The sequence below is a fragment of the Pseudomonas sp. CFBP13528 genome (assembly GCF_005233615.1).
GTDB classification, from domain to species: domain Bacteria; phylum Pseudomonadota; class Gammaproteobacteria; order Pseudomonadales; family Pseudomonadaceae; genus Aquipseudomonas; species Aquipseudomonas fluorescens_AM.
In genome coordinates, this window is the sequence record NZ_QGAJ01000006.1 from 57,672 (window position 1) to 173,014 (window position 115,343).

94 protein-coding genes, 1 other RNA gene and 2 pseudogenes (2 of these 97 cut by a window edge) are annotated in these 115,343 nt (G+C 57.8%); 53 read left to right on the forward strand and 44 right to left on the reverse strand.

Features of this window, described 5'->3' with window-relative positions:
- The 3 genes from folP to rlmE form a co-directional block, all read right to left on the reverse strand.
- On the reverse strand, positions 1-403 hold the start of the coding sequence (folP, locus tag PspCFBP13528_RS14040) for a dihydropteroate synthase (RefSeq protein WP_137200425.1). The gene continues 449 nt to the left of window position 1, outside the view; 403 of the gene's 852 nt are visible here — the first part of the coding sequence; it begins with the start codon at positions 401-403; its stop codon lies beyond the left edge, outside the window.
- Positions 404-411: 8 nt separating this feature from the next.
- Positions 412-2,322 (reverse strand): ATP-dependent zinc metalloprotease FtsH, encoded by a 1,911-nt coding sequence (gene ftsH / locus PspCFBP13528_RS14045; RefSeq protein WP_057725015.1) that lies wholly within the window; start codon positions 2,320-2,322, stop codon positions 412-414.
- A 200-nt stretch (positions 2,323-2,522) separates the two neighbouring features.
- On the reverse strand, positions 2,523-3,173 hold the full coding sequence (rlmE, locus tag PspCFBP13528_RS14050) for a 23S rRNA (uridine(2552)-2'-O)-methyltransferase RlmE (protein WP_065892263.1): 651 nt from the start codon (positions 3,171-3,173) through the stop codon (positions 2,523-2,525).
- Between the two features lie 106 nt (positions 3,174-3,279).
- On the opposite strand from rlmE, the gene PspCFBP13528_RS14055 reads away from it, so the two are divergent.
- Positions 3,280-3,588 (forward strand): YhbY family RNA-binding protein, encoded by a 309-nt coding sequence (locus PspCFBP13528_RS14055; protein WP_003176146.1) that lies wholly within the window; start codon positions 3,280-3,282, stop codon positions 3,586-3,588.
- Between the two features lie 9 nt (positions 3,589-3,597).
- Here the strand turns inward: PspCFBP13528_RS14055 and PspCFBP13528_RS14060 are convergent, their stop codons facing one another.
- The 8 genes from PspCFBP13528_RS14060 to grpE form a co-directional block, all read right to left on the reverse strand.
- A complete protein-coding gene (locus tag PspCFBP13528_RS14060; protein WP_137200426.1) occupies positions 3,598-4,002 on the reverse strand; it encodes an MFS transporter in 405 nt (134 codons plus the stop codon).
- 28 nt (positions 4,003-4,030) lie between these two features.
- Positions 4,031-4,507 (reverse strand): transcription elongation factor GreA, encoded by a 477-nt coding sequence (gene greA / locus PspCFBP13528_RS14065; protein WP_065952218.1) that lies wholly within the window; start codon positions 4,505-4,507, stop codon positions 4,031-4,033.
- A gap of 2 nt (positions 4,508-4,509) precedes the next feature.
- Positions 4,510-7,731, reverse strand: coding sequence for a carbamoyl-phosphate synthase large subunit (gene carB / locus PspCFBP13528_RS14070; protein WP_137200427.1), 3,222 nt, complete (start codon positions 7,729-7,731; stop codon positions 4,510-4,512).
- A gap of 105 nt (positions 7,732-7,836) precedes the next feature.
- Entirely contained in the window at positions 7,837-8,973 is a 1,137-nt protein-coding gene (carA, locus tag PspCFBP13528_RS14075; RefSeq protein ID WP_065952175.1) for a glutamine-hydrolyzing carbamoyl-phosphate synthase small subunit, read from the reverse strand.
- Between the two features lie 258 nt (positions 8,974-9,231).
- Positions 9,232-10,038: a 4-hydroxy-tetrahydrodipicolinate reductase gene (gene dapB / locus PspCFBP13528_RS14080; protein ID WP_065952174.1), complete on the reverse strand. Its 807-nt coding sequence runs from the start codon at positions 10,036-10,038 to the stop codon at positions 9,232-9,234.
- A gap of 10 nt (positions 10,039-10,048) precedes the next feature.
- On the reverse strand, positions 10,049-11,173 hold the full coding sequence (gene dnaJ, locus PspCFBP13528_RS14085) for a molecular chaperone DnaJ (RefSeq protein WP_065883934.1): 1,125 nt from the start codon (positions 11,171-11,173) through the stop codon (positions 10,049-10,051).
- A 318-nt stretch (positions 11,174-11,491) separates the two neighbouring features.
- Positions 11,492-13,408: a molecular chaperone DnaK gene (gene dnaK / locus PspCFBP13528_RS14090; protein ID WP_101219540.1), complete on the reverse strand. Its 1,917-nt coding sequence runs from the start codon at positions 13,406-13,408 to the stop codon at positions 11,492-11,494.
- A gap of 102 nt (positions 13,409-13,510) precedes the next feature.
- Entirely contained in the window at positions 13,511-14,071 is a 561-nt protein-coding gene (gene grpE, locus PspCFBP13528_RS14095) for a nucleotide exchange factor GrpE (RefSeq protein ID WP_065952172.1), read from the reverse strand.
- A gap of 254 nt (positions 14,072-14,325) precedes the next feature.
- Between grpE and recN the strand changes: the two genes are divergently transcribed.
- A complete protein-coding gene (gene recN, locus PspCFBP13528_RS14100) occupies positions 14,326-15,999 on the forward strand; it encodes a DNA repair protein RecN (RefSeq protein WP_065952171.1) in 1,674 nt (557 codons plus the stop codon).
- A gap of 86 nt (positions 16,000-16,085) precedes the next feature.
- On the opposite strand, the gene fur is transcribed toward recN, so the two are convergent.
- The gene (fur, locus tag PspCFBP13528_RS14105) at positions 16,086-16,490 is read right to left on the reverse strand and encodes a ferric iron uptake transcriptional regulator (RefSeq protein WP_065952170.1); all 405 of its coding nucleotides are present in this window, start codon (positions 16,488-16,490) and stop codon (positions 16,086-16,088) included.
- Between the two features lie 98 nt (positions 16,491-16,588).
- Between fur and PspCFBP13528_RS14110 the strand changes: the two genes are divergently transcribed.
- A complete protein-coding gene (locus PspCFBP13528_RS14110) occupies positions 16,589-17,116 on the forward strand; it encodes an outer membrane protein assembly factor BamE (protein WP_057725005.1) in 528 nt (175 codons plus the stop codon).
- A 56-nt stretch (positions 17,117-17,172) separates the two neighbouring features.
- Here the strand turns inward: PspCFBP13528_RS14110 and PspCFBP13528_RS14115 are convergent, their stop codons facing one another.
- Both PspCFBP13528_RS14115 and PspCFBP13528_RS14120 read right to left on the reverse strand, forming a co-directional pair.
- Positions 17,173-17,475, reverse strand: a complete 303-nt coding sequence (locus PspCFBP13528_RS14115; RefSeq protein ID WP_065952169.1) for an RnfH family protein — start codon at positions 17,473-17,475, stop codon at positions 17,173-17,175.
- Positions 17,468-17,902: a type II toxin-antitoxin system RatA family toxin gene (locus PspCFBP13528_RS14120; RefSeq protein WP_065952168.1), complete on the reverse strand. Its 435-nt coding sequence runs from the start codon at positions 17,900-17,902 to the stop codon at positions 17,468-17,470. Before PspCFBP13528_RS14120 ends, PspCFBP13528_RS14115 begins: the two co-directional genes overlap by 8 nt.
- Before the next feature lie 169 nt (positions 17,903-18,071).
- Between PspCFBP13528_RS14120 and smpB the strand changes: the two genes are divergently transcribed.
- Positions 18,072-18,554, forward strand: a complete 483-nt coding sequence (smpB, locus tag PspCFBP13528_RS14125; RefSeq protein WP_003235073.1) for an SsrA-binding protein SmpB — start codon at positions 18,072-18,074, stop codon at positions 18,552-18,554.
- Between the two features lie 37 nt (positions 18,555-18,591).
- On the opposite strand, the gene PspCFBP13528_RS14130 is transcribed toward smpB, so the two are convergent.
- On the reverse strand, positions 18,592-19,359 hold the full coding sequence (locus PspCFBP13528_RS14130) for an FCD domain-containing protein (RefSeq protein WP_101219542.1): 768 nt from the start codon (positions 19,357-19,359) through the stop codon (positions 18,592-18,594).
- Between the two features lie 251 nt (positions 19,360-19,610).
- Between PspCFBP13528_RS14130 and PspCFBP13528_RS14135 the strand changes: the two genes are divergently transcribed.
- From PspCFBP13528_RS14135 to PspCFBP13528_RS14180, 10 genes are all read left to right on the forward strand, one after another.
- Entirely contained in the window at positions 19,611-21,305 is a 1,695-nt protein-coding gene (locus PspCFBP13528_RS14135) for a lactate permease LctP family transporter (RefSeq protein WP_065952166.1), read from the forward strand.
- A 70-nt stretch (positions 21,306-21,375) separates the two neighbouring features.
- Positions 21,376-24,186 (forward strand): FAD-binding and (Fe-S)-binding domain-containing protein, encoded by a 2,811-nt coding sequence (locus PspCFBP13528_RS14140; RefSeq protein WP_137200428.1) that lies wholly within the window; start codon positions 21,376-21,378, stop codon positions 24,184-24,186.
- Between the two features lie 137 nt (positions 24,187-24,323).
- Positions 24,324-24,602: a hypothetical protein gene (locus tag PspCFBP13528_RS14145; protein WP_065883919.1), complete on the forward strand. Its 279-nt coding sequence runs from the start codon at positions 24,324-24,326 to the stop codon at positions 24,600-24,602.
- Positions 24,603-24,695: 93 nt separating this feature from the next.
- Positions 24,696-25,092: a transfer-messenger RNA gene (ssrA, locus tag PspCFBP13528_RS14150) on the forward strand.
- 173 nt (positions 25,093-25,265) lie between these two features.
- A complete protein-coding gene (locus tag PspCFBP13528_RS14155) occupies positions 25,266-26,471 on the forward strand; it encodes an integrase arm-type DNA-binding domain-containing protein (protein WP_137200429.1) in 1,206 nt (401 codons plus the stop codon).
- 463 nt (positions 26,472-26,934) lie between these two features.
- Positions 26,935-27,174: an AlpA family phage regulatory protein gene (locus tag PspCFBP13528_RS14160; RefSeq protein ID WP_137200430.1), complete on the forward strand. Its 240-nt coding sequence runs from the start codon at positions 26,935-26,937 to the stop codon at positions 27,172-27,174.
- Positions 27,167-27,733: a helix-turn-helix domain-containing protein gene (locus PspCFBP13528_RS14165; protein ID WP_241669088.1), complete on the forward strand. Its 567-nt coding sequence runs from the start codon at positions 27,167-27,169 to the stop codon at positions 27,731-27,733. Before PspCFBP13528_RS14160 ends, PspCFBP13528_RS14165 begins: the two co-directional genes overlap by 8 nt.
- Before the next feature lie 500 nt (positions 27,734-28,233).
- The gene (locus tag PspCFBP13528_RS14170; protein ID WP_137200431.1) at positions 28,234-31,008 is read left to right on the forward strand and encodes a DNA methyltransferase; all 2,775 of its coding nucleotides are present in this window, start codon (positions 28,234-28,236) and stop codon (positions 31,006-31,008) included.
- A 117-nt stretch (positions 31,009-31,125) separates the two neighbouring features.
- Complete coding sequence (locus PspCFBP13528_RS14175; protein ID WP_137200432.1) at positions 31,126-33,246, forward strand: DEAD/DEAH box helicase family protein; 2,121 nt, start codon at positions 31,126-31,128, stop codon at positions 33,244-33,246.
- A complete protein-coding gene (locus tag PspCFBP13528_RS14180) occupies positions 33,233-34,423 on the forward strand; it encodes a GIY-YIG nuclease family protein (RefSeq protein ID WP_137200433.1) in 1,191 nt (396 codons plus the stop codon). Before PspCFBP13528_RS14175 ends, PspCFBP13528_RS14180 begins: the two co-directional genes overlap by 14 nt.
- A 168-nt stretch (positions 34,424-34,591) precedes the next feature.
- Here the strand turns inward: PspCFBP13528_RS14180 and PspCFBP13528_RS14185 are convergent, their stop codons facing one another.
- The 3 genes from PspCFBP13528_RS14185 to PspCFBP13528_RS14195 all read right to left on the reverse strand — a co-directional run bounded on the left by PspCFBP13528_RS14185 (position 34,592) and on the right by PspCFBP13528_RS14195 (position 37,017).
- Positions 34,592-35,704: an XRE family transcriptional regulator gene (locus tag PspCFBP13528_RS14185; protein ID WP_137200434.1), complete on the reverse strand. Its 1,113-nt coding sequence runs from the start codon at positions 35,702-35,704 to the stop codon at positions 34,592-34,594.
- Entirely contained in the window at positions 35,705-36,316 is a 612-nt protein-coding gene (locus tag PspCFBP13528_RS14190; protein ID WP_137200435.1) for a hypothetical protein, read from the reverse strand.
- A gap of 134 nt (positions 36,317-36,450) precedes the next feature.
- Positions 36,451-37,017 (reverse strand): recombinase family protein, encoded by a 567-nt coding sequence (locus tag PspCFBP13528_RS14195; RefSeq protein ID WP_137200436.1) that lies wholly within the window; start codon positions 37,015-37,017, stop codon positions 36,451-36,453.
- Positions 37,018-37,198: 181 nt separating this feature from the next.
- Between PspCFBP13528_RS14195 and PspCFBP13528_RS14200 the strand changes: the two genes are divergently transcribed.
- The 7 genes from PspCFBP13528_RS14200 (at position 37,199) to PspCFBP13528_RS14230 (ending at position 43,696) form a co-directional block, all read left to right on the forward strand.
- A complete protein-coding gene (locus PspCFBP13528_RS14200; RefSeq protein ID WP_055127889.1) occupies positions 37,199-37,468 on the forward strand; it encodes a hypothetical protein in 270 nt (89 codons plus the stop codon).
- Positions 37,469-37,491: 23 nt separating this feature from the next.
- Positions 37,492-37,641, forward strand: a complete 150-nt coding sequence (locus PspCFBP13528_RS27515; protein ID WP_161594762.1) for a hypothetical protein — start codon at positions 37,492-37,494, stop codon at positions 37,639-37,641.
- Between the two features lie 14 nt (positions 37,642-37,655).
- A complete protein-coding gene (locus PspCFBP13528_RS14205; protein WP_137200437.1) occupies positions 37,656-38,624 on the forward strand; it encodes an integrase in 969 nt (322 codons plus the stop codon).
- Positions 38,625-39,343: 719 nt separating this feature from the next.
- Positions 39,344-39,661: a transposase gene (locus tag PspCFBP13528_RS14215; protein WP_015885959.1), complete on the forward strand. Its 318-nt coding sequence runs from the start codon at positions 39,344-39,346 to the stop codon at positions 39,659-39,661.
- Positions 39,658-39,993, forward strand: coding sequence for an IS66 family insertion sequence element accessory protein TnpB (tnpB, locus tag PspCFBP13528_RS27840; protein WP_015885960.1), 336 nt, complete (start codon positions 39,658-39,660; stop codon positions 39,991-39,993). The genes PspCFBP13528_RS14215 and tnpB overlap by 4 nt, the downstream gene beginning before the upstream one ends.
- Before the next feature lie 50 nt (positions 39,994-40,043).
- On the forward strand, positions 40,044-41,570 hold the full coding sequence (locus PspCFBP13528_RS14225; RefSeq protein ID WP_137200439.1) for an IS66 family transposase: 1,527 nt from the start codon (positions 40,044-40,046) through the stop codon (positions 41,568-41,570).
- A 209-nt stretch (positions 41,571-41,779) separates the two neighbouring features.
- Positions 41,780-43,696, forward strand: coding sequence for a methyl-accepting chemotaxis protein (locus PspCFBP13528_RS14230; RefSeq protein WP_043205934.1), 1,917 nt, complete (start codon positions 41,780-41,782; stop codon positions 43,694-43,696).
- A gap of 908 nt (positions 43,697-44,604) precedes the next feature.
- Here the strand turns inward: PspCFBP13528_RS14230 and mobI are convergent.
- Together mobI and PspCFBP13528_RS14245 are read right to left on the reverse strand one after the other, a co-directional pair.
- The gene (mobI, locus tag PspCFBP13528_RS14240; protein WP_137200440.1) at positions 44,605-45,066 is read right to left on the reverse strand and encodes a conjugative transfer protein MobI(A/C); all 462 of its coding nucleotides are present in this window, start codon (positions 45,064-45,066) and stop codon (positions 44,605-44,607) included.
- Positions 45,067-45,479: 413 nt separating this feature from the next.
- On the reverse strand, positions 45,480-46,397 hold the full coding sequence (locus tag PspCFBP13528_RS14245) for a LysR family transcriptional regulator (RefSeq protein WP_099603304.1): 918 nt from the start codon (positions 46,395-46,397) through the stop codon (positions 45,480-45,482).
- A gap of 135 nt (positions 46,398-46,532) precedes the next feature.
- Here PspCFBP13528_RS14245 and PspCFBP13528_RS14250 point away from each other — a divergent pair, with 135 nt between their 5' ends.
- Positions 46,533-47,753: an FAD-dependent monooxygenase gene (locus PspCFBP13528_RS14250; RefSeq protein WP_137200441.1), complete on the forward strand. Its 1,221-nt coding sequence runs from the start codon at positions 46,533-46,535 to the stop codon at positions 47,751-47,753.
- A 183-nt stretch (positions 47,754-47,936) separates the two neighbouring features.
- Here the strand turns inward: PspCFBP13528_RS14250 and PspCFBP13528_RS14255 are convergent, their stop codons facing one another.
- The 3 genes from PspCFBP13528_RS14255 to PspCFBP13528_RS14270 form a co-directional block, all read right to left on the reverse strand.
- Positions 47,937-48,557, reverse strand: a complete 621-nt coding sequence (locus PspCFBP13528_RS14255) for a tyrosine-type recombinase/integrase (RefSeq protein WP_065935688.1) — start codon at positions 48,555-48,557, stop codon at positions 47,937-47,939.
- A 694-nt stretch (positions 48,558-49,251) separates the two neighbouring features.
- Positions 49,252-49,854: a hypothetical protein gene (locus PspCFBP13528_RS14265; RefSeq protein ID WP_137200442.1), complete on the reverse strand. Its 603-nt coding sequence runs from the start codon at positions 49,852-49,854 to the stop codon at positions 49,252-49,254.
- 80 nt (positions 49,855-49,934) lie between these two features.
- A complete protein-coding gene (locus PspCFBP13528_RS14270) occupies positions 49,935-51,485 on the reverse strand; it encodes an MFS transporter (RefSeq protein ID WP_015885950.1) in 1,551 nt (516 codons plus the stop codon).
- 116 nt (positions 51,486-51,601) lie between these two features.
- Here PspCFBP13528_RS14270 and PspCFBP13528_RS14275 point away from each other — a divergent pair, with 116 nt between their 5' ends.
- The 3 genes and pseudogenes from PspCFBP13528_RS14275 to PspCFBP13528_RS27845 all read left to right on the forward strand — a co-directional run.
- Entirely contained in the window at positions 51,602-52,240 is a 639-nt protein-coding gene (locus PspCFBP13528_RS14275) for a TetR/AcrR family transcriptional regulator (protein WP_003192639.1), read from the forward strand.
- Positions 52,241-53,077: 837 nt separating this feature from the next.
- Positions 53,078-53,686 (forward strand): alpha/beta fold hydrolase, encoded by a 609-nt coding sequence (locus PspCFBP13528_RS14280; protein ID WP_003192641.1) that lies wholly within the window; start codon positions 53,078-53,080, stop codon positions 53,684-53,686.
- Between the two features lie 16 nt (positions 53,687-53,702).
- Positions 53,703-53,984, forward strand: a pseudogene (locus tag PspCFBP13528_RS27845) (hypothetical protein); the annotation flags it as partial.
- Between the two features lie 504 nt (positions 53,985-54,488).
- Here the strand turns inward: PspCFBP13528_RS27845 and PspCFBP13528_RS27520 are convergent.
- The 3 genes from PspCFBP13528_RS27520 to PspCFBP13528_RS27595 form a co-directional block, all read right to left on the reverse strand.
- A complete protein-coding gene (locus PspCFBP13528_RS27520) occupies positions 54,489-54,773 on the reverse strand; it encodes a hypothetical protein (protein ID WP_032900782.1) in 285 nt (94 codons plus the stop codon).
- 159 nt (positions 54,774-54,932) lie between these two features.
- A complete protein-coding gene (locus PspCFBP13528_RS14295; protein WP_003192646.1) occupies positions 54,933-55,289 on the reverse strand; it encodes a hypothetical protein in 357 nt (118 codons plus the stop codon).
- A gap of 169 nt (positions 55,290-55,458) precedes the next feature.
- Positions 55,459-55,650, reverse strand: coding sequence for a hypothetical protein (locus tag PspCFBP13528_RS27595; RefSeq protein WP_178084431.1), 192 nt, complete (start codon positions 55,648-55,650; stop codon positions 55,459-55,461).
- Positions 55,651-55,803: 153 nt separating this feature from the next.
- Between PspCFBP13528_RS27595 and PspCFBP13528_RS14305 the strand changes: the two genes are divergently transcribed.
- The 16 genes and pseudogenes from PspCFBP13528_RS14305 (at position 55,804) to PspCFBP13528_RS14385 (ending at position 78,306) form a co-directional block, all read left to right on the forward strand.
- Positions 55,804-56,448, forward strand: coding sequence for a hypothetical protein (locus PspCFBP13528_RS14305; RefSeq protein ID WP_137200443.1), 645 nt, complete (start codon positions 55,804-55,806; stop codon positions 56,446-56,448).
- A gap of 186 nt (positions 56,449-56,634) precedes the next feature.
- Positions 56,635-58,095 carry an AAA family ATPase gene (locus PspCFBP13528_RS14310; RefSeq protein ID WP_137200444.1) on the forward strand — a complete coding sequence of 487 codons (1,461 nt, stop codon included), beginning with the start codon at positions 56,635-56,637 and terminating at the stop codon, positions 58,093-58,095.
- A gap of 1,215 nt (positions 58,096-59,310) precedes the next feature.
- On the forward strand, positions 59,311-60,567 hold the full coding sequence (locus tag PspCFBP13528_RS14315; protein ID WP_101219546.1) for an integrase domain-containing protein: 1,257 nt from the start codon (positions 59,311-59,313) through the stop codon (positions 60,565-60,567).
- Between the two features lie 953 nt (positions 60,568-61,520).
- Positions 61,521-62,501, forward strand: coding sequence for an integrase domain-containing protein (locus PspCFBP13528_RS14325; RefSeq protein ID WP_137200445.1), 981 nt, complete (start codon positions 61,521-61,523; stop codon positions 62,499-62,501).
- Positions 62,498-62,785 (forward strand): hypothetical protein, encoded by a 288-nt coding sequence (locus tag PspCFBP13528_RS14330; protein ID WP_101219550.1) that lies wholly within the window; start codon positions 62,498-62,500, stop codon positions 62,783-62,785. The genes PspCFBP13528_RS14325 and PspCFBP13528_RS14330 overlap by 4 nt, the downstream gene beginning before the upstream one ends.
- A 212-nt stretch (positions 62,786-62,997) precedes the next feature.
- Positions 62,998-64,815 carry a hypothetical protein gene (locus tag PspCFBP13528_RS27700; RefSeq protein ID WP_198557188.1) on the forward strand — a complete coding sequence of 606 codons (1,818 nt, stop codon included), beginning with the start codon at positions 62,998-63,000 and terminating at the stop codon, positions 64,813-64,815.
- 43 nt (positions 64,816-64,858) lie between these two features.
- Positions 64,859-65,149: pseudogene (locus PspCFBP13528_RS14340) on the forward strand (transposase); the annotation flags it as partial.
- A 166-nt stretch (positions 65,150-65,315) separates the two neighbouring features.
- On the forward strand, positions 65,316-67,706 hold the full coding sequence (locus PspCFBP13528_RS14345; protein WP_047882042.1) for a class I SAM-dependent DNA methyltransferase: 2,391 nt from the start codon (positions 65,316-65,318) through the stop codon (positions 67,704-67,706).
- On the forward strand, positions 67,703-68,995 hold the full coding sequence (locus PspCFBP13528_RS14350; protein WP_047882041.1) for a restriction endonuclease subunit S: 1,293 nt from the start codon (positions 67,703-67,705) through the stop codon (positions 68,993-68,995). Before PspCFBP13528_RS14345 ends, PspCFBP13528_RS14350 begins: the two co-directional genes overlap by 4 nt.
- Before the next feature lie 10 nt (positions 68,996-69,005).
- Complete coding sequence (locus tag PspCFBP13528_RS14355; protein ID WP_047882040.1) at positions 69,006-72,047, forward strand: type I restriction endonuclease subunit R; 3,042 nt, start codon at positions 69,006-69,008, stop codon at positions 72,045-72,047.
- Positions 72,048-72,800: 753 nt separating this feature from the next.
- A complete protein-coding gene (locus PspCFBP13528_RS14360; protein WP_101219552.1) occupies positions 72,801-73,061 on the forward strand; it encodes a DUF6124 family protein in 261 nt (86 codons plus the stop codon).
- Between the two features lie 264 nt (positions 73,062-73,325).
- Positions 73,326-74,324: a GTP 3',8-cyclase MoaA gene (gene moaA / locus PspCFBP13528_RS14365; RefSeq protein ID WP_137200446.1), complete on the forward strand. Its 999-nt coding sequence runs from the start codon at positions 73,326-73,328 to the stop codon at positions 74,322-74,324.
- A 222-nt stretch (positions 74,325-74,546) separates the two neighbouring features.
- Positions 74,547-75,443, forward strand: coding sequence for a LysR family transcriptional regulator (locus PspCFBP13528_RS14370; RefSeq protein ID WP_137200447.1), 897 nt, complete (start codon positions 74,547-74,549; stop codon positions 75,441-75,443).
- A gap of 203 nt (positions 75,444-75,646) precedes the next feature.
- Positions 75,647-76,339, forward strand: a complete 693-nt coding sequence (locus PspCFBP13528_RS14375) for a DUF433 domain-containing protein (RefSeq protein ID WP_122685601.1) — start codon at positions 75,647-75,649, stop codon at positions 76,337-76,339.
- Positions 76,336-76,743 (forward strand): hypothetical protein, encoded by a 408-nt coding sequence (locus PspCFBP13528_RS14380; protein ID WP_137200448.1) that lies wholly within the window; start codon positions 76,336-76,338, stop codon positions 76,741-76,743. Before PspCFBP13528_RS14375 ends, PspCFBP13528_RS14380 begins: the two co-directional genes overlap by 4 nt.
- A 123-nt stretch (positions 76,744-76,866) precedes the next feature.
- Positions 76,867-78,306 (forward strand): phospholipid carrier-dependent glycosyltransferase, encoded by a 1,440-nt coding sequence (locus PspCFBP13528_RS14385; protein ID WP_137200449.1) that lies wholly within the window; start codon positions 76,867-76,869, stop codon positions 78,304-78,306.
- Positions 78,307-78,321: 15 nt separating this feature from the next.
- On the opposite strand, the gene PspCFBP13528_RS14390 is transcribed toward PspCFBP13528_RS14385, so the two are convergent.
- The gene (locus PspCFBP13528_RS14390) at positions 78,322-78,810 is read right to left on the reverse strand and encodes a TIGR00645 family protein (RefSeq protein WP_057724985.1); all 489 of its coding nucleotides are present in this window, start codon (positions 78,808-78,810) and stop codon (positions 78,322-78,324) included.
- A 165-nt stretch (positions 78,811-78,975) separates the two neighbouring features.
- Between PspCFBP13528_RS14390 and PspCFBP13528_RS14395 the strand changes: the two genes are divergently transcribed.
- Positions 78,976-80,796, forward strand: a complete 1,821-nt coding sequence (locus PspCFBP13528_RS14395) for a hypothetical protein (RefSeq protein WP_137200450.1) — start codon at positions 78,976-78,978, stop codon at positions 80,794-80,796.
- Positions 80,797-80,803: 7 nt separating this feature from the next.
- Here the strand turns inward: PspCFBP13528_RS14395 and PspCFBP13528_RS14400 are convergent, their stop codons facing one another.
- Both PspCFBP13528_RS14400 and PspCFBP13528_RS14405 read right to left on the reverse strand, forming a co-directional pair.
- Positions 80,804-81,121 carry a hypothetical protein gene (locus PspCFBP13528_RS14400; protein WP_137200451.1) on the reverse strand — a complete coding sequence of 106 codons (318 nt, stop codon included), beginning with the start codon at positions 81,119-81,121 and terminating at the stop codon, positions 80,804-80,806.
- A gap of 301 nt (positions 81,122-81,422) precedes the next feature.
- On the reverse strand, positions 81,423-83,861 hold the full coding sequence (locus tag PspCFBP13528_RS14405; protein ID WP_137200452.1) for an ATP-binding protein: 2,439 nt from the start codon (positions 83,859-83,861) through the stop codon (positions 81,423-81,425).
- Positions 83,862-84,127: 266 nt separating this feature from the next.
- On the opposite strand from PspCFBP13528_RS14405, the gene PspCFBP13528_RS14410 reads away from it, so the two are divergent.
- From PspCFBP13528_RS14410 to PspCFBP13528_RS14425, 4 genes are all read left to right on the forward strand, one after another.
- A complete protein-coding gene (locus PspCFBP13528_RS14410; RefSeq protein WP_003194274.1) occupies positions 84,128-84,616 on the forward strand; it encodes a DUF3015 domain-containing protein in 489 nt (162 codons plus the stop codon).
- A gap of 92 nt (positions 84,617-84,708) precedes the next feature.
- Positions 84,709-86,562, forward strand: a complete 1,854-nt coding sequence (locus PspCFBP13528_RS14415; RefSeq protein ID WP_065952136.1) for a DUF4105 domain-containing protein — start codon at positions 84,709-84,711, stop codon at positions 86,560-86,562.
- A gap of 226 nt (positions 86,563-86,788) precedes the next feature.
- On the forward strand, positions 86,789-87,145 hold the full coding sequence (locus tag PspCFBP13528_RS14420) for a hypothetical protein (RefSeq protein WP_101219561.1): 357 nt from the start codon (positions 86,789-86,791) through the stop codon (positions 87,143-87,145).
- 55 nt (positions 87,146-87,200) lie between these two features.
- Positions 87,201-87,698: a GreA/GreB family elongation factor gene (locus PspCFBP13528_RS14425; protein ID WP_137200453.1), complete on the forward strand. Its 498-nt coding sequence runs from the start codon at positions 87,201-87,203 to the stop codon at positions 87,696-87,698.
- Here the strand turns inward: PspCFBP13528_RS14425 and gdhA are convergent.
- The 7 genes from gdhA to PspCFBP13528_RS14460 all read right to left on the reverse strand — a co-directional run bounded on the left by gdhA (position 87,695) and on the right by PspCFBP13528_RS14460 (position 95,624).
- Positions 87,695-89,032, reverse strand: coding sequence for an NADP-specific glutamate dehydrogenase (gdhA, locus tag PspCFBP13528_RS14430; RefSeq protein ID WP_137200454.1), 1,338 nt, complete (start codon positions 89,030-89,032; stop codon positions 87,695-87,697). The two genes, PspCFBP13528_RS14425 and gdhA, sit on opposite strands and share 4 nt — an antisense overlap.
- Before the next feature lie 210 nt (positions 89,033-89,242).
- Positions 89,243-90,133, reverse strand: coding sequence for a phosphoenolpyruvate mutase (gene aepX, locus PspCFBP13528_RS14435; RefSeq protein WP_137200455.1), 891 nt, complete (start codon positions 90,131-90,133; stop codon positions 89,243-89,245).
- Between the two features lie 48 nt (positions 90,134-90,181).
- Positions 90,182-91,027, reverse strand: coding sequence for a hypothetical protein (locus PspCFBP13528_RS14440; RefSeq protein ID WP_101219567.1), 846 nt, complete (start codon positions 91,025-91,027; stop codon positions 90,182-90,184).
- A 23-nt stretch (positions 91,028-91,050) separates the two neighbouring features.
- The gene (locus tag PspCFBP13528_RS14445) at positions 91,051-92,280 is read right to left on the reverse strand and encodes an aminotransferase class I/II-fold pyridoxal phosphate-dependent enzyme (RefSeq protein WP_137200456.1); all 1,230 of its coding nucleotides are present in this window, start codon (positions 92,278-92,280) and stop codon (positions 91,051-91,053) included.
- Positions 92,281-92,319: 39 nt separating this feature from the next.
- The gene (locus PspCFBP13528_RS14450; RefSeq protein WP_137200457.1) at positions 92,320-93,537 is read right to left on the reverse strand and encodes an MFS transporter; all 1,218 of its coding nucleotides are present in this window, start codon (positions 93,535-93,537) and stop codon (positions 92,320-92,322) included.
- A 33-nt stretch (positions 93,538-93,570) separates the two neighbouring features.
- Positions 93,571-94,395, reverse strand: coding sequence for a hypothetical protein (locus PspCFBP13528_RS14455; RefSeq protein ID WP_065952126.1), 825 nt, complete (start codon positions 94,393-94,395; stop codon positions 93,571-93,573).
- Positions 94,396-94,430: 35 nt separating this feature from the next.
- Positions 94,431-95,624, reverse strand: a complete 1,194-nt coding sequence (locus tag PspCFBP13528_RS14460) for an MFS transporter (RefSeq protein ID WP_137200458.1) — start codon at positions 95,622-95,624, stop codon at positions 94,431-94,433.
- Between the two features lie 95 nt (positions 95,625-95,719).
- Between PspCFBP13528_RS14460 and PspCFBP13528_RS14465 the strand changes: the two genes are divergently transcribed.
- Positions 95,720-96,640 carry a LysR family transcriptional regulator gene (locus PspCFBP13528_RS14465; RefSeq protein WP_137200459.1) on the forward strand — a complete coding sequence of 307 codons (921 nt, stop codon included), beginning with the start codon at positions 95,720-95,722 and terminating at the stop codon, positions 96,638-96,640.
- Positions 96,641-96,727: 87 nt separating this feature from the next.
- Here the strand turns inward: PspCFBP13528_RS14465 and ettA are convergent, their stop codons facing one another.
- Positions 96,728-98,392, reverse strand: a complete 1,665-nt coding sequence (ettA, locus tag PspCFBP13528_RS14470) for an energy-dependent translational throttle protein EttA (RefSeq protein ID WP_065952123.1) — start codon at positions 98,390-98,392, stop codon at positions 96,728-96,730.
- A gap of 286 nt (positions 98,393-98,678) precedes the next feature.
- Between ettA and PspCFBP13528_RS14475 the strand changes: the two genes are divergently transcribed.
- Both PspCFBP13528_RS14475 and glyA read left to right on the forward strand, forming a co-directional pair.
- Positions 98,679-102,530, forward strand: a complete 3,852-nt coding sequence (locus PspCFBP13528_RS14475) for a bifunctional diguanylate cyclase/phosphodiesterase (RefSeq protein WP_065952122.1) — start codon at positions 98,679-98,681, stop codon at positions 102,528-102,530.
- A gap of 210 nt (positions 102,531-102,740) precedes the next feature.
- The gene (glyA, locus tag PspCFBP13528_RS14480) at positions 102,741-103,994 is read left to right on the forward strand and encodes a serine hydroxymethyltransferase (RefSeq protein ID WP_065952121.1); all 1,254 of its coding nucleotides are present in this window, start codon (positions 102,741-102,743) and stop codon (positions 103,992-103,994) included.
- A gap of 178 nt (positions 103,995-104,172) precedes the next feature.
- Here the strand turns inward: glyA and yjiA are convergent, their stop codons facing one another.
- From yjiA to PspCFBP13528_RS14495, 3 genes are all read right to left on the reverse strand, one after another.
- The gene (yjiA, locus tag PspCFBP13528_RS14485; protein ID WP_101219575.1) at positions 104,173-105,135 is read right to left on the reverse strand and encodes a GTPase; all 963 of its coding nucleotides are present in this window, start codon (positions 105,133-105,135) and stop codon (positions 104,173-104,175) included.
- Between the two features lie 154 nt (positions 105,136-105,289).
- Positions 105,290-105,487: a YbdD/YjiX family protein gene (locus PspCFBP13528_RS14490; RefSeq protein WP_003176208.1), complete on the reverse strand. Its 198-nt coding sequence runs from the start codon at positions 105,485-105,487 to the stop codon at positions 105,290-105,292.
- Positions 105,488-105,502: 15 nt separating this feature from the next.
- Positions 105,503-107,569 carry a carbon starvation CstA family protein gene (locus PspCFBP13528_RS14495; protein WP_137200460.1) on the reverse strand — a complete coding sequence of 689 codons (2,067 nt, stop codon included), beginning with the start codon at positions 107,567-107,569 and terminating at the stop codon, positions 105,503-105,505.
- 174 nt (positions 107,570-107,743) lie between these two features.
- Here PspCFBP13528_RS14495 and PspCFBP13528_RS14500 point away from each other — a divergent pair, with 174 nt between their 5' ends.
- On the forward strand, positions 107,744-108,112 hold the full coding sequence (locus PspCFBP13528_RS14500) for a PilZ domain-containing protein (RefSeq protein WP_065952118.1): 369 nt from the start codon (positions 107,744-107,746) through the stop codon (positions 108,110-108,112).
- Between the two features lie 129 nt (positions 108,113-108,241).
- On the opposite strand, the gene radA is transcribed toward PspCFBP13528_RS14500, so the two are convergent.
- From radA to PspCFBP13528_RS14515, 3 genes are all read right to left on the reverse strand, one after another.
- Positions 108,242-109,609: a DNA repair protein RadA gene (radA, locus tag PspCFBP13528_RS14505; RefSeq protein WP_032884669.1), complete on the reverse strand. Its 1,368-nt coding sequence runs from the start codon at positions 109,607-109,609 to the stop codon at positions 108,242-108,244.
- Between the two features lie 35 nt (positions 109,610-109,644).
- A complete protein-coding gene (locus PspCFBP13528_RS14510; RefSeq protein WP_137200461.1) occupies positions 109,645-110,193 on the reverse strand; it encodes an ankyrin repeat domain-containing protein in 549 nt (182 codons plus the stop codon).
- A 137-nt stretch (positions 110,194-110,330) separates the two neighbouring features.
- The gene (locus tag PspCFBP13528_RS14515) at positions 110,331-111,872 is read right to left on the reverse strand and encodes a catalase (RefSeq protein ID WP_137200462.1); all 1,542 of its coding nucleotides are present in this window, start codon (positions 111,870-111,872) and stop codon (positions 110,331-110,333) included.
- A gap of 287 nt (positions 111,873-112,159) precedes the next feature.
- Here PspCFBP13528_RS14515 and mscL point away from each other — a divergent pair, with 287 nt between their 5' ends.
- Complete coding sequence (gene mscL / locus PspCFBP13528_RS14520) at positions 112,160-112,576, forward strand: large-conductance mechanosensitive channel protein MscL (RefSeq protein WP_065952115.1); 417 nt, start codon at positions 112,160-112,162, stop codon at positions 112,574-112,576.
- Positions 112,577-112,616: 40 nt separating this feature from the next.
- On the opposite strand, the gene PspCFBP13528_RS14525 is transcribed toward mscL, so the two are convergent.
- Positions 112,617-113,393, reverse strand: coding sequence for a ferredoxin--NADP reductase (locus PspCFBP13528_RS14525; protein WP_101219579.1), 777 nt, complete (start codon positions 113,391-113,393; stop codon positions 112,617-112,619).
- 459 nt (positions 113,394-113,852) lie between these two features.
- Between PspCFBP13528_RS14525 and PspCFBP13528_RS14530 the strand changes: the two genes are divergently transcribed.
- Both PspCFBP13528_RS14530 and PspCFBP13528_RS14535 read left to right on the forward strand, forming a co-directional pair.
- Entirely contained in the window at positions 113,853-114,563 is a 711-nt protein-coding gene (locus PspCFBP13528_RS14530; RefSeq protein WP_137200463.1) for a LuxR family transcriptional regulator, read from the forward strand.
- Between the two features lie 142 nt (positions 114,564-114,705).
- Positions 114,706-115,343, forward strand: the 5' portion of a protein-coding gene (locus PspCFBP13528_RS14535; RefSeq protein ID WP_137200464.1) for a class I SAM-dependent methyltransferase. Its footprint extends 487 nt past the window's final position; the window shows 638 of its 1,125 coding nt (coding positions 1-638); the start codon lies at positions 114,706-114,708; its stop codon lies beyond the right edge, outside the window.

Here is a 115,343-nt window from a genome sequence, read left to right on the forward strand (position 1 = left end):
CGTCGAGGGCACCGTCACGCCGCAACGAACGCACATCATTAATCAGGCCCGCCCCCAAGCGTGCAGTTTCACGCATCACCGCTGGCGTTGACGTGTCCACCGAGATGATCACATCCAGCTCGCGCGCAATGCGCTCGACAATCGGCGCCACGCGCTCCAGTTCCTCCACAGGAGAAACAACGCGGGCACCCGGCCGAGTCGACTCGCCGCCGATATCGATCAACGTCGCGCCGGCAGCCACCATCGCCTGCGCATGACGCAACGCGGCATCCTGCTGACTGAAGCGGCCGCCATCGGAAAACGAATCGGGAGTGACATTAAGAATGCCCATGACATGCGTATGGGCCAAATCAAGAACCCGGTTGCCGCAAAGCAACCGGGTGGAGGACGACGCAGAAATCATTTCAAACCTTAATGGTCAGCTGCCGGGCCGCCGATTGGAGCTTCAGGACGTTCATTCTGCACCACTGGCGGAGTGCCCGAGGTACCTGAACCACCTTCCCAATCGCGAGGCTCACGAGGCGTGCGCCCCGCCATGATGTCGTCGATCTGATCGGCATCAATGGTCTCGTATTTCATCAGCGCATCAGCCATCGCGTCCAGCTTGTCGCGGTTGTCGGTGAGGATCTGCTTGGCCGTGCCGTAGCATTGATCAATGATGCTGCGCACCTCGGAGTCGATCAGCTTGGCTGTCTCGCCCGAAAAACTGGCACTTTGACCGCCACCGCCGCGTCCCAGGAACACCTCGCCTTCTTCCTCGGCATACATCAAGGGACCGAGTTTTTCCGACAGGCCCCACTTGGTCACCATATTCCGTGCGATCTGGCTGGCGCGCATGATGTCGTTGGAAGCGCCGGTGGTGACACCGTCGAAGCCCAGCGTCATCTCTTCCGCAATCCGACCGCCGTACAGCGAACAGATCTGGCTGATCAGTGCGCGCTTGGAGAGGCTGTAACGATCCTCTTCCGGCAGGAACATCGTCACACCCAAGGCACGACCGCGCGGAATGATCGACACCTTGTAGACGGGGTCGTGCTCAGGCACAACCCGACCCACGATGGCGTGACCCGCTTCGTGATACGCAGTGTTCTGCTTTTCCTTCTCGGACATGACCATGGATTTGCGCTCGGCGCCCATCATGATCTTGTCCTTGGCCAACTCGAACTCTTTCATCTCAACGATGCGCTTGCCGGTACGGGCCGCAAACAACGAAGCCTCGTTGACCAGGTTGGCCAGGTCAGCACCGGAGAAGCCTGGCGTACCACGGGCAATCACGGCCGGGGCCACGTCGTCGCCCATCGGCACTTTACGCATGTGTACTTTAAGGATCTGTTCGCGACCGCGGATGTCCGGCAAGCCCACCACCACCTGGCGGTCAAAACGGCCTGGACGCAGCAGCGCAGGGTCCAGTACGTCCGGACGGTTGGTTGCGGCGATGACGATGATGCCGTCATTCATCTCGAAACCGTCCATCTCCACCAGTAACTGGTTGAGGGTCTGCTCACGCTCGTCATGACCGCCACCCATGCCGGCGCCACGATGGCGACCCACGGCATCGATTTCGTCGATGAAGATGATGCATGGCGCGTGCTTCTTGGCCTGTTCGAACATATCGCGAACACGGCTGGCACCGACACCGACGAACATCTCGACAAAGTCAGAACCGGAAATGGTGAAGAACGGCACCTTGGCTTCGCCGGCAATCGCCTTGGCCAGCAAGGTTTTACCGGTACCCGGCGGGCCGACCATCAGTACGCCACGAGGAATGCGCCCGCCCAGGCGCTGGAACTTGCCCGGATCACGCAGGAACTCGACCAGCTCACCCACTTCTTCCTTGGCTTCGTCGCAACCGGCGACATCAGCCAGGGTGGTTTTCACCTGGTCCTCGGAGAGCAGGCGTGCCTTGCTCTTGCCAAAGCTCATCGGCCCGCCCTTGCCTCCCGCACCCCCTTGCATCTGGCGCATGAAGAACATGAACACGGCAATAATCACCAGGATCGGGAAGCTGGCCACCAGGAGCTGGGTCCAGATGCTCTGCTGCTCAGGCTGCTTGCCTTCCACAACAACTTTGTTGTCCACCAGGTCGCCGATCAGACCGTTGTCCTGAATGGCCGGACGAATGGTCTTGAAGCTGTCGCCATCAATACGCTTGCCGGTAATCACGTAGCCATCAACCGCTACGCGCTCGACCTTGCCATCCTTAACTTGCTGGATGAAGTCGGAATAGTTGAGGGTCTGCGGCTCGTTAGGGCTGGAGAAGTTGTTCATCACCGTCACCAGGACAGCCGCGATGATCAACCACAGGATCAGATTCTTTGCCATATCGTTCAATTAACTACCCTCTGAAGCAAGCTCCGCTACTGGCGCGCGCTTCGCATGATATTCACCGGCCTAACTTACTACATTACCTACAACACTGGCAGGCGCCGTCTGTAACCCTTTGTGAAACTTTGACTACACAATAATCGTAAAGCTTCATGACGAAAGCGATATAAAAAAACCTATCGCCCTCCTCGAATCTCTCAAAAACGCTCTTCGCTCGCCGCGCCTTCAACGCCGCGAAAGCCGCGGCAGAGCAGGTATTGCTCCCGAGACCTGTCCCGGGAAGAGTCAGGCTTGCGTGTTTGCACCTTATCGAACAGCTTGCGGATGTTCTTGTGGTACTCGTCAAACCCTTCGCCCTGGAAGACTTTCACCAGGAAATCACCACCAGGACGCAGTACCCGACCCGCCAGATCCAGCGCCAGTTCACACAGGAACATGGCACGCGGCATATCGACGGCCGGTAATCCACTCATATTGGGGGCCATGTCGGAAATCACAAGGTCTACCTGCGAATTTCCCACCGCCTCAAGAATCTCTGCGAGCACAGTGTCCTGGGTGAAATCACCATGAACAAAGGTCACATCCGGGATGCTGTCCATCTCCAGGATGTCTGAAGCGATCAAGCGGCCCTGCCCACCAATCAGACGACTGGTCACCTGGGACCAGCCACCCGGGGCCGCACCCAGGTCAATAACGCTCATGCCGGGACGGATCAATTTGTCCTTGTCCTGGATCTCCAGCAACTTGTAGCTGGCCCGGGAACGGTAGCCGTCCTTCTGCGCCTTTTTGACGTAAGGATCGTTGAAATGCTCTTGTAGCCATTTAAGGCTGGTTTTGGAACGGGCCACGGGCCACCTCGAAAAATAAAACGGGTCGTGATTAACTGGGCGGTCCCGGACTCGCTCGGGTAAACTGGCCGCCGCTTTTTACAAGATCAGACGCAGGGGTCAGATTATGCCGCTCACTCAAGAGCAGAAGAAACAGTACAAATCCATTGGCCACCATCTGAAACCAGTTCTGATTGTGGCAGACAACGGTTTGACTGAAGGTGTGTTAGCCGAATTCGAACGCGCACTCAATGATCATGAACTGATCAAGATCAAGGTCAATATCCTTGATCGCGAAGCGCGCCTGGCCGCCGTTGCAGAACTGTGCAAGGTGGGCAAGGCGGACCTGGTCCAGGTTATCGGCAAGATGGCGCTGCTGTACCGCAAGAACTTCAGCGTCAACAAGCAACTGTCGAACGTTCATCGCTTCAAGTGATGAAAAGGGTCAAGGGCGTGCTTCGCGCGCCCCGCCACTCCATCCCGGTGCGGGCTGTACAACCAGCACCAGGCCGGAGAACCCTAGCACAAGATAGCTGAATAGCTGCCAGCGCAACGCTTGCGGCAGCCAGACATGCACAACGCAATACATTGCACACGCATACAGCGCCATCAGTAGCAGCTGGCCGCGAATATCCCGCCACAAACTCCCCAAGCCTTCAGCCTTGACCAGCACCCATGCCTGGAGCGTCACGCACGCCGCCGCAAAAGCCACCAGCAACGTACTGAGCAATCCGTCGATCTCATCGATCAGCAGCGGTGCCAGGCCAATCAGGCCCAGCACCGGCAACACGCCAATGTGCAACAACCACAGGCCACCCACCCAAAGCATCTGGGAGAGCTGCCAAAGCATGGCGCCCGCACGAAGCGGGCGCCGTCTTTCAGATGTGACGAACTTCGACAATCTCGTACTCGATCACGCCGCTCGGCGTTTTCACGGCAACCACGTCGCCCTCTTCCTTGGCAATCAAGGCACGGGCAATGGGTGAGCCGACAGAGATCTTGCCTTTCTTGAAGTCAGCCTCGTCCTCGCCCACGATCTGGTAGGTCACGCTTTCATCGGTCTCGACGTTGGCGATTTCCACGGTCGTGCCAAAAATCACCTTGCCGGTATGCGGGATGGTCGTGACGTCGATGATCACCGCATTCTGCATGCGGCCTTCAATATCACGGATCCGCGCCTCGACCATACCCTGCTGCTCGCGAGCCGCGTGGTATTCGGCGTTTTCCTTCAAGTCACCCAACTCGCGGGCCGTACCGATGTCCTGGCTCAGCTTTGGACGTACGACTTTGGTCAGATGGGCGTGCTCCTCTTCCAGGGCGCGAGCGCCCTGAACGGTCATCGGGTATTTGGTTATGCTCATGCCTTCAATCCTGCGTGTAGATCCTGCAAGCGACGCACGGTCTTTTCCGGACCGAACTTGAGCGCTTCGCAGATGGCTTCGCCAGCAGCAATGGTGGTGGTGCAATAGATCTTGTGCTGCAAGGCATTACGACGAATGGAGTAGGAGTCCGCGATCGACTGGCGACCTTCGGTGGTGTTGATGATCAGGGTGACTTCGTCATTCTTGATCATGTCGACCACGTGCGGACGGCCCTCCGTCACTTTGTTCACGCGGCGTACTTTCAGGCCGGCCGCTTCGATCAGCTTGGCGGTCCCGGCGGTAGCCACGACTTCAAAGCCCAAGTTGATCAGATCACGGGCCACACCCGCAACCAGTGGCTTGTCGTCATCGCGCACGCTGATAAACGCAGTACCGCCGGTCGGCAGCACTTCGCTGGCGCCCATCTGGGCCTTGGCGAAGGCTTCGCCGAAGGTGTCGCCCACGCCCATCACTTCACCGGTGGACTTCATTTCCGGGCCCAGGATCGGGTCCACGCCAGGGAATTTGGCGAAGGGGAACACCGCCTCTTTCACGCTGTAGAAGTTCGGAATGATTTCCTTGGTGAAGCCGATTTCCTTCAGGGTCTTACCGGCCATTACGCGCGCAGCGATCATGGCCAGGGACACACCGATGCACTTGGACACGAAAGGCACGGTACGCGAAGCGCGCGGGTTGACTTCGATGACGTAGATGTCTTCGCCTTGCAGCGCCAACTGCACGTTCATCAGGCCGACCACGCCCAGCTCCAGGGCCATTTTCTTGACCTGTTCGCGCATCTCGTCCTGGATGTGCGCCGGCAGCGAGTACGGCGGCAGCGAGCACGCGGAGTCACCGGAGTGAACGCCCGCCTGCTCGATGTGCTGCATGATCGCGCCGATCACCACGTCGGTACCGTCGCACACCGCGTCCACGTCCATTTCGATGGCGCAGTTGAGGAAATGGTCGAGCAGCACCGGGCTGTCGTTGGAAACTTTCACCGCGTCGCGCAGGTAGCGCTTGAGCTCATCTTCTTCGTAGACGATTTCCATCGCGCGGCCGCCCAGTACGTAGGACGGACGCACCACCAGCGGGTAGCCGATCTTGCTGGCTGCGCGGATGGCTTCGTCTTCGCTGCGCACGGTGGCGTTTGGCGGCTGACGCAGGTTCAGGCGCTCGACCATCTGCTGGAAGCGCTCACGGTCTTCTGCACGGTCGATGGCATCCGGGCTGGTGCCGATGATCGGCACGCCGGCGGCTTCCAGGGCACGCGCCAGTTTCAACGGGGTTTGGCCGCCGTACTGGACGATCACGCCCTTTGGCTTCTCGACGCGGCAGATTTCCAGTACGTCTTCCAGGGTTACCGGCTCGAAGTACAGGCGGTCGGACGTGTCGTAGTCAGTGGAAACCGTTTCCGGGTTGCAGTTGACCATGATGGTCTCGTAGCCGTCTTCGCGCAGGGCGAGAGCGGCGTGAACGCAGCAATAGTCAAACTCGATGCCCTGGCCGATACGGTTCGGACCGCCACCCAGAATGATGATCTTATCGCGGCCTGACGGCGCGGCTTCACACTCTTCTTCATAGGTGGAGTACATGTACGCAGTGTCGGTGGCGAACTCGGCGGCGCAGGTGTCAACGCGCTTGTAGACCGGGAAGATGTCCAGCTTGTGGCGATGAGTACGCAGGTTCTTTTCGGTCACACCCAGCAACTTGGCCAGACGCTGGTCGGAGAAGCCTTTGCGCTTGAGACGGAACATCAGGTCGCGGTCGATGGACGACAGGCCAAGGGTCTTGACCTTCTCTTCTTCCTTGATCAGGTCTTCGATCTGCACCAGGAACCACGGGTCGATCATGTTCATGCCGAAAATATCTTCGACGCTCAGGCCGGCACGGAAGGCGTCAGCCACGTACCAGATACGCTCGGCGCCTGGCACGGTCAGCTCGCGCTTGAGGATGCTCATGCTTTCCGGGTTGCTCAGGTCGAGCTTCTCGTCCAGGCCGCAAACGCCGACTTCCAGGCCGCGCAGGGCTTTCTGCAGGGACTCCTGGAACGTGCGGCCGATGGCCATGACTTCACCGACCGACTTCATCTGAGTGGTCAGGCGCGCATCGGCCTTGGCGAATTTTTCGAAGGCAAAGCGCGGCAGCTTGGTCACAACGTAGTCGATAGACGGCTCGAAAGACGCCGGCATGGCGCCGCCCGTGATTTCGTTTTGCAACTCGTCCAGGGTGTAACCGATCGCCAGCTTGGCAGCGATACGCGCAATCGGGAAGCCGGTCGCTTTCGAGGCCAGCGCCGAAGAACGCGATACACGCGGGTTCATCTCGATCACGACCATGCGGCCTGTGTCCGGGCAGATACCGAACTGAACGTTGGAACCACCGGTTTCAACGCCGATTTCACGCAATACCGCCAACGAGGCGTTCCGCATGATCTGGTATTCCTTGTCCGTCAGGGTCTGCGCCGGCGCAACGGTGATCGAGTCACCAGTGTGCACGCCCATCGGGTCGAAGTTTTCGATGGAGCAGACGATGATGCAGTTGTCCTTTTTATCGCGGACAACCTCCATCTCGTACTCTTTCCAGCCGATCAGGGATTCGTCGATCAGCAGCTCTTTGGTCGGAGACAGGTCCAGGCCACGGGCGCAGATCTCTTCGAATTCTTCGCGGTTGTAAGCAATGCCACCACCGGTGCCGCCCATGGTGAAGGACGGACGGATAATGCAGGGGAAGCCCAGCTTTTCGAGAACCGCGTTGGCCTCTTCCATGCTGTGGGCGATACCGGAGCGCGGGCAGTCAAGGCCGATGGACTTCATCGCCTTGTCGAAACGCGAACGGTCTTCCGCCTTGTCGATGGTGTCCGCGTTCGCACCGATCATCTCGACGCCGAACTTTTCCAGGACACCTTCACGCTCCAGGTCCAGGGCGCAGTTCAGCGCGGTCTGGCCGCCCATGGTTGGCAACAGCGCGTCCGGACGCTCTTTTTCGATGATCTTGGCCACGGTCTGCCATTTGATCGGTTCGATGTAGGTGGCGTCGGCCATGGCCGGGTCGGTCATGATGGTGGCCGGGTTGGAGTTCACCAGGATGACGCGGTAGCCCTCCTCGCGCAGGGCTTTACAGGCCTGGGCGCCGGAGTAGTCGAATTCGCAGGCCTGGCCGATCACGATCGGGCCAGCGCCGAGAATCAGGATGCTTTTTATGTCTGTACGTTTTGGCATGGGTTTGTCACTCAAATCCGCAGGTCAGTCGGCAAGCCGTCTTGAACATTCTTTGAAGAACCTGCGGGGGCCACCGAAGTTCGGGGCCACCCGCAGGCCGCTCAGTCAGCGTCGCTTGGCCATCTCATTGATGAAACGGTCGAACAGCGGCGCTACGTCGTTCGGGCCCGGGCTGGCTTCAGGGTGACCCTGGAAGCTGAACGCGCTCTTGTCGGTGCGCTCGATGCCTTGCAGGGAGCCGTCGAACAGCGACTTGTGAATAGCGCGCACGTTCGAAGGCAGGCTCGCTTCATCCACCGCAAAACCGTGGTTCTGGCTGGTAATCATGACAACGCCGGTGTCCAGGTCCTGCACGGGGTGGTTGGCACCGTGGTGACCGTGGCCCATTTTCAGGGTCTTGGCGCCCGAGGCCAGGGCCAGCAACTGGTGGCCGAGGCAGATACCGAATACCGGAATCTCGGTTTCCAGCACGTCCTTGATCGCCTGGATGGCGTAGTCGCATGGCTCGGGGTCACCAGGGCCGTTGGACAGGAACACGCCGTCCGGTTGCAGGGCGAGTACATCGCTGGCCGGGGTTTGCGCCGGCACCACGGTCACGCGGCAGCCGCGCTCAACCAGCATGCGCAGGATGTTGTACTTGACGCCGTAGTCGTAGGCCACAACGTGATAAGGCAGCTCAGCGGCATCGATAGTCGCGTGGCTGTCGGTCTTCAGGTCCCAGACAGTGGAGCGCCATTCGTACTTCTCTTTGACGCTGACGACTTTCGCCAGGTCCATGCCCTTCAGGCCAGGGAACCCTTGCGCTGCGGCAATCGCCGCCTCTTCGGAGATATTCTCACCGACCATGATGCAGCCGTTCTGCGAGCCTTTTTCACGCAGGATGCGCGTGAGGCGGCGCGTATCGATACCAGCGATCGCCACAACGTTGTTGGCTTTCAGGTAATCGGACAGCGACATCGTGTTACGCCAGTTGCTCGCAACCAGTGGCAGGTCACGAATCACCAGACCTGCCGACCAGACACGATCAGACTCGGCGTCTTCCGGTGTAGTACCGGTGTTGCCGATGTGCGGATAGGTCAGGGTAACGATCTGCTGGGCGTAGGAAGGATCGGTAAGGATTTCCTGATAGCCTGTCATGGCGGTGTTGAACACCACCTCACCAACAGTTTGACCGTCGGCTCCAATGGCTTCGCCGCGAAAAATGCTGCCATCAGCAAGGGCGAGTATGGCTGGCTTAGTCAAGAAGACCTCCCGTAAATAAAGCCTGAAAGGGCGATCGCAGGTTGCAAAAAAGCGGAGTGACGTATGGACACGTCACCCCGCTTCTTCACTGAATTATTCTGCGCGCTTTTAGTGGACACACTAAAGCTGTAGCTTACAGAAAAAGGCTTTTTTGGTCCACCGCTAATGAGCCTGAAAGGCAGGGGAATGCGACAGGGCGTCGCTTAGCGGGTAAAACGGGGCCCAAGCATAAGCTTGAGGCCCTGTTTAAGCTACCGATTAGTGCAGGTCGAGTACATCACGCATGTCGTACAGACCAGGCTCGCGCCCCTCCAACCAGAGCGCAGCACGCACCGCGCCCTTGGCGAACGTCATTCGGCTGGACGCCTTGTGCGTGATTTCCAGGCGCTCGCCTTCAGTGGCAAACAGCACAGTGTGATCACCGACCACATCACCACCGCGCACAGTGGCAAATCCAATGGTGTCGCGCGCACGCGCACCGGTATGCCCTTCACGGCCATACACCGCCACTTTCGACAGGTCACGCCCCAACGCATCAGCGATGGCCTCGCCCATCCGCAAGGCAGTCCCGGACGGCGCATCGATCTTGTGACGATGATGGGTTTCGATAATTTCGATATCCGCTTCATCGCCCAATACACGAGCCGCCATGTCCAGCAACTTGAGGGAAAGATTCACGCCCACGCTGAAGTTCGCTGCAAAGACGATCGGAATATCCTTGCCCGCCTGAGCCAGCAACTGCTTCTGCTCAACCGTCAAACCGGTGGTACCGATCACCATCGCCTTGCCTGCCTTACGGCAGAATGCCAGGTTTTCCAGCATCACCTCCGGCAGCGTGAAATCGATCAACACGTCGAACTCGTCGGCCACCTGCCCCAGGTGACCGGACAACGAAACGCCAATACGGCCCAGCGAAGCCAACTCACCCGCATCTGCACCGATCAACGTGCTGCCCGGACGAACGATCGCCGCAGTCAGCCCGGACGCCGGCGAGCGCTGCTGCACGGCTTCGACCAGCGTTTTGCCCATGCGCCCGGCAGCGCCCATTACGGCTATACGTCGCATACTCAATTCCTTACAGGTCGCCGAAGAAGCGCTTCACGCCATCGAAAAAACCCGTGGTTTTTGGCGAATGGGAGTCATCACCTTCCAACGAACTGCGGAACTCTTCAAGCAGCTCACGCTGACGGCGATTCAGGTTGACGGGCGTTTCTACCGCCACACGACACATCAGGTCGCCTGCCCCACCACCGCGCACCGGCGCAACGCCTTTGCCACGGATACGGAACTGCTTGCCGGTCTGCGTGCCCTCTGGAATCTTGAGCTTGACCCGACCGTCCAGCGTCGGAATTTCCAGTTCACCACCCAGGGCCGCATCGACAAAGCTGATCGGCACTTCACAGAACAGATGCTTGCCATCGCGCTGGAAGATCGAGTGCTCGCGCACATTGATCACCACATACAGGTCGCCCGTAGGCCCACCTTGAGTACCCGCTTCCCCTTCACCCGACAGACGAATGCGGTCACCGGTATCCACGCCCGCCGGCACTTTCACCGACAGCGTCTTGTACTCTTCGACACGACCTTCGCCATGGCAGGAATCGCACGGGTCGGAAATGATCTTGCCCTGGCCATGGCAACGCGGGCAGGTTTGCTGCACCGAGAAGAAGCCCTGCTGCATCCGAACCTGGCCGATACCGCCGCAGGTCGGGCAGGTGATTGGCGAAGAGCCCTTTTTGGCACCCGAGCCGTCGCACGGTTTGCAGTTGACCAGCGTCGGTACACGGATGTTGACGCTGGTGCCGCGCACGGCTTCTTCCAGGTTCAGCTCCAGGGTATAGCGCAGGTCGCTGCCACGCTGGGCCCCGCCACGCTGACCACCACGGCCACCGCCAAAGAAATCACTGAACACATCACCGAAAATATCGGAGAAGTTCTGGCCACCAAAACCGGCACCGCCGCCGCCCATGCTCGGGTCGACACCGGCATGGCCATACTGGTCGTAGGCTGCACGCTTGTTGGGATCAGACAGACATTCGTAGGCCTCATTGGCCTCTTTGAACATTTCTTCGGATTCTTTGCTATCCGGATTACGGTCCGGGTGGTGCTTCATCGCCAGGCGACGGTAAGCCTTTTTCAGGTCCGCCTCGCTAGCCCCGCGCTCCACACCCAATACTTCGTAATAGTCACGCTTTGCCATAAGTCTTTGCACTCTTAAGGACGTTCAGCCAGACCCTCCTGAGCCTCGCCAAACTCGTTGAGCCCCAATGCAGGCCCGGACCCAACTCACGTCAATTCAACGATCCTGGTCATTACTACTTTTTAGCCGGCCACCCGACTAAAAACGCGGCATTTACTGCTCGGAAAGCAGGAGCATTCCCGACCACACCGCCAGCACCCGAACGCTGTCGCATACTGTAAAAATTCGCATACCCCAGACACGCCAACGCGGGAGCAAGCTCCCGCGCGGCGACATCCTACCAGTCACCGCTTGTGAGCGGTCAACCGGGCGACCAAGTTACTTCTGGTCTTTGACTTCTTCGAACTCGGCATCGACAACATCATCGTGCTTGGCTTCAGGTTCTGCTTGCTGCGCAGCACCTTCAGCCGGCTGGCCTTGTTCGGCGTACATTTTCTGAGCCACTGGCGCGGAAACCTTCGACAGCTCCTCAACCTTGGCTTCGATAGCGGCCTTGTCATCGCCTTTGATAGCGGCTTCCAGGGCAACCACAGCGGCTTCGATTGCAGCTTTCTCTTCGGCACTCACCTTGTCGCCAGCATCAGCGACCATTTTGCGCGTCGAGTGAACCAGCGCATCACCCTGGTTACGGGCGCCAGCCAACTCGGCAAACTTGGCATCCGCATCAGCATTGGCTTCAGCATCACGAATCATCTGTTGAATTTCTTCATCAGACAGGCCGGAGTTGGCCTTGATCGTGATCTTCTGCTCTTTGCCGGTAGCCTTGTCTTTCGCGCCAACGTGCAGGATGCCGTTGGCGTCGATGTCGAAGGTCACTTCGATTTGCGGCACGCCACGTGGTGCTGGTGGAATCTCGGCCAAGTCGAACTTGCCCAGGGATTTGTTCTGCGCAGCTTGCTTACGCTCGCCTTGCAGCACGTGAATGGTCACGGCGCCCTGGTTATCGTCGGCAGTCGAAAACACCTGGGATTTCTTGGTAGGAATCGTGGTGTTTTTCTCGATCAGCGCAGTCATCACGCCGCCCATGGTTTCGATACCCAGGGTCAGAGGGCTCACGTCCAGCAGCAACACGTCTTTCACGTCACCAGCCAATACCGCGCCCTGGATGGCAGCACCCATGGCGACCGCTTCGTCCGGGTTCACGTCTTTACGTGCTTCTTTACCGAAGAACTCGGTGACTTTCTGCTGTACCAGCGGCATACGGGTCTGGCCACCGACCAGGATCACGTCGTTGATCGCGCCAACGTCGATACCGGCGTCTTTCAATGCGATACGGCATGGCTCGATGGTGCGCTGAACCAGGTCTTCAACCAGTGCTTCCAACTTGGCGCGAGATATCTTCACGTTCAAGTGCTTAGGACCGGTAGCATCTGCAGTGATATACGGCAGGTTCACGTCGGTGGACATGCTCGACGACAGTTCGATCTTGGCTTTCTCGGCGGCTTCTTTCAGGCGCTGCATCGCCAGCGGGTCACCCTTGAGGTTCATGCCGCTTTCTTTCTTGAATTCGTCAACGAGGTAGTCGATCAGACGGATGTCGAAGTCTTCACCACCCAGGAATGTGTCGCCGTTGGTGGCCAACACTTCGAACTGGTGCTCGCCGTCAACTTCAGCGATCTCGATGACGGAGACGTCGAAAGTACCACCACCCAAGTCATAAACGATCACAGTGTGGTCGCCTTTGGCCTTGTCCATACCGTAGGCCAGGGCCGCCGCAGTGGGTTCGTTGATGATACGTTTTACGTCCAGGCCGGCGATGCGGCCGGCATCTTTGGTCGCCTGGCGCTGGCTGTCGTTGAAGTAGGCCGGAACGGTGATCACCGCTTCGGTCACGGTTTCACCGAGGTAATCTTCGGCAGTCTTCTTCATCTTTTTCAAGACTTCAGCCGAGATCTGCGGCGCAGACATCTTGTTGCCGTTTACTTCAACCCAGGCGTCACCGTTGTCGGCCTTGGCGATTTTGTAAGGCACCATCTTGATGTCTTTCTGTACGACTTCTTCGTCGAACTTACGACCGATCAGACGCTTTACCGCGTACAGGGTGTTGTGCGGGTTGGTAACGGCCTGACGCTTGGCCGACTGACCGACCAGAATCTCGCCGTCGTTGGCGTAAGCGATGATCGACGGCGTGGTACGCGCGCCTTCAGCGTTTTCGATGACTTTGGCCTTGCCGTTTTCCATGACCGAGACGCACGAGTTGGTGGTCCCCAGGTCGATACCGATAATTTTGCCCATGATTCACTCTCCCGAAACTTGAATTTGGATGCCGCAGCAGTTGTGGCTAACTGCGGTAGCACTTAAACGCTTGACTTATAGATGGGGGCCTTGCGGCGGATTTCAAGCCTGCTCATCAATAGAAGGCGAAACGGGTGCGGGCGCCTTGCTCACCACCACCATCGCCGGACGCAACAAGCGACCGTTAAGCAGGTAGCCCTTCTGGAATACCTTCAATACGCTGTTGGGCTCCAGGTCGTGGCTTTCCTGCATCGCCATCGCCTGGTGGTGCTCTGCGTTGAACGGCTCACCGCCTAGTGGATTGATGGCTTCCAACTGATAACGCTTCAGGGTGTCCTGGAACATTTTCAGGGTCAGTTCGATCCCTTCGCGCATCGGGCGGATGTTTTCGTCATCCGGATTGGACAGTTCAAGGCCACGCTCCAGGCTGTCGATAATCGGCAGCAGGTCGTTGGCGAATTTTTCCAATGCGAATTTGTGAGCCTTTTCTACATCCTGCTCGGCACGGCGGCGGACGTTCTGCAGATCGGCGGCAACACGCAACGACTGATCCTGCGCTGCGGCCAGCTGCTCTTCGAGCACTTGCACACGAGTCCCCAGCTCATCACCGGCAGCCGAATTGGCGTCTGGCGTTTGCGTATCCTGCGTCTGTTCGTCAGCCATAGATTTCTCCTTTCAAAATCATGCGCGAACTCAACTCGCGCTTCTGTTCCGGTATATGGGGCCACAATTTTCAGGTTCAAGGGTGCAGGGGTTACCAAAAGTCTTTCGTATGTCTCGGATCATTTCCTGCCTGTACATGCCTTATTGAGCTAAAAAAAACCATTGATCAAGCAAATCGAGCTAAGCGCCAGGATTGTCAGCCTCAGATAAAACACTGTATAAATAACCAGACCTAAAGCCTGGGAGCGACTTTCATGCTCGTGCACCTGTCCGTACATAACTACGCCATCGTTGAACATCTGGATCTCGAACTGGATCGCGGCATGAGCGTAATCACAGGCGAGACCGGCGCCGGCAAGTCGATCATGCTCGACGCCCTGGGCCTGACGCTCGGGGACCGCGCCGACAGCGGAGTGGTACGCCCCGGCGCCGACAAGGCCGACATCCTGGCCACCTTCGACCTGGCGGATATTCCCGAGGCCGAGGCCTGGCTGGCCGAGCGCGACCTCAATAATGAAGGGCCGTGCATTCTGCGCCGGGTCATCACCGCCGAAGGACGCTCACGCGGCTACATCAACGGCACGCCCTGCCCCCTTGGCGACTTGAAAGCCCTGGGTGAACTGCTGATTGATATCCACAGCCAGCATGAGCACCAGTCCCTACTGAAAACCGACACCCATCGCCGCCTGCTCGACGAGTACGCCGGCGCCACCGACCTTGCTCGCCAGGTTCACCTGGCCGCCCACCGCTGGCGCCAGACACGCCAGGAACTGGAACGTCTTTCCAACTCCGGCGACGAGCAACGCGCTCGCCACCAATTGCTCAGCTATCAACTCGAAGAGCTTGAAAGCCTGGGCCTGGGCGAGACCGAACTGGAACAGCTTGAACAGGAACACAAAAACCTTACCAACGCCGAGACGCTGCTGGGTATCTGTCGCCAAGTGATCGAGCAATGCAGCGAAAGTGATTCCGGCAATGTGCTCAACGCACTGACGGCAAGCCTTAATCGCCTGTCCAGCGTGACTAACGCCTCCGGCTCACTGAGTGAGGCCACTACCCTGCTGACCAGCGCGCAGATCCAGGTAGAAGAGGCGGTAGGTGAGCTGAACCGCTTCCTGGATCATTTCGATGCCGACCCGGCGCGCCTGCAGGAAATAGAAGAGCGCCTGGACACTATCTACACCCTGGCGCGCAAACATCGCATCCAGCCAACCGAAGTGGCGGCGATGCAGCAAAAGCTGCTGGATGAAATCGAAACCTTGAACGCGAACGACGAGTCCATTGAGCGCCTCGGCGAAGAACTCGCCTCCTTCGCCCGCCATTATCAGGAAAAAGCTCGCGAGCTGAGCGACCTTCGCCAGCAAGCCGCCACCCGCCTGGCCGATGCCGTTGAGCAGGAAATCCAGCGGCTGGGCATGCCCGGTGGCCGCTTCACCATCCAGTTGCACGCCAATACCAGCCATGAACTGCAACCCCAAGGACTGGAACAGGTGGAGTTGCTGGTCAGCGCCAACCCGGGGCAACCGCTCAAGGCCCTGGCAAAAGTCGCCTCCGGCGGCGAGCTTTCACGGATCAGCCTGGCGATCCAGGTCATCACTGCGCAAACCTCGCGTGTACCGACCCTGGTATTCGATGAGGTGGACGTAGGCATTGGCGGGCCGACTGCCGAGATTGTTGGCCAGTTGTTGCGACGCCTGGGCGATCGTGGCCAGGTGCTTACGGTGACCCACTTGCCGCAAGTGGCGGCCCAAGGGCATCAGCACTTGTTCGTGCACAAGGTGCGAGGCAGCGAAGCGACGCGCACGGCCGTGTCCAAGCTGAACAAGTCGGAGCGCGTGGAGGAAGTGGCGCGGATGCTCGGCGGTATTGATTTGACCAAGGAGTCCCTGGCGCATGCGAAGAAGATGGTCGTAGCGGCGAAGGCTTGAAGCGAGCTTTTTCCTTCTTATATAAAGCACGAAGGCGACCCTAGGGTCGCCTTCAATCGTTTCGCAGAGCAAATCTGCGTCGATTTTTACTTTTTCTTACGGATGTACAGCACCAGATTATGGTCGACCAAATCGAAGCCATGCTCCTCAGCGATCTTATGCTGCAGCGCTTCGATCTCAGGGCTGGTGAACTCGATAACCTCATTGGTATCCAGGTCAACCATATGGTCGTGGTGCCCACCGTCGGCCAATTCAAACACTGCATGACCGCCGTCGAAATTATGACGAACCACCAGCTCTGCGGCTTCAAACTGGGTCAGGACACGGTAAACCGTGGCCAGGCCGACGTCTTCATTAGCCTCCATCAGCGCCTTGTAAACGTCCTCGGCACTCATGTGGCGCTGCTCAGCAGAATCGAGCATTTGTAGAATCTTGACTCGGGGCAGAGTCACTTTGAGACCGGCTTTGCGTAGTTCGCTATTTTCAACCATGGTTAGCTTTCTCGCGGATGCTGCTTCGCAGCTTCTCATAATACGGGTATGATCGGCGTTTACGTTGTCCCAGCCAAGATAGTGGAAGTCGCCCACCGATGCAAAACACCAAGCTCTTGCTAACCAGTTTCACCTTTGTGGGACTGCTCGCACTCGCCGGTTGTTCATTCCCCGGGGTTTACAAAATCGACATCCAGCAGGGCAATGTCGTCACGCAGGACATGATAGACCAGTTACGCCCGGGAATGACCCGACGGCAAGTAAGGTTTATCATGGGCAATCCCCTGCTGACCGACACTTTCCATGCCGATCGCTGGGATTACCTCTACAGCCTCCAGCCTGGCGGCGGTGAGCGCCAGCAGGAGCGCGTCAGTGTCATTTTCAATGGCAATGACCAGCTTGTCAGCCTTTCCGGCGACTTCATGCCTGGCGTAAGCCGCGATGAAGCGCTGTTGGGCAAGGACAGCGGTACCAGCGTGACCGCCCCTGCACAGGAAGCCGAGAAGCCGAAATCCGAGGTGCCGGCCAAGCCAGGCTCCTTGCTGGACCAGATCCAGAAGGACGTCGATGGCGTGGAAACCGTGCCAGTCCCGACGCCACAGCCTCTGGACACCAGCCCGCAGTAACAAAGCGACACTCAACAAAAAGCCCGGCATGCCGGGCTTTTTGTTGTCTGACGGTTTTATGAGCCTTGCGGCCTGTTCTTCGCCGCCCTGGCCGCACGCTGCCTGCGTACTTCCTTGGGATCTGCCAGCAACGGCCGGTAGATTTCAATTCGATCACCTGGCTGCACGACACGCACATCCGCGTCAGCAACCACCTTTCCGAAAATCCCCAACGGGCATTCAGCCAGCGCCAACTGCGCAAATTGCTCGGCGATCCCCGACATCCGCACCGCTGCCCTCAGGCTCGTGCCCGCCGGAACCTTCACCTGCAATAAAACCTGGCGATCAACAGCGGCATGCACCACTTCAATGTCAACCATGCAGTTGCTTGGCCCGCTGACAGAACGCGTCCACCAGCGTATTCGCCGCCTGATTGAACAAAGGCCCCAATGTCGCGCGAATAATCGGCCCTGCGTAATCGAACGACAGGTCCAGGCTGATCTTGCAGGCCTTGTCCGTCAGCGCCTTGAATACCCATACCCCATGCAACTGGGTGAACGGCCCTTCCTGCAGATTCATTTCGATGGATTGCCCAGGCACCAGCACATTGCGGGTAACAAAATGCTGGCTAAGCCCACCCTTGGCTACGCCGACGCTGGCAACCATGTATGCGTCACCGCTCTCCAAAACCTCGGCAGTGGAGCACCACGGCAGGAATTCCGGGTAACGCGCCACGTCGTTGACCAGGTCATAGAGCGCCTGTGCGGGATATGGCAGCAGGGCCGAACGTTGAATATGCGTCGTCATGTGAGTGTTATTTCCACAGCTGAGCGGGCAAACATCGCGAAACAACAGCCAGATCCGCGAGAGAAAAAAACCAAAGAACTGACCGCATTGTCCGGGATTCGTCCAACACGCTCAAGCACGCAGGTTGACCGTAGCCGACACGCTCGCAACTCCCTATAATGCCGCCCCTATGGCTAAACAAAAGAAACACCCCACAGGGACCATCGCGCAAAATAAAAAGGCGCGACACGATTACTTCATCGAACATCGGTTCGAGGCTGGTCTGGTCCTGGCCGGCTGGGAAGTAAAAAGTCTGCGTGCCAGCAAGCTGCAGCTGGTCGACAGCTATGTGCTGCTCAAGGATGGCGAGGCGTGGCTGCTTGGCAGTCATATCACCCCGCTGACCACCGCGAGCACGCACGTGATTGCCGACCCGGTGCGCACGCGCAAGCTGCTGCTCAATGCCCGCGAGCTGGAAAAACTCGCTGCGGCAGTGCAACAGAAAGGCTACGCCTGCATCTGCTTGTCCTGGTACTGGAGCAAGCACCTGGTCAAGTGCGAAATCGCGCTGGGCAAGGGCAAGAAGGAATACGACAAACGCGATACCGAACGCGAGCGCGACTCCAATCGCGAATTGCATCGCGCGGTGCGCAACAAGGGCAAGGAAGACTAAGCTTGTGACGATGCAGCTTCGGGCGACTCGCCCGAGGCTACATGCCCTTACGTCGCTGCGCCCGAGCTACGCGCTGAACCTCCTGACGAACCTCCTCCAGCACTTCCTGCACATACAGCAGGTGACGCGTTGAAATCTCCCGCGCCTGCTCGGCCCGCCCTTCAATAATTGCCAAGTACAGATCGCGATGCTGGCTGATCAGCATGTCGCGGGTCTCGGTGCGCTGTTGATACATGCCGCCAATGTTGGTCACCACGTTACGCTTGAGCAGATCGAATAGCCCGCGAATGGTGTGCAGCAGCACGGCGTTATGGCTGGCTTCGGCAATGGCCAGGTGAAACCGCGCATCGGCCGCCCCCTCCTCCACTCGACTCACCTCATCGGCCCGCGCATAGCAATCCTGCAAGGCCTCGAACGCCGCTGTCAGCCGCTCACGGTCCACTTCCGTTGCACGTAATGCCGCGTAATAAGCACAGGAAGCCTCAAGCGTCTGGCGAAACTCCAGAAGGTCCCGCTGCGCTTCAGGATTGTTTTCCAGCAGATGCAACAAAGGGTCGCTGAAGGTTGACCCCAGGGATTCCACCACATAGTTGCCGCCGCCCTGACGACTGACCAACAACCCTTTGGCCGCCAGCTTCTGAATCGCTTCTCGCAGCGACGGACGCGACACACCAAATCGTTCAGCCAATGCGCGCTCGGCCGGCAAGCGCTCGCCCGACTTCAGCGTGCCCTCAAGGATCATGCCCTCGAGCTGCTCGACAATATCGTCAGACAAACGGCGCTGACGCACCTGATCAAACCCCATAACCCGCTCTCCACCATCCCGACCACGCGCCGGGCTCTCTATTCTGGCCTATCGCCGCGCTCCCGGCACCTATCAGAACGCCTCGGATTATCCCGATCAGAACGCTGCACACCCACCCGTACGACCAAAGTTTCGTGGGCGGCAAATTGACACACCCCTGCCAAGCCTCTTAATCTAGCCCACAGTGACGGTAAATTGGTATTACCAATTATCCAAGACGTACAAACAACAACAATCAGGGGCCACCCCACATGCAAACCTGGCAACAGCTCTACAGCCCTCTCGGCAGTCTCGGTGTATCCGCACTGGCCGCCGTTATCCCCATTGTATTTTTCTTCCTGGCCCTGGCTGTATTCCGCCTCAAGGGGCACGTGGCCGGCAGCATCACCCTCGCGCTGTCGATCCTGGTGGCCATTTTCGCCTTCCAGATGCCGGTCGACATGGCCCTGGCCGCCGCCGGCTACGGCTTCGCCTATGGCTTGTGGCCGATTGCGTGGATCATCGTGGCGGCTGTATTTCTCTACAAGTTGACGGTCAAGAGTGGTCAGTTTGAGGTTATCCGCAGCTCGGTCCTGTCGATTACCGACGACCAGCGCTTGCAGGTATTGCTGATCGGCTTCTGCTTCGGCGCCTTCCTCGAAGGGGCGGCCGGTTTTGGTGCCCCCGTGGCAATCACCGCCGCGCTGCTGGTCGGCCTGGGTTTCAACCCGCTCTACGCCGCCGGCCTGTGCCTGATTGCCAACACCGCCCCGGTCGCCTTTGGTGCGCTGGGCATCCCGATCATCGTGGCGGGCCAGGTCACCGGCATCGACGCCTTCAAGATCGGCGCCATGACCGGGCGCCAACTGCCCCTGCTGTCACTGTTCGTGCCGTTCTGGCTGGTGTTCATGATGGACGGCCTGCGCGGTGTTCGCGAAACCTGGCCCGCAGCCCTGGTGGCCGGCCTGAGCTTTGCCGTCACTCAGTACTTCACCTCCAATTTCATCGGCCCGGAGCTGCCCGACATCACCTCGGCACTGGCCAGCCTGATCGCCCTGACCTTATTCCTCAAAGTCTGGCAACCCAAGCGCAGCGCCGGCGCGCAGATCGCCGGCGCCACCTCGAGCACGGCGGTTACCGCCAGCGCCGGCGGCTTCGGCTTGCCCCGCAACACCCTTGTTTCTCCGTACAGCCTGGGGCAGATTTTCAAGGCATGGTCGCCCTTCCTGATACTCACCGTGCTGGTCACCATCTGGACCCTCAAACCCTTCAAGGCGATGTTTGCCGCCGGCGGCTCGATGTACAGCTGGGTGTTCAACTTTGCGATTCCGCATCTGGACCAACTGGTGATCAAAGTCGCCCCAATCGTCATCAACCCCACCGCCATACCGGCGGTATTCAAGCTGGACCCGATTTCAGCAACCGGCACCGCGATTTTCTTCTCTGCGCTGATCTCGATGGCCGTACTGAAAATAGACATTAAAACTGGTCTTACCACTTTAAAAGAAACCTTTTATGAGCTGCGCTGGCCGATCCTGTCCATTGGCATGGTGTTGGCCTTCGCCTTTGTTACCAACTATTCGGGCATGTCCTCGACCATGGCCCTGGTCCTGGCGGGCACCGGCGCGGCCTTCCCGTTTTTCTCACCGTTCCTCGGCTGGCTTGGTGTGTTCCTGACAGGCTCGGACACGTCGTCCAATGCACTGTTCAGCTCGTTGCAAGCCACCACCGCCCACCAGATCGGCGTCAACGACACCTTGCTGGTGGCGGCGAATACCAGTGGCGGCGTGACCGGCAAAATGATTTCGCCGCAATCCATCGCCGTGGCCTGTGCGGCGACCGGCCTGGTGGGCAAGGAATCCGACCTGTTCCGCTTCACCCTTAAACACAGCCTGTTCTTTGCCACGATCGTCGGGCTGATCACCTTGGCACAGGCGTATTGGTTCACCGGTATGCTGGTGCACTGAGACCTGCACGCAATAGGGTAAGAATCGACGCCGGACAACGGTTCCGGCGTCAGCTATTTCTGGAGGACCGATGAGCCTGCCTGCCGCATTCCTGAGCGACGTCGCACAACTGATCCCGAAGGATCGTCGTTTTGACGATCCACTTTCCACCCTCGCCTTCGGCACCGACGCCAGCTTTTACCGATTGATCCCACAGCTGGTGATACGCGTCGAGTCGGAAGACGAAGTCGTCACGCTGCTGCAACTGGCCCAGCGCGACCGCGTCGCCGTGACCTTCCGCGCAGCGGGCACCAGCTTGTCCGGCCAGGCCATCAGCGATTCGGTGCTGATCGTGCTGGGCGATCAGTGGAATGGTCGCGAAATTCGCGCGCAAGGCCTGCAGATCCGCCTGCAGCCCGGCGTCATCGGCGCTCAGGCCAACGCCTGGCTGGCGCCATTCGGGCGCAAGATCGGGCCGGACCCGGCATCGATCAACGCCTGCAAGATCGGCGGCATCGTCGCCAACAACGCCAGTGGCATGTGCTGCGGTACGGCGCAAAATACCTACCACACCTTGGCAGGCATTCGTCTGGTCCTGGCCGATGGCAGCCGCCTGGACACCGAAGATCCCGCCAGCGTCCAGGCCTTCCGCCACACCCATGGCGCACTGCTTGAACGCCTGGCCACACTGGGCCGCGAGACGCGGGCAAACGCCGAACTGGCGGCAAAAATCCGCCACAAATACCGTCTGAAAAATACCACCGGCCTGTCGCTGAATGCTCTGGTGGATTTTGATGACCCGCTGGATATCCTCAGCCATTTACTGGTGGGGTCCGAGGGCACCCTGGGGTTTATCAGCGCCGTGACCTACGACACGGTGATCGATCACCCGCACAAGGCCTCGGCACTCATCGTATTCCCGGATGTGGAGACCTGCTGCAACGCGGTCACCGTGCTGAAGACTCAGCCAGTCTCGGCAGTTGAGCTGCTGGACCGGCGCAGCCTGCGCTCGGTACAGAACAAACCGGGTATGCCAGCGTTCGTACAGCAACTATCGGACAATGCCTGCGCGCTGCTGATCGAATCCCGCGCCGCCACTTCCTCGTTACTGCATGAACAATTGGCGCTGATCATGGCCTCACTCGTCTCTTTTCCGGTGGAGAAGCAGGTCGACTTCACCGAAGACCCACTGGAAAACGCCCGGCTCTGGGCGATTCGCAAGGACACCTTCCCCGCCGTGGGCGCCGTACGCAAAACCGGCACTACCGTGATCATCGAAGACGTTACCTTTCCGGTCGAACAACTGGCGCTTGGCGTCAACCGCTTGATCGAACTGTTCGACAAACACCACTACGACGAAGCCATCCTTTTCGGACATGCCCTGGAAGGCAATCTGCACTTTGTCTTCACTCAAGGCTTCAACAGCGCGGAAGAAATCGCACGCTATCAGGCGTTCATGGACGACGTTGCACACCTGGTCGCGGTTGAATTCGGTGGATCGTTGAAAGCCGAACACGGCACCGGTCGCAATATGGCGCCGTTTGTCGAACTGGAATGGGGCAGCGATGCCTATCAACTGATGTGGCAGCTCAAGCGCCTGCTCGACCCTAACGGCATCCTCAACCCGGACGTGGTGCTCAGCGAAGATCCGCAGATTCACCTCAAACACCTCAAACCCCTGCCCGCCGCCGACGAGCTTGTGGATAAGTGCATCGAATGCGGGTTCTGCGAGCCGGTGTGCCCGTCGAAAGGCCTGACCTTAAGCCCACGTCAGCGCATTGTGATCTGGCGCGACATCCAGGCCAAGCAGCGCGCCGGCGTCGACACCACCGAATTGGAAGCGGCCTACCACTACCAAGGCATCGATACCTGCGCCGCGACCGGGCTCTGCGCCCAACGCTGCCCTGTAGGCATCAATACCGGCGACCTGGTGAAAAAGCTGCGCAGCCGTGACGCCGACCGTACGAAAACCGCCGAATGGCTCGCCAACCATTTCGCCACCGCGCTGCAAGGTGCGCGTTTTACCCTGCATGTCGCCAACGGCGCGCGCATGCTGCTGGGTGCCCCGCGCCTGGCAAAGTTATCAGCCACCGTGACCCGGCTGTCCAAGGGGCAAGTCCCGCAGTGGACCAACGCCATGCCACAACCGGAAAAAGCCATTCGCTTCAGCCCGGCCGCCACCGACGAGCGGCCACGGGTGGTCTACCTGGCGGCGTGCGTCTCACGCGCCATGGGCCCGGCGGCGGGTGATAAAGAGCAAATGTCGCTGTACGACAAAACCCGTGGCCTGCTGGAAAAAGCCGGTTACCAGGTTGTCTTCCCCGACCACCAGGACAACCTGTGCTGCGGCCAACCCTTCGCCTCCAAAGGCTATGCCGAACAGGCCGAACACAAGCGCCAGGAACTGATCGGCGCCCTGCTCCACGCCAGCCGTGGCGGCCTCGACCCGATCTATTGCGACACCAGCCCGTGCACCCTGCGCCTGACGCAAGACCTGGGCGAGACACGCCTGGACCTCTACGACCCAGTACGTTTCATCCGCACGCACCTCATGGACCGCCTCGACTTCACGCCGCAGGAAGCGCCCATTGCCGTCCACGTCACCTGCAGCACCCAGCACCTCGGCGAAAGCCAGGCGCTGATCGACCTCGCCCGACGCTGCGCCAAGACCGTCGTCATCCCCGAAGGCATTCACTGCTGCGGCTTTGCCGGCGACAAAGGCTTCACCACCCCGGAACTCAACGCCCACTCACTGCGCACCCTCAAGGACGCGGTGCAACACTGCAGCGAAGGCATCTCCACCAGCCGCACCTGCGAGATCGGCCTGAGCAAGCACGGCGGCATCGATTATCACGGGCTGGTGTACCTCGTGGACCGCGTCACCCAGGCCCGCGCCCATTAAGCCCGCAAAATAAAACAGAACCCCTGCGCGCCGGTGTAGTCATCTGCATAGGCCTCGACAAACGAGGCTCACAGTGATGTCGCTGGCAGCCCCTCAACGCCAGCAGCGTCGAGCCCTTTTGCGCAAGGAGATACCCTATGAAGCGTTCCGCTCTTGCTGGCTTGTTCATTACCGCTGCGATGCTGGCGTCCCCCGCTTTCGCGGCCGGTGATAAAGACCTGTGCCAGATCAACCTGGACAAAATCAACAACGGTAAAGCCCTGCTGTCCACCGACACCAGTGGCAAAAGCGGCGAAATCGACACCGCCGTCGCCCAAGCCAAGGCCGCTCATGCGGCAGGTGATGACAAGAAGTGCATCGAAATCACCTCCAAGGCCCTGCAAGACCTGCAGAACAGCGAAAAAGGCGGTCAGTAAGCGATAGGGCCGACCTTCGGGTTGGCCTTTCGTGAAGGTTTGGCGTACACTGCACAAGCTTGTCACTCACTAGAAACAACGAGTTACAAGCACGGGGCCGTTTAGGATTCGACGCCGGTCGCGAAACTTTAGGTGCATGCCGAGTTGGTAACAGAACTCGTAAATCCACTGTTGCAACTTCTTATAGTTGCCAATGACGAAAACTACGGCCAGGAATTCGCTCTCGCTGCGTAAGCAGCCTTAGCCCTGAGCTTCTGGTACCTTCGGGTCCAGCAATCACCAGGGGATGTCTGTAAACCCAAAGTGATTGTCATATAGAACAGAATCGCCGTGCAGTACGTTGTGGACGAAGCGGCTAAAACTTACACAACTCGCCCAAAGCACCCTGCCCTTCGGGTCGCTGAGGGTTAACTTAATAGAAACGGCTACGCATGTAGTACCGACAGCGGAGTACTGGCGGACGGGGGTTCAAATCCCCCCGGCTCCACCATTTAGTCTTCCCAGGAAGACCCAAAAAAGCCGTAAAGCCTAGAGAAATCAAAGCTATACGGCTTTTTTCTTGCCCGCGTTTTCCCACCTAATCCCAGGGCATCCCACAGTTGACGGGGGCATATATGGGGGCATAAAACGCTCATCAGCTCGCTCGGAGAGGATGTGCCCCCAATGCCCCTGAAAGACACCAACTGCCGCAACGCCAAGCCCCAGGACAAGCCATACCGCCTTTACGACGAACAAGGTTTGTACCTGGAAGTACAGCTCAATGGAGGCCGTTACTGGCGCTTGAAGTACCGCTTTCTGGGAAAGGAAAAACGCCTGGCTCTTGGTGTTTACCCAGAGGTCGGCTTGCAGGAGGCCCGTCGCAAACGTGATGACGCTCGTGTTCAGCTTGCCGGCGGACAAGACCCTTCGTTGCAAAGACGCATGGCCAAGGTGGTCAGCCAGCTCGATCACCAACACACCTTTGAATCGGTCGCTAAGCAATGGCTCACCATTCGCGAATCATCCTGGGATCCGGAGTACACCCGCACGGTGCGGCAGCGCCTTGAGCTCAATGCCTTCCCCTGGCTGGGAAAACTCCCGATCAGCAGCATTAGCACGCCCATGCTGGTCGAAAACCTGCAGCGCATCATCAAGCGCGGTGCTCGCGAGACGGCACGTCGTGTAGCTCAAATCTACAAACAGATTTTTGAGTTCGCCGAAGCTGCCGGTATCACCCCACCCAACCAGATTGGGAATCTCTCTCGTACGCTCCCAGCCAAGCGGGTGAAACACTTTGCTGCCGTGACCGATCCTGAAAAACTCGGCGCACTGCTTAAAGCACTGAATAGCTATAGCGGAACGATGCCTGTTTGTTGTGCACTCAAACTGGCCCCGTTGCTGTTCTGCAGGCCCGGTGACCTGCGCCACATGGAGTGGTCGGAGGTCAATCTGGATGCGGGCGAGTGGTTGATTCCCGGCCACAAGATGAAAGGGCTCACTGCCACCAAACAGGATCGGCCGGATCATTTGGTTCCTCTCAGCCAACAAGCAGTAGCGGTTCTGCACGAGCTGAAACCACTCACCGGCAGACATCGGTACGCCTTCCCCTCGGCACGAGGAGGCGACCGGCCGATGTCCAACAATGCCGTACTCAGTGCGTTACGCCGCATGGACATCAGCGGCGACGAAATGACTGGGCACGGCTTTCGTGCGACAGCGAGAACCATAGGTGCAGAGGTGCTGGGATTTCGCCCCGATCTTCTGGAGCATCAGCTTGCTCACACGGTAAAAAATCCACTGGGCCGTGCATATGACCGAACATCATTTCTGCCAGAGCGCCGCGACATGATGCAGCGCTGGTCAGATTACCTAGATGCAATCAAGTCCTGAGCTCATTGCTTGGGCTTGCAATACCGGTCCCCGCTTGGTAAAAATCAGGCGTACCTCGGACGTTCATAGGACTCCTTGGGATCGTCGCGCTGCCCCGGTTACGGCGTTAAGAATTTGAAGTCCATCTGCTGTTAGCAAATGGATTTTCTGGCTAACTCATCGGGGTATCGCCAGCATCTCGCAGGGCCTTCTGCACCTGCTCGCCTGCAGCAATAATGCTGCTAAGAAACCTACGGAGTCCTATTCCGTACCAGCAGGGTCTTTCCTCTCCCCCAACGCCAAAGACACAGCTTCAGCTGTCATCCGCACAGCTGTCGCCGGCAATAACTCTCGGAGACCCGTAACACGGGTCACAACAAACGCCCCTGCTTTGCAGTAGGAAAACCCGAGCGCCACTCCCAACACATATGCGTATCGCAGCACTTGAGGACTGCTGCAACGCCACCGTCTGAGCACCAATCAAATGTCAGCACGAACTATTGAACCCAGCCCGGAGGAACCGCGCTTCCTTCGCCTGCCCGAGGTTGAGCTAGCGGTCGGTAAAAAGCGATCCACGATCTATCGCGATATAGCAGCGGGAAAATTCCCTGCTCCATATGATCTAGGCAGCAGCAGATCGGTTGGCTGGCTCAGCACGGAGATATCTGCCTGGATCCTGAGCCGGCCGCGTGTACAGCTGGGTGGAGGGCATAACAATGGCTAATCCCCCCGCCCTGCGCGCGCAGACCCAGTGGTTTCATGTCTTTAGGGCTATGATCGATCAGGGTGATGTCGCCCGAATAGGGCCGCACGCATTCACGGTTTATGCCGTCATCAAGGCACACGCCAATTTCGACGATGGCTTATCGAAGCCAGGCATCCAGCGGATTTCCGAACAGTCGGGAGTCAGTCAGGCACAGGTCAAACGGGCACTAGGGATTCTCGAAGGGGCTGGCCTTATCGCAAAGAAAAAGTGCGGTCGAGCCAATCAATACAACCTACGTGAAAAGGTTCAGCTCCTCGAAAACGGCCAACCTCATACCGTCGCAACCTGGGATTACGTGCCAAGCCGCGCCCAGCACACCGTTTCTGAGCTCAAAAAAGCCATGACCGCTGGCGATCTTGTAAGTACACAGATACTGAATATCGAGCGCCTGAATATACAAATCAACCTGGCTGGTGGTAACGCCCAAGTCGATAGCTCATCACTACAAATTGACCTCGATCGTTTGCCTCCTGGTATCCGTGAAACCCTGCGCAGGCACCTCAAAAACTCGCAATGAAGTTATGCACAGCTCAGAGTGATACATATCCGCCTGAGCTGTGATTGATCACGAATTAGCTCACCTAGAGCTACATAGTGCTGGAATCCAGCTCAGGCTGAGCCGCTAAAAAGAAAGAGAAAATAAAAAAGAGAAGCTCTGGAGGCGACACAGCCTCCTGAGCGAACGCGCCGAAGCCTTATTGGATTACGAACAGCTACCGTAAACTCGATTCGACGAATCCCGCCAGTTCTGCCATCTGAGGCTTTTTAGCATTACAGAAGCGCCTTCCTTTATCATCCCAGCATCGTGCAGTGATTGATTCACCGCTCACAGGCTCAGGACGCCCGGCTGTCGCATCCAGTGGCATCCGGCATAGACCGATGCGGCTGAGCAGGGCTGAGTCGACGCCAAGCCAAGCCGACAGAGCGGCATGTGCCGACCTGAATGTAGCCATCACCCCAAATTTTAGCGCTAAACTCGCCGCCTTCGCGCATCAGCGATCTAGACAGTGGTAAACCATGAATGCAGTAGAAATTGAGTCCGCCATATCGGATCTGGCCCTAGAGCCCTTTGACGCAGCGGAGTTTCCGCTCACCTTCTTGGCTGCATTTGGCAGAAAGGATGCGGAAATCAAGCGCCTGCGCGCCGGCAACAACAACGCATCGGACGTACCCGGCGGCGTACTACTGCGCAATAACATTCATATCGCCGCATGCGAGCCCGGCACCGTGGGCGAAACGCTCAAGGCTTTGCGTACCAGCCCGGCTACCACTAAAGCTAAAGCCAAGTTCGTCTTCGCTACCGACGGGCAAACCGTAGAGGCTGAGGAGCTGATCACAGGTGAAACCATCACCTGCGATTATTCAGACCTTCCCAATCACTTTGGTTTCTTGCTGCCGTTAGCCGGCATCTCCACCATCAAGGAGATCAAGGACAACCCCATCGACGTGCGCGCCACCAGCCGCCTGAACAAGCTGTACGTCGAACTGCTGAACGAGAACCCGGACTGGGCCAAGGCCGAGCGTCGCGCCGACATGAACCACTTTATGGCGCGTCTGGTGTTCTGCTTCTTTGCCGAAGACACCGACATCTTCAATGGCGATGGCCTGTTTACCAAGACGGTTGAGCAGTACAGCGAACGCGATGGTTCCAACACCGATCAGGTGCTGTCGGAAATCTTCCGAGCCATGAACATCAAGCTAGCTGAGCGCACGACCGTTCAACCGCGCTTACCAAATTGGGCCAACACCTTCCCCTATGTAAATGGCGGCTTGTTCTCTGGCAGCACCGAAGTGCCGCGCTTTACGCGGATTGCACGTACCTACCTGCTGCACGCGGGCAGGCTGAACTGGAAAAAAATCAACCCAGACATTTTTGGCAGCATGATCCAGGCCGTGGCCGACGAGGAGGAGCGCGGCGCGCTGGGCATGCACTACACCAGCGTACCCAATATCCTCAAGGTGTTGAACCCACTGTTTTTGGATGATCTACGGGCACAACTGGACGCTGCAGGTGATAACAAAACCAAGTTGCTCAATTTGCGCAAGCGTATGGCACGCATCCGCGTATTTGACCCCGCCTGCGGCTCCGGCAACTTCCTGGTTATCGCCTACAAGCAGATGCGCGAGATCGAGGCGGAGATCAATCGTCGCCGAGGCGAGGCCAACAACAAATCGGAAGTCCCTCTGACAAATTTCCGCGGCATCGAGTTGCGAGACTTTCCGGCAGAAATTGCCCGTCTCGCGTTGATCATTGCAGAGTTTCAGTGCGACGTGCTGTATCGCGGTCAGCAGGACGCATTGGCCGAATTTCTACCGCTGAACGCGCAGAACTGGATTGTTTGCGGCAATGCGCTACGCCTAGATTGGTTGAGCCTGATGGATGCTCACCGCACTGGTGTGAAGCTAGTGGCGGACGACTTATTTGATACACCACTGGATCAAACTGAAATAGATTTCGAAAATGAAGGTGGTGAGATTTATCTTTGTGCAAATCCCCCATACCAAGGGAGCGTAAATCAGACAGCAGAGCAAAAAGAGGATATGGCCCGTATATTTTCGCCCGTCCTCAAGAGCTACAAGGATTTAGACTATGTTGCCGCCTTCGTTCTTAAAGCAGCGCAGTTCAACAGGCTTACAAATTCTTCAAGTGCGTTTGTTACAACCAACTCTGTTACGCAAGGCGAGCAGGTCGGCATGTTGTGGCCACTAGTTTTCAAAGAGGGGAACTTTATATTTTTCGCACACACTTCCTTTCTTTGGAGCAATCTCGCAAGCAATAAAGCTGCGGTTACCTGTGTAATTCTTGGGCTTTCCTCGCGACCAATGGGCGAGAAAAAACTCTTTGATGAGGAAACCGTACGGAGCGTGCCAAATATCAGCCCTTATCTTGTTCCCACTGATACGGTGATCGTGGCGAAGAGGTCACGCGCACTCTCAGAGATCGGACACATGCAGTCCGGGAATAAGCCGACTGATGGCGGAGCCTTGGTCCTCTCCACAGAGGAAAAGGACCAAATACTGGCAAGGAATCCAGAGGCAGCCCACTTCATCAAGCACTACGTCGGCTCGCGAGAGCTAATCAATGGGGGCAGTCGTTGGTGTATTTGGGTGGAAGACGCTGAACTACCAGAAGCCAGCAAAATTCAGGAATTTCGAACTCGCTTTGAAAGGGTGCGGCAACAGCGACTCAGTAGTGATGGCGTGCAAGCTAACGACAACGCCAATACACCGCATCGTTTCGTATTTGCGCCCCACAGTAGCCACCGAGCAGTTGCAGTCCCGAACGCCTCTTCAGAGCGTAGGCCATATTTGCCTTGCGAGATCACGGACTACTCCACAGTGGTCTCAAACCTAGCATCTGTGATCTATAGCGCCCCCATTTGGAGCATCGCGCTAATTGCATCGCGACTTCACCTAGTCTGGGTGGGGACAGTCTGCGGCAAGCTTAAAACAGACTTTCGATACTCGAACACCCTTGGCTGGAACACCTTTCCCGTCCCCCTGCTCACCGAACAGAACAAGACTGACCTGACTCGCTGTGCCGAGGATATTCTGCTTGCCCGCGAAGCCCACTTCCCCGCCACTATCGCCGACCTGTACGACCCGGACACCATGCCGGAAAACCTGCGTCGCGCCCATGAGCGCAACGATGAAGTGCTGGAGCGTATCTATATCGGTCGCCGCTTTAGAAACGACACCGAACGACTGGAAAAGCTGTTTGACCTATACACCAAGATGACAGTGGAAACAGCAAAGGTCGCGCCGAAGAAATCACGGGGAAAAAAGGCATGAGCAACACCCCTGCTAGCCTGACTACACCACTCGAAGGCTATCGCGAGTGGTTTGCTGACCTCAAAGGCCGCATCAACAATATCCGGGCGACGGCACCCTCATGGAGGAAGAATCACAGTGACTAACACTACCAACCCGACCAACAGCTACACGGTGCCGTCGGTATCCATCGCTACAGCGCATACTGGAGCATCCAGCAAGGCCAACGAGCTGGGCATGCGCACCATGCAGGAACGTGCCTATACCAAGCGCGGCGAACAGTACCTGCTGATCAAATCGCCACCCGCATCGGGCAAGTCCCGCGCCCTGATGTTTATCGCGCTGGACAAGCTGAATAACCAGGGCCTGCAACAGGCCATCGTCGTAGTGCCCGAGCGCTCCATTGGCGGTAGCTTCGCCGATGAGCCACTGAGCCAGCATGGCTTCTACTGGGACTGGCAGGTGGCCCCGCAGTGGAACCTGTGTAATGCCCCTGGCATCGATGAGCCGCGTGTAGCCAAGTCCAAGGTAGATGCGGTGCGCGCCTTTCTAAACAGCGGCGATAAGGTGCTGGTCTGCACCCATGCCACCTTCCGCTTTGCTGTGGAAGAGCTGGGTATCGACGCCTTCGATAACCGCCTGATTGCCATCGACGAGTTCCACCACGTTTCCGCCAACCCAGACAACAAACTGGGCAGCCAACTGAGCGCGTTTATCAACCGCGACAAGGTGCACCTGGTTGCCATGACCGGTTCCTACTTCCGTGGAGACAGCGAGGCCGTGCTGGCTCCGTCGGAAGAGAACAAATTTGAGACGGTGACGTACACCTATTATGAGCAGCTCAACGGCTATCGCTGGCTCAAGTCGCTGGATATTGGCTACTTCTTCTACACCGGCCGGTACGTGGATGCGGTCGCAAAGGTGCTGGACCCGGCGCTGAAAACCATCGTCCACATTCCAAACGTAAATGCCCGTGAGAGCCTCAAGGACAAGGAGCGCGAGGTTAACGAGATCATGAGCGCGCTGGGTGATTGGCAGGGTGTAGACCCGGCCACCGGCTTTCACCTGATCAAAGCCAAAGACGGTCGCACGCTGAGAGTGGCCGACCTGGTGGATGATAGCGACCCAGGCAAACGCTCCAAAGTGCTCGGCGCACTGAAAGACCCGGCGCAGAAGAACAACCGCGACAATGTGGATGTGATCATCGCGCTGGGCATGGCGAAGGAAGGGTTTGACTGGATCTGGTGCGAACATGCGCTGACCATCGGCTACCGTTCGAGCCTGACTGAAATCGTGCAGATTATTGGCCGCGCCACCCGCGACGCCGAGGGTAAGGAGCGCTCGCGCTTCACCAACCTGATCGCCGAACCTATGGCTGATCAAGCTGCTGTAGCCGAAGCGGTAAACGATATGCTCAAAGCCATTTCCGCCAGCCTGCTGATGGAACAGGTGCTGGCCCCGCGCTATGAGTTCACCCCGAAAGATACCGGGCCGAAAGAAGGCTTCAATTACGGGCCAGAGGGGTACCAAGCAGGCGGCACTAATCTAGGCGTGAATGAAACCACGGGCCAATTCCATGTCGAGATTAACGGCCTGACCACACCGCAGAGCACAGAAGCCACGCGCATCTGCAAAGAAGATTTGAACGAAGTAGTAACCAGCTTCCTGCAGGATAAAACCGTGCTGGAGCGCGGCCTGTTCGACAAGGAAAACACCCTGCCAGAAGAGCTGACCCAACTGCGCATGGGCAAGATCGTGCGCGAGCGTTACCCGGACTTGAGCGACGTCGACCAGGAAGCCATCCGCCAACACGCTATCGCCGCCATGAACATTACCCAGCAGGCCAAGTTGATGTTGGCTCAGGCCGACGCCAACGGGAGTGACGTTGTACAAGGCAGCACTGCTCTGCTGGATGGCGTGCGCAAGTTCGTTAACGTACGCGAGCTGGACATTGACCTGATCGACCGCATCAACCCCTTCGAGGCAGCTTATGCGGTACTGGCGAAGGCGATGGATGAGAAGTCCCTACGCCAGGTGCAGGCCAGCATTGCGGCCAAGAAAGTGAGCATTCCTCGTGATGAGGCGGTTGAACTTACAGATCGCGCTAGAACTTTCAAGCGCGAGCGAGGCCGCCTTCCAGACATCAACTCTGCAGATGCCTGGGAAAAGCGTATGGCCGAAGGCCTTGTTGCTTTCATGCGCTACAAAGCTCAGGAGTTGGCAGCGAAACAAAGTGGGGTGATCGATGAGTCAAATTGATGAGGACGAACTGCTCGCTGAGCTTGGCCTTGAAATCGCTCCCCTAAAGGCTGCCACTCGAACCCCTCGCGAAGAACGCATCATCGCTGGCTTCGAGGACATTCAGCGCTTCTATCAGACCCACGGCCGCGCCCCACTGCATGGCGAAGATCGCGACATCTTTGAACGCTTGTACGCAGTGCGTCTGGATCAGCTACGCAGGCTGCCGGAGGCACAAACCCTACTGGCCGGCCTGGATAGTCACGGCCTACTGCCAGGTAATGCGGTAGCCACGGTAAATGTGGGTGACCTGGATGAGGACGCCTTGCTCGCCGAGCTAGGCATCGGCAGTGAGCCCGTCGACCTGGACGACATCACCGTGCTGCGGCATGTGCGTTCAAGTGCGGCAATAAAGGCGGCAGAAGAAATTGCAGCCCGGAACCCATGTAAAGACTTCGAGAGCTTCAAACCACTTTTTGATGAGGTTGAAGCCGGCCTAAAACAAAACCTGTGGATAACCAAGCCCTTTGGCAAGAACGCCAGCATCGAGGCAGGGGACTTCTTCATTCTGAGCGGACTCATTGCCTATGTCGCCGAGGTGGGCGACACCTACAAGACGCCGAACGCGGAGACGAATGGGCGTTTGCGCGTCATTTACTCCAATGAGACGGAAAGCGATCTTCTACTACGATCCCTGCAGCGGGCGCTCTACAAGGACAGTGAGGGACGTGCCGGATCTCGGCTCATCAGGGTAGATTCAGGCCCACTGTTTAGCGACATAGCCGAGCCGGACGACATAGAAAGCGGCACTATCTATGTGCTGCGCAGCCAGTCCAGCCACCCCTTCGTAGCCGAGCACCGCGAGCTGATCCACAAGATTGGCGTGACCGGTGGCAAGGTGGAAGCCCGCATCGCCGCCGCGGCGAAGGATGCCACCTACCTGCTGGCAGATGTGGAAGTGGTCGCAACCTACAAGCTTCACAACCTGAACCGCACCCGGCTAGAAAACATCTTCCACCGCCTGTTCGGCGCAGCGCAGTTGGACTTGACCATCGATGACCGCTTCGGCAATCCGGTCAAGCCGAGGGAATGGTTCCTGGTACCGCTGCATGTGATCGACGAAGCGGTTGAGCGCATTCGGGATGGGTCGATTACCGGTGTCGCGTACGATCCGCAGACGGCTCGCTTGATCAGCTAAGGCGCAGCTAAAGCGTGACGATCAAATCCGGGCGGAAGCCAGTCTCTTCGCCCGGATACCCTCTAGGGTTGCAAACTACACGAGCGCCTGCCGCGTCATAATTGACGGCTGTATGCGCATCCATGTGAGTGCCGGCACGCGGGCTGCCTCAGGCAGTTTCATCGTGACTTAACCTACGTTAGCCTCGACCAGTCGCAAAGGAGATGACGGTACATCCAGCATGTACTGCCTGGTCACCATCTCTGCCGTAAGCCCGGCAGCTGTCAACACCCGCTTCCAGGTACCGTAATCCAAGAGATTGATCGCCCTCTGTACCAGCATAGGCGACTCCATAGGGATCAACTCGTCAAACTCTTCGTGCTTCGTGAAACCCTTTCGATTGAGATACGTGAAGCCCGATTTAGCTTGTTCGGCGGTGAGCAGATTGAGGGTGTGAGCCCTGAAAATGAGCGCCTTGAAGCTTACCTTCCAACGAAGCTTCATATCCTTGAGTGCCGGCCAGTTCAGGTACTTTCCTCGCATAGGGGGAAACTCTGATGCGAAACTTGCCCGGGGCATCAACAAAGCACTGGCAAACTGGTTAGCCTGATCCTCAGTAAGGCGGCAACCGGTCTCAATACCTTGGTGCATCACCAAATGGCCCATTTCATGGGCAAGGTCGAAACGTTGCCGGCATGGATTCACCTTTGCGGTGTTCCTCACGATCAACGGTCGTTTGTTGGACAACGAGAACGCATCGACCTTGTCATCGGCTTCGGCCAGGTTCACCACCAGCACTCCAACTTTTTCTGCCAGCTTGGTCACACTAGACAGGGGGCCGATCCCCAGGCCCTGTTCACGGCGAAATTTTTCAGCAACCTGCTCGATCTTGTTGATACCGGATACCGGCTCCTCAAGCATGCTGAAACTCACTGCAGGAAAGGCAACCTCCTTATCCAACTCGTCAATCAGCAGCTCAAACATCTCGACCTGAGCCGCAATGGTCTTCTTGAGAGTCTGCGAGGAGGATCGGACGCTTCGAAAATGGCATTGCTCCAACTCCACCGAACCGCGTCGTGGCGTGAAGAAAAAACTCTCGCGCACGCCCAAGGCTTCAGATAGCTGGGCAAGTTGGGTGCCAGAAGGAATCGCATTGACTTCCAGCTTGTGCGCGTATTGCCGGGTAACGCCCAAGAGCTCTCCGATATCGGCGAGCGAACGCCCCGCCGCGCATCTAGCGAGACGGAGCTTGTCGGGCGAAAACTCGTCGCCAAGAGGCAGAAAGCCTGTTCTGTCATTCATTTACTGATCAGCATCTCGTGTTGCGTTCTGGTCTGCATCTTTGTCCCGGCGAGCGACTAATGGTTCATCGATTGCCACCTCTTGTGGAAGCTCGGTGGTACGAGGAGCAAACAGAGGAACGTAGTCATGCACCCACTTACATACGACGTTCCGGTTGGTATCGAAGCCCAGAATCGAAGCAGTCAGCGTCGGCCCGTCAAAGTTGCCGTCAGTATCGACATACAAACGCCAAGTAATGTTCTTGTCGATCGCAGGCCCCAGCAAGCTAGCCTGGTAAAGCTCAACTCGGTTGGATTGCAGTCGATACCCTTTCTTTCTGACCTCGGGATCGTCCATTACCACCTGCATCAGCACGCCATTCACACTCAGCGTGAAGTCCATGGTGCGGTTAGTGAGCAGCAGCCACGGAAGGGCCGGATCGCGGTGGAGGCGTTTGAACCGGCCGTGGACGCGGCCATACGGAAGTGTTCCCATAGTCCAGTTGGTATCGTCATCCGTAGAGGTGACTTCCAACGCACGGTAAGCCGCATCCAGAGCGTTATTGCAGATCAGCTCGACGTATTCCGGCTTCAGCTTCGGTTCCAGCTCACTTGGGTGTTGGATCGGGGGCATGGGCCTCTCCATAAAGCGTGCAAAACACAGGTACTGTCAACCAGGATTTTTGTGCAAATTATCGCTTCTGTCAACCTTCGTGTCCTGATGCTCATAATCCCCTGGTCGCAGTTTCATGTGCTGCCAGGTGCAAGTTATCTCGGCCCAGTCTTACCGACGTACCGATACAACGTTGTTCTCGATACCCCGTATCGCTTGGCTACATTGCTAACCTGAATCTGTGGATCTTTGAGCAAAGCCTTTATTTCGCGGACTTGAGCATCTTCCAACGCAGGTTTACGACCACCTTTACGTCCTCGAGCGCGAGCCGCCGCCAGCCCTGCGCGGGTACGCTCTCGAATCAGGTTGCGTTCAAACTCGGCCAGGGCTGCGAACACATGAAAGATCAGCTTGCCGGCGGCGCTGGTGGTTTCGATTCGCTCGTTGATCGACTCGAACCCCACCCCTTCCTGGTCCAGCCGACTGACGATCCCAACCAAGTCAGGCAAGGAGCGGCCAAGGCGGTCCAGTCGCCATACGACCAAAGTGTCGCCACTGCGCAGAGCTTTGAGACAATGCCTCAGCTCCGGCCTGTCCGCCGACTTGCCGCTCATGGTCTCCTCGTAGGCTATTGAGCACCCAGCCAGAGCAAGTGCATCTCGCTGCAGGTCGAGGTTCTGATCATCAGTCGACACTCGGGCATATCCAATCCGCTTTCCCATACGTTTTTCTCACACTGATTTCGGTACAGGAAAAGTGACAGGAAAGCGGTAAATCCCAAGTCCAAAAGATCATCTGGAATAGGTGTGCCATAAACGACCGTTTTATGTACAACCACCTCGTTGACAGCCCCATTTACCATGAATAGAATCAGACCATATTTCAATTCACAGGAGGCTCAAAATGGGCACAGAAGTCACAGGAAGCGGAGCTGGCGGTCTATTCGACGAGATCAAGCAGGAGATGGCTTCATTCATCGACAAGGGCTTTGCCGTTCTTGAAACTGAGCAGTCCAAGGTCAACAAGGCATTTTTTGATGCCCTGACCATGCAGCAGCGCGACGCCTTCTGCCAGTCACTGGCGGATCAAGGCATCAAAGCGGGCCGAATGGAGCGAATCACTGGCAAAAGTCAGCCAACCGTTAACCGTCACCTGAATGGCAAAAACAGCTAATCGAATTCGCTAGGTGTTGACAGATGGAAGCGGCTTCGGCCGCTTTCTTCTTTTCTGACCGTTTAAGGGACGGACGGGCTCGTCAATTTCAGGCGCTGAAAGCGACCGAAAACGAAGCCCAGGATATTTTTTCTCGCTCAACATTTCTTTTCGCAGCTCAGCACCTGAGCTGAATGGAGAAATGATTATGAAGCAGAGTTTCCACTCACATTTTGATCGGAACTTGACCAGAGCCGGCTCGGCAATTCTCAGGCAGGCAGTCCGGCGCGGGCTTCTCAGTCAGCACGAGGCCATGATCCACGACCAGCAATGGGCGCAGTTTAGTGTTTATGCCTACGAGTCTCATGAGGTAGACATCCTGGAATTCGTCAATAAAAAATTGGTGAGGGAGTACGGGGAAGAGCTCTACACCCAGGCATACCAAGGAAATCTCCCGCTGCAAAACGTGTCTGGCCTGCTTGAGACTGTATATTCAGTAATGGGCTTCGCAACTAATGGGCGCTGGAAAGGCGCAGCGGCTAACGTCGGTAGCCGTCTTGGCTTTCCAAGCCATGCACGGATCACCGTACCGCGCAGTCTTGACCGAACTAAGTTTGAAGCCGCGATGGTGGATATTCAGGCTCTCTACTCAGAGCAGCTAGCAACATTAATCAGGTCAGTTCGATACCTTGGCATGTCATTGCTTGAGGCTTTTTTCTTCGACGCAGAAGACGCTCACAAGGACGCCGAAGAAGAAAACATCTTTTATGTGTTCAGCAAAGATAAACATGAGCATCGGATCATTAATATCTCTGCCCCTGAGCAAATTGTAATTTTGGAGAAGGCCGCGGCATTTCAAAAAATTCAGGGCAGCAGTCACGCGACACCAGCAGCTTGGCGCACATGGAAATTAAAGAACCTACCTGCAGCGCAAGAGCTTTTACTTTCTCACGGACTAAATATTGATGATTGTCGCGCGGCATATGCCTGCGAGCTCTACCGGCGATTGTCTGGTCACCACGCCCCAATTCTTGAGGGAAAAGCTCCCCACGATGAGGATCTGGAGGCTCGGAATCACGTCGCCTACGAGCTCGGGAATATGCGTATTTGGGAAACTGATGCGTACGTCGGTGCCCGAGCCGACCTGCGGACGGAAGCCGCTGCTATCAGTCGCTAAGCCATCGCACAGCAGATTTGGGATTAGATCAGACGCCCTTAACCTTGGCAGACCTCGAATCAAAGGAGTCAGGGTATGGATCGCTTTGAGTTGCTTGTATATGCCGTGCTTGCCGTCATAAGTGTGCTGACTATTGCAGGTGCAATTGGCTATATGGTCGCAGCGTATCTGGACAAGAAGCACGGCGACGATTGAGCCTTCAGCGGAGCGACCAGATACCTGCAACAAACTGTCCGCTGCCCATTGGCAGCGGGCGCGTCCCAAATCCATCGGCAAGGCACCCTACCGCTGCGATACGCAGTACTTCCCCAAGCCTATGAGGTCATGGGATGACTTCAGAAGGGCTGTCAATTTCCGCAGCCTAGCGAAAGTTACCGGAGCGCCGAAGCGTATAGATCAGCAACATGCACGCCCTCCATGTGGCGAGCTAGCTTGCGCAGTACGCTAAAACCCGTGCACCGACTCGCAGGCAACATCTGATCTTGGGTTTTCCGAAAGCTACCGGAGAGTGTCTAGCGACTCATCTATCCGGAACACAAGCATGGAATTTCGTCACCTCGGTAACGGGCTGTACTTCCCACCTATTGCACCAAACGGTCGTGTTTACGCTGTACCTCTTGGTAAGCGGATGGCGAACACACCTACCGAACTCCAGTATTTAGGGCGATGGTGTCCGCGTATTTTAAGCGGACGCGATCACCCTTATCGCCAGGATTTCCATGCGCCAACGCAGCTCTTACCCCAAACCATTTAAAGCCCAGGTCGTCCAGGAATGCTTGCAACCTGGAGCGACGATTTCCAGCGTAGCCATCCATCACGGCATCAACGCCAACGTGATCCGCAAGTGGCTACCGATTTACCGGGATCAATCACCCGCAACTCTGCCGGCCTTCATCCCCGTACAAGCTGCACCCAAGCGCGCAACAGAAGAGACGGTGATCATCTCACTGGTTCTGGGCGATAAATCCGTCACCGTAAAATGGCCAGCCTCAGATCCGGACGGCTGCGCGTGTTTTATCCGTGGCCTGGCCCAATGATTCGTATCGACTCCATCTGGCTCGCCACCCAGCCCATGGACATGCGGGCCGGCACTGACACTGCACTGGCCCGGGTGGTTGCCGTGTTCGGTGCGGCGAAGCCGCACTGCGCCTACCTCTTTGCCAACCGCCGGGCCAACCGCATAAAGGTGCTGGTGCATGACGGCGTTGGTATTTGGCTAGCGGCGCGACGTTTGAATCAGGGCAAGTTTCATTGGCCGGGCATCCATCTTGGCGCGGAGGTCGAACTCGACCCCGAACAACTCCAGGCGCTGGTACTTGGATTGCCTTGGCAGCGAGTAGGTGCAGGCGGCGCAATTACATTGCTCTAATACCTGGCTTATAGCTGTGACCGGAGGACTGCTTTGGTAAAATCCACGGCATGACTTCTTTGCCCGATCTCGATCAAATGCCCCCTGAACAACTGCGCGCGCTGGCTGCGCAGCTGATGTCCAAGGTCGACACCATGGGCAGAAAGATCCATCGTGATGAGACGATCATCGAGCAGCTCACCCACGAAATCGCCATTCTCAAGCGACACAAGTTTGCTAAGCGCAGCGAGCAGATCAGCCCGGCGCAAGGCAGCTTGCTCGATGACCTGCTTAATACCGACCTCGAAGCCATCGAGGCCGACTTAAAAGCACTTCATCCCGCACCCGCGCAGATAGAACCACGCCAGCAACCCAAGCGTGCGCCGTTGCCGCCGCAGTTCCCGCGCACTGTGATCCATCACGAGCCGGACAACACTCAGTGCGCTTGCGGCTGTCAGCTTCAGCGCATCGGTGAAGACGTCAGCGAGAAGCTGGACTACACGCCGGGCGTGTTCACCGTCGAACAGCACGTTCGTGGGAAATGGGCCTGCCGGCAGTGCGAAACACTGACCCAGGCCCCGATGCCGCCGCAGGTGATCGACAAGGGCATCCCCACTGCCGGCCTGCTGGCGCAAGTGATGGTGGCCAAATTCGCCGACCACCTGCCGCTCTATCGACAGGAAAAGATCTTCGGCCGTGCCGGCCTTGCCATCCCGCGCTCGACACTAGCGCAGTGGATGGGTCAAACCGGCGTGCAGCTTCAGCCGCTGGTCGATGCGCTGCGCGAAGCAGTGCTGGCCCAGCGCGTAGTCCACGCCGATGAAACACCGGTACAAATGCTGGCTCCAGGAGAGAAGAAAACCCACCGCGCTTACGTCTGGGCCTATAGCAGCACGCCATTCTCGGCACTCAAGGCCGTGGTCTACGACTTCAGCCCCAGCCGTGCCGGCGAACATGCGCGTAACTTCCTGGGCACGTGGAGCGGCAAGCTGGTCTGTGACGACTTTGCCGGCTACAAGGCAAGCTTCGAGCTGGGCATCACCGAAATCGGCTGCATGGCCCACGCGCGCCGCAAGTTCTTCGACCTGCACGTCGCGAATAAAAGCCAGTTGGCTGAGCAGGCGCTTCACTCGATTGGCGGGCTGTACGAAGTCGAGCGACACGCTAAGGAAATGAGCGACGAAGACCGTTGGCGATTACGCCAGGAAACGGCGGTGCCCATCGCTGAAAAACTGCATGAGTGGATGCTGGCCCAACGCGAACTTGTGCCCGAGGGCTCTGCTACGGCCAAGGCCCTGGATTACAGCCTTAAACGCTGGGTAGCGCTGACGCGCTACCTGGACGATGGTGCTGTGCCCATCGACAACAACCAGATCGAGAACTTGATCCGGCCGTGGGCGCTTGGGCGGTCGAACTGGTTGTTTGCTGGGTCGCTGCGCAGCGGCAAACGGGCGGCGGCGATCATGAGCCTGATCCAGTCGGCACGTATGAACGGGCATGACCCGTATGCTTATCTCAAGGATGTGCTGACGCAGCTGCCGACGCAGCGGGCCAGCGAGATCGAGCGACTGCTACCACATAGCTGGGCGCCTGCTTAGCTACAGGTAAAGCTTTGCTGGTTTCAGCCGAAACATTCCGAACGGAGAAAAAACTGGCTACGGCAGGCTACTACTGAACCATCCTGGGCTCTATCAGACGTCGACTTCATAGAACGTTCGCCTTGGATAGCTTTAAACAACATCTTCAAGCCCTGAGGCCTGCCATGCTTAGAAATGCTCCTTTGAGTACAAAGCTACTGCTTATTTTGATGTTTCCCCTGTTGGGCTTTCTGGTCTTCGCCGGGATTTTTGTAGCTGACAAACGAGAGACACTGAGCGAGATGAACCGAGCGGTCACCGCTACCGGCACCGCGCAGAAACTCAGTGACGTAGTAACCACTATCCAGCGTGAGCGCGGCGCAAGCGGCGTGTTTCTGGGCAGCGGTGGTAAGACGATGCAGGACAAGTTGAAAGTCTTACGCCAAGAAACCGACCGTGCGGTGAGCGCGATGCATGCGCAATCGACCGAGGGTCTTATCGCGCCTGACAAGATGCTGCGCGCAATTGATGGTTTGGCCGGACTGCGTCAGCAGGTGGACACGCTCGCAATCAATAACGGCGAGTCCGGCACCCGATTCACCGATCTTATCAAAAATTTGATCGGCTTCTCTTACTCACTGGAAACCAGCATTGAGGATCCGGAAATCCTGCGTGGGCTGAGTTCACTCAATCAGTTCGTAGACATGAAAGAGCGCTCTGGTCGAGAGCGTGTACTGCTTGGCCTGGCATTCAACCAAAACCGTTTTGATGCGCCGCTGTTGTCACGTTTCAGCCGCAACATGGGCGAGTTCTCCGGCTATTTCGAGGCCTTTCAACGCTGGGCTCCTGCCGTGTTCAAAAATAAGCTGGATGCGGTTCTACAACAGCCCGCATCCGTCGATGTAGCTCGCCTGCAAAAACTCGGATTTGATACGCCTCTAGGCGATCCGCTTAATATCAAACCCGAAGACTGGTTCAACCTTTCCACCAGCCGTATCGACATGATGGCTCAGGTCGAGGCTGAACTGGGCCAGACGGTCGTGAGCCTAGCCAATGTCGCGCGTACCGATGCCCAGCGCAGTCTGTATGTCGCAATAGCCACCGTCATTCTGATGTTGATTGCGGTGCTGTGGCTCGCTTCGGTGATTATTCGCAATATCAAAATCGCTGTGGTCGACGTGAACCGCACCCTTATTTCGCTATCCACGCGTGACCTAACTGCCAGAACCCGTTACACCGGCAGAGACGAGTTTGGCGAGATCTCGCGTAACCTGGATAACATGGCCATACAGATCGGTGAAGTGATCCGTGAGATCGGGAGTGCCACGGCGCAGGTCGCGACCGCCGCCGAGCAGTCTTCGGCTGTGGCCCTGCAAACTAGCAATAACGTCGTCCAGCAGCGTCAAGGCACCGATCAGGTGGTCACTGCCATCAGCGAGATGAGCGCCACGGTCAAAGACGTGGCGCGCAGCACTACCGACGCCGCAGAGATGTCGCAGCGCGTTAATGCCAGCACTATGCAGGGCAAGGCTGAAATCGAGAACACCATCAGCTTGATCAAAGGGCTTGAGGTTCAGGCCGAACAAACATCCCGAATCATTGAGGAGCTCAAGGGTGAAAGCTATTCCATCTCCTCGGTTTTGGATGTGATTCGTGGTGTAGCAGAGCAAACCAATCTGCTAGCTTTGAACGCTGCCATTGAGGCTGCCCGTGCCGGTGAGCAGGGTCGTGGATTTGCCGTGGTCGCCGATGAGGTGCGGAATCTGGCCAAAAAGACTCAGGATTCCACCGTCAGTATCCAGAAGATGATCGCCAATCTGCAATCCGGCTCCGACCGTGCCGCCACTTCCATGCAGGAAACTCTAGGGAAGGCTCAAGAAGGCGCGAGCAACGTAGTGCGCGCAGGGGAGTTGCTAGAAGAAATAGCCGAGGGCATCGCGACCATCAGCGACAGCAACATACAGGTCGCCTCGGCGGCAGAACAACAGAGTCAGGTTGCCGAGGAGATCCACCGCAACGTAAACGACATCAACACTCTGGTTATCCAGGTCAGCGCCGGTGCTGAACAAACCGCCGTCACCAGCCGCGAGTTAGCCCGCTTGGCCGAGCAACAGCAGGGGCTGGTGGGACGGTTCAAGGTGAACTGAGTTACAAGTTTTTTTACCGGATGCTCAAATGCCCGAGAGAATGACTTTCGGGTATTTGAGGATTGGTAGGTGAGAGGGTGACGCGCCTATAAGGGCTACTTTGCTCAACGCGATAAACGAGGCTTTTCATGACGCCGGATGAGGTCAGGCCATGGATTATCAGCCGTCCTACGGCTTTCTGAAGGACTGCTTATACCGTTCTGAGTCATACAAGGTGACTTTGGCAGACGCTTACACCTCTTGGGCAGGAAACCCAGGTAGAAATTTTCTGCCTGACCCCAGTGGGCATCATGGGCGCGGGCATCCTATCGCACTGGTCAGAAATCATTGGTTTTTACTACCACGACGAATCATGGGAGATCATCCCGCGCAATTACTCGGGACGAGGAATGCGCTTCCGCAGAGGCCTATCCTGCATCATGGTGATCGCAGGCAACGAGGCTCTTACGACCCACATCCAGGGCTACCCAATTCCCATCTGCGTAATGAACCGCATTGCATTCGAACAGCAGCGAGGCAGTAAGGGGTAGCGCGTTACCGTCACCACCCGCTGCGCGACACAGGTACCAGCTGGACCGGTACCTACCAATGTTTATTTTATGAAAGTGAAGCCTTTCACTACTAATACAGATCAAAGCTGGCCGGCTGACTTGGTCGTAAGCGTCACTGCTAATAGCAAATACGGCCTCCGCCCCCGCCTACATGGGCTGATGGCCGACAACGAGTAGATTTAGCGCTCTACACTGCTTATAGCCCGAACCCGTCGCCTTCCCTGATCAAGCGCAGCAATATATCTCGCCGTAGTTCACTGCTGATACGAGAAAGCCCCGCCAGACCAAGCTGCACGGGGCTTTCGGGATTTACAATCAGGTCAAATCTGTTCGGCACTGCTTATAGGTACTCAGTCGCTACCCTCCCGAATAGAGGTCGCTATGATTAAGCGCTTGGTATCTAGACAGCTTCTTCTCATAAGCGACCAACGTCCGACGTAGCTGACGATTGTCGCTCGCAACTCTGCGAATCTCAGCAAGCCGCCCCTCAACTTGCAGAACGAGGTGACGGTATGGGTATTCAACAAACTCAAATGAGGAAGCCGGGTATTTATGTTTGCCATTCCCCTTGGCAATAGTCAGGGGCGCGAATTTGTTTTTTTGTCCTTGCAGCGGCACCAGTTTGCACCAGTAGATCGAATACGCATTCGGGCTCACCTGCTTGATTGATACGCCGGCCACAACAGGTTTGACCCCGGTCTTTTTGTACAGCTTCATGGACGTATCCACATAGCTTGCTACCAAGCATCTCGCGTCCGTAAGCAGCTGCTCGTACTGCTGATCCAGCAGGGTGACTATCGTTTGTGCTTCTTTGCTCATGACGAAGGCTCTATTCTTTGTAAGAGCCAAATGGTGACCGATCGCTGAGCATCCGGGATTCGATTTCAGACCGTTCTACCGTCGGAAATCTACGGAAAGTGTGCGGACTGGCTCAGGCTGTGACACAGCTTCGCATCAGATGACCGACGGATGACGACATGTCAGTCGCAGAAAAACATAACGTGCAAAGGATGCACGATAGATGACGACGGCAGCCTTGACCCTGTGCGAAACAAGGTCGACATGTTAGAAGCAGATGACAGCGAGCGGGCGTGTATCCCTGCCAAGCTGCAACTGGCCAATTTCTGCCAGTTACGAAAGGCAGAAATCGGCCAATTGCAGTCATACAGGAAAGGCAGAAAACGACCCGGGGTAGGACCTCGGCCGTTCGGACGCTGCCCTCATTACGACTTTCATCTTGAGCCGCTCCCAACTCGTTCCAACCGCAGCTGTATAAATTCCAGCAACGCCCGAACCCGCGCGGTCACGGAATGGCGGTGGCTGTACGCGCCAAGCAATTGCAGCGGCGCAGCGCGAAGGTCCAGCGACACTTCCCGCAATCGGCCCGCGGCAAGATCTTCCTGGCATGGATAGGCTGCCACTATCGCGAAACCGATGCCTTGCCGCGCGCCCGCCAACGCAAGCTCTCCGCTGTTGACACGATAGCGACTACGCACAGACACCTTCACGATTTCGCCTGTGCCGTCGAGAAACAGCCAGGGCTGGCCCTTCAATGCGCTCAGTGTAGTAATGCACGGCAAGGACTCTAGTTCGCGCACTTGTCGCGGAGTTCCCGTTTTGGCTAACAGAGCGGGAGCCGCGACCACAATGCTGGGTAGCGTAGCGAGTTCGCGGGTGATGATGGTGCTGTCATCCTGGCGCCCACGATGGAAGACGATGGAGAGGTCCACGTCTTCCCGGAGCGCTTCTAAACCGGTCAGGCGTGTGTCGCACTCCAATTCGACGCCGGGATGGAGGCTACAGAATTCGGCCAGGATAGGGGCCAGTAGCCTTGGCGCTTCGCCTGGCATGCACATCCTCAAGGGCCCCCGCAGTTCACGCTGCACCGCGCCAAGTTCTTCCTCAGTTGAGAGCAAGGAGTCGAGCAAAGGTTTTGCACGTTCGTAGAGAAGTCTGCCGGCTTCAGTCATGCGCAGGTGGCGAGTACTTCGCTCCAGCAAGCGAACGCCCAATCTGCGTTCCAGCGAGGCGACGTGGCGGCTGACGTTAGAAGATGGCAGGGACAGCAGGCGCGCCGCGCCGGCAAAGCTTTGTGCATCGACGACCGCCACGTATACACGGACGGTGTTCAGGTCGAGGGCATTGCGCATGATTATCCCGATTAAGGTATTAAAGTCGCCCATTTTTACATAATAGTTCTCCCCATTGACGGAATCTAAGATGCTGTCTCGTCCGATGGGTTGTCGCCGATGGCGCGTTGGGGCGGATTGAATAGGAGATCCAGCGTGGAAATCGGAATACTTGGCGGCGGAATTGCGGGGTTGAGCATGGCGCTTGCCTTGCGCAAGCGGGGACACAGTCCCCGGGTATATGAGCGCCGGGCGGGGCCAGCGACCATGGGGGCTGGCGTGACGCTTTGGCCCAACGCTGGCTTTGTGCTGGAGGAACTGGACCTCCTCCAAGACATCGCGGCAGCGGGTGGCCGGCCAGTGGTAGTGCGCCGCCAGGACGCTGCGGGCAATTCGTTGGGGGGCATAGATATCGCGCTGCTGGACGAGACAATGGGATATCCGACTCATACCATTTTGCGGAGGGACTTGCAGGCCGTGCTGCTGAAGCATGCGGCACAGAGCGGAATCCCGGTGGAGTTCGGGCATCGGGCGGTGGGGATAGATCTGGAGGCTAATGGCAAAGCGGTGGCGCGCTTCCAGAACGGGGTGAGTATCCGTCCAGATCTGCTTATCGGCGCCGATGGCCGTATGGGGTCGGTGGCACGCGAGTTCGTTGCGGGGGATAACACGCCGGTTTATCAGGGATTTGTGAACTGGATAGGTGTGGCGCAGGGGGAAAGTGCGTTGGTGAGCGATATAGCGATTCAGGACTATTGGGGTTCGGGCAATCGCTTCGGTTGCGTGCCGGTCCGGCCGGAGTTGGTCTACTGGGCAGCGGCGCAGGCGCGGCCATTGTCAGGGCCGACGCCCGCAGCCGATATGCGCAAGGAGATCGAGGATCTGTTCGCGGGATGGCCGGAGCCTATCGCCCGTATCATCCAGGCAACGCCGACGCACGCCATCCTAATGATTGCCGTGCACGACTTGGAGCCGCTGCATGCGTGGAGCCGGGCTAATGTGCTGCTTGTGGGAGATGCGGCGCACGCGCCGTTGCCGACATCGGGCCAGGGCGCTTGTCAGGCGTTGGAAGACGCTTGGCACCTTGCTAGATGCCTGGAAGGAACGAACGGCCTTGATGAAGCCTTGCAGCGCTTCGCGGAGATCCGCGGGCCGAAGACCGCCAAGCTGGCCGAGCAGGGTCGAGTCTTCGCTCGAGGTCTGTTTGCCACTGATCCTGAAACCTGCCGCATTCGCAATGAACGCGCCAAGGCGTCCGATCCCTTGCGTGACGTGCAGGCCTTGGCGACAGGATGGTCACAGGGTTTGCCGATGACGGGCTGCATGGACAGCACGCCGATGGATGGCGCTGACTTCGGCAGTCTGTACCGCCTCTGAAAGACTGTGGCAATCTGGACACCGCATGGCGTCTCCGGCCCCGAGACGCCTCACTGTAAACCGTGGCCCATGACATTGCCCGCCGCGCTGGAGCGCCAAGTCTGGCAGCTCACACTGATGCTCTTCATATGTCGGCTTCTGGCCGGTTCGCGACGGTCTGACTTCGACCGTCGCTATACATGGTCAAACCTCAGTCTGTTCCGCCATTTCCAGGGCGTCATCGACCTCAATCCCCAGGTATCGCACAGTGCTCTCCAGTTTTGTATGTCCGAGCAGCAACTGAACCGCCCGCAGGTTCTTCGTCCTGCGATAGATCAGTGATGCTTTCGTACGTCTCATTGTGTGTGTGCCATACATCGCAGGATCAAGGCCTACGGCTTTAACCCAGCCTTTGACGATACGAGCGTATTGACGAGTAGATAGATGGTCTGAAGTATGCAGCCGGCTAGGAAAAAGGCAGTCCTCGCTGTGTAGCTGGGCCCGGTGTATCCAGGCCGCGAGAGCAGACCGTGTTTGCTCAGTGATCTCAAACTGCACAGGCCGCTGCGTTTTCTGCTGCATCACCATGGCTCGTGATGATACGTGCTCGCCATGAGCGACATCGCGCACTCGGAGCTTGGTTAAGTCGCAGGCTCGAAGCTTGCTGTCGATGGCCAGATCGAAGAGAGCCAGATCTCGGGTTCTTTCCGCAATTTGAAGCCTTACTCGGATGGCCCAGATATCGCTCAGTCGGAGTGGGGTTTTCTGCCCGACCAGTTTTCCTTTGTTCCAGGGCTGACGGCTGCAGGTAGCGATGATGTTCACGACAAGTCCTCCACGTGGTGAAGGACAAGGATGACTAATCAGAGCAACGGTCGCTAACCGGCCAGAAGCAGTCATCCCGTGATCACTCTACAACCTCTACGCGCAGTATCAGCCAAAAGAGCATCAACGCAGTGAGGAACAATACGGTGTGAGCGGTTTATAAAATGCTCTATTGCACAAGCGCGCGGATGGGGATGGATAAGCTGGCATATTTGAGGGTGTGCTGCTGAAAGCCGACGCGATTTTTGCAGAGAAACTCCCTGAAGAGCGGTTTAGATGCCTATTGAGCTGACCGTCGGGTCGTTGTTCGCCGCAATCCGACTTCTGGGCACTTTGCGTGAGACCAGCGTGATGGTTCAGCCTCCAGATGATTCTGCATCGCACAAAAGCTCCAGCAATTCATTCGCTAGGGCCGCCGCTTCTTGTCGATAGTCGGTATTCCAGCGGCTCGACCAGTTAATAGGCTTTCCCTCATCCTCCCACTGCGCCAATGCAAGCCAGTTGAGTATTTCCAGCTCGAACCAAATACGCTGCCAGGCGACGGCGTCCTGGACTGACGCTGTGTCTTTCTACTGGAATTCTGTTTGCGCGACAAATGCCGCCCATGCGAACACATCTTCTGAGGCTCGCTCGCCGAGCGTTCGGAAGTATTTCGCGCTAGCCAATTAACGATTCCTTGTAGTCGTGCACCTGTCTAGTAAATGTCCATCCCCGGATACAGAGCTTCAGGTGGATGATAATCGGGGTCCTCAAACCTACTGTTCTGGTAATAGGTTTGGGCCGTCGGTCCATCACCGTTGTAGGTCACCTGCGGATTCGGCGTGAGATGCCAACCGTTTCCTTCTGTGTCGCGCTCAATCAGCGATGCGTACACCCTACAGCTGCCTGATGAGCCGGATGTTAGCCTGAACTGGTAATAGAGTCCGGCTTGGGGAGTAAACTTCGTCGAGATGTGGCAGGAGCGAGTGCGTGACCCCTCCCAGAAAAGATCCACCTGCGTTTCGATACCGGGTCGGATCCGCGTTTCGTAATAGTCCCATGTGAGGTCTTGCCCTGCCTTGGGCATGCCCACGTCTTGTGTATGGGTGAACGGCAGGAGGCCGGTGCGAACAGCGCCGCCCGAACGTTTACCGTTTTCGTATTGGTAAACTTCGGCATGTTGCGTGTAGTCGACGATACGTACCCAGGCAGGATTGTGCTCGTTTTCGGGCGCGGTGAAGTAGTTGGTGTGGGGCAAATACTGGCAACCTGCGAACAACGGCAGCGTCAGGAAACAGAGGGTACGGCGAATAGACATAAAACAGTCCTTTACGGGATTGTTGTACAGACCACAGAACTGCAGGTGAATTTCAAGGCTGGCTCCACTCTGAAGCAAAGTCAGCCGCCATCTGTGTGTTTCGGTGGGGGCGATGGCAAGGTGTCGGCCTCAAAAGAGGTGATTAACAGCATCAGGGCCACCAGTGCACAGGCGAGCCCGGAAACCATCATTGCCACATGAAACCCGTGCTCCATCGCGGGAACAAAAAGTGTAGAAACAATCAGCGAGTCACTTGATGCCACACCATGAGCAATCACATACCGCGCAATCTCAGGCGCTTTGGCTACCCCTTGATCACGCAGCGCGGCAGCTAGCACTCGTGACGCCTCGCTGCTCATGAGCGTGCCCAAAAAAGCGACGCCGATTGTCATGCCCATCTGACGCAACGCGTTCATCGTGGTAGAGGCCACCCCCATACGATCAATCGGTGCGGCGGTCATAACCGCCATGCTGGTGGCAGGTACTGCGAGACCGGCTCCGAGCCCCAGAAGCCCGAACAGGGTGCCCACAATCCAATAAGGGGTATGTGCTGTGAAGGTCACCATGGTAGACATCGCCAGCGCCGTCACGCCATAACCGGCCACCAGAAGTCTTCGCGATGTCATCACTGCGCTCAAGCGCCCGTACAAAATCGACACGCAGCCGGTGACCAGAAACTGCGGCATCATTCGCCAACCCGTTTCAACCACTGACAAGCCTTGAATCGTCTGTAAATAGATAGAGAAGAAGAACAGGCAGCTGTAGTACGAAAAACCCAGGGTAAAAGAGGCCAGGTTGACCACGGCAAACGAACGCCTGCGAAACAGCGAAAGTGGCAATAACGGTCGATCTACACACCGCTCTACAAACATAAACAAAATAAACACCACCAGGGCAACTGCCAGCGCCGCTATGGGTATCAAAGAGTTCAAGCCCGGCTGGCCGATACTGATGAGCCCATAAGTCAGGCTGGCAAGACACACGACGCTTAGCACTTGCCCTGCCGGATCCAGCGCTGTGCGCGCTTGCTGTTTGTGCTCCCTGATCCCCCAGATGCCCAGGCCTATGGCAATCATCCCAAGAGGCAGGTTGATAACAAAAATACTCTGCCAACCTATGCCATGGAGCAACAAGCCACCCAGCAATGGCCCCAGGATAAGCGCCAATGCGCTGAACGCCGACCAGCCACCAATGACGTGAGCACGCTCTTCAGCGTCTGGAAATGCATGGCTGAGAATTGGCAGGGCACCCGGGATCAGAAGCGCACCGGCGACTCCCTGCACCGCCCTCCCGAACAGCAGTAAATCCAGGTTGGATGCCATAGCGCAAACTGCTGAGCCGACAGTAAACACCCCTACACCTGCCAGCCAGGCCCGCTTATGCCCATAACGATCGGCGATTGGCCCCGAAGACAGCATGAAGGCTGACAAACAGATCGTGTATGCATTGACGACCCATTGAAGACCGGAAATATCCGTTTGCAACGCGTCTTGCAGTGTCGGTAGTGCCACGTTCACGACGCTGATATCCAGCGTAGCGAGAAACGTGCCGAGGTAGGCTGCACATAGCGCCGCTATGCGGGGAAAGCGGCGGGTGACCGGGTTATCTGAGGCGGAGCGATCAATGTTCATGCCTCATGATATTTTCCGACTGACCGTCGGTCAATTGATCATTCCAACTTTTTCCCACCTCGATTGGTTCCCTCCTTTACACTGATTTCCTTTGACGAATTGTTTGAAACGAGACGATGAAAACCAAAGCCCCCGTAAAAGCTCCGGCGACAGAACGTGCTCCCAAGCCCCGGACCAAACCCGCCGAAGTACGTCTGGATGAACTGATGGCGGCAGCCGAGAAGCTTTTTCTAGCTCAGGGGGTCGAGGCCACCACGATCAACGAGATCGTTGAGTCAGCTCAAGTGGCCAAGGGCACGTTTTATCACTACTTTTCTTCCAAGAACGAAATGCTTGACGCTCTGGCCGTGCGCTATACCGAGCGCTTCATGCTCAGCCTGGACAATGCAATGGCGCGCTGCGCTGCCGATGACTGGGAAGAGCGTCTTCGCGCCTGGATTCACGCCAACATCGAAACCTACGTCAAGACATATCGTATCCACGATATCGTCTACGTGAACCACCACCATCATGATCGTGCCAACGGCTCGAAGAACGCTATTCTCGAGCAATTGCTTGCGATTATTGAAGGGGGCAAGCTGGCCGGCAATTGGGCGCCAGAACATCCGAACGTTGTGGCATTGCTCATTTATGCGGGCGTCCATGGCGCGACTGATAACATCATCGCCGCTAATACCGAGGACTTCGCCCCGTTTGCCCATGCCGTTGCTGATGCTTGCCTGCTGATGTTACCCAACGGCGTCAAACAAGCCTGATCGGAGGCGGTGCTTCGGCCAGAAGCAGACGCTCGCCAGTATATTTTGGTGCCTTATCGTTCTACTTGGCGTTGCCTCAGGATATCGGTGGCTGAAGGGAGCTACCATGTGCCTCGTAACCGACCGGGGCACATGAAATGCTCAGGTTTGCCTGGCTGGAAAGGCGCTGACCTGGCGCTATGCATACGTCCCCCCGACATCTCACGCCTGTAGGCGCGAGCTTGCTCGCGAAAACCCCATCAGCCCTCCAACTCGCCAGCCCGATAAATCGCAGTGTGATTGTGAGCCACCCACGCCCTCGACGGTTTGGTTTGTTAGGATCTTTACAGGTAGGTCGACTGACTTAAGTGGACGGTTACGCTGACATTTTCGCATGATCGGAAAAGCGTACGACAACGGTATACCAAGGAAGCTGCTTATGCGCAGACGTCACCTAGGAGCCATCCGCCACATCCAAATCAGTGATCCATTGCCATTGCCGCCTGTGCCGCAAAAAACACGACTGCATCGCTTCTTGCGGCAGGGCGAGTTTGCCGAAATCAGGCCTTGTGTCACTCATGCGAAATTGGCCCTCACTTGACCACTCGTTTGCATCGCATTTGACCAGCCATTTTCAACGGAGTGACCAGCACGAGTCGTGGTCATTGACGGCCACGAATTGCCATCAGCCCTAGATTACAACCGCATTGCCGATGGCCGCGATTGGACGCATACCACGACACGCGTTGCAGGGAATCATCCAGATCGCTCAATTTATCAGCTGTGACATCCTCGCCGGCCGAAAGCAGAAAGTGTAGTATCTGCGACCGATCAATCCGCTGATCTCTGATACCCAATATGCATGCAGCCAACAGAACATCGAACCGCTATGACGGTAAACACGTTGTAATTGTGCATGGTTATACTGCCTCGCCCAATGTGAACTGGTTTCCTTGGTTGGCGGAGGTGCTACGGGAGCAAGGCGCGCAAGTTAGCATTCCAGCTATGCCTGATTCGTTCAATCCTGATCCAATAAAATGGGCATTGGCGTTGCAGCAATCACTGCCAGCAGCTGACACAAACACGATCCTCATAGGGCATAGTCTTGGATGCATCGCTGCTCTACGGCACTTGTTGTCCTTACCCGCACACACCCTAACTGGCGGAGTCTTGCTGGTCTCCGGCTTCGATAGAACGGTGTCTACGTTGCCAGAGCTACACGCCTTCACAGATGCACCGCTGGACCACGCGGAAGTTTGCCGTCGTACACAGAAAATCATCTCGCTGTTTTCCGACAACGATTCAATTGTTGAGCCGGCAGCATCTATCGAACTGTCCCGCAACCTCAAAGCCGAGCAAGAAGTCGTTAGTGGTGGGGGACATTTTCTCGACCGCGAGGGATTTGTACAGTTTCCAGAAATATGTACGGTTATTGCGAGGCTTCTTGGGCACGAGACACAGATTTAGCCGCTGGCGTATCCACGGGACACGCACTCGTTACTACTATGTCTCGGCGAAGTTCACGCTCCAAGCCGGACGCTATTACCAATTCATGCTGACATCCGGTTCGGGCGGGACATGTACGTTGTATCCGTCGCTGATCGAACGCGACAAAGATGGGACCGGATGGCATCTGACTCCCAATTCTGAGGTGACGTACGAAGGCGAGGGGCCTACTGCCAAAATGCATTACAACAATAGTCGTTTTGAAGATCCCGATTACCACCCACCTGCGGATCTTTATCCTGGCATCGATGTTAACTGAAGGGCGTGTGATTCACGCCTAGCCGATGGCTGCCACTTACGGATCAATGTCAGGGAATATTTTATGGGTGCCAGGACGTACTGGCTCAGCGAGAGCGAACAAGCGTCGGAGAATCTCTTTGCATGGTCGGCTTTTGTCGCGCAAACCATCGCGCAAATTCTGCACTGAACCATCCACGAAAGGTTCGAACGAATCCAAGCCCAAGCCGTTCTGGTCTCGGCGTGTAAAAGACGCAATGGCAGTTTCGGATCGGACGCTGCCTAGGGCATTAGGCAACCTTGACAGCTTTAAGTGCAACGTCGAGCTGCGATCTGGCATTCGACTCATAGCGGCAGGCGAGCAGTCAAATTACCGAACTCTACAATGTCCGAAACGGATTCCTTCTGAGGCCTTGAGGGCTGCAACGTCTTGCGAGCGATCATCGGAAGGGGCTCCTCTTGATCAGTTGCGGTTCTCACTCGTCTTTTAACGCCGAGTCAGGAACAGGCCCGGTAGCTGCTCTAGCTACCATGTAATCCGATCAATTTCCTCTTGGTTCATCGCACGCCAATCAGTCTGGTGGATACCGTAATCAGCTTGAGCGTACTCAAGTGCCTCCTCCAGCGAAAGCATCAGATGGTCCCCTTCAATCTGCTGACTGGTGTAATCAATGAAGCGAATCTCCATATAAACCGGTGGTTCGTCCTCACCCTCAACCTCGAGACCAAACAGCACGATAGCCGTAACACTGGGGCGATACTCACAAATGCACCGCACCTTGGCAAAGAGGTACAAGGGGGGCTTTTTCATATAGGGACTCCTTCACTGCTCAAGTGGTGCATGGGGTACAAGCGACAGCACGGGGTCGGTTGCAGCCTATCTCTACCGGCAGCTGACGACCCACAGGCGTCAGCAACCAGAGTCAGAGCGGAGGCCGGGGCTCGCGTCGTATAGCCATCGCGTTCCTGGCTACCACACCAAGATGGGAAATATATCGTGCCGCGTACTCACGACATAAGACTCCAATCCATTTTTCTCAGGATGGATTTGCAAGATCATTTGCGTACTGAAGGTGATGGTGAAAACCCCAAAACTATCAATTGAAAAAGCTTCTACATCGTGGTTTAGAAAGTCGAAAAGTAAAGGGCTTGTGGCAGCATCTTCACCATGCCCCCACTTGCATACCCTATTGATATCACAAGCGAATGGGCACTGAATTAACACGCTAGCCATATCGCCAAAAAGCAGGATCTGCGAACCGATCCCGACAGTTACACCTGTTAGCGCGGAAGGAATCATTTCGGCCAAATCTGAATCATTTATCATCGTGCCGTGCTCTTTTCATACAGGTGGTTGTTGAAGAAGCATAGGCCTGAATCGGCTCTCATTTAGTAGGCAGATGATATAACCATTTGTTAGCGCGGCCACCCAGGCTGACCGTCCGACGTTAGCGGAAGCGGCTTGGGTGACGTCAGCTTTTGGCCGATTTCTGCCGTTAGTGACGAGCAGCAATCGGCCAAATACACTCAGTTAAATGAAACTGCTCTACCTTTGTAACAGTGAAGCTCCCCTGCGGGGAAACGTGATCTTTTGAGAGAAGCCCATGTTTTCCACAGATCACGCAATAGCCGCCGACGATCTTGGTGTGCTTACCGCGTTCAGAAAACATCGTCGAATATTTGCCCATGCAAGTGCTCCCGCTCCCGCTCCTGGTGATGCGGTTTATAGCATACAGCCCCCGCAACATCTCCGCCCTCTGCCACTCAGATCAACATAATGGCAATCTGCCAAGAAAGCGGGTAACGTCTCCAGCTACGTACATAGGAAATGGAGGGTCCACATGAAATCGAGAAATCTTTACACCATTCACGACCTGATAGTCAGAGACTATACTGTCACGGCACTTCCAAGCGGAAAATTCCTTCATCAGTTCAAGCCTTCGACTACTGAGACGCTGTACCATTTTGAGACAAATAGTAGCGCTATCGAGCTAGTAAATGGTGATCGCTATAATATTGGGTACATCGAAGATGCAAGTGGCAGAAAAATCATAGAACCGTCCTCCTTGGGCAAAGCCGATACGGTCAATAAATACCTCAGCTACTCAGCGGCCAAACAGTTCTCTCTCGATAAGCTTGCTGAAAATCAGGGCAAGAATGACGAACGTGTAAAACATAAGGCCGCAGATGGTTACTACTGGGGGCGGAAATATGCTTGGCGCCGGTTTGGGCTGGTAATTGCCAAAGATGCTTTCTTTAACTATTTAGAAGAAATCGCTCATCCATTCGTGCCATGTAAAACCATCAGTGATGACATCGGCATCTATTCCAATCAGGATTCAATTGCTTATAAAGAGGAAGGCCTTGAGGAGGCGATGGATCAACTCATCGAAACAGCAGTCAGGGTTGGACGCTTTTTCGAATCGCACCGCTATACGAAAAAGTTCCAGATTCGGCCTATTAATGCCATAACCGACAAAAAATGATTGAATACCGCACTGTTTTTAAATTTATACAGGTGCAGGGTAGGTCTGGAGTCATCCTGAAAAATAATTCGGTGCCACGCCTTCACCTCTGGACTGCCCCCACATAATACGCTGCAGAGAGTGATCATGTGTCACTACGTGCCTATTTATTAAATTTCTAATCAACATTTCCGAAATCGAGTAATTATGTCCAAATTGAAAGTCAGCATTAAGAACCTCAAAAACATTAAAAATTTTTCGCTTGAAATCCCAATCGAGCAAGGATTGCACGTAATTGCAGGCTCTAATGGCATAGGTAAGAGCACTATCATGGGATTGTTAGCCGAACCCTTCATGCCCAGCGTGTTGTGGACAATATTCAGCAATGCAAATAGTGATAGTGCTGTCGAGTACAGCTACGAAGGAAACACTGATGTATGGGCTAGAGAGGAAGGAAGATGGGAACTTCAAGGGAAGAAAAACAAATCGATTAGGATCGATGGGTTTATCGAAGGTAGTGTTATACACGGAACAAGATTTACAGATTCAAATGTTCTTAAACTTTCGGAAAATGTACTCGAGGAGCACTTGGTTGATGCCGATGAGTTTATAAATAATAATTTCAACTACGTTTTACATGGAAAGAGCTTTTATCCAACAATTAAAAAAATTAAAAACCGACGTGTAGCTGAGGAACTTGGTTTTGATTCAGTACCATATTTCATGGAGTATGAAGATAGGCGACTTAGCCAGTTTTGGCTAAGCAGTGGCGAAAATTTGCTTTTAAGTCTGCTCCACTTTCTCAATAACAAAATATTTCAACAAAAAAGAAAAGGAAGTAAGTATATTTCACTGATATTGATTGATGAGGTAGAGCTCGCACTTCACCCAGTCGCTATTAGCAGACTCGTTACATTGCTCAATAAGCTATCTACAGAATTCAACCTGTCAGTCTATTTTTCTTCTCACTCAACCGAGCTTTTAAGATCAATTGAGCCCAAGAATATATACTATCTGCAAGGTTTGCCGAATAAAAATATCGAGGTAATCAATCCCTGCTACCCAGCTTATGCAACTCGCTTCTTATACAATCAAGATGGCTATGACATTTTAATATTGCCGGAAGATGATCTGGCTAAATTCGTCATAGATAAAATTATTATAAGTCAGCGTCTTTATGAAGGAAAGTTGATTCATATTCTTCCATGTGGCGACTGGAGAAATACTGTTCGTCTTCACAAAGAAATTCTGGAATCCAATCTTACCAGCCATTCAACAAAGGTGATTTCTGTGTTGGACGGCGACGTGGCTGATGACTTCGACAAAGATAAAAATAAAGATACGGCCTTGCAGCGACTTAATGTGGCATTTTTACCTATCCCTAGCCTTGAGAAGTACTTACATGAGCATCTTATTGATAATGTTGATGCTTCCTTTTTCAGGGAGTTAAATGACCGATTTTACAGGAAAACGTCTTTAGACCAAGTTATCGCTGAGTACCAAGAGGCTGGAGTTGAGCGCAAAGGAAAGAAACTTTGGCAACGAATGGTTTCTGCAATTGCTGATGAAGGCATGATGGAAAATGAATTCTTGCGAGAAATTTGCAGCAGTATTTATAATAGGTTAGACGTGGAGGCTCTTAGTCGTAGAATCCGTGCTTTGTTCTAGACAAGTTTTGAAAAATAGATGAAGCGGTTTATTTCATATGCAGTGGGGGCGTTCCGTCGCCCCTTTAGCTGCGATCATTAGTCAGCAATGAAGTATCCCCATCTGTTAATTTTATGGTCGTATTGCCGTTGCAGTTTTTGCAGGCCGTGGCTGGATTGGCATTACTTAACACAAACCCACAGCCAAGGAATTTCATTTTCCACGACTCCTTATGTTCGCGCTTTTTTCCGCAGAATGGAAAACTCCATTTATGGTTGATTGCTTTTACTCGAAAGCCTTCATTCGTAAGTGGCCGCTTTTGGCCGATTGCTGCCTTCCACAGCATGATCACCGGTCAGCAATCAACAAACCAGTTGTAAAAATGGTATCCCGCGGTAACCGACACAGCACATGTGCCAAGCGTCAATAGAGACCACTGTCCTTCGACACCAAGCCACCACTGCACCTTGAACAGAAGAGCCCCCACCAATACGCAGGCCAGAACACCAAGAGCTAGGCCTACCAATGCGAACAGCCGAGCCCCTAACGCTGGATTTCCGCCGTGCCAGTTCTCACTCAGGCAAAAGGGGCAATGATTGGACGAAGGCGAATACCCCCAGAAACCACGGCTATATGACGCTCTCGGAACCATCGCTTTGCCACAGTTGTGGCAGGTAACCATCGAGTGTCTCATACCGCACCTCAGCTCAAATCGTCTTAGATGAGCCCATGGTGCGCTGCCGCTGAAAAAACCCAACTGCGTGACCTGACATCTACCCAGCAACCGGTCTGAGCTGGGCATCAAACCCTTCTGGCCAGCTAACCGAGGTTGTGCTGTAAACCACCGACTCTATTAAATGCTCCCGGTGGTTGACTGGCCTCGCCCGGTCGAAAACGAGATTCAGGACGCCAGTTCAACTCCTTAAATAGCCGCTCATCGGAAATACGTACATGGGGGCACTTATGGGGGCACTTAATAATTAAACTTTAAATAAATCCTTTTAAAACAATATCTTATGTATAAATCTTTAATTCCCCCGGCTCCACCAAATGATCAAAAAAAGACGTCCACGGACGTCTTTTTTTGTGCCTGCGATCCAGTAAATACGCGGCCTCCAGCGCTTTTGCGGTCTTTTGAAAGTTTTTGAGTTCCAGCCATTCGGGTATTCCAGACGGTATTCCACCTCATCCGGTGCTAATCTTTGGAATACCGAATCAGTGCCTGAGGAGAATCTCATGCCTGCTCAAAACCTCCGTCTCTCCGATCGACAGCTCAAGGGAGTCAAACCCGCGTCTAAGGATTACGTCCTCACGGACGGTGACGGTTTGCAGCTCCGCGTACGCAGCAACGGCTCGTTACTGTGGAATTTCAACTACCGCGAACCGGTGACCAAAAAGCGCATCAACATCGGCTTCGGGACCTACCCCGAACTGTCACTGGCGAATGCACGAAAGAAGGCAGTCGAGGCCCGCGAACTGCTGGCCCAGGGCATCGATCCGAAGGTGCAACGCAATACGTTGAATGAAGCCAAGCGCGCGGAAACGGAACACACCTTCGAGAACGTAGCCACCGCCTGGTTCGAGCTCAAGAAAGACTCGGTCACCCCGGCCTACGCCGAGGACATCTGGCGGTCGCTCACGCTGCACGTGTTCCCAGATTTGAAGACGACTCCACTCGCGAAAATCACTGCGCCGATGGTGATCGGATTGCTTCGCCCAATCGAAGCGAAAGGCAGCCTGGAGACGGTCAAACGTCTTAGCCAGCGGCTAAACGAGATCATGACCTACGGCGTAAACTCCGGCCTGATCTTCGCCAACCCGCTCAGCGGCATCAGGGCAGTATTCAAGAAGCCCAAGAAAGAGAACATGGCTGCGCTTCCGCCCGAAGAGCTCCCCAAGCTCATGCTGGAAATCGCAAATGCCAGCATCAAGCGCACGACCCGTTGCCTCATCGAATGGCAGTTGCACACGATGACTCGGCCCGCCGAGGCGGCGACTACTCGCTGGGCAGACATCGACTTTGAAAGGCGTGTCTGGACTATCCCACCGGAACGGATGAAGAAGCGTAGCCCACACAGCATCCCATTGAGTGATCACGCTGTCGCACTGCTGGAGTCACTGAAGACTCACAGCGGCCATCGCAAATACGTCTTCCCGGCAGACAGAAATCCGCGCACCCACGCCAATAGCCAGACCGCCAACATGGCGTTGAAACGCATGGGGTTCCAGGATCGCTTGGTCAGTCACGGCATGCGCTCGATGGCCAGCACCATCTTGAATGAGCATGGTTGGGACCCGGAACTCATTGAGGTCGCACTGGCGCATGTCGACAAGGATGAGGTGCGTAGCGCTTACAATCGAGCCGACTACATCGAGCGTCGGCGTCCGATGATGGCTTGGTGGAGTGAGTACATCCAGAAAGCTGCCACCGGTAGCCTACTCGCCTCAGCATACGGCCAAGTCAGAGACAAGAACGTGGTGCCGATCCGCTAGCGCTATACAGTTGCACTTATGCCAGCGACAACAACTGTGCACTCAACATTCGGGGCAAGCAGCCTCGCTTATCCGCTTCTAAGCGCGGGTCCATCCAAACAGGGCTGCAAAGCCGCCCCGTTTGGATGGACCTTACTTTGAAGAGCTAAAATCGACCACGTTGTCCAGGATTTACCACGGAATTCCACCGGTGGATAACCGTTCTTCAAGTCCAAAGTGACGCTGAATTTCGAACCTTGACCGGGTTTATCCACAGGCGTACAACTGGCCGTGCAAGCGCTGTCGATGACAGCAACCCAGGTGGCCCGAACCTTGAAGGTCACGCCGCTTTCGCGGTGGTTCAGCCCAAAAGGCGATTCGCGTCCGGCAGCTCGCCCGGTCACCTCCCCGGTGATGGATGCCTACTTCAGATCATTGCCCTCGTGCGCCAGACGACACTTCCTACTTCGCTGCCCTGCAGCAACCTATCCGCTTGGCCATTTCATTGCGCCAACCTGCGCCCGTCTCTTTCTTCCGGAAAGAGACGGGCGCTCCTACTGCTGCTGCAGCCCACATCGTACAAGGCTTTGCGGCATTTCCCCTCGTGACAATCGGCGTGACAAACACCGAAGTCACCAGCAACAGCGATGCAGATGATGGTGCCGCAGCCCACGGAATGGACTGCATCTGACTGACAGTCAGGCATGCCCCGGTCATCGCAGTGCTGCTTTTACCCGGCTCAGGATCTCGCGGCGCTGGTGTCGTCAGCCAGTGCAGCCTCCACCCGCCCACCGGTATCGGTGCTCAGGAGGCCAGATCATGAGATGCCCTCGCTCCCGGCCGTAAGGAGCCGCCAGTCCTGCGTCAGTGGACACCCTCACAGGTCGCAGGGGCCTTGATCCCTGATAACACTCAACATTCTTGGCGGGATGACGTGGGGCGAGGATTGGAGAACGGAAGATGAGGTGACTGACATGGCATTGGTAGGTAGACGCGATGGCCGCAATTTCGGCTACGGCAGGCAATTGAGCTACGCAGGGCCGCAGGCATTGAAAGACATGTTCGGCGGTGGCCACTACGGCACGGTCAAGGCGCATTCTGATCGGTGGCAGGCATTTGTGAAGTGGTGCCGATCCGAACAGGGGCCCGGTATCAATGATGCGCGGCAGGTTGATCGGAAGGTATTGGCCAACTATGCGGCGTATCTCCATGACCTGGTTGGGCGCGGTGGCCTCGCCACCAGCACTGCGCAAAATCGGCTATCCAGCGTTAACAGGACCATGGCGGCGCTTCGCGGTGATCAGTGCGTGAAATTGCCAAGTCCGAGCAAGGCGTTGGGTATGCAGCGCACCGGGGTTCGACACTCGGTGCCGCAGGGCCAGGACCACGAACAGGTTAAGCAGATCGTCGATGCGCTTTGCAGCCATCATCAGTTACGGGCCGCCGCGATCGTTCTGTTGGCACGAGCCACTGGCATGCGTTTGCGTGAGGCTATCTTGGCTGACCTGCCACGGCTGAGCCGTGAGGCTAACGGCCAAGGCAGGATTAACATTCAGGATGGCACCAAAGGCGGCCGCGCCGGCGCCTCGGCACCCCGTTGGATTACGGTGAATGACCATATTCTTGGTACGCTTAGGTTTGCACGGCAGGTGTCGCCTGTGGGTAGCAGCAACCTGATTGCGCCACACGAAAGCTACCTGAATCTTGTACAAAAAATCATCCGCCCTGCGCGGGCCATCCTGCATGCGCACAACCTGAAAGGCTTCCATGAGCTACGAGCGGCGTACGCGTGTGAGCGCTATGAGCAAATTACTCAACACCGGGCGCCTATCAACGGCGGCCAATGTTGCCGGGTAGATAGGCAACTTGATCGTGAGGCCTGGAGGCAAATCAGCTATGAGCTGGGGCACGGGCGGATCGACGTGGTCGCCGCGTACATTGGAGGGTGGTCTTGAGTAAGCCATTCGATATGGAGCTGTTTTTGGCTGGCGTGCTGACCGGCTCGCACGCAACCCGGCAACGCCATGTGCGACAGGCGAAAATCATCCAGACTGAAATTGCAGAGCGCTGGCAGCGAAAAACGCCTTGGGCTTGGCAGAGAAAGCATGTGGTTTGGTTCCTTGAACATCGCCTAGATCGACGCAACGGCGCGACGCGGTATTACTATTTGCTGACCGTGCGGCTGATCGTTCGTCGTTTAGAAAAATCATGGACTTTGCCTCCCAGAGAGAGGATCTGATTTTGATAGTCACGACCGACTACAGACGATCCAAACCGGTCAGTCATTACAGGAAGTAATCCGCCATTAGCAGTCCTTCATGTCAGCCTATGATTGCTCGCAAGCAGCCAGCTCTGTTAAAGCGAATCCATCTATACAGTCTTAGTGGCATTGGGCTACCCTCATCGAGTTTATGGATTCCACGTTTTACCCCTTGCCGTAGGGAAACGGACATGATCGATGAGCTTCAAGCCAGCAAATCCTGCAACTTCTATCGCCGAAAAGCTCCGATCACAATGGGCGCAATCACGGCGTTGTTCCGGGCGATCAGATGTGCTCACACATCTCCCTCGAACAACCTATTCTCTTTCATACGGCAGGCCCACGGGGCATCAATCTGGTCTGCTCTATGCTTTCAATTCGACAAGACACCAGCTTTCCTACCTGACGCTGACGACGTGATCGACCGAGTAACCGGATATTTGCTGATCGTCGAGCACCGTGATTACGTCGCCATTTTCAAATCCCAGATCGACGTCCCCGCAGATTTCACCAAGCGGCACCTGCAGCGCATCAGCTCCCAAGATGTTGACCGTGGACTCACTAGCAAGGATTCAGTATTTGCCCGGGTTCGGCTGCGCCATATGACGTTGTCCCGCTTTGCATTGCGCAGCAAGACACTTGAGGGCGAGAACCTCCAGAATAACGTGGGCATGGCCTCCTCGGCTCGATTTGCCCCGCTGGGTTACAGCTTCACAGAGGCGGACGAGCACTTCTCAACAACACCGCGAACCGGCCGGATTTCACTTCGAGCGGATCGTGCTGGCTACCTGGAACTGGTGGACTATGCCTGCAGTATCATTGACCGCCTGCACCCTCGACCTGGAAGGCCATCGTCCTCCCCTTTTCTGGCAGCTTTCGCGCGACCGCTGGAGCTATCGGATCTGACGGCTAGCCCTACCCAATTTGCGGTTGATACCGCCATCCTCGGACAGGCCATCTTTGACGACAAAGTTATTCGTTTGGTCAAGCGGGACGGAGGTGGCTATCGAGAGCTGCCAAAAGTTGAAGTCGATCCGATACTCGCAGAGCTGACAGACGTCTTGGGAGTTGCCAAAAACGCCGCCGGCAAACTGCTCGTGTCCCAGCTTGCAACAGGCGCCGAAGTGGGCGAACTCGCGATCAACAAAACGCGAATCGCCTTGAAACGCCTCACGCTACCTCTGCTCGCCAATGTCTATGTCGAGGACACACAGTTCGCTCTAGGAGCGGACGAAGGTCGCGTTCTGCTTAAGCAGTTCATCGACAAAGAAGACACGTACATTGTCCTATTCGACCAGCCTCGCTTTGCCTATCTGGACGGCAACCTTTACCAGGACGACTCCTTGGTGAACGGTGGCAATCAGTTCCTGGGCTACCTCTTCGGCAATGCAGAGCTGGCTAATGTCACGGACGAGAAAGGTGCCTTTACCGCTGTCCATCATACGTTCGATCTTGACTCCACGTTCGGCGCAGTACTATCGACGGTCGCGCCCGAAGACGATGTTATGGTCTGCGATGATCTTGGTGACGAATGGGCTGATTTCATTGGCTTCCGAACGGATCCAGCCTCTCCAAGAATCACCTTCTACCATGCCAAGCACGGGGAGTTGACTCTCGGCGCGAGCGCGTTCCACGTTTCTGTCAGCCAGGCTATCAAAAACCTGGGCAATCTCAATTTGCCCGCACCGGCCATGACCAAGAAATTCGCGCGATGGAATCGGCTTTATACCAACAACAGGGTAAAAACAGGCATTCATCGCACATGCCGAGGCACAACCGCAGATTCTCGAACTGCAGTGGAGTTTTGCAGGAATGCCCCTCACACCTTCAAACGGGTGGCCATCGTGACCTCATCCCTGAGCAAGGGCGCGGTTGAGAAAGCGTTTCAGGACATCGCAGCGGGCCACACTGCAAGCCCCTACTTCGTCCAGCTCTATTGGTTATTGTCGTCTTTCTTTGCTGCCTGTGCGGAGGTTGGAGCTTTCGGCTGCGTAATATGTCAGGAATGACGCTGTGACTGTTACCGCTGACCGAAAACTGACCCAGTAAAGGCTGGTTGCCGACAAGGGCTATAACGCAGAGGCATTTCGTCAGCACTCTGACCGTTATCGAATGCAGCCAGTCATCCCGCTGCGCAAGATGATACGTAAGCCAAAGCCCGCGGCACCCCGCCGGCTCAACAAGCCCCAATACACGAGACGAGACATCATTGAGCGGATGTTCTGCTGGCTGAAAGACAACCACCTGATTGGTAACCGCTACGACAACCTCGCGGACAGCTTTTCTGCGATGCTCTCGCTGGACTGTTCGCTGCGGTGTTTACGACAGCTGGTTTCGTACAGAGTCCAGACCTCACCGAATGTTCGTATTCATGGGTCTCCTTTAATGGATTTGACAAGTAAAAAACACCACGGTGGCCGAGTCTGTAACGCTCATGGATAATGGTGGGTTTCCGGCCGTTCAGCTACACGTCGCGCCCCTTTGACACCAGGACAATAGCCCCTTCCCCATGAACCATTACGCACATACCAAACTTGTCTCATTCATTTGGTCTATCGCGGATGACTGCCTTCGCGACGTTTACGTCCGGGGCAAATACCGTGACGTCATCCTGCCGATGGTTGTTCTGCGTCGCCTCGATACTCTCCTCGAGCCCACCAAGGCCGAAGTCCTGGAGGAGGTCCGCTTTCAGAAAGGCGAAATGAAGGCGACTGAGCTGGACGATGCACCGCTAAAGGCGGCCTCTGGCTACGTATTCTTCAACACGAGCAAATGGACACTGAAGCTGCTGCATGCAACCGCCACTAACAACCAACAGATACTGCTGGCCAACGTGGAAGACTACTTGAACGGGTTCAGCGACAACGTCAAAGAGATCATCTCGCGCTTCAAGCTACTGGAGCAGATGCGGCACATGGCAAACAAGCAGGTCTTACTGGACGTGCTAGAAAAGTTTATCTCGCCCTACATCAACCTCACGCCACATCAGGTCGAAGACCCTGACGGTAACACCCTGCCAGCCCTCAGCAACCTCGGCATGGGCTATGTCTTCGAAGAGCTGATCCGCAAGTTCAATGAAGATAACAACGAGGAGGCGGGCGAGCACTTTACTCCGCGTGAAGTGATCCACCTTATGACCCACTTGGTCTTCGACCCGATCAAGGATCGGCTGCCCCCCGTTATGACCATCTATGACCCCGCCTGTGGTAGCGGCGGCATGCTAACGGAGTCGCAGAACTACGTCATTGACCCCGATGGTTTGATCAAAGCTACCGGCGACGTCTATCTGTACGGTAAGGAAATCAACGACGAGACCTATGCCATCTGCAAATCCGACATGATGATTAAGGGCAACAACCCCGAAAACATCAAGGTCGGCTCCACCCTGTCCACCGATGAGTTCGCCGCCCAGCGCTTTGATTTCATGTTATCCAACCCGCCCTACGGCAAAAGCTGGAACAGTGAACTCAAATACATCAAGGACGGCAACGACGTCATCGACCCGCGCTTCAAGGTCGAGCTGAATAATTACTGGGGCACCAGGGAAACCAAAGACGCAACCCCCCGCTCCAATGACGGCCAACTGCTATTCCTGATGGATATGGTGGGCAAGATGAAGTCCACCAAGGACAGTTCCATAGGCTCGCGTATCGCCTCGGTCCACAACGGCTCCAGCCTGTTTGCAGGCGATGCTGGCAGCGGCGAGTCCAACATCCGCCGCCACATCATCGAAAACGACCTGCTCGACACCATCATCCAGTTGCCGAACAACTTGTTCTACAACACCGGCATCACCACCTATATCTGGCTGCTGACCAACGCCAAGCCCGCAGCACGACAGGGCAAGGTGCAACTGATCGACGCCAACCCGCTATTTCGTAAGCTACGCAAAAACCTTGGTGACAAGAACTGCGAATTCGCTCCTGAACATGTCGAAGAAATCACAAGCGCCTATCTTGCTTTCCAATCGGTCGAACGGAAGCTGGATGCCAACGGCGACCCCACCGGCATTGCCGTGCAGATCTACGACAACACCGATTTCGGCTATCACAAGGTCACTATCGAGCGCCCCGACCGCCGCCGCGCCCAGTTCAGCGCTGAACGGCTTGCTCCCCTGCGCTTCGATAAATCCCTGCGCGAACCGATGGAGTATCTGTGGGAAGCACACGGTGAGGCGGTCTATGAGCCGGGCTTCCTGAATGCGCATGCTAAGCCGGTCATGGAGTGGTGCGAAGAGCAGGGCATCACCCTGAACGCCAAGGCCCGCGCCAAGTTAATTGATACCGCCAACTGGAAGCGTCTGCGCGAATTGCTCGATCACGGACACCAGTTGATGCAGGCCATCGGTACGGATGAAACTGCCGACTACAACGAGTTTTGTGATCGCATTAGCAAGGTGCTGAAGACCCGAAAGATCAAGCTGTCAGCGACCGAGAAGAACGCCATCTTGAATGCGGTGAGCTGGTATGCCGAGGACGCAGAAAAGGTGATAGACAAATCTCTTCGCTTTACCGACCTGGAGCTCGCATCGGTAGCTGCGCAGCTAGGCTGCGACGTATCAGCGCTAGGCGATTTTGGCTTTTATGCACAGGCCGATGGCACCTGGCTGACCTACGCCTCAAACACCGACCTCCGCGACAGCGAGTCTGTGCCGCTGAAGGACAGCATTCACGGCTACTTCCTGGCCGAGGTGAGGCCCTATGTCGAAGAGGCCTGGATCAACCTCGACTCGGTCAAAATCGGATACGAGATCAGCTTCAACAAATACTTCCACTATCACAAGCCGCTGCGGAGTTTGGGCGAAGTTACGGCGGATATTCTGACGCTGGAGCAGCAGGCTGACGGACTGATCTCGGATATTTTGGGTGTCCCGATGGCGGCGTTGTCGGAGGTGGGATGATGGATAGGTTTGGGTTCGAGCAGTACGAAAGCTACGCAGAAAGCAATGTTAGATGGATTGGTAAATTACCATCGCATTGGAAAGTTGAGCGAAGCAAATGGCTTTTTTCTGACCGCAAAGAGCGCGCAAGACGGGGCGAGCCACAACTTGCAGCTACTCAAAAATACGGCGTGATTCCTCAATCGCAATTCATGGAGATTGAGGGACGCCGAGTGACCCAAGTCTTTCTTGATTTTGACATTCTAAAACATGTTGAATCTGGCGACTTCGTGATGAGCATGCGTAGCTTCCAGGGCGGAATTGAGTACTCTGAACACACGGGGTGCGTTAGTTCAGCATATGTCGCTTTGCGACCTGGACCGCGCGTAGAGCCAGCCTTTTTTCGCTATCTACTTAAAAGCACCAGATATATTGAGGCCCTACAAAGCACATCCAATCTAGTGCGTGATGGGCAGGCGCTTCGCTTTGACAACTTCTCGGCGGTCGACCTATTCATCGTTCCCATTGAGGAGCAGCGTTCGATCGCGACATTCTTGGACGAGAAGTGCGCCAAGATCGATGTAGCTGTGAAGATCAAGGAAGACCAGATCACGCTGCTACGCGAGCGGCGTCAGATCATCATTCAGGAAGCCGTAACCCGCGGCCTGAATTCCGCCACTCCATTGAAAGACAGCGGCATCGACTGGATTGGCCAAATCCCAGCGCATTGGGAGGTGCGGCGCAGCAAGTTTGTCTTCACGCAACGCAAAGAGTTGGCGCGAAAGGATGACATTCAGCTTTCTGCCACCCAATCCTATGGGGTTATTCCTCAAGAGAAGTTTGAGGAGCTAGTTGGTCGCAGGGTCGTGAAAATCCAGACGAACCTCGAAAAACGCAAGCACGTAGAGTTGGACGACTTCGTGATCAGCATGCGCAGCTTCCAAGGCGGCCTGGAGCGAGCTTGGGCGGCGGGCTGCATCAGGTCCTCCTACATTATTTTGCGACCGCACGAGGAGATTTGCCCGACCTTCTTCGGCTACCTTTTCAAAAGCCCTCGATATATTAAAGCCCTGCAAACAACTGCAAGCTTCATTCGCGACGGGCAAGACTTGACCTTCGAAAATTTCGCGATGGTCGACCTTTTCCTTCCACCCATCAATGAACAGCGTGAGATTGCGGACGAAATCAAAAGAAAATGCGAGAAGGTTGAGAATGGTATTGCCATCAAAGAACGCCAGATCGCCGCGCTCAAGGAATACAAAGCCAGCCTAATCAACGCGGCCGTCACCGGCAAGATCAAGGTTATTTAAGGGATAGTATATGGTCAGCAATACTAGGGAAGTTGCACTCGAGCAGGCGATTCAGAAATATCTGACCGGCTGGACGACCGAAGAGCTGGCAGGCAAGCCCGTGCCGGTTGGCGGCGGCCCCTATAGCATCGGCCTGCCCGGTGACTTCAACGCCCAGTATGCGCTCGACACTGCCATGTTCTGGCAGTTTTTGGAGTCGACACAGGGCAAGGAGCTGGCCAAGCTGCAATCGCGCAACCCATCAGATTGGCAAGCTAAGATCCTTGAGCGCTTTGATCGGATGATCAAAAGGCACGGCCTGCTGCATCTGCTGAAAAAGGGTCTATCGGTCGATGACGCGTTCTTCTCACTGATGTACCCCGCTCCGCTGGCCAGCTCTGCCCCCCGCATCCACGAAAACTTCGCTGCCAATATTTGGAGCATCACTCGACAGGTCCGCTATTCGCAGAGTAACCCTCTGGAAGAAATCGACATGGTGCTGTTCCTGAACGGCATACCCTTGGTCACGGTCGAGTTAAAGAACGCCTGGACTGGGCAAACTGCCCGCTTTCATGGCCAGAAGCAGTACCACGAAAAACGCGACGCCACCCAGCCTCTGCTGCAATTTGGCCGCGCACTTGTGCATATGGCGGTGGACACCGACGAGGTGTTCATGACCACCAAGCTTACCGGGGCCTCGACTTTCTTTCTGCCGTTCAACAAGGGCCACAACAATGGCGAGGGCAACCCGCCGAACCCCAGCGGCCACAAGACCGCCTATCTGTGGGAAGAGGTGTTCCTGCCCGCCAGCCTTGCGGGCATCATCCAGCATTTCGTTCTGCTGGAGGGCAAAGCCACCGATCCGCTGGCGAAGAAATCGCTGATCTTCCCGCGCTATCAGCAGTTGGACGTGGTGCGCCGCTTGCTGGACCACGCGTCCACCAACGGTGTCGGCCACAGCTATCTGATCCAGCATTCGGCGGGATCAGGCAAATCGAACTCGATCACCTGGGCGGCCTATCAGCTGATCGACGCGTACCCCAATAGCGTCGGCCTCCCTGGCGCCAAGGGCCTAGACCAGCCCTTGTTTGACTCGGTTATTGTGGTGACGGACCGGCGCTTGCTCGATAAGCAGCTGCGCGACAACATCAAGGACTTCTCTGAGGTCAAGAACATCGTCGCCCCAGCGCTGCGTTCAGCCGACCTAAAATCCGCGCTGGAGAACGGCAAGAAGATCATCATCACGACAATTCAGAAGTTCCCCTTCATCATTGATGGCATTGCGGACCTAAGCGAAAAACGATTCGCCGTGATCATCGACGAGGCGCACAGCGGTCAAAGCGGCCAGGCCCATGACACCATGAACCGCGCGATGGGTGCCGGGGACACCGACCTGGACGAGGATGATCCGCAAGACCGAATCCTGGCGGCGATGCAGTCCCGCAAAATGCGCGGTAACGCGTCCTATCTGGCCTTTACCGCAACGCCTAAGGCGACCACGCTTGAGAAGTTTGGCGAACAGCAATCCGACAGGAGCTTCAAGCCATTCCATCTTTACAGCATGAAGCAGGCCATTGAAGAGGGTTTCATCCTCAATGTGCTGGCTAACTACACGACCTATAAAAGCTATTACGAAATCCAGAAGTCCGTGGAGGGAAACCCGCTTTTTGACACCCAGAAGGCTCAGAAGAAGCTGCGGGCCTATGTCGAACGCAGCCAGCACACGATCAACACCAAGGCCGAGATTATGCTGGACCATTTCATCCCACAGGTCGTGAATGCCAAGAAGCTTCGCGGCAAGGCCAAGGGGATGATCATTACCCAGAATATCGAATCCGCAATCCGTTATTACAAGGCTGTAAACAAGCTGCTCGACGCACAAGGAACCCCGTTTAAGGCGTTGATCGCTTTTTCGGGAGAGAAGACCGTCGATGGGTTGAAGCACACCGAAGCCGAAATGAACGGCTTTCCTGAAAGTGAGACGCGGGAAAAGTTCGACACTGACGACTATCGGCTGCTGATCGTGGCCAACAAGTATCTGACCGGGTTTGACCAGCCCAAGCTGGCTGCGATGTATGTGGACAAGAAGCTGCAGTTCGTCCTAGCCGTCCAAGCCCTGTCTCGCCTGAACCGTTCGGCCCCAAAGTTGGGCAAGCGAACGGAAGATCTGTTCATCCTCGACTTCTTCAACAGCGTCGATGACATCAAGACGGCCTTCGATCCCTTCTACACCGTGACAACGCTGTCCGAGGCGACCGACGTCAACGTGTTGCACGAGCTGAAGGACGCACTGGACCAAGTTGGAGTATACGAGTGGCAGGAGGTCGAAGACTTCGTCACACGTTATTTTGCCGGTGAAGATGCCCAGGCCCTCAGCCCGATCATCGATGTTGCAGCCAATCGCTTCAACACTGAGTTGGAGTTGCTGGACCCCGAGAAGATCGACTTCAAGATCAAGGCCAAGCAGTTCGTGAAGATCTACGGTCAGATGGCGTCGATCATCCCGTTTGAAGTGCTGGTGTGGGAAAAGCTGTTCTGGCTGCTGAAGTTTCTGATCCCCAAGCTCATGATCGAAGATCCCAATCAGGATATGCTCGACGAACTGCTTGAGGCCGTTGACCTGTCATCGTATGGCTTGGAGCGCACGAAGCTGAACCAGGAAATCGGCCTCGACGATTCCGACACGGAACTGACGCCGCAAAACCCGAACCCACGCGGCAACCGCGACGGCGATCCGGAAACTGATCCGCTGGATGAAATCATTCGCAGCTTCAACGAGCGGTGGTTTCATGGCTGGAGCGCGACGCCTGAGGAGCAACGTGTCAAGTTCGTCAACATCGTCAACAGCATCCGCGCACACCCGGACTACACAGCCAAGTACGAGGACAATGCTGACCCTTACAATCGCGGCCTCGCATTGGAAAAGATGCTCCAGGACGTGATGCTGAAAAGGCGAAAGGACGAGCTGGAGCTCTATAAGCTGTTTGCCTCTGATCCGGCGTTCAAAGCGGCATGGAGCCAGAACATCGAGCAGGTGCTCAAAAAGAACTTGGACAATCAGGCCAGCGCATAAAGCGAAAAAACTGGGGGAGTCTACCGGCTGCACAAGCACGCAGACGGCGACTATAGCCTCGACCCAGCCACCGCTGTAGTCAGAGGTAAGACCCATGATTCGGAGAAGACGCGGGTGTCGGAGATCATCAAGGCGCTGAGAGACAGCTTCGTTGCTGAGGTAAGGGGTTCTTTACCGACATCGCTAATCACATCAGCCGGCAAAAGGATTTGATGGCTCATGGTCACGAAGCGTGCTGGTCAGATCGAATGCAAACGTGTGGGCAAGTGGAGTGCAGTATTCCAATTGGTATTCCAATTAAAAATTTGGAACTATATTGATCTTATAAATCAATATTTTACGCGACGGATTCAAATTACCCCGGCCGACCAATTCGAAGCATCAACAAAACCCGCCTAGTGCGAGTTTTGTCGTTTCTAGGGTTCAAAAAACCCAGCAGGCGAGCCCTCAGAATTTTCCTTCAACATATCGCGCCTTCGATGAACTGGCACAACCCCCTCCACCACGCTAACTTTTCCACGTCGCTGCTCATCAGCGATCGGCTTTGACAGGCCGAAAAGTGTAACCTTTCACACCCCTTGGCAAGACGGCATGCGCTACGCGTTCCGCCTCGTTCATGGTGGCTGTGCGTGGGGCATCTTCGGGTGCGCCGGGTTCCTACACTTCCGGTCTGTCAACCCGCGTACAGCTGCCACCCAATCCTGTTTGACAGCAGGGGGGCGGCAGCTCCTTAAACAGTGTGGGAGCTTCATCATGAAAAAGATCACCCCCAATCCCCCAACAACCCTGTTCACCCTCGCCCCCGGCATCCCCGTCGAAACCCTGCTGGTCCAAGCCAGTGAAACCCTCGCCTCGCTGAACGTCATGACCACCGACCTGGCCTTTGAACTGGAGGGCTCACACCGCCACAAGCTGCTGGCGGCTCAGCAACTGGTTGTGCTGGGTGAGTTGTTGCTGGAGCGGATGCTGGAAACTCAGGTATTCACTAAGCAGACACCTGGCGAGAATCCATAGAAACCGACAGCACGATCACTCCGTACCTGCGGCGAGCGAGGCGCCCTCGCCACAGGACGGAATCGAACCCTGACTGACCAAGCCCTTCATCACCCAATACCGCGCCCCCCCCTAAAAACTATCAGCCACAACCCATAGACCCCGTCGATCACCCAGTTGCTAATACTGATTAGACGTACGCTCAAAACAACTCTAGCCTCGCGTAGATATCGCGCCCATTAAAGCGCCAGGGTTATGCGCCCGACGCCGCCGCCGAGGTTTCTCATGACCGATCAAATCCTGATGGATAGCTTTTCGCGCCGGGTCGACTACCTCAGGATGTCCGTCACTGACCGTTGCGATTTCCGTTGTGTGTATTGCATGGCCGAGGACATGGAGTTCCTGCCGCGCCAGCAGATTCTGTCGCTGGAAGAGCTGTATCAACTGGCGCACAGTTTCGTCGCGTTGGGCACGCGCAAGATCCGGCTGACCGGTGGCGAGCCCTTGGTTCGTCAGGGCGTGGTGGAGCTGTGCCAACGCATCGCCGCGCTCCCCGGTCTGCGCGAGTTGTGCATGACCACCAACGGCTCGCAGCTGGGCAAGCTCGCCGCGCCGTTGTTCGATGCGGGGCTCAAGCGCTTGAATATCAGCCTCGACAGCCTGGACCCCACGCGCTTTCGTGAGCTGACGCGCACGGGTGACCTGGCGAAGGTGATCGCCGGTATCGATGCCGCGAATGCCGCAGGTTTTGAGCACACCAAGCTCAATTGTGTGGTGATGAAGGGTCGCAACGACCATGAGGTCAACGACCTGGTGGCCTTCGCCATCGACCGTGGTCTGGATATTTCCTTTATCGAAGAAATGCCACTGGGCGTGATCAGCGAGCACAGCCGTGCCGAGGCGTTTTACTCCAGTGCGCAGGTGCGTGAGCGTATCGCCGAACGCTACACGCTGATCGACTCTGCGGAGTCGACCCAGGGGCCTTCGCGCTACTGGCGTGTGGCTGAGGCGCCGCATATTCGCCTGGGCTTTATTTCGCCCCACAGTCACAACTTCTGCGGCACCTGCAACCGTGTGCGCCTGACCGTTGAAGGTCGGTTGCTGCTGTGCCTGGGCAATGAGCATTCGGTCGACCTCAAGGCGGTGCTGCGGCGCTATCCGGGCGAGCCGAAACGCCTGGAGAGGGCGATTGTGGAGTCGATGAAGCTCAAGCCGTATCGGCACAACTTCTCCCTTGACGATGAGGTGCAGGTGGTGCGCTTCATGAACATGACGGGCGGCTGATCGACCCGGTTTCAACCCCATGCCATCCTGCGCACGGCAGGGCTGCTGCCCGTCCTTCAAGCCATCGCTGTGTACTGAACTGAAAAATGCCTGTCTAATCGTCAAGGCTGATCGGGCTATCCAGCATAGTCTGGCGGCCGGTTATCGAGTGCGTTGTCCAGTTCTTCGGAACAGGTGATTCCACTCTGACAGACCTTTCACTTCTTCCCTGGCAGGCACCTGATGGACATAAAACAACTCAAATTCCTGATTGCGCTGGAGCAGACCCGTCACTTCGGCCAGGCGGCTGCGCGCTGCCATATCACCCAGCCGACGTTGTCGATGCGCCTGCGCAATCTGGAGGAGGAGTTGGGCCTGGAGCTGGTCACCCGTGGCCAGCGTTTCGAAGGCTTTACCGAGGCCGGTGAGCGTGTGCTGGCGTGGGCCAGGACCTTGCTCGCCGCCCATGACGGGTTGTTCGCCGAAGCGGCCGCGTGTCGCGGTCAGTTGGTGGGTAACTTGCGCCTGGGCCTGGTGCCGCTCAGCGGTTTCAACCCGATCAGCTTCATCCAGAGCCTGTCCCACACCTTTCCCGAGCTCAAGTTCAGCCTGACGTCGATGAGCTCGGACAACATCATCGAAGCACTGGGCACCAATCAACTGGATCTGGGGGTGTGTTACCTGGACCACGTTAACGCCAACTACCTGGATTTTTTCGAACTGGGCGAGACCCGCGTCGGCTTGCTGTACGACACCCGTCACTTTCATTTCGAGGGCAGCGAAATGAGCTGGGAAGACGCCGCGCAATTGCCCCTGGGGATGATCAGCACGGGTATGCACTATCGAAAGTCCATTGACCTGAGCTTCCGCAGTCGCGGCCTCGCCCCCCAGCCCATGCTCGAAAGCGACTCAACCTATCAACTGTTCCAGGCGATCCACGAAGGCTTCTGCTGCGCAATCATGCCCCTGGACAGCGGCCTGGAAAGCCCGATCGAAAACCTCGCGTTCATCAACCTACCGGACGCCAGCGTGCTCGCGCCACTGGGCATGGTGATGCGCAAGACCGAACCGCGCTCGGCCATTGCAGAGAAGTGCTTTGCGCAGGCCAGGAGATTATTTGCTGCCAAGGGCGCGGATTAGCGCGTAGGAACAGAACGCCGATCAAGCCGATTTGCCTTTGAGTAAGCACCGGAAAGCTCCTACAAGTTGGCGTGCATCAGGTGAACTGGCGTGGAATGAATTGTACGGATACGCTTCAGATCACAGCTCGTCTGCCCAAGGTTGAACGAGAACACCTGAGCCCCCAGACTTCACCACTCAACTCAACGACAAGGAGGCCGTCCATGCAAACGACTGTTTCGCCCAGCCCCCTTGTAGGAGTGGGCCTATACACGCCTGGCGAGGCGTCGCTATACACCGGCATCCCTACCGCAGATATACGTCGTTGGCTGTTCGGCTACAGCTCTAATGGCGTCCAGCATGCAGGGCTCTGGCAATCGGAACTGTCAAACGTGGACGATTGCATTCTTGGTTTCCATGACCTGCTCGAAATTCGCTTCGTACATGCATTTCGCCAGCACGGGCTGAGCTTGCAGGCCATCCGCAATGCGTCACGCCAGGCTAGCGAGCTGTTCGGTCAGCCCTATCCGTTCACCTGCAAACGGTTCCAAACAGACGGTCGTAGCATTTTCGCCACTGTGCTGGATGAAACGGGTGACGAGACACTGCTGGACCTGCTCAAAAAACAATACGCGTTCAAACAAATCATTAAACCTTCGCTGTACGAAGGGATCGATTACTCCGGCAAGGGTTCGGCGCAACGCTGGTACCCGGTCAAACATAGCAAAGCGGTAGTGCTGGACCCTGCCAGAAATTTTGGTAAGCCCGTACTGGCAGCGACCGGCGTCGATACGGCCGCCATCTTCAGTGCCTATGAGGCAGAAGGACGTGATACCAGGCGCGTCGCCATGCTCTATGAGATCCCAACGGTTGCGGTAAAAGCCGCTGTGGAGTTCGAGCAAAGGAATGCGGCTTGAACTTCCTTTTGGATCATAATCTCCCTCCCGCACTGGCACGCGCCTTGAACGAACTTTCGAAAGTTCATGAACACGGCGTGTTTCCGCTCAAGGATAAGTTCCCCCAAAATACCAGTGATATAGCCTGGATATCAGCTCTGCGCGAAGAGGGTGGCTGGGTAGTGATCTCCCAGGATCGATTTAAGAAAGGGAATGCGGAGAAGAAAGCATTTCGAGACTGCGCATTACCCGTTTTCTGTCTGGCGAAACACTGGAGTGGTGAAAGCTATTGGAGCAAAGCGCACAATCTCGTGCGTTGGTGGCCCGCCATCATGCAACAAGCGGAGCTGATACGTGGAGGGACGGCTTTCAGTGTTCCCTGGCGTTTCTCTGCTCCGGGGAAGTTCGAACAGATCAAACTGTAAAACCTCGCCGCCTGACCGCAGAAAAACCCCACACTCGTTCACGAACCGTTAAGAAACCCCTCCCTATACTAGCCGGCAGCCATGCCCGCTCCCCCGAGCGGTCCCCTGCCCGGTAGCCACTCGATGACGCGTCCCGCTCCCCTGCTGCTCCTGCTCGTTGGTCTGCTGTTTTTCTTCGCCCTAGGCAACCATGAACTGCAAGGTTCCACCGAGGCCCGCGTTTCCGGGATTGCCATGGCCATGCACCTGGACAATGACTGGGTGGTGCCGCGTCTGTTTCGTGAGCCTTTTCTGGAGAAACCGCCATTGAGCCTTTGGCTGGACGCCGGGGCGATTCGCCTGTTTGGCGCGAGCACCGGGGCCGTGCGCTTGGCGTCGGCCTTTGCCGGGTTGTTCAGCGTGATGTTGCTCTTCGGGATGTTGCGCCGGTTCGGACGGCCCACAACGCTGGCGTTCAGCGCTGCGCTGATCCTGGCGACCATGGCCAGCTATTGGGGCAATGTGCGAGGAGTGGGTGAGGATTCGCTGCTCAGCCTGGGCGTGACCGCAGCGTTGCTGGGGTTCTATCAGGCAGTGCGCCCCGAGGCCGAGCGCCAGGGTTCCACCGCCTGGGCGTGGGCATTGTTTACGGCGGGGATGGTCATCGCCACGTTGAGCAAAGGTGTGCTGGGCCTGGCGATGCCGGGGATTGTGATTTTTGTCTACCTGGCCTGCATCAGCCTGATGGATAAGCGCCTGCGTATCGGCGACTGGCTCAAGCCGGCGCTGTTCACGCTGCTGGCGCTGATACCGCTGCTGATCTGGCTGGGGTTTCTGTTTCAGCGCGGCGGCCTGCAGGCGGTCGGCGAAGTGCTGTGGACCAACAGTGTCGGGCGCTTCAGCGGCTCGTTTGTGGAAGCCGGGCATTACGAGCCGTTCTATTACTACCTGGTCAAGCTGCCTGAGGCCTTCCTGCCATGGAACATCCTGGTGTACCTGGGCCTGTGGCACTTTCGCAAGAGCCTGGTGCGCAACCGCTACCGTCTGTTTTTCAGCGTGTGGCTGGTGGCGCAATTTACCCTGCTGACCCTGGCCTCGAGCAAACGCACCGTCTATTTGATGGCACTGACCCCGGCCGCCGCCGTTCTGGCTGCGGAATATGCGCGGGTCCTGCTGGAATGGGCCAAAGCACGCAAACCGGCACTCTACCGCTACCACCGGCAGATCATCGGCGGTGTATTCACCCTGGCCATCGCCTGCTACCTCAGCGCCGCCTTCTGGTTCGCACCCAAAGCCGATGTGCGCCAGTCATTCGTGCCCGTGATCAGTCAGGTCCAGACACTGCAGGACGAAGGTAAAGAGGTGGCGCTGTTCCAACCCAATGAACGGATCGCCGGCGCCAGTGTGTTCTATCTGCGTGCGTATCTGCCGATTCTGCACACAGAGCCCCAATTGCACGCCTTTCTCAGCGCCAAACCCGGCAACGTTGCGCTGCTGGATCATACCGATCGGCTCAATCAGACAGTCACCGTGGTCAAGCAAATGACGATCAACCGCCAGCCCTACTATTTCGTCGAGCAGTAAGGCCGGCGCGCGTCATCAGTGTTTGGTCAGCTTGTCCAGGTAACCCATGGCAAACGCCGAGACCACGAAGGTCATGTGGATGATCACGTACCACATCAGGTGTTGCGGATCGACGTTCTTGGCGTCCATGAAGATGCGCAGCAGGTGGATGGAGGAAATCGCTACGATGGAGGCCGCCACTTTCATCTTCAGTGACGAAGAGTCCATGGTGCCCAGCCAGTTGAGCTTTTCCTTGTTCTCATCGATATCCAGCTGCGAGACGAAGTTCTCGTAGCCGGAAATCATCACCATCACCAGCAAGCCACCGACCAGGGCCATGTCGATCAGCGACAGCAGCAGCAGGATCACCTCCGACTCCAGCAAGCTGAAAATATTGGGAATCACATGAATGATTTCCTGGAAAAACTTGATCGCCAGGATCAGCAACCCCAGGGATAAACCCAGATAGATCGGCGCCAGCAGCCAGCGCGCGGCATACATCGTGTTTTCGATAAAGCGTTCCATTGAATCTCACACAGCTTGGCTAAAAATGGTGCCGAGTATACCAGTGGCTACCCGGCGCCTGTCACCGCGAGAAAACTGAGCCAAGTGGCATCTGTAAGAGGATTTTTCTGCTAGTGTCGAGACCATTCACTCGGCTCGATGATGTCGGACAGGAAAACTCAGATAATGGATGTGCGATTCCCTTTGGCCAGTCTAGGCCTGTGCGCGGCGTTGCTGATGGCCAGCGGCTGCTCCCCCAAAGAAGAGCAGAAGCAGGCCACCCTCGAAGAGAAAACCACCCAGTTCGAACAGTCCCTGGACAGCATCCAGGACCCCAAGCTGCGCGACGTCATCGCCGACCTTGGTGGTTCGCTGCTGTTGCTGGAACGTGCGCGCATCAAGCTCGACACCAAGCCCGTCGAAGCCGAATACGGGGAAGACAGCCTGGCCCTGCTCAAGCATTACCCGAGTCCCCAGGCTTTGGTGGACACCTATATCAACGGCCTGTTCGTCCTGCGCAGGGCCTCTCATTCCGACTACCTGACGGATTTGCAGCCTGTCTTCCCGTTCACGTTCAACGCTCCCGAGCAATTCCCCTTCCCCCATGGCCTGGAGTGGGAGTCGGTGACCTTGAGCAACAACAAAGTCATTCCCTTCCAGCCGGAGTGGTCGGAAACCGACCCCGGCATCCAGCTCAGCCCCAGCAGCTCCAACCTGACCAACCCCGACGACCTGACGGTGACCTACCCGTTCATCGAGGGCATCGAGACGGAAAACAAGAGCCAGCCGCAGCCTGTCAGCCTTAAAGGCACGATTGAAGTCGCCGCGCCGGGCAGGGTGCTGACCTTTGACCTGGCAAAAAACGACGTCGGTCATTCACGCACCGAGGGCAATATCAGCCTCAAGCTGTTGTCGCTGGACAAGAATTACGCCGAAATCGAACTGACCAACAGCCAGCCGTTGGCCACCGAGCTGGGCGACGACTCGCCCAACCCGCTGCTGGTACAGGCCCGGGACGGCACCGGGCAATTTCTCACCCGCTCGGGCTCAATCAACGAAAGCGCTGCACAAGTGGCGTTCTACGAGAAACAGCTGGCGCAGCTGCAACAGCAGAAGGCCTGGTCCGAAGCGTTGGATAAACAGCTCACCGACGCGCAAAAAACCTTCGAGCACACACAGAACAGCCATTACGCCAAGGTGTACTTCAACGGGTTGATCGATACCCTGCAGGTGAATGTCCTGGACTTTTCCAAGGCCACCGTAACCCGCAAGGCGCTGGACCTACCGGTAATGCGCTTCGACAAAAACAGCCTGCAACAGAGCGTGCAACCCTTGCCGATGCCGGTCACGGTGTATGACGACGCTGCCGCCAGCTGGCTCAAAGACGCGTCAATGACTGAAGATCAGCTGAAAAACAGCGTGACCATCAGCCAATCGACCGAAGACGCCAGTGCGGCGAAAATCGTGTTCGACCACCCTTTCACCTTCAATGACGATCTGGTCGGCGCCGAGCGCAATAACAGCGCCGCGCCGATCACCTTTTTCACCGCAGACGATAAGGGCGAGCGCGGCGAACCCATCGAGTTGCCGACCGAAGCCTACGAGCTGAACGCGGCCAGCGGCACGCTGACCTATGACCTCAACCTGTTCCCGGAGACCCCGGCGTTTGTGGTCGGCTCGGTCCCGCTGTTTCTTGCCACCATCGAGAAGGCCTCGATTGACGTCAACCAATTGCCCAAGGGCCTTTCGCTCAAGGACAACGCGCTGATCGTCGACCAGCAAGCGTTCCCCGCCGACAGCTGGCGCTTCTACGCCAGGGATGCGAGCGGCAACTACCTCAAGGAAATTCTCGGCGTGAGCCACCGCGCCGAGGAATACGGTACGGCGTTGTTTGATGTGCATTATTTTTATGGCCAGCCGACTACGCTGGAAAGCTACCAGCGCACCGACCTCAATACCGTGCAATATGGCTTTGAGGTCAAGCTGGACAAACCGGAAGGCAAATAGCCCTCGATCATAGGGCCAACCGCTCCTGGCCGCCGTTGAGTTGGCGCAGATGGGCTTGCAGGTGCAGGCACCAGATCTGCGGCTCGTCCAATTGCTCGTAACCGTGCAGGGTCAGGCTGTCGACTATGGAAGCCAACATGGTTTGCGCCACGAACGGCCCGTGAAACGGGCCTTGAGACTTGACCGTGGAGGGCTGCTCGCCCGACATGCCTGCGGCAAATAACAACGTCCACAGCCCGTTCTCCCCGGCAAGGGGGCGAATGGAGCATTCGATACGGGTTTCCAGACCCACGCACTGGCGGGTAAGGCAAAGGTTGCGCGACATGGCGGCGACCCTCGGTAGTTCGGCGTTCAGCCCCAGCGCAAAGGCGAGGCTGGTTCTATCCTGCGACTGCTGTGGATATCCCTACTGCTGAGAATAGAATAAAAACGCAACAAACCAGGGTTGTAGGGACCAACGGGCGTTGGTTCGTGGGAGTGGAGTCAATTTTGTGGCGTAAGCAGTTCCAAATGTGGGAGGGGGCTTGCCCCCGATGGCGGTGCATCAGTCAAAAATATTGAGACTGACACACTGCCATCGGGGGCAAGCCCCCTCCCACATTTTTGATCTCATCAAGCTTCATGGATCAGGTGGGTTTGGCCTCCGCTAAAGCCTGCTGCGCCAGCTCTTTCTCTGCCTCCTTCAAATCTTCCTCGCTGATCATCTCGGCAATTGCCCTTAAGCGCTCCACCACCCGCGCATTGACCGTGCCTTCCGGGAACTGCCCTTCCGCATCCGGCTCACCGGCATCCTCGCCCACCAGCAGGCTCAACGCTTCATCCGCCTGGCGCACCGCATAGATATGGAATTGCCCGGCGCGCACCGCCTGCAATACCTTTTCGTCGAGCATCAGCGTGGCCACGTTGGCCTTGGGAATGATCGCGCCCTGTTCACCGGTCAACCCGCGCGCTTCGCACAGGCGGAAGAAGCCTTCGATCTTCTCGTTGACCCCGCCCACTGCCTGCACTTCGCCAAACTGGTTGATCGAGCCGGTAATGGCAAAGCACTGCTTGAGCGGCGTCTTCGACAACGCTGAGATCAAGGTGCAGGCCTCGCCCAGGGAAGCACTGTCGCCATCCACGTAACCGTAGGACTGCTCCAGCGCGATGCTGGCCGAGATCGCCAGCGGGAATTCCTGAGCGTAACGGCTGCCCAGGTAACCGGTGAGGATCATCACGCCCTTGGAGTGAATCGGCTGACCGAGGTTGACCTCACGTTCGATGTCGACAATGCCGCTGCCGCCCGGGTACACCGTGGCGGAAATCCGCGCCGGTACGCCAAACGCCGAATCCCCGACCTCCAGCACCGTCAGCCCGTTGCACTTGCCGACGGCGGCACCGGCGGTGTCGATCAGGATCACCCCGGCGAGCATGTCATCGAGAATCCGCGCCGACACGCGGCCGGTGCGCGTGGCCTTGGCCTTGAGCGCGCGCTCGATATGCCCGGCATCGGTCATTTCGTCGCCCGCCAGGTGACGAATGAAGTCCGCCTCGCTGACCAACTGGAACAAATCACCGATGCGCGCCGACAAACGGCCCTGATGTTCGGCCAGGCGTGCGCTGTAGGTCGCCAGCCGCGCCACCGCATCCGACGTCAGCGGCGCCATGCCTTCTTCCGAGGTGCGGGTTTTGAGCAACTGGGCGAACTGCTCCAGGCTTTCGTCGACCATCGGGATGTCTTCGTCGAAGTCCACCAGCACCCGGAACATTTCCTGGAAGTCCGGATCGGCGTCCTGCAACGCGTAGTACAACTGGCGCGACCCGATGATGATCACCTTGACCTGCAACGGAATCATCTGCGGGTTGAGGGTCACGGTGGCCAGGCGTCCCAGTTCGCCCAGCGGCGACTCCATCTTCAGCTTGCGTGATTGCAGGGAACGCTTGAGCGCATCCCACACAAACGGCTCGCTGAGCATCTTCTCGGCTTCAAGAATCAGGAAACCGCCATTGGCGCGGTGCAACGCACCCGGGCGCAGTTGACGATACGTGGTGTAAAGCGCGCCCTGGTCGGTGCTGTATTCGATACGGCCGAACAGGTTGTCGTAGGTCGGGTGCGGTTCAAACACCACCGGCGCGCCGCCGTTGAGCGGATGCCCCACCACCAGGCTTGGGCAGTATTGCTCTTCGAGCAACTTGCGCGCCTGGGCATCGGTCTTGGCGTCGTCGACCAATTGCTCGACCACGGTTTTGAGCAGATACACCTGCATGGCCTGCAGGTAACCGCAGACGGCGGCGTTTTCCGCGTACTTTTCCGACAGTGGCGCAAGCAAAGGCTGCAGGGCCAGGGTGATGGTTTCTTCGTTGAACTGGCGCAGTTGGTTGTTTGACTCACGCTTCCACTGCGGCAGGCTCGCCAACTCTTCGTTGAGGCGCTCTTCCAGCTCGGAAATATCAGTGTGGAAGCGCTCGCGGTCGGCTTCCGGCAGCTGCGAGAACTCCGCTTCGTCCAGCGCCTTGCCGTCAAGCATCGGCGTGAAGGCAATGTTGGAGCTGTCGCGGTACAGCGCCACGTCTTTTTCCAGGGCCAGGCGCTCGATCACGTCCAGGGCCTTGTCATAACGCTGGTTGAACGCCCGGTCGATGGCGCTTTTGCGCTGTTGATACGTCGGGTGCTCAAACACCGCCGGGAAGGTCGCCACCAGGTTGTCGACCAGCGCGTTGATATCGGTGATAAACGCTGCAGCGCCGCCGCCTGGCAATTCCAGCGCGCGCGGTTCGCGCGGCTCGTCGAAATTATTCACATAAACCCAGTCCGACGGGGTTTGCAGGCGTTTGCCTTCGGCCTTCAAGTAACGTTTGACGAATGAAAAGCGACCGGTGCCGGGCTCGCCCATGACAAACACGTTGTAACCGGGGCGTGGCATGGCCACACCGAACTGCAAGGCTTCAACCGCACGTTCCTGGCCAAGCACACCGCGAAAGGGCTCCAAATCATTGGTGGTCGAGAAGCTGAACTGTTCAGCGGAGAAAGGGCGAGTCAGCGCTTCGGGCGCTAGACGCAAGCTGGCAGCAACAGGATCAGGCATCGGGCTTCCTTACATCAGGCGGGGCAGATGGGGGCATTCTGGCTCTCGGTTGCGCGCTCTGGCAAGGCGCGCTGTTGGGAAAGCATAGCCACGGTACGCGTCCCACAAAAAAATCGTTCAAGACTGAATGTTTTATAAAAACTCACGGAACCCAGGGAACGTGCCTAAACTCCAAACTGCGCGGGTTGGACTAATAACTGGCCCCTAGGGTGCTGCGAAGCGCCTGAACCCTTGTCCATTGGTTTGCACACAAAGAGAACAAAGCTATGAAACGGATCCTTCTTGGTACTCTCTTCACCGTCGTCTCCCTCAATGCAATGGCAGAAGCACCAGGTGGCCCGAACTGCGGTTGGGGCAACATGTTGTTTGAAGGCCAGCGCGGTACTCCTGCTCACTTCCTGGCTTCCACCACCAACGGCACCTCGGGTAACGCCACCTTCGGCATGACCTCGGGCACCAACGGTTGCAGCACCAACAGCGCCCTGACCTACGGCGGCAAGTCCTGGATTGCCATGAATGGCATGATGAACGAGCTGTCCGAAGACATGGCCAAAGGCAACGGCGAAGCACTGACCACCTACGCGGTGGTACTGGGTGTGGCTCCGGAAGATCGCGATCACTTCGCGGCCGTGACCCACGAGCACTTCCAGCAGATCTTCAGCAAGGCTGACGTGACTGCTGATGACGTGCACAACAACACCATTGCCGTACTGAAAAGCGATGCCCGTCTGGCGAAATACGCTACCCAGGCTTAAGCTCGACCCACCCGCGTCTTTCGAGGCGCGGGTTTTGTTTTTTCGACCTGTCCCCCTTGGGTCTTTTTTTCAGTCCGACTTAAGTAGCCCCCATGCTCAAACGCCTCGCTTGCCTGGCTCTCTTCGCCTGCGCCCCGCTGCACGCGGCCCCGCACCTCGACGATCAACGTTTGCAGCAACTGGCCAATGATCCGTTCTGGCTTTCGCTGGGGCACTACGAGGCCGGCAAGATCAATGGCTGGCGCAGCTATGTCAGCGACAAGAAATTCTTTCTCGCCGCTGACGGCGCGCATCATCCGGACGCCGAACTCAAGGCCACTGTGGATGCGCTCTACGCACCGGCCAGCCTGGGCGAAAAACATGCCCAATGCGTCTACCCCGCCCGCACCCGCTGGCTCAAGGATCAGTTGCAACTGACCGACCTGCCTGCCGTGGACTGCAAAGAGTTCAAACAGTGGTTCTCGGACGTCGCGCCCCACAGCGCGGTGATGATTTTCCCGGCGGCGTACCTCAACAGCCCCTCGTCGATGTTCGGCCACACCCTGCTGCGCATCGACCAGGCCGACGTGCAGAGCAACAACACCGCCCTGCTCAGCTACGCAATCAACTTCGGCGCCTATATCGAAGGCTCGGACAACAGCATTCTGTATGCCTGGAAGGGCCTGATGGGCGGCTACCCCGGCCTGTTCGCCCTGGTGCCCTACCAGGAGAAACTCTCCGAATACCGCAGCCTGGAAAACCGTGACCTGTGGGAATACCGCCTGAACCTCACCGAAGTCGAGACCAAGCGCATGGTCGAGCACGTGTGGGAACTCAAACAGATCCAGTTCGACTACTTCTTCTTCGATGAAAACTGCTCCTACCGCCTGCTGGAACTGCTGCAAGTGGCGCGCCCCGGCCTGCGCCTGACCGAGCAATTCCCGCTCACCGCGATCCCGACCGATACCGTCAAAGCGGTAAAGGACGCGGGTCTGGTGGAAAAGATCGACTATCGTCCGTCCCGCGAACGCGAGCTGCTCGAGCGCGCCAAACCGCTCGACAGCGATGAGCAGCAATGGGTACTGAAGATCAGCGATGACCAGAAACAGTTGCAGGAGCCTGCCTTCAAGGCGCTGCCTCGCGAGCGCCAGGCCCTGGTGGTGGACGCCGCCTATCGCCTCGGCCGCTACCGTGCCAACGGCCTGGAACGCGACACCGCACGCTCCCAGCGCAGCTTCGAACTGCTGCGCGCGATCAATCAGAACCCGGCGCCCGACCTGAAGATCACCCCGCCCGGCCTGCCGGAAAACGGCCATGAGTCGCGCACCTGGCAGGCCGGCATCGGCACCCGTGGCGACAAAGCCTTCGGCGAATACGGCCTGCGCATGGCCTATCACGACCTCAACGACAACGCCGAAGGCTTCCCCCTGGGCGCACAAATCGAAATCCTGCAGATGAAACTGCGCCAGTACGAAGGCAACCACTGGCAATTGCAGCAACTGGACCTGGCCACCATCCGCTCCCTGACCCCGCGCAACGCCCTGTTGCAGCCGTGGTCCTGGCAAGTCACCGGCGGCCTGGAGCGGGTGCCGGGCAAACATGACGACGAAACCCTGGTGGCCCACGTCAACGGCGGCGCCGGTGGCACCTGGCAGCTGTCGGACGACATGCTCGGCTTCGCCCTCGGCACCGTGCGGGTGGAACACAACAATGACTTCAGCGAAGCCATCTCCCCCGCTGCCGGCTTCAATACCGGCGTGTTGTGGAAGAACCCACTGGGCAACCTGAGCCTGGAAGCCAAGGGTGATTTCTTCACCAATGGCGAAGTGCGGCGCAGCATCAGCCTCAACCAGCAATGGGAACTGTCACGCAACCTGGGTCTGCGCCTGAGCGCCCAGCGCGAGTACAGCCACCTGTCGACGCCGGTCAATGAAGTGATGCTCGAAGTGAAGTGGTACCACTACTGACTCAAGCCTGGTGAAAATCCAAATGTGGGAGGGGGCTTGCCCCCGATAGCAGAGTGTCAGTGACGGGAAGCTTGACTGACACACCGCCATCGGGGGCAAGCCCCCTCCCACATTTGGTTTTGTGCTTGGTTAAAAATCTCCCACAGTCCACATCGCTTTCACATGCAGCCGACAAATCCCCTTCTAGACTCTCCCTATCAGCCGTGGATCGGCCAGGGAGTACGCCATGTGGCGGTATGCGCTAATGCTGTGTGCAGTGGTGTGGCTGACGGGCTGCCAGACAACCCATCAGGAGTTGCTGGCCAAGGGTTATCCACCCGCGTTCGCTGACGGCTTTGACGACGGCTGCAGCAGCGGTCGCCAGGCCGCCGGGGTGATCACGGGCGAGTTTCGCAAGAACGTTCCACGCTATCTGAAAGATCGGCACTACGCCGAAGGCTGGGAAGACGGTTTCCGCCAGTGCAAAGCCATGCGTGAGAACGAGGAACTGCGCGAGTATCAGGACAACCGCAGGAACGATCGCGAGCACGAGTGGCAGGAGGAAAAAGACCGTGACGCGGCCAAAGCCTATCGCTCGCAATGAGCGTGGGAACGATCTGGCGGTGAACATGGCCCAAACTCCATTGAAGGAGAACGTCATGAGCCGAGCTTTTGTAAATGAGGACAACGCTGCCGCCCAGGCCGACCAGCCGGTGGAGCGTCAGGTCAGCGAACAGCCCAACCGCCTGACCGCGCAAGGGTTGGCGCAACTGCAGGCCAAGGTGGCGCAATTGCAGCAGGCATACAGCAACGAATCCGCCAAGGGCGAGCAGGCAGACAAGCAACGCCAGGCCGATCTTGAGCGGGATTTGCGCTACTTCAACCAGCGTGTACACAGCGCCCAGGTCGTTGCGCCGGCCACCGCTATCGACAAGGTACAGATCGGCAGTTGGGTGACCTTCGCCAACGAGCAGGACGAGCAGCAACGCATCCAGTTAGTCGGCGAAGACCAGGCCGACGCCAACGCGGGCCTGATCAACTGGGGTTCGCCCCTGGGCCGCGCGTTACTGGGCGCCCAGGTGGGTGACGAGGTGCTGTGGCGACGGCCCGTCGGCGATCAGTTGATCGAAGTGCTGCGCATCGAACCCGACGTCTAGACGATGCCCTGGGCCAGCATCGCGTCGGCGACTTTGACGAAGCCTGCGATGTTCGCGCCCTTCACATAGTTGACCCGGCCATTTTCCTCGCCGTAGTGCACGCAGGCATGGTGGATCGACTGCATGATGTTGTGCAGCTTGCTGTCCACTTCACCCGCGGTCCATAGCAGGCGCATGGCGTTCTGCGACATCTCCAGGCCACTGACGGCCACGCCGCCGGCATTGGATGCCTTGCCCGGCGCGAACAGAATGCCCGCGTCGATAAAGATATCCACCGCTTCAAGGGTGGTCGGCATGTTGGCGCCTTCGGCCACGCAGATGCAGCCATTGCGCAACAGTGTGCGGGCAGCATCAGCGTCGAGTTCGTTCTGGGTGGCGCAGGGCAGCGCGATATCGCACGCCAGCGCCCAGGGTGTTTGACCCTTGCGAAACTCCAGGCCGAAACGCTCGGCCAGTTCGCTGATACGACCACGCTGCACGTTTTTCAGCGCCAGCAGGGCCGACCATTGTTCCTCGGTCAAACCGCTTTCGGCGTACAACGTCCCTTCGGAGTCCGACAGGGAAACCACCTTGCCCCCCAGGTCCATCACTTTACGCGCCGCGTATTGCGCCACGTTGCCGGAACCCGAGATCGCCACGCGCTTGCCCTCGACCCGCTGGCCCTGGCGCTTGAGCATTTCCTCAGCGAAATACACACAGCCAAAACCAGTGGCTTCCGGACGGATCAAGCTGCCGCCGTAGGTCATGCCTTTGCCGGTCAGGACGGACGTGAACTGATTGCCCAGGCGTTTGTACTGACCGAACAGGAAGCCGATTTCCCGTGCGCCCACGCCGATATCGCCGGCCGGTACGTCCACGTCCGCACCGATGTGGCGGTACAGCTCGCTCATGAACGCCTGGCAGAAGCGCATCACTTCGGCGTCGCTCTTGCCCTTGGGATCGAAGTCCGAACCGCCTTTGCCGCCGCCCATGGGCAACGAGGTCAGGGAGTTCTTGAAGGTCTGCTCGAAGGCGAGGAATTTCAACACGCCCAGGTTCACCGAGGGATGGAAGCGCAAACCGCCCTTGTACGGGCCGATGGCACTGTTCATCTGGATACGGAAACCGCGATTGACCTGGACCTTGCCATGGTCATCCTCCCACGACACCCGAAAGGTAATGGCGCGTTCCGGCTCGCACATGCGCTCCAGGATGCCCGAGGCCAGGTAATGGGGGTTGGCTTCAAGAAACGGCCACAGACTGCGCAGGACTTCTTCTACGGCCTGATGGAATTCCGGTTGGTCGGGGTCGCGTTTCTTGAGGTGGGCAAGGAAGGATTCGACGGATTCGCTCATGAAAAGTCTCGGCAAAATGATTGTTGTTAAACAGAGATTGAGCCGGACTTTATCAATTCATTTCGCACCGCGACAGGGCAAAATGTCGCCTTTATGAATTTAAATGGTGCATTTGTATAAATAAACAGCGATTTTCGCCCTGAAACGGGGATTTCAACCCGACACATGCACCAATGAGTGAAAGGCTGTACGACAGCCCCGCGCATCGCGTTAGCGCGTCCCGGGCACCAGGTCGAGTATCTCCTCGATGCCCAGGCAGCGCGGCTCCAGTTCCAGGGTCCTGCCATGGGCGAGTATGCCCACCGCGGTGTCGCGCATAGCCAGATAGGCACTGCGCAACATGTGATTGGCGTAAATCACCGCGTTGAAACCTGCCTGCTCCAACACCTCGAACTTCAGGTGAGCGTAGCTGGTGGGCACACAAATCAGCGGAACCTTGGGCCGTTGCCGACGAAACTGCCTGGCGAACTCGAGGATTTCCAGGCCATCCTGTCTGCGGCTGTGGATCATGATGCCATCCGCCCCCGCCTCCACATACGCCAGGCACCGCGCCATCGCCTCTTCCATACCGCGATCGAGGATCAAGCTTTCACACCGTGCAATCAGCATCAGCCCCGAGCCGGCGCGACTGGCGCAACCGGCCTGGAGCTTGGCGCAAAAGGTCTCGATGGGCTCCTGCGCCTGGTCGACTTCGGTACCGAACAGCGAGTTCTTCTTCAAGCCGCACTTGTCTTCGATCACCACCGCAGAGACGCCCGCACGCTCCAGCATCTTGATATGAATCGCGAAATGTTCGGGCTTGCCGCCGGTGTCGGCGTCGAATATCAGCGGCAGCGAACACACATCGAATATTTCGCGGATCCCCGGCAAGCGGTTGCTGGGCGAGAGAATTTCGATATCGGGTAACCCGCGCTGGGTCGAGTCGGTCAGCGAACTGGACCAGATGGCGTCGTACCCCACCGTATGACCGGGGCTGATTTCCAGCCTGGCGCGCTGCGCGAGCAACGCCGATATCGGGCTATGGGCTTCGAGTACGCGCAGGCAACGGGTGCTATCCAGTAGCGCCGACAGAGGGCGTCGGCGCGCTTCGGTGTCCATCATAAGGTTCAGGCTCCAGGTCAGCGGCACAACGGGGGTTATCGGGCCGCCTCAATCCCAGGCGGGCTGTTCACACTTGAGCACCGACGCCATCTTTTGCAGATGCTCACAGGCCCTGGCCACGTATTCCCCGGATAGCCGCGCGATACGGCTGTAATCCACGGCCTGCCCGGTGGCGCTGGCGTACAACCGCAACGCCTCTGCCGCATGCTTGAAGTGGCGCGCTTCCACGCTGCCGCAATGCACGCTGAGAAAGCTCGCCACGCGGCTGGCCTCACCGGCGCTGTAGCCGCGCACATCGCGCAACCACTGCTTCCATAACGGCGTCATCAGGTTGTATTCGCCGGTGTTGAACAGCTCCGTCATGGCCATCATTTCCAGCGCCTCAATGAGCTGCGGCGCCAACGGGCGTTTTTCGCCAACCCAGCCGGAAAATTCCTTGGTGATCGGGTTCAGGAATTTGTCCTGCAGGCGCCATTCATCCGAGCCGCATATCGCCGAAGCCATGCGGTAATACAGTTTGGAGTGGTGCGGATGCCCGTGCATTTCGCCCAATCCGATGTCCTCGACAATGATCTCGCCACAGTGCGCCGCCGCGTCGAGCATCTGCAGCCGAGCGTCGTCGGCCAGGGATGCCGACTCCTGGAGAATGCGCACAATGATGCTTGAGACAGCATGGGCGGCGCCGTCCGGGCTGCGCCAGCCGCAGAAGAACGTACACAACGACGACTCGCTCCAGTTACTGGAAGTCATGTCGACATAGGTCTCGCAGTACCTGTCCAGCTCGGCAGGCTGGCGGTTGAAACCGCTGAGCAGGGCCTGGGCCAGATGTCGGTCCTCGACATCCACCAGCGCCTGGTTCACGTACCCGATAAATTGGCGGCTCAGATTTTCCACGGCTCATATCCTTTTGGGTGGGGTTAGTGCGCAACGATTTCTGCCATGAAGCGCGCGAAGCGCGTGAGGCCTTCGATCAACGCTTCACGCTCAACGGCGTAGGAGATGCGGATACTGTTGCGGTCGCCGCAGCCGGAGCCGGGCACCACCGCGATATGGGCCTCGGTCAATAACAGATCGGCCAGGTGGTCGACATCGCGGATAACGGTGCCCAGGTAGCGGCCACCCAATTTGCGCGACACATCGACAAACAGATAGAACGCCCCTTCCGGCGGGGCGCAGGTGATGTCATCGATATGCCCCAGGCAAGTGCAGGCCGCGAGCAGTTGCTGGTCGAGGAAGGCGTTGACCTGGCGGGTAAAGTGCGGCGCGTCCGCCATCAGGGTGCCGAGCGCGGCGTATTGAGAGAGGCTGCTGGGGTTGGATGTCGTGTGCCCCTGCAGGTTGTGCATGGCGGCGATGACCGCCGCGGGCGCGCACGCATACCCTACCCGCCAGCCGGTGACCGCGTGGCTCTTGGAAAACGAATCGACCAGCACCGTCTGGTGTTTGAGCGGCGCAAACAGCGAGACGATGTTGTGATGTTCATGGGGCGCGCGCACCAGCTTGCGGTAGCACTCGTCGAACACCACCCACAGCCGGTGTTCGAACGCGAGCCGAGCGATCCCCAACAGTTGTTCGCGCTGATAAACCGTGCCCGTCGGATTGTTCGGGGTGTTGATCACAATCATGCGGGTGCGTGAGGTCAGGGCGTTTTCGACTGCCGCGCAGGTGAGGCGATAGTCATCGGCTGCCGTGTCGACATAGACCGGAACGCCACCGGCCAACTGGATCTGGGTGGGAAAGGTTTCCCAGTACGGCAGCGCAACGATGACCTCATCCCCCGGATCGAGCAGTACCATTGCGGCGTTATACAGCGCCTGCTTGGCACCGGCGGTTACGGCGACTTCATCGGCGGTGTAGTTCACGCCGCAGCGCTGAGTGACCCGCTGCGCCAGCGCCTGGCGCAACTGGGGCAAGCCGATGGGCGGCGTATAGCGGTTGCGCGCATTGGCCAGCGCATCGCTTGCAGCAGCTTTCATGGCCGGGCAGGCATCGAAGGTCAATTCACCGGCGGCAAAATTGATCACGTTGACGCCGGCTTCTTTCAAGGCATTGGCTTTGCTGCGCATGCTGGACGTGCCCGGTGCGCTGAGGCGTTGCGCACGCCGGGACAACGGCAATGACACGGCAGACGGTTCACTGTTATTCATTGTTATACCTGCCAGAACACGCTGAAAAATTCGTTCGCCCTACCGGGCCTGGGCCTCCAGCCCTCGCTGAACCCGCCAGGACAGCGGCAAGGTGAGCAACAAGGTGGCGGCCAGCAATAAGACGGCCACGGGCACGCCGGTGGTATCTCCGAGGCTGCCGAACAGCACCGGCGCCAATGCGCCGCCACCGATGGTGCCGGTGTAGAACACTGCAAACGCCTGGTCGCGCCGGCCCGGCCCCGCCAGGTCCGGCACCGCGCCGTACAGCACCGACGACGTGCCATTGAGCGCCAGCCCCAGCAGCGGCAACATCACCATCAAGCCGGCGTAGGGCAGGTACACCGCCATGACGATCAGCACCGCCGTGGTGAACTCCGTGGCCCACACCGTCTTCATCATGCCGATGCGCGCACCGAGGTAACCGCACAACAATTTGCCGAACGCGCCCCCCACGAACAGCATCGTCAGCGCCAGGCCAATGCCCGCAGGCCCGGCCCCCTTGGCCTTGAGCAAAAACGGCAGGAACGTGAGAAAACCCATGCGCACTGCGCTGTCCAGCGTGCCGGTCACGATCAGCGCGCGCAGCCCGCTCGCGGAACCGGCGCCGCCGCCCGCGCGAGTGGCTTTCACCGGCGCCGCCGAACCCTCGGTGCGTGCCGGGATCAGCCACCACAACAGGCCGGCCGCCAGCAGCCCGAGTACACCCAGCAGGGTGACACTGGCGCGCCAACTGATAACCGCCAGCAACAGGCCGATCAACCCCGGGATCAGGGTCTTGCCGATATCCCCGCTGAAGTTGTATTGCGACAGCGCTTGTTTGACGCCCCCGCCCGCCTCGTGGGTATCGGTGATCAGCGACGAAGCCAGGGGGTGCTGCGTACTTGCACCCAGACCGCCCAGCAGCAGCGCCACCAGCAGCACCGCCAGCCCACCGGCCTGGCCGGCCAGCAGGTAGGCCAGGCCCGCGAGCGCAGTGCCGCCCACCAGCAGACGTTCGCGTCCCCAGCGCGCCGCAGCGCGGCTGGCCAGTAGCTGGAAACCGGCCATCATGCCCGCATAGGCACCGCGCAACAGGCCGACCTGGGCGTAGCTGAGGCCGAATTGCGCTTGCCAGATCGGCAACAGCACGTAGATCACATCGGTCAGGCCGTCGTGCACGGCATGCGCGCCGCAACCGGCCACCAGGGAACGGCGACGCACGCTTGCCGAGTCAGGCGGCGACAACGACGGGGCTGCGGTTTGCTTCAGGGTGTTCATCTGGGTCAGAGGCTCTCAGGCTAAACCGCCGGTTCAACCCAGCAACTGTGCACAGTCGTTCATCACGCTGGCTTTACGCTGCAGGTATTCGGCAAAAATGTCGCGCGCCGTGGCGGGGTCCACTTCAATCTGCAGGGCGCTGGTGAACTCGTTCACCGCCGCCACCGCATGGGCGAAATGGTTGCTCTCGGTGCCGCCGGTGTGCACGGTGACCCAGGCCACCGTCGCACGGGATTTCTCCGGCGGCACGCCCATGTCCCGCACGAACCACTGCGAGTACAACGGATGGATGAACTCCACTTCGCCGTGGGTGTACACCTCGTGGATCAACGTGGTCAGCAAGCCCTGCAACAGGTCGCGATCACGCAGGCGACGGCTGTCGGTCCAATCCTTGAAGGCCTGCGCCGAAGGCAGGCAATTGTCCTTCAACATCCACTGGTCATCGCCGCACAGCGCGGTCGCCATGGTGTAGAACAGGTCCGCGTGCACGGTGTTGCCCAACGCGCCCAAGTCTTCATCGGTAATGCGCTGCAGGCTGCCGCATGCACGGTACAGCTGCGCGGCAGCAGCAGAGCCTGCGTCGGAACGCGCCAGCAAGGTAATCCGGTTGGCCAGGCCGGACACACTGGCCGCCGAGTTATTGGTTTTCGACCAGCTGGCGAAGAACTTGCGCAGTACCGCCGGCGAATGCCGACGCGAGGTGAGTCGCGCAAAAGCCTCTTCGATATCCATCAATGCCTCTTCCTGAGCCCAAACGGCTTCGAACAGGGCATGCCGCAAGGTACTGGCCGGCATGTCATTCAATACCGGTTCGACGATTTTCAACAGCTGGCTGCGCTTGATCAGGGTGTCAGTCATATTCACCTCTCATAGTCCTTTATTGGATGAAAAAATCAGGCCGGTTTGCCGCGTCGGCCGGCGATCGGTGCCTGGCTGTTTACCGGTTTCCAGCCCAGCAGGGCGATTACCAGCGACAACAGCTGAAAACCTGCGATCAACGCCACGCAGCCCGGCCAGCCCCACTGCTCCCAGAGCAGCGCCGGGGCCACGGCGCCGGCGCTGCCGCCCAGGTAATAGCCGGTCAGGTACAGGCCCACGGCGCCGGACTTGTCCTGCCCGGCCGTGGTGGCGATGTAGGCATTGGCGCAGGCCTGGGCCAGGAATACGCCGGTCGAGCTCAGGGCCAGGCCCAGCACGATCAGCCCCAGGGACGGCAACAAGGTCAGGGCCGAACCGCAGAGGCCGAGCGCCACGGCGGCGCTCAGTAACTGCGAGTGCGGTCGCGATTTGCTCAAGCGCCCGGCAATGGGAATCACCACCAGCGCCAGCAGGAACACGGCATACAGTGTCCCCAGGGCGGCGGCGCCCAGGTTGAACGGTGCCTGGCTGAGATACAGGCCGGCATAGGTAAAGGTGGCGACTTGTGAGAACAGCACGCAGAAACCGACGCCATAGGCCGCCAGCAAGGGTTTGCGCAGAAGCCGGCGCATCCCGTGCGTGCCCATGGCCGCGAGGTTGGGACGTGTCACTGGATTGGCCGGCAGCAGCAACAGGATCAGCAGGCCGACCGCCAGGCTGATCACCGCCAACAGCTCGAAGGCTTCGCGCCAGCCGACATATTGGGTCATGACCCCGGAGACAAAGCGCCCGGCAAACCCGCCGAGTACCGTACCCGCGACGTACAGGCTGGTGATTTCGGTGACGGTCGCTGCGCGCCAGCGGTCGCCGATATAGGCCACGCTGGTGGCGAACACCACCGGGATCAACATACCCTCGATAAACCGCCACACCAGCAGCTCGGCAAAGCTGTCCACATAGGCCGTCAGCAGCGTCGGCAGCGCCAGCAGCAAGGCGGCCGCGACAATCACTGTGCGTTGCTCGAAACGTCCGGTCAGGCGCCCGACAAACGGCGCAGTCAGCGCCACCGCCAGGGTGGTTACGGTAATGCTCCACCCGGCCTGCCGGGCGCTCACCTGGAAGCTTGCGGCAAACACAGGCAGGATGCTCTGGGTCGCGTAGAGATTCAGGAACGCCGCACAGCCACACAGAAACACGGCAAGGCGGGCGTGATGCAAGCGCGGGTTCATGGGACCTCTCGTCTTATTGTCGAGGATCTTTATAGAATGCCCAGCGTGGCGAACACCAATACCGAATTCGGACCGATCAATACCCAGGAAACAGAATGCTTGATTTACGCAAGTTACGTTACTTCCTGACGGTCGCCGAAGAGTTGCACTTCGGTCGCGCGGCGCAGCGCCTGCACCTCGCCCAGCCGCCCCTGACGCGGCAGATCTCGGCCCTGGAAACCGAGCTCGGCTTTCGCCTGTTCGACCGCACCAGCCGCACGGTCACCCTGACCGCCCAGGGCCGGCACTTTCTACCCTATGCCCGCGCCGCGCTGGAGCATGCCCGGCTCGCGCAGGACATTGCCGCCAAGCTGGCCGCCGGCACCACCGGTCAACTGGTGGTGGGCTATGCCAGCTCCATCGCACTGTCGGAGCTGTTCAGCCAAACCCTGCAAGCCTTCGCCCAGCGTTTTCCCGAGGTGCAACTGACCCTGGTAGAGAGTGCTTCCGGCAGCCTGCATGCGCACGTGCTGGACGGTCGCATCGACATCGGCATGAGCCGCCTGCTGCCGGAGCCCGGGCAAACCGACGTCGAGGTGTTGTCGTTGGGGCAGGAACCCCTGGTCGCAGCGCTTTGCAGCGACAACCCATTAGCGGGCCAGGACGAAGTCACCCTCACCCAGCTCAGTGAGTTTCCGTTGATTCTGTTTCCCAGCGACTACGGTTCGGGCCTCAACGGTTCCATCGAGCAGCTGTATCAACGCCACGGCCTGACGCTGCGCCCGGGCCCCGCGGGGCGCCAGATCACTTCGATCATCGCCCTGGTGGCGGCAGGCCAGGGTGTCTCGCTGGTGCCCCAGTGCACCCGCACCCTGGCCAGGCAAGGCGTGGTCTACCGACCATTGGCAGACCCCGAAGCCTGGGTGCACCTGCTGATCCTCACGCGCTCACAGTCACGCTCGCTGTTGGTCGAGGCGTTCATGGGCGTGGTCGGTGAATTGCTGCAAGGCCGGCCGGCGCTGGCGCCGCTGGCATAATCCGGGCAAAAAAATACCCCTGCGCGAGGGGTATTTTTCTACAGGCTGCTGCGTACAGGCGCTGCCAGGGCGGCGCCCGTTGCCCAATCAGGCCAGTTTCTTGTGGCGTACCCGGTGCGGCTGGGCAGCGGCTTCGCCCAAGCGCTTTTTACGGTCCGCTTCGTACTCGGTGTAGTTGCCTTCGAAGAACACTGCTTGCGAATCATCCTCGTAAGCCAGGATGTGGGTCGCAACGCGGTCAAGGAACCACCGATCGTGAGAGATCACAATGGCGGCGCCCGGGAAGTCCAGCAGGGCCTCTTCCAGGGAGCGCAGGGTTTCAACGTCGAGGTCGTTGGACGGTTCGTCGAGCAGCAACACGTTGCCGCCTTCCTTCAAGGTCAGGGCCAGGTGCAAGCGGCCACGCTCACCACCGGACAGGTCCTTGACGAACTTCTGCTGGTCGCCGCCCTTGAAGTTGAAACGGCCCACATAGGTCCGCGCCGGGATTTCATAGTTGCCGATACGGATCTGGTCGGAGCCGTCGGAAATCTGCTGGAACACCGTCTTGCTGCCATCGAGGTCTTCACGGCTCTGGTCCACACAGGCCAGTTGCACGGTTTCGCCGATCTCGATGCTGCCCGAATCCGGGGTTTCCTTGCCCATCAGCATGCGGAACAGCGTGGATTTACCCGCACCGTTACCGCCGATAACGCCGACAATTGCGCCTTTTGGCATGGAGAACGACAGGTTGTCGATCAGCACGCGGTCGCCATAGCCTTTGCTGACGTTCTTGAACTCGATGACCTTGTCACCCAGGCGCGGACCGGCCGGGATGTAGATCTCGTTGGTCTCGCTGCGCTTCTGGAATTCCTGCGACTGCATTTCTTCAAAGCGTTGCAAACGGGCCTTGGATTTGGACTGACGGGCCTTGGCGCCTTTGCGCACCCACTCCAGTTCTTCCTTCATGGCTTTTTCATGGGCCGATTGCTGCTTGGATTCGGCGGCCAGACGGTCGGACTTGGCTTCCAGCCAACCGGAGTAGTTGCCCTCGTAAGGGATACCGGCGCCACGGTCGAGCTCGAGGATCCAGCCGGCGACGTTGTCCAGGAAGTAACGGTCGTGCGTGATCGCCACCACGGTGCCCGGGAAGTCGTGCAGGAAGTGCTCCAGCCAGGCGACGGAATCGGCGTCCAGGTGGTTGGTCGGTTCGTCGAGCAGCAACATGTCGGGAGCCGACAGCAGCAGGCGGCACAGCGCCACACGGCGCTTCTCGCCACCGGACAAGTGTTCGACCTTGGCGTCCCAGGCCGGCAGGCGCAGGGCGTCAGCGGCGACTTCCAGCTGGCGCTCCAGGTTATGACCGTCGCCGGCCTGCAGGATGGCTTCAAGCTTGGCCTGTTCGGCGGCCAGCTTGTCGAAGTCGGCATCCGGCTCGGCGTAGGCGGCGTAGACCTCGTCCAGGCGCGCCTGGGCGTCCTTGATCACGCTGACGGCCTCTTCGACCACTTCACGCACGGTCTTGGTCGGGTCCAGGATCGGCTCCTGGGGCAGGTAGCCGATGTTCAGGTCCGGCATCGGGCGGGCTTCGCCTTCGAACTCGGTGTCGACGCCGGCCATGATTTTCAGCAGCGTGGATTTACCCGAACCGTTGAGGCCGAGCACGCCGATCTTGGCGCCAGGGAAGAAAGACAGAGAAATGTTTTTCAGGATTTCCCGCTTCGGCGGAACAACTTTTCCCAGCCGATGCATGGTGAAGACGTATTGAGCCATGGTGAACCTAGCGTCAGTGACTGATGAATTAAGCGGACGAAGCCCGTGCCAGGCCATGCGCCGCGCGGGCCGTTGACTATCATCAATGCCGGCGAGCGAAAAAAAGCCTGAATGTCTGGGGCTGGAACGCCCCCGCGTAACCGGCAAAGCTACCTGAATGCGCTGGGGCAGTCCAGCCAGGCGGGACTGGCACTTTGCCACAACTCAAGGCATGCTAGCCGCCCTCCGGGCGTCCGGCTTATAGTGCACGTCGCGCGCCAGTCCAGCCAAACCGCAGGATCACAGCTTGTCCAAAGTCACGCCGCCCACGCCCTTGCGCGCCGCTCATCTAGCGCCGGGAGCGCCCCTGCACGGCACTTTTAAAGGCGCGTTGGCGACGCTTGTGCTGGTGTTGCTCGCGTTATTGTTCTGGCAACTGCTGGACCAATTGCAGCAAAACCAGAAAAACCAGCAGCAATACACCATCGATTACAGCGCCGACCTGGCCGAACAGATCAGCCAGAATATGGCCCTGAGCGCACAGATCGCCTTGAATCTGCTGCCGATCGTCGAGCCGCCGCGCAACGCCGAACAACAACTGGCCCTGATGCACACGTTACAGCGCTCATTTCCAGAATTGCGCAGCTTCGCCCTGCTCGCCCCCAGCGGCGCATTGATCAGCGACACCGCCAGCGACAGCCAGGACAGCGCCCTGCTCGAAGAACTGGTCAAGCGCAGCCACGCCCAAGCCTATTACCTGAGCAACGACAGCGACGGCACCGTCATCTATCTGTTGCTGCACCAGCCCAGCGGTGGGTCGAAACTGTACTGGGCGCTGCGCCTGGCGCCCACTTACCTGGCCAACCTGACCCGCCAGGATGCCCAGGGCCAGCGCCCGATGTGGGCGATCGAGAATCGCTTGAATCACCGTGTGGTCAGCCGTGACAGCGGCATGCCCGCACAGTGGGCCAGTGCGTTGACCCCGGACGAGTTGAATAAAAGCGTGCTGGTCACACCGTTGAGCAAAAGTGACTGGCAACTGCGCGGGCTGTTCGACCGCAGCGCGGTGCTCGAACAGCTGCTGCCGGCCTTTATCGGCAAATGCCTGCTGGGCCTGGCTTTTTCGCTGGTCCCGGTGATCGTGCTGCTGAACATGCGCCGGCGCCAGCGCCAGGTGCATGAAGGCCGGCGACGTTACCAGGATATTTTCGAAGGCACCGGCGTGGCCTTGTGCGTACTCGACCTGTCGGGGTTGAAGGCGTTCTGCGACAAGACTGCGGTGCAGGACGGCGAACAATTGCGCGCCTGGCTGCAGGCCAACCCCGCCGAGCGGCGCAAACTGCTCAAGGAGCTGCGCGTCACCGAGGTCAACCAGATGGCGGTGCGGCTGTTGAACGTGAGCTCCTGCGAGCAAGCCTGGGAGCGTCTGATTGACGATGCCCCGCACAATGCCACCGCTATCGGCCACCAGGTGCTGGAAGCCGTACTGACCCGGCAAAAACAACTGGAGCTGGAAATCCAGCTCAACGATGTGACGGGCAATGAACAATACCTCTGGCTGGTCATGCGTTTGCCGGAACAGCAGGATGACATCAGGGCGGTCATCCTCAGCATCAGCGATATCACCAGCCGCAAGCTGATCGAGCTGTCGCTGGTCGAGCGCGAGAGTTTCTGGTCGGATGTGGTACGCACCGTGCCCGACCACCTGTATGTGCAGGACGTGATCAGCCAGCGCATGATCTTCAGCAACCATCACCTGGGCCATACCCTCGGCTACAACAAGGCCGAGCTGCAGAAAATGGGTGAGTACTTCTGGGAAATCCTGCTGCACCCCGAAGACGCCGAGCATTACCACGACGCGCGTCAACAGCAACGCCAGGTGGGTTATACGACCCAACTGCACTGCCAGCTGCGCTTTCGTCACCGCAACAACCAGTGGCGACGCTTCGACATTCGCGAACAGGCCCTGGCCAGGGACACCTCGGCGGTGGTCACACGGATCATCGGCGTGGCCAAAGACATCACCGACCAGATCGAGGCCAGCGAATCCCTGCGCGACAGCGAACAACGCTACCGCATGCTGGCCGAAAGCATCAGTGACGTGATCTGCTCCACCGACAGCCAACTGGCCCTCAACTACGTCAGCCCATCGGTCAACGCCGTGCTGGGGTACGACGTGGATTGGGTGTTCAAGAACGGCTGGCAGTCGATCATTGCCAACCCGCAACAGCTCACGGGCATGTATGGCCTGATGGAGCAGGTCAGCCGTGCCGTCGGTAATCCCGAGGCGCTGAACAGCCTGCGCGATGAGGTGCAGACCCAACTGTTCCTGTTCGACTGCCTGCGCGCCGATGGGCGCAAAGTCCCGATCGAGCTGCGCGTGGTGCTGGTGTGGGACGAACATGGCGCGTTTGAAGGCGTCCTCGGCGTGGGCCGTGACATCAGCCAGCAACGCCGGGCCGAAAAAGACCTGCGCATGGCGGCCACGGTGTTCGAGCATTCCACCTCGGCGATCCTGATCACCGACCCGGCCGGCTACATCGTGCAGGCCAACGAGGCCTTCAGCCGGGTCAGCGGTTACGCCGTCAGCGATGTACTCGACCAGCTGCCGAACATGCTCACCGTCGACGAACAGCAGGAAGCCCACCTGCGCTACGTGCTCAAGCAATTGCACCAGCACAGCACCTGGGAAGGCGAAGTGTGGCTCAAGCGCCGCAATGGCGAGCACTACCCGGCCTGGGTCGGTATCACGGCGGTGTTCGATGATGAAGGCGACCTGGCCAGCTACGTGTGTTTCTTCAGCGATATCAGCGAGCGCAAGGCCAGCGAACAGCGCATCCACCGCCTGGCCTATTACGACGCCCTGACTCACCTGCCCAACCGCACCCTGTTCCAGGATCGCCTGCACACCGCATTGCAGTCGGCCGAGCGACAGAAGTCGTGGGTGGTCTTGATGTTCCTCGACCTCGACCGTTTCAAGCCGATCAATGACTCCCTGGGCCACGCCGCCGGCGACCGTATGCTCAAGGAAATGGCCACGCGCCTGCTCGGTTGCGTGGCCGAAGACGACACCGTGGCGCGGATGGGCGGCGACGAGTTCACCTTGCTGTTGCAACCGCGTGTCAACCGCGAAATGGCGCTGAACCGCGCGATCACGGTGGCCGAGCAGATTCTGGCGAGCCTGGTGAAGCCGTTCGTGCTCGAAGGCCGCGAATTCTTCGTGACCGCCAGCATCGGCATCGCCTTGAGTCCCCAGGACGGTAATGAGCTGAGCCAGTTGATGAAAAACGCCGACACGGCGATGTACCACGCCAAGGAGCGCGGCAAGAACAACTTCCAGTTCTACCAGGCCGACATGAACGCCAGCGCCCTGGAACGCCTGGAACTGGAAAGCGACCTGCGCCACGCCCTGGAACAGGACGAATTCGTGCTCTATTACCAGCCGCAGTTCAGCGGCGACGGCAAACGCCTGACCGGCGCCGAAGCCCTGCTGCGCTGGCGCCACCCACGCCGCGGCCTGGTGCCGCCGGGGGATTTCATTCCGGTGCTGGAAGAGCTGGGGCTGGTGGTGGATGTGGGCGACTGGGTGATCAGCGAAGCCTGTCGCCAGCTCAAGACCTGGCACCAGAACAAAGTGCGGGTGCCGAAAGTCTCGGTCAACATCTCGGCGCGACAGTTCTCCGACGGGCAACTGGGCACGCGCATCGCCACCATCCTCAAGGACACCGGCCTGCCACCGGCGTGCCTGGAGCTGGAACTGACCGAAAGCATCCTGATGCGCGAAGTCAACGAAGCCCTGCAGATCCTCGCCAGCCTGAAAAACCTGGGGCTGAGCATTGCGGTCGACGACTTCGGCACCGGTTATTCATCGCTCAATTACCTCAAGCAATTCCCCATCGACGTCCTGAAGATCGACCGCACCTTCGTCGACGGCCTGCCCTCCGGCGAGCAGGATGCGCAGATCGCCCGTGCCATCATCGCCATGGCCCACAGCCTGAACCTGGCAGTGATCGCCGAGGGCGTGGAAACCCACGAGCAGTTGGACTTCCTGCGCGAGCATGGCTGCGATGAAGTGCAGGGCTACCTGTTCGGACGGCCGATGCCGGCGAACCGGTTCGAGGCGCAGTTCAGCAATGATGCGCTGTTCATGTTCGATTGAGTGGAGCCAATTGCTCCACTCAATCGAACATGAACAGAGCAGCTGCAAGAAGCTGCAAGCTGCAAGAAGAAGCGGATCTGCTTTTACTTGTAGCTTGCAGCTTGCAACTTGAAGCCGGCACTTCATCCCCATGACTACGTTTCATATCCCTTCCAATAAGCGCTTGGGTTAGAATGCCCTCCTTTTCTGCCCCGATCCTTGAGGACCGCCATGTTCAGCCGTGATTTGACTATTGCCAAGTACGACGCCGATCTCTTCGCCGCCATGGAGCAAGAAGCCGTGCGCCAGGAAGAGCACATCGAGCTGATCGCTTCGGAAAACTACACCAGCCCTGCGGTGATGGAGGCTCAAGGCTCGGTGCTGACCAACAAGTACGCCGAAGGCTACCCGGGCAAGCGCTACTACGGTGGTTGCGAGTACGTCGACGTGGTTGAGCAGTTGGCCATCGACCGTGCCAAAGAGCTGTTCGGCGCCGATTACGCCAACGTCCAGCCGCACGCCGGTTCCCAGGCCAACAGCGCGGTGTACCTGGCCCTGCTGCAAGGTGGCGACACCATCCTGGGCATGAGCCTGGCCCACGGCGGCCACCTGACCCACGGCGCCAGCGTGTCCTCCTCCGGCAAGCTGTACAACGCCGTTCAATACGGTATCGATGCCAACGGCCTGATCGACTACGACGAAGTCGAGCGCCTGGCGGTCGAGCACAAGCCAAAAATGATCGTGGCCGGTTTCTCTGCCTACTCGCAGATCCTCGACTTCCCGCGCTTCCGTGAAATCGCTGACAAGGTCGGCGCCTATCTCTTTGTGGACATGGCTCACGTGGCAGGCCTGGTCGCCGCTGGCGTCTACCCGAACCCGGTGCCTTACGCCGATGTGGTCACCACCACCACCCACAAGACCCTGCGCGGTCCACGTGGCGGCCTGATCCTGGCGCGCGCCAATGCCGAGATCGAGAAGAAGCTGAACTCCGCCGTATTCCCGGGCGCCCAGGGTGGCCCGCTGGAACACGTGATCGCGGCCAAGGCGATCTGCTTCAAGGAAGCACTGCAGCCTGAGTTCAAGACCTACCAGCAACAAGTGGTCAAGAACGCCAAGGCCATGGCCGGCGTGTTCATCGAACGCGGCTTCGACGTGGTGTCCGGCGGTACCGAGAACCACCTGTTCCTGCTGTCGCTGATCAAGCAGGACATTTCCGGTAAAGACGCTGACGCGGCCCTGGGCAAAGCCTTCATCACCGTGAACAAAAACTCCGTGCCGAACGACCCACGTTCGCCGTTCGTCACCTCCGGCCTGCGCTTCGGCACCCCGGCTGTGACCACCCGTGGCTTCAAGGAAGCCGAGTGCAAGGAACTGGCCGGCTGGATCTGCGACATCCTGGCGGACCTGAACAACGAAGCCGTGATCGACGCGGTACGTGAGAAGGTCAAGGCCATCTGCAAGCAGCTGCCGGTGTACGGCGCTTGATTGCAGTTGCTTGAATGAAAAGCCCGGCTCTTGAGCCGGGCTTTTTTATGCCAATTTGAAATGCGGTCAAGTGTGGGAGGGGGCTTGCCCCCGATGGCAATCTATCAGTCGCTGCTTGTGGTGACTGACACTCAGCTATCGGCGGCAAGTCCCCTCCCACATTTGGTTGCATTTCAAGTCAGGTGGGTTGGTAGACCCTGGCAAAGCCTTCGCGAATCTTGTCTTCCGGCAATTCATCGGCAATAAACACAATCACACTCTCCCGCGCCTCGCCTTCGGCCCATTCGGTGTCCCAGTCGAAGCCGTAGAGCTTCAGCACGCCCTGGAATACCATGCGCCGATCCTCTCCGGCGATGTTCAGCACGCCCTTGTAGCGCAGCAGTTGCTTGCCATGGTCTTCCAGCAGCGCGTTCATGAACTCACTGAGGCGGTCGATATCCAGCGGCTGGTCGGTGCGCAGCACCAGGCTGGAAATACGGTCGACCGATGGCGCAGCGCTGACCGGGCGCAGACTCATGCCGGCGTTGAGGTTGAAGCCGCGCACGTCGAGCAGTTCGGCCAGGTCAATCCTGCCATGCTCCACCACCCGGATCGGTGCGCGGCGGTTGATGCGGGTCAGGCGTTCGCTGAGGGCGGTGAAAGTGGCATCGTCCACCAGGTCGCGCTTGCTCACCAGCAGGCGGTCGGCAAAGCCGATCTGGGCCTGGGCGATGGTCTGGGTCAAGTGATGCTCGGCGTGGGCCGCGTCCACCAGGGTGATGATGCCGTCGAGGATATAGCGCTCGCGCAGTTCCTCATCAATGAAAAAGGTCTGGGCCACAGGCGCAGGATCGGCCAGGCCGGTGCACTCGATCACCAGGCGGTCGAAGGCGATTTCGCCGCTGTCCAGCCGCTCGAGCAGCAAGTACAGCGCCTTGGTCAGGTCGGTGTGGATGGTGCAGCACACGCAACCGTTGGAGAGGGTCATGACCTGTACCGGCTCTGCGCCCAACAATTGCGTATCGATGCCGGCATCACTGAATTCGTTTTCGATCACGGCGATCTTCAAGCCGTGCTCGGCCTTGAGCAGATGGCGCAGCAAGGTGGTCTTGCCGGCGCCGAGGAAGCCGCTGAGCACGGTGACCGGAATGGGAGAGGACAAAGACAGTTCTCCTTATATCTGAAGGAACACAAAACAACTGTGGGAGGGGGCTTGCCCCCGATGGCAGTGTGTCAGGCACTGATGTGCCGCTGATACACCGCTATCGGGGGCAAGCCCCCTCCCACATGAAATTACCGCAGGCCCGAGTGCCGGGTCAGCAGCACTTGGGCCCACCCTTGCCGCCGTAACGGGCCTCCTGGCGTTCCCGGAAGAACGCCTTGTAGTCCATCATCGGTTTGTCCGGGTGCTTGGTTTGCATATGCTCGACGTAGGTGTCGTAGTCGGGCATGCCGACCATCAGGCGCGCGGCCTGACCGAGGTATTTACCGAGGCGACTGATGTCATTGAACATGCGTGCAATCCTCGGTTATGCGTCCGGTACAGCCTGGAACGGCGCTTCTTTATCCGTACGCTCTTTGTTGCCCCAGGCGGCAATGCCGACCTTGAGCGCATAGAACAGGATGCTGAACACCACGAACAGGAACAGCGCCGTCAGCGTTGCGTTGGTGTAGGCGTTGTAGATCACGTGTTGCATCTGGTCGATGCTCTTGGCCGGGGCGAGGATCTGGCCATTGGCAAGGGCATCGCTGTATTTCTTCGCCAGCGACAGAAAGCCGATCGCCGGGTTGGCGTCGAACAGCTTGATAAAGCCCGCCGTGGTGGTGCAGATCAACAGCCAGACTGCTGGCAGCAAGGTCACCCAAATGTAGCGCTGACGCTTCATTTTGATCAGCACAACCGTGGCGAGCATCAGCGCGATCCCGGCCAGCATCTGGTTGGAGATGCCGAACAGCGGCCACAAGGTGTTGATGCCGCCCAGTGGGTCGATCACACCTTGGTACAGCAGGTAACCCCACATCGCCACACAACCGGCGGTGGCAATCAGGTTGGCGGTCCAGGATTCAGTGCGCTTGAGCGACGGCACGAAGGAGCCGAGCAGGTCTTGCAGCATGAAACGGCCGGCACGGGTACCGGCGTCGACCGCCGTCAGGATGAACAGCGCTTCGAACAGGATCGCAAAGTGGTACCAGAACGCCATGGTGTTTTCACCCGGCAACACACTGTGCAGGATCTGCGCGATACCGACCGCCAGGGTCGGTGCACCGCCGGCACGCGCCAGGATGGTGGTTTCACCGATGTCATGGGCCACGGCCGACAGCGCTTCGGGGGTGATTGCAAAGCCCCAGTTGCTGACGGTCTGCGCCACGGTCACCACGTCGGTGCCGACAATCGCCGCCGGGCTGTTCATGGCGAAGTACACGCCAGGCTCGATCACCGACGCGGCAACCATTGCCATGATGGCCACGAACGACTCCATCAGCATGCCGCCGTAACCGATGTAACGCGCATGGCTTTCATTGGCCAGCAGCTTGGGCGTGGTGCCCGAGGAGATCAGCGCATGGAAGCCGGAGACCGCGCCACAGGCAATGGTGATGAACAGGAACGGGAACAGGCCGCCCTTCCACACCGGGCCGGTGCCGTCGATGAACTGGGTAAGCGCCGGCATTTTCAGGTCAGGCATGGTGACCAGGATGCCAATCGCCAGCGCGATGATGGTACCGATTTTCAGGAAGGTCGACAGGTAGTCACGCGGCGCCAGGATCAGCCATACCGGCAGTACTGCGGCAACGAAACCGTAGCCGATCAGCATCCAGGTGATCTGGATCCCGGTGAAGGTGAAGGCCTTGGCCCACACCGGGTCAGCGGCGATCTGCCCGCCCAGCCAGATCGAACCCAGCAGCAACAGCACGCCGATGATCGAAATTTCGCCAATGCGGCCCGGACGGATGTAGCGCATGTAAATGCCCATGAACATCGCGATCGGGATGGTTGCCATCACCGTGAAAATGCCCCACGGGCTCTCGGCCAAGGCCTTGACCACGATCAGCGCCAGCACCGCGAGGATGATGATCATGATCAGGAAGCAGCCGAACAGCGCGATAGTCCCGGGAATACGGCCCATCTCTTCGCGGACCATGTCGCCCAGGGAGCGGCCGTTACGCCGGGTGGACAGGAACAGGATCATGAAATCCTGCACCGCACCGGCCAGCACCACACCGGCAATCAGCCAAAGCGTGCCGGGCAAGTAACCCATTTGCGCCGCCAATACCGGGCCGACCAGAGGGCCCGCACCGGCAATCGCCGCAAAGTGGTGACCGAAAAGGATATGTTTGTTGGTCGGCACGTAGTCCAGACCGTCGTTGTTGATCACTGCGGGGGTGGCCCGCCGTGGGTCCAGTTGCATCACGTTATTGGCGATGAACAGGCTGTAGTACCGGTACGCGACCAGGTAGATGGCCACCGCAGCGACCACAATCCACAAGGCGTTGATCGCCTCGCCGCGGCGCAAGGCCACTACGCCGAGGGCGCACGCTCCTACGATTGCCAGCACCAGCCAGGGTAGATGGCGTAGCAGGCTATTATTATTTTTCATTTTTATATTCCAGCCAGGGTGGACAGAAAGGACAGCCAGCCCGAGTTTAGCGCTGTTGGCCTTAAAGGCCACCCCCCTACGTTGGTCTAGAGCCTTGCCGATGCAAAAAAAGCAGAAATAAAGGCTGAATGATGGCGCAGGGCTACAATCCTTCTATTCACAGAGGACTTCACCATGACCGAGCACGCGTCCGACCGCCGCCGTTTTCGCCGGATTGCCTTTGACGCCAAGACCGAACTTCGGCAAAACGAACGCGAATGGCCGGTGCAATTGGTGGATTTGTCGTTAAAGGGGCTGCTGGTACAGCGACCGCAAGACTGGAAGGGCAATAAAGCGCTGCCGTTTGACGTGGACATACGCCTGGATCCGAAGGCCCATATAAAGATGCAGGTTCGCCTTACCCACGAAGATCAGGGTCAATTGGGTTTCGTATGCCAATACATCGACCTGGACTCGATCAGCCATTTGCGACGTTTGATCGAATTGAACCTGGGTGACCAAGAGGAACTGGAGCGCGAGTTGGCGGCATTGCTGGAAACCTAGATGCCAACACAGGGCAAAATGTGGGAGGGGGCTTGCCCCTGATAGCAGTGTGTCAGGCGCTGATAGGTTGACTGACCTGCCGCCATCGGGGGCAAGCCCCCTCCCACATTGGTTTTGCGGTGTTGGTGATTACTCGAACAACGCATCCAGCGCCTGTTCCAGGCGCGTGACCCCGATCACCTGCAATCCTGGCGGCATTTCCTTCGGCGCATTGCCCTTGGGCACGATTGCACGCTTGAAGCCATGCTTGGCCGCCTCTTTCAGGCGTTCCTGGCCACTGGGCACCGGGCGCACTTCGCCCGACAACCCTACCTCGCCAAACACCAGCAAGTCATGGGGCAATGGCCGGTTGCGCAGGCTGGACATCACCGCCGCCATCAACGCCAGGTCGGAAGCGGTCTCCAATACCTTGACCCCGCCCACCACGTTGAGGAAGACGTCCTGATCGTGCGTCGGAATACCGCCATGGCGGTGCAACACCGCCAACAGCATGGCCAGGCGGTTCTGGTCCAGGCCGAGGGTGACCCGTCGCGGGTTGGCCAGATGGCTGTCATCCACCAGCGCCTGGACTTCCACCAGCATCGGTCGGGTGCCTTCCCACGTCGCCATCACCACGCTGCCTGGGACTTCTTCCTGGGCGCGGGTGAGAAAGATCGCCGACGGATTGGAGACTTCTTTCAGCCCCCGGTCAGTCATGGCAAACACACCCAACTCGTTCACCGCGCCAAAGCGGTTTTTCACCGCCCGCAGCAACCGCAGGCGGCCATCGGATTCACCCTCGAAATACAGCACGGTATCCACCATGTGTTCCAGCACTCGCGGCCCGGCCAGCGCGCCTTCCTTGGTCACGTGGCCGACCAGGAAGATCGCCGTGCCGCTCTGCTTGGCATAGCGCACCAACAGCGCCGCGCTTTCACGCACCTGGGATACGCCGCCAGGCGCTGACTGCAGTTGCTCGGTGAAAATCGTCTGGATCGAGTCGATCACCATGACCTTGGGTTTTTCGATGCGCGCCGTGGCGATGATGCTTTCGATGCAGGTTTCGGTCATGACCCGCAGTTGGTCCTGGGGCAGGCCCAGGCGACGGGCGCGCATGGCCACTTGTTGCTGGGACTCTTCCCCGGTGACGTACAGCGCCGGCATGCGGCTGGCGATGCTGCACAGGGTTTGCAGCAGGATCGTGGATTTACCGATGCCCGGGTCGCCGCCGATCAGCACGACCGAGCCGTCCACCAGGCCACCGCCCAATACCCGGTCCAACTCACCGGAGGCGGTGGAGAAGCGCGGGATCTCTTCGACGCTGACTTCGGCCAGGGTCTTGATCTGCGCTTGTTGCCCGGTCCAGCCGGCGCGGCCGGTGGGGGCTGCGGCGCCACCGCTTTCAATCATGGTTTCAGTCAGGGTGTTCCACGCACCGCACTCGCCGCACTGGCCCGCCCATTTGGGAAAGGTCGCGCCGCACTCCGTGCAGCCGTACATGCGCTTGGCCTTTGCCATTGAAGAACCTCCAACCGAAAAACCGCGATGATAGCTCAGCGCGGCGCCGGGGTCCGGATTTCGCCATTGACCAAGCGCGAGGCCGTGTTGCCGATGGGGTCTTCGGCGTTGAGATCGGCGCCTTTGGCCTTCAGTTCGCCCAGCAGTTCGACGCGTTTGAACAGCCCGGCGTACATGGCGGCGGTCTGCCCCGCGCCGTTGCGTTGGTCGGGGTTGCAGTCGGTGGCCAGCAGACGCTGGGCGATTTTCAGTTCGCCTTTGAAAATCGCGCCCATCAGCGCGGTGTTGCCGCGCTTGTCCTGCACGCAGGCATCGGCGCCGGCGGCCAACAGGCGCTCAACGTAGGCGCTTTGGCCGTGATAGGCGGCGAGGATCAAGGCGGTGTAGCCCTTGTCGTCCTGAGTATTCAGGGCGTAGCCCGACTCGATGAACGTGTTGAGCATGTCGAGGTCGCCACGACGGGCGGCGTCGAAATAATAGTCCTGAAGCTGCGCCTTGAGCGCACCAGGGTCATTGGATGGGGGTTGTTCGGCCAGCACACTGAACGAACAGCAGGCCAGCAGTGCCCATATGAACGTACGCATGATCAAAATCCTTGAGAAAGACCCCCTTTAGGAGCGAGCCTGCTCGCAAAAGCCGTCAACGATAACGCGTGCATCCTGGATAAATGCGTTGCCTTTGAGTTCTTCGCGAGCAAGCTCGCGCCTACAGGAGGGCGCGGTTAGTCGCTCAGTTTGTCAGCCAGCGCTTTCACACGCGCCACGTCACCTTTGGCCACCTTGGCCACACCGGTGCCGTATTCCGGATCGGCTTTGTAGAGGAACGACAGGATGATGTGCTTGCTCTCATCATCGGTGGTCGCCAACGAGCCACCGAAGTTGTCGATCAGGTCCTGACGCTCTTTTTTGCTGTAGGAGCGATACAAGTCGCCGGCCTGCTTGAAGTTCTGCTCACGCTGGATCTTCGCCTGCTGGGTGCTGCCCGACAGCGGCGATTGGCTGTAGCGCGCAGTTTGCGGCTCTTCACGTGGCAACAGGCGGCTTGGCTGGTAGTTCACGCCAGTGGTGGTCTTGCCGACGTTCAACGCGCCGTCCTGGTTGCCGTTGTTGACGGTGACCCGTGGAGCGTTGATCGGCAGTTGCAGGGCATTGGCGCCCAATCGGTACATTTGCGTGTCGGCATAGGAGAACACCCGACCTTGCAGCAGGCGGTCTTCCGACGGCTCGATACCCGGCACCAGGTTGGCCGGGGCCATCGCCACTTGTTCGGTTTCCTGGAAAACATTGCCCGGGTTGCGGTTGAGCACCATTTGCCCGACTTTGCGCTCCGGCACATTCGGCCAGATCTTGGTGGCGTCCAGCGGGTCGAAATCGAACTTGGCCAGGTCTTCAGGTTTCAACACCTGCACATACAGGTCCCACTTGGGGAAGTCGCCCTTGTTGATATGGGTGACCAGGTCATTGGTCATATGGCTGTAGTCACGCCCTTGCACGTCGGTGACTTGCTTGGGGTCGAGGTTCTTGATGCCTTGCAGGCTCTTCCAGTGGAACTTGACGTAGTGCACTTCACCCTTGGCGTTGATCAACTTGTAGGCATGTACGCCGTTGCCGTCCATCTCCCGATAACTGGCCGGTGTGCCGGAGTCCGAGTACAACTCGGTCAGTGTACGAGTGGACTCGGGGACATGGGAGAAGAAGTCGAAACGACGCGAGTCATCGTCCAGGTTAGTGCGCGGGTCCGGTTTGAAGGCGTGGACCATGTCCGGGAACTTGATGGCATCGCGAATGAAGAACGTCGGGAAGTTATTACCGACCAGATCCCAGTTACCTTCGGCGGTGTAGAACTTGGTGGCGAAGCCCCGTGGGTCGCGCAGGGTTTCCGGGGAATGGTTGCCGTGGACCACGGCCGAGAAACGCACGAACACCGGCGTGGCTTCACCGGCGGCAAATACCTTGGCCTTGGTCAGGTCGCTGAGGTTGTCGGTCACGGTGAAGGTGCCATGGGCGCCCGTACCACGGGCATGCACCACACGCTCGGGGATACGTTCGCGGTCAAAGCGCTGCAGCTTCTGAATCAATTGAACGTCCTGCAGCAGCACGGGGCCATTGGCGCCGGCCGTCTGCGAGTTCTGGTTATCGCCAACGGCGGCGCCGTTGTCACGGGTCAGGTTGGCGGCTTGCACGGAGAGGGTCAGCAGGCTGACGGTCACCAACGCCAAGGCTTGGCGTGCCGACACGGGCCTGCGATTGATTGAAGGGTTCATCAAGGTTTCCTCTGGTTTTTTTAGTGCACATTCAGTTGTGCTTGCCAGAGGCTAGTGACCTGCGGGTCAGAAGATAAATAGAAAAACACCACAGGCCCGATTGAGAAAAAAATCTGGTAACCCGCTGAAATTCGCCGTATTTCGCGCGCGATTGGTGGCACTTTGCAAACTAATTGCGTTTTAATGTGTCGATTAAAACCAACAGTGTTAAAGGTTGTGTCGCGCAAGCCCGCTACGACTGACTTACACTGACTTCCACCCTTTTCATCTGTAACAAGGAATAACTTATGGGCGTGATCAGTGAGTTCAAGGCCTTCGCGGTCAAAGGTAACGTGGTCGACATGGCCGTCGGTATCATCATCGGCGCCGCGTTCGGCAAAATTGTTTCCTCGTTTGTAGGGGACGTGGTGATGCCGCCGCTCGGCCTGTTGATCGGTGGCGTGGACTTCGGCGACCTGGCAATCACGCTTAAAGCCGCGCAAGGCGATGCACCCGCCGTGGTGCTGGCATACGGCAAGTTCATCCAGAGCGTGGTCGACTTCTTGATCGTCGCCTTCGCCATCTTCATGGGTGTCAAGGCGATCAACCGCCTCAAGCGCGAAGAGGCCGTAGCCCCGACGCTGCCACCGACGCCGACCAAGCAAGAGGTGCTGCTGGGCGAGATCCGCGACCTGCTCAAGGCACAGAACGACAAACCGCTCTGACCCGCAGATGCAAAAAGGCGCCGCGTGAGGCGCCTTTTTTTTACCAGTAGTTTTCCACCGCCACTTGGCCCGGGCGTCGGCTCAGGCTCAGTTGCATGTCGCGCTGCTTGAGCAACTGGCGCGTGTCATCGACCATCTGCGGGTTGCCGCAAATCAGCACGCGGGAGTGTTGCGCCGTCAACGCGATGCCGGCCGCGCGCTCCAGCTCCCCGTTCTCGATCAAGGTGGTGATACGCCCGTTCAATGCGCCCGGATGCCGCTCGCGGGTGACGATAGGGATGTAGATCAGCTTGTGGGCGTATTCGGCCAGGTATTCGCGCTCGCCCAGGTCCTTGATCAGCGTCTGGTATGCCAGTTCCCTGGCCTCGCGTGCGCTGTACACCAGAACGATACGTTCAAATTTCTCCCACACCTCGAAATCCTGCAGGATCGACAGGAACGGTGCCACCCCGGTGCCGGTGCCCAGCAGCCACAGATCACGCCCGTCTACAAAGCGGTTCAGCGTCAGAAAGCCCGTGGCCTGGCGCTCCACCAGCAAGGTATCGCCGACTTTCAGGCGGCTCAACTCACTGGTGAACTCGCCGCCTGGAACCACGATGGAAAAGAAGTCGAGGTATTCGTCAAACGGCGACGACACGATGGAATAGGCGCGCCACACGGTACTGCCATCCGCCTTGGTGACACCCAGACGCACGAACTGGCCGGCGGTAAAGCGAAAACCGGCATCACGCGTGGTGCGCAGGGTAAAGAGGCTGGGGGTCAGCGATTGCACGTCGAGCAAGGTCTGGCGGGTAAATTTCTCAGCACTGGCCGTCATGGGGGGCTCCGTTTTGCACAGGGCCGTAGTGTCTCTCAAAGCGCGCCGCGCAAACACCGCTGATTGGTAGTGACATTACATTCGCTCGGCATTCGCTCGACATTCGCTCGACATTCGCTCGAGCCGGCGACCCTGTCAGGCTGGTTACAATCAGTGACAAATAGCGCACCAATACTGGACTAAACATTTCGCTATGAACACACCCGCAATACACAACAACATGTAGCTGAACGTCTAGATAGTGTCACTTTAGCACTACCTGCAAACTATTGAAAAACCGCGCCCTCCTGCATAAGTCCGACTAAAACCCAGTCCTCGTCCACCCTGTTGCAGTCCCGGTCCAAGCCAGTCAATGAATTTTTTTTCAATCTCACAAGTAAGACTTATCCTACACTTCCCATTCGAGCAGCATTGGGATCAGGACGTACCCAAGTCATAAAAACCCAGGGAGAAATATTGATGGTCAAATGGCGCAATACACGGTTACCCAAGCTGGCAGGCGAGAGCGAAATCACCAGCGTGTTTGAAATGGTCATTAATCACATGTATGAGTTGGGATTCCAATATTGCTCATTTACGATGAGCGCTCAGGCACAAAACGACCAAACAGATCCCGTCCATCTTGACAACCACCCGAATGAATGGAGGAACATTTATAAACGAGCGCATTTCTTCGAAATAGACCCTGTTGTATCCCACTGCAAGAACAGTGTCCTGCCCATTGTCTGGGACCCGAAAACGTTCAGCAGTACCCCCCAGTTGTGGGAGTTGGCCCAGTCGTTTGGGGTGCACTTGGGCTGGACCCAGGCGGTCCATGATTTCCAAGGTGTGTACAGCATGCTCACGCTGACGCGTGGCAAAGGCGAGGTCAGCCCCGAAGAGCTTTACGAAAAAGCCGGGCAGGTGTTGTGGCTGTGCCATGCGATGCATGCAGTCGTTGCAAAAAAATACGCCGACAAAGCCCATATCAACACGCCCAGCAAGCTGACCGCACGGGAAACGGAGGTCCTCAAGTGGTCCGCCATGGGCAAGACCGCTTCCGAGATCGCGGCTATTCTCTGCCTGTCCGAGCGTACGGTGGGCTTTCATATCAGCAGCACCTTCAAGAAGCTTGGGGTGCACAACAAGATCCAGGCTGTGCTCAGCGCCTCTAAAGCAGGGCTGTTTTAACCCGCACAAGAAACAGCGCATGTCATCGCGTTGAAAAAAAAGTAACATTTGCGGCCCATTCTGAGTGTTGATGCTGCCCTTTCACAGGTTGCCTCGCCGTTCACTCAGACGGTTCCGTCGATTACCCAGAGCCTCCCCCGCCATGCCCCTGCTTGACAGCCCCTTCGCCCAGCTCGATTTGATCCGTCAGCCCGAGCAACACAATGATCCGCTGCAAGCCTTCGATGCCGCCGACGAATACCTGCTCAACCACCTCGCCGGCCAGCAACCCCCTGCGCAAACCCGTGTGCTGGTACTCAATGACAGCTTCGGCGCCCTCGCGGCCAGCCTTGCAGGCCAGGTGCAGGTGACCTCCAGCGGGGACTCGTTCCTCGCCGCGCAAGGCCTGGAAAAAAACCTGGCGCGTAACGGCAAAGCCTTTGATGCGGTAAGGTTCGTACCGGCCAGCCAAGTGCCGATCGGACCGTTCGACCGGGTGTTGCTCCGTGTGCCGAAAACCCTGGCGCTGCTGGAAGAACAGTTGATTCGTTTGCAGGGGCAACTGGCACCGGGCGCCGAAGTGATCGCCGGGGCGATGATCAAACACTTGCCACGCGCCGCCGGTGAACTGCTGGAGCGTTATATCGGACCGATGCATGCCACGCTTGCGGCAAAGAAGGCCCGGCTGCTGATCGCCACCGTCGCGGATCGCCCCGCGCCCGTATCGCCCTACCCTACCCGCTACTCGCTGGATACCCCGGCCATCGAATTGCTCAACCATGCCAACGTGTTCTGCCGCGA

Bases quoted from the DNA above. Each gene is read 5' to 3' on its own strand.
- gdhA (WP_137200454.1), bottom strand. From the start codon at position 89,032: ATGAGCGAATCCGTCGAATCCTTCCTTGCCCACCTCAAGAAACGCGAC.
- PspCFBP13528_RS27515 (WP_161594762.1), top strand. From the start codon at position 37,492: ATGGAAGCGGCTTCGGCCGCTTTCTTCTTTTCTGACCGTTTAAGGGAC.
- PspCFBP13528_RS14180 (WP_137200433.1), top strand. From the start codon at position 33,233: ATGAGTCAAATTGATGAGGACGAACTGCTCGCTGAGCTTGGCCTTGAA.
- PspCFBP13528_RS14455 (WP_065952126.1), bottom strand. From the start codon at position 94,395: ATGACTGACACCCTGATCAAGCGCAGCCAGCTGTTGAAAATCGTCGAA.
- PspCFBP13528_RS14450 (WP_137200457.1), bottom strand. From the start codon at position 93,537: ATGAACACCCTGAAGCAAACCGCAGCCCCGTCGTTGTCGCCGCCTGAC.
- PspCFBP13528_RS14375 (WP_122685601.1), top strand. From the start codon at position 75,647: ATGCAAACGACTGTTTCGCCCAGCCCCCTTGTAGGAGTGGGCCTATAC.
- PspCFBP13528_RS14120 (WP_065952168.1), bottom strand. From the start codon at position 17,902: ATGACGACGCATATTCAACGTTCGGCCCTGCTGCCATATCCCGCACAG.
- PspCFBP13528_RS14445 (WP_137200456.1), bottom strand. From the start codon at position 92,280: ATGAATAACAGTGAACCGTCTGCCGTGTCATTGCCGTTGTCCCGGCGT.
- PspCFBP13528_RS14465 (WP_137200459.1), top strand. From the start codon at position 95,720: ATGCTTGATTTACGCAAGTTACGTTACTTCCTGACGGTCGCCGAAGAG.
- PspCFBP13528_RS14345 (WP_047882042.1), top strand. From the start codon at position 65,316: ATGAACCATTACGCACATACCAAACTTGTCTCATTCATTTGGTCTATC.
- carB (WP_137200427.1), bottom strand. From the start codon at position 7,731: ATGCCAAAACGTACAGACATAAAAAGCATCCTGATTCTCGGCGCTGGC.
- PspCFBP13528_RS14200 (WP_055127889.1), top strand. From the start codon at position 37,199: ATGGGCACAGAAGTCACAGGAAGCGGAGCTGGCGGTCTATTCGACGAG.
- PspCFBP13528_RS14385 (WP_137200449.1), top strand. From the start codon at position 76,867: ATGACGCGTCCCGCTCCCCTGCTGCTCCTGCTCGTTGGTCTGCTGTTT.
- PspCFBP13528_RS14325 (WP_137200445.1), top strand. From the start codon at position 61,521: ATGGCATTGGTAGGTAGACGCGATGGCCGCAATTTCGGCTACGGCAGG.
- PspCFBP13528_RS14205 (WP_137200437.1), top strand. From the start codon at position 37,656: ATGAAGCAGAGTTTCCACTCACATTTTGATCGGAACTTGACCAGAGCC.
- PspCFBP13528_RS14420 (WP_101219561.1), top strand. From the start codon at position 86,789: ATGTGGCGGTATGCGCTAATGCTGTGTGCAGTGGTGTGGCTGACGGGC.
- ettA (WP_065952123.1), bottom strand. From the start codon at position 98,392: ATGGCTCAATACGTCTTCACCATGCATCGGCTGGGAAAAGTTGTTCCG.
- PspCFBP13528_RS14315 (WP_101219546.1), top strand. From the start codon at position 59,311: ATGCCTGCTCAAAACCTCCGTCTCTCCGATCGACAGCTCAAGGGAGTC.
- PspCFBP13528_RS14355 (WP_047882040.1), top strand. From the start codon at position 69,006: ATGGTCAGCAATACTAGGGAAGTTGCACTCGAGCAGGCGATTCAGAAA.
- PspCFBP13528_RS14155 (WP_137200429.1), top strand. From the start codon at position 25,266: ATGCCCCTGAAAGACACCAACTGCCGCAACGCCAAGCCCCAGGACAAG.
- PspCFBP13528_RS14230 (WP_043205934.1), top strand. From the start codon at position 41,780: ATGTTTCCCCTGTTGGGCTTTCTGGTCTTCGCCGGGATTTTTGTAGCT.
- PspCFBP13528_RS14245 (WP_099603304.1), bottom strand. From the start codon at position 46,397: ATGCGCAATGCCCTCGACCTGAACACCGTCCGTGTATACGTGGCGGTC.
- dapB (WP_065952174.1), bottom strand. From the start codon at position 10,038: ATGCGACGTATAGCCGTAATGGGCGCTGCCGGGCGCATGGGCAAAACG.
- PspCFBP13528_RS14110 (WP_057725005.1), top strand. From the start codon at position 16,589: ATGCAAAACACCAAGCTCTTGCTAACCAGTTTCACCTTTGTGGGACTG.
- PspCFBP13528_RS14500 (WP_065952118.1), top strand. From the start codon at position 107,744: ATGACCGAGCACGCGTCCGACCGCCGCCGTTTTCGCCGGATTGCCTTT.
- PspCFBP13528_RS27520 (WP_032900782.1), bottom strand. From the start codon at position 54,773: ATGAAAAAGCCCCCCTTGTACCTCTTTGCCAAGGTGCGGTGCATTTGT.
- PspCFBP13528_RS14280 (WP_003192641.1), top strand. From the start codon at position 53,078: ATGCATGCAGCCAACAGAACATCGAACCGCTATGACGGTAAACACGTT.
- PspCFBP13528_RS14145 (WP_065883919.1), top strand. From the start codon at position 24,324: ATGAAGCGTTCCGCTCTTGCTGGCTTGTTCATTACCGCTGCGATGCTG.
- PspCFBP13528_RS14495 (WP_137200460.1), bottom strand. From the start codon at position 107,569: ATGAAAAATAATAATAGCCTGCTACGCCATCTACCCTGGCTGGTGCTG.
- PspCFBP13528_RS14510 (WP_137200461.1), bottom strand. From the start codon at position 110,193: ATGCGTACGTTCATATGGGCACTGCTGGCCTGCTGTTCGTTCAGTGTG.
- PspCFBP13528_RS14515 (WP_137200462.1), bottom strand. From the start codon at position 111,872: ATGAACCCTTCAATCAATCGCAGGCCCGTGTCGGCACGCCAAGCCTTG.
- PspCFBP13528_RS14425 (WP_137200453.1), top strand. From the start codon at position 87,201: ATGAGCCGAGCTTTTGTAAATGAGGACAACGCTGCCGCCCAGGCCGAC.
- PspCFBP13528_RS14140 (WP_137200428.1), top strand. From the start codon at position 21,376: ATGAGCCTGCCTGCCGCATTCCTGAGCGACGTCGCACAACTGATCCCG.
- PspCFBP13528_RS14190 (WP_137200435.1), bottom strand. From the start codon at position 36,316: ATGCCCCCGATCCAACACCCAAGTGAGCTGGAACCGAAGCTGAAGCCG.
- PspCFBP13528_RS14225 (WP_137200439.1), top strand. From the start codon at position 40,044: ATGACTTCTTTGCCCGATCTCGATCAAATGCCCCCTGAACAACTGCGC.
- PspCFBP13528_RS14490 (WP_003176208.1), bottom strand. From the start codon at position 105,487: ATGTTCAATGACATCAGTCGCCTCGGTAAATACCTCGGTCAGGCCGCG.
- PspCFBP13528_RS27700 (WP_198557188.1), top strand. From the start codon at position 62,998: ATGATCGATGAGCTTCAAGCCAGCAAATCCTGCAACTTCTATCGCCGA.
- PspCFBP13528_RS14305 (WP_137200443.1), top strand. From the start codon at position 55,804: ATGAAATCGAGAAATCTTTACACCATTCACGACCTGATAGTCAGAGAC.
- tnpB (WP_015885960.1), top strand. From the start codon at position 39,658: ATGATTCGTATCGACTCCATCTGGCTCGCCACCCAGCCCATGGACATG.
- PspCFBP13528_RS14215 (WP_015885959.1), top strand. From the start codon at position 39,344: ATGCGCCAACGCAGCTCTTACCCCAAACCATTTAAAGCCCAGGTCGTC.
- PspCFBP13528_RS14395 (WP_137200450.1), top strand. From the start codon at position 78,976: ATGGATGTGCGATTCCCTTTGGCCAGTCTAGGCCTGTGCGCGGCGTTG.
- PspCFBP13528_RS14310 (WP_137200444.1), top strand. From the start codon at position 56,635: ATGTCCAAATTGAAAGTCAGCATTAAGAACCTCAAAAACATTAAAAAT.
- PspCFBP13528_RS14350 (WP_047882041.1), top strand. From the start codon at position 67,703: ATGATGGATAGGTTTGGGTTCGAGCAGTACGAAAGCTACGCAGAAAGC.
- PspCFBP13528_RS14185 (WP_137200434.1), bottom strand. From the start codon at position 35,704: ATGAATGACAGAACAGGCTTTCTGCCTCTTGGCGACGAGTTTTCGCCC.
- PspCFBP13528_RS14170 (WP_137200431.1), top strand. From the start codon at position 28,234: ATGAATGCAGTAGAAATTGAGTCCGCCATATCGGATCTGGCCCTAGAG.
- PspCFBP13528_RS14160 (WP_137200430.1), top strand. From the start codon at position 26,935: ATGTCAGCACGAACTATTGAACCCAGCCCGGAGGAACCGCGCTTCCTT.
- PspCFBP13528_RS14460 (WP_137200458.1), bottom strand. From the start codon at position 95,624: ATGAACCCGCGCTTGCATCACGCCCGCCTTGCCGTGTTTCTGTGTGGC.
- fur (WP_065952170.1), bottom strand. From the start codon at position 16,490: ATGGTTGAAAATAGCGAACTACGCAAAGCCGGTCTCAAAGTGACTCTG.
- recN (WP_065952171.1), top strand. From the start codon at position 14,326: ATGCTCGTGCACCTGTCCGTACATAACTACGCCATCGTTGAACATCTG.
- PspCFBP13528_RS14415 (WP_065952136.1), top strand. From the start codon at position 84,709: ATGCTCAAACGCCTCGCTTGCCTGGCTCTCTTCGCCTGCGCCCCGCTG.
- PspCFBP13528_RS14055 (WP_003176146.1), top strand. From the start codon at position 3,280: ATGCCGCTCACTCAAGAGCAGAAGAAACAGTACAAATCCATTGGCCAC.
- PspCFBP13528_RS14275 (WP_003192639.1), top strand. From the start codon at position 51,602: ATGAAAACCAAAGCCCCCGTAAAAGCTCCGGCGACAGAACGTGCTCCC.
- dnaK (WP_101219540.1), bottom strand. From the start codon at position 13,408: ATGGGCAAAATTATCGGTATCGACCTGGGGACCACCAACTCGTGCGTC.
- PspCFBP13528_RS14360 (WP_101219552.1), top strand. From the start codon at position 72,801: ATGAAAAAGATCACCCCCAATCCCCCAACAACCCTGTTCACCCTCGCC.
- PspCFBP13528_RS14530 (WP_137200463.1), top strand. From the start codon at position 113,853: ATGGTCAAATGGCGCAATACACGGTTACCCAAGCTGGCAGGCGAGAGC.
- PspCFBP13528_RS14400 (WP_137200451.1), bottom strand. From the start codon at position 81,121: ATGTCGCGCAACCTTTGCCTTACCCGCCAGTGCGTGGGTCTGGAAACC.
- PspCFBP13528_RS14195 (WP_137200436.1), bottom strand. From the start codon at position 37,017: ATGGGAAAGCGGATTGGATATGCCCGAGTGTCGACTGATGATCAGAAC.
- grpE (WP_065952172.1), bottom strand. From the start codon at position 14,071: ATGGCTGACGAACAGACGCAGGATACGCAAACGCCAGACGCCAATTCG.
- mscL (WP_065952115.1), top strand. From the start codon at position 112,160: ATGGGCGTGATCAGTGAGTTCAAGGCCTTCGCGGTCAAAGGTAACGTG.
- PspCFBP13528_RS14410 (WP_003194274.1), top strand. From the start codon at position 84,128: ATGAAACGGATCCTTCTTGGTACTCTCTTCACCGTCGTCTCCCTCAAT.
- aepX (WP_137200455.1), bottom strand. From the start codon at position 90,133: ATGATGGACACCGAAGCGCGCCGACGCCCTCTGTCGGCGCTACTGGAT.
- dnaJ (WP_065883934.1), bottom strand. From the start codon at position 11,173: ATGGCAAAGCGTGACTATTACGAAGTATTGGGTGTGGAGCGCGGGGCT.
- PspCFBP13528_RS14405 (WP_137200452.1), bottom strand. From the start codon at position 83,861: ATGCCTGATCCTGTTGCTGCCAGCTTGCGTCTAGCGCCCGAAGCGCTG.
- mobI (WP_137200440.1), bottom strand. From the start codon at position 45,066: ATGAGCAAAGAAGCACAAACGATAGTCACCCTGCTGGATCAGCAGTAC.
- PspCFBP13528_RS14370 (WP_137200447.1), top strand. From the start codon at position 74,547: ATGGACATAAAACAACTCAAATTCCTGATTGCGCTGGAGCAGACCCGT.
- PspCFBP13528_RS14130 (WP_101219542.1), bottom strand. From the start codon at position 19,359: ATGGGGTTTGATCAGGTGCGTCAGCGCCGTTTGTCTGACGATATTGTC.
- glyA (WP_065952121.1), top strand. From the start codon at position 102,741: ATGTTCAGCCGTGATTTGACTATTGCCAAGTACGACGCCGATCTCTTC.
- PspCFBP13528_RS14295 (WP_003192646.1), bottom strand. From the start codon at position 55,289: ATGATAAATGATTCAGATTTGGCCGAAATGATTCCTTCCGCGCTAACA.
- ftsH (WP_057725015.1), bottom strand. From the start codon at position 2,322: ATGGCAAAGAATCTGATCCTGTGGTTGATCATCGCGGCTGTCCTGGTG.
- PspCFBP13528_RS14165 (WP_241669088.1), top strand. From the start codon at position 27,167: ATGGCTAATCCCCCCGCCCTGCGCGCGCAGACCCAGTGGTTTCATGTC.
- PspCFBP13528_RS14525 (WP_101219579.1), bottom strand. From the start codon at position 113,393: ATGACGGCCAGTGCTGAGAAATTTACCCGCCAGACCTTGCTCGACGTG.
- PspCFBP13528_RS14135 (WP_065952166.1), top strand. From the start codon at position 19,611: ATGCAAACCTGGCAACAGCTCTACAGCCCTCTCGGCAGTCTCGGTGTA.
- PspCFBP13528_RS14265 (WP_137200442.1), bottom strand. From the start codon at position 49,854: ATGTCTATTCGCCGTACCCTCTGTTTCCTGACGCTGCCGTTGTTCGCA.
- PspCFBP13528_RS14390 (WP_057724985.1), bottom strand. From the start codon at position 78,810: ATGGAACGCTTTATCGAAAACACGATGTATGCCGCGCGCTGGCTGCTG.
- PspCFBP13528_RS14060 (WP_137200426.1), bottom strand. From the start codon at position 4,002: ATGCTTTGGCAGCTCTCCCAGATGCTTTGGGTGGGTGGCCTGTGGTTG.
- PspCFBP13528_RS14270 (WP_015885950.1), bottom strand. From the start codon at position 51,485: ATGAACATTGATCGCTCCGCCTCAGATAACCCGGTCACCCGCCGCTTT.
- moaA (WP_137200446.1), top strand. From the start codon at position 73,326: ATGACCGATCAAATCCTGATGGATAGCTTTTCGCGCCGGGTCGACTAC.
- smpB (WP_003235073.1), top strand. From the start codon at position 18,072: ATGGCTAAACAAAAGAAACACCCCACAGGGACCATCGCGCAAAATAAA.
- PspCFBP13528_RS14115 (WP_065952169.1), bottom strand. From the start codon at position 17,475: ATGGTTGACATTGAAGTGGTGCATGCCGCTGTTGATCGCCAGGTTTTA.
- PspCFBP13528_RS27595 (WP_178084431.1), bottom strand. From the start codon at position 55,650: ATGGGCAAATATTCGACGATGTTTTCTGAACGCGGTAAGCACACCAAG.
- radA (WP_032884669.1), bottom strand. From the start codon at position 109,609: ATGGCAAAGGCCAAGCGCATGTACGGCTGCACGGAGTGCGGCGCGACC.